The organism is Haloarchaeobius baliensis (assembly GCF_052060055.1).
In the GTDB taxonomy this organism is placed as follows: domain Archaea; phylum Halobacteriota; class Halobacteria; order Halobacteriales; family Natrialbaceae; genus Haloarchaeobius; species Haloarchaeobius baliensis.
In genome coordinates, this window is record NZ_JBPPFR010000001.1 from 1,605,983 (window position 1) to 1,718,353 (window position 112,371).

General features: G+C 68.3%; 104 protein-coding genes and 2 tRNA genes (2 of these 106 only partly in view). 51 read left to right on the plus strand and 55 right to left on the minus strand.

Annotated elements, in window-relative coordinates:
• Window positions 1-516 carry the end of a histidine kinase N-terminal 7TM domain-containing protein gene (locus ACSG06_RS08130; protein ID WP_440989762.1) on the plus strand. Its footprint begins 1,194 nt before the window's first position, so the window shows 516 of its 1,710 coding nt (coding positions 1,195-1,710); its start codon lies off the left edge, out of view; the stop codon is at window positions 514-516.
• Between the two features lie 45 nt (window positions 517-561).
• On the opposite strand, the gene sod is transcribed toward ACSG06_RS08130, so the two are convergent.
• The 6 genes from sod to ACSG06_RS08160 all read right to left on the minus strand — a co-directional run bounded on the left by sod (window position 562) and on the right by ACSG06_RS08160 (window position 7,273).
• Complete coding sequence (sod, locus tag ACSG06_RS08135) at window positions 562-1,173, minus strand: superoxide dismutase [Mn] (RefSeq protein ID WP_440989763.1); 612 nt, start codon at window positions 1,171-1,173, stop codon at window positions 562-564.
• A 62-nt stretch (window positions 1,174-1,235) separates the two neighbouring features.
• Window positions 1,236-2,918, minus strand: a complete 1,683-nt coding sequence (locus ACSG06_RS08140; RefSeq protein ID WP_440989764.1) for a sensor histidine kinase — start codon at window positions 2,916-2,918, stop codon at window positions 1,236-1,238.
• Between the two features lie 95 nt (window positions 2,919-3,013).
• On the minus strand, window positions 3,014-3,919 hold the full coding sequence (locus ACSG06_RS08145; protein ID WP_440989765.1) for a UbiA family prenyltransferase: 906 nt from the start codon (window positions 3,917-3,919) through the stop codon (window positions 3,014-3,016).
• Window positions 3,920-4,034: 115 nt separating this feature from the next.
• The gene (locus tag ACSG06_RS08150; protein WP_440989766.1) at window positions 4,035-5,456 is read right to left on the minus strand and encodes a cryptochrome/photolyase family protein; all 1,422 of its coding nucleotides are present in this window, start codon (window positions 5,454-5,456) and stop codon (window positions 4,035-4,037) included.
• Window positions 5,457-5,511: 55 nt separating this feature from the next.
• Complete coding sequence (locus ACSG06_RS08155; RefSeq protein ID WP_440989767.1) at window positions 5,512-6,108, minus strand: DUF8173 domain-containing protein; 597 nt, start codon at window positions 6,106-6,108, stop codon at window positions 5,512-5,514.
• Window positions 6,109-6,202: 94 nt separating this feature from the next.
• A complete protein-coding gene (locus ACSG06_RS08160) occupies window positions 6,203-7,273 on the minus strand; it encodes a phosphotransferase family protein (RefSeq protein ID WP_440989768.1) in 1,071 nt (356 codons plus the stop codon).
• Between the two features lie 122 nt (window positions 7,274-7,395).
• Here ACSG06_RS08160 and ACSG06_RS08165 point away from each other — a divergent pair, with 122 nt between their 5' ends.
• Entirely contained in the window at window positions 7,396-8,610 is a 1,215-nt protein-coding gene (locus ACSG06_RS08165) for an acyl-CoA dehydrogenase family protein (RefSeq protein ID WP_440989769.1), read from the plus strand.
• Here the strand turns inward: ACSG06_RS08165 and ACSG06_RS08170 are convergent, their stop codons facing one another.
• The 3 genes from ACSG06_RS08170 to ACSG06_RS08180 form a co-directional block, all read right to left on the minus strand.
• Window positions 8,611-10,470 carry a sensor histidine kinase gene (locus tag ACSG06_RS08170; protein WP_440989770.1) on the minus strand — a complete coding sequence of 620 codons (1,860 nt, stop codon included), beginning with the start codon at window positions 10,468-10,470 and terminating at the stop codon, window positions 8,611-8,613.
• Between the two features lie 130 nt (window positions 10,471-10,600).
• The gene (locus ACSG06_RS08175; protein WP_440989771.1) at window positions 10,601-11,194 is read right to left on the minus strand and encodes a GNAT family N-acetyltransferase; all 594 of its coding nucleotides are present in this window, start codon (window positions 11,192-11,194) and stop codon (window positions 10,601-10,603) included.
• Between the two features lie 127 nt (window positions 11,195-11,321).
• Complete coding sequence (locus ACSG06_RS08180) at window positions 11,322-12,830, minus strand: hypothetical protein (protein ID WP_440989772.1); 1,509 nt, start codon at window positions 12,828-12,830, stop codon at window positions 11,322-11,324.
• 206 nt (window positions 12,831-13,036) lie between these two features.
• On the opposite strand from ACSG06_RS08180, the gene ACSG06_RS08185 reads away from it, so the two are divergent.
• The 3 genes from ACSG06_RS08185 (at window position 13,037) to ACSG06_RS08195 (ending at window position 16,804) form a co-directional block, all read left to right on the plus strand.
• A complete protein-coding gene (locus ACSG06_RS08185) occupies window positions 13,037-13,813 on the plus strand; it encodes an SDR family NAD(P)-dependent oxidoreductase (RefSeq protein ID WP_440989773.1) in 777 nt (258 codons plus the stop codon).
• A 132-nt stretch (window positions 13,814-13,945) separates the two neighbouring features.
• On the plus strand, window positions 13,946-14,953 hold the full coding sequence (locus ACSG06_RS08190) for a TIGR04024 family LLM class F420-dependent oxidoreductase (RefSeq protein WP_440989774.1): 1,008 nt from the start codon (window positions 13,946-13,948) through the stop codon (window positions 14,951-14,953).
• A 60-nt stretch (window positions 14,954-15,013) separates the two neighbouring features.
• Window positions 15,014-16,804 carry a histidine kinase N-terminal 7TM domain-containing protein gene (locus ACSG06_RS08195; RefSeq protein ID WP_440989775.1) on the plus strand — a complete coding sequence of 597 codons (1,791 nt, stop codon included), beginning with the start codon at window positions 15,014-15,016 and terminating at the stop codon, window positions 16,802-16,804.
• A gap of 52 nt (window positions 16,805-16,856) precedes the next feature.
• Here the strand turns inward: ACSG06_RS08195 and ACSG06_RS08200 are convergent, their stop codons facing one another.
• The 8 genes from ACSG06_RS08200 to ACSG06_RS08235 all read right to left on the minus strand — a co-directional run bounded on the left by ACSG06_RS08200 (window position 16,857) and on the right by ACSG06_RS08235 (window position 25,254).
• Window positions 16,857-17,921 (minus strand): AbrB/MazE/SpoVT family DNA-binding domain-containing protein, encoded by a 1,065-nt coding sequence (locus ACSG06_RS08200; RefSeq protein WP_440989776.1) that lies wholly within the window; start codon window positions 17,919-17,921, stop codon window positions 16,857-16,859.
• Between the two features lie 2 nt (window positions 17,922-17,923).
• Entirely contained in the window at window positions 17,924-18,595 is a 672-nt protein-coding gene (gene phoU / locus ACSG06_RS08205; protein ID WP_440989777.1) for a phosphate signaling complex protein PhoU, read from the minus strand.
• Between the two features lie 6 nt (window positions 18,596-18,601).
• Window positions 18,602-19,504: a phosphate ABC transporter ATP-binding protein PstB gene (pstB, locus tag ACSG06_RS08210; RefSeq protein ID WP_440989778.1), complete on the minus strand. Its 903-nt coding sequence runs from the start codon at window positions 19,502-19,504 to the stop codon at window positions 18,602-18,604.
• On the minus strand, window positions 19,497-21,107 hold the full coding sequence (pstA, locus tag ACSG06_RS08215) for a phosphate ABC transporter permease PstA (protein WP_440989779.1): 1,611 nt from the start codon (window positions 21,105-21,107) through the stop codon (window positions 19,497-19,499). Before pstA ends, pstB begins: the two co-directional genes overlap by 8 nt.
• Complete coding sequence (pstC, locus tag ACSG06_RS08220; protein ID WP_440989780.1) at window positions 21,108-22,211, minus strand: phosphate ABC transporter permease subunit PstC; 1,104 nt, start codon at window positions 22,209-22,211, stop codon at window positions 21,108-21,110. It abuts the gene before it with no gap.
• Between the two features lie 51 nt (window positions 22,212-22,262).
• Window positions 22,263-23,411, minus strand: a complete 1,149-nt coding sequence (locus tag ACSG06_RS08225) for a PstS family phosphate ABC transporter substrate-binding protein (RefSeq protein WP_440989781.1) — start codon at window positions 23,409-23,411, stop codon at window positions 22,263-22,265.
• A gap of 192 nt (window positions 23,412-23,603) precedes the next feature.
• Window positions 23,604-24,671, minus strand: a complete 1,068-nt coding sequence (locus tag ACSG06_RS08230; RefSeq protein ID WP_440989782.1) for a complex I subunit 1/NuoH family protein — start codon at window positions 24,669-24,671, stop codon at window positions 23,604-23,606.
• 76 nt (window positions 24,672-24,747) lie between these two features.
• Entirely contained in the window at window positions 24,748-25,254 is a 507-nt protein-coding gene (locus ACSG06_RS08235; RefSeq protein ID WP_440989783.1) for a hypothetical protein, read from the minus strand.
• 240 nt (window positions 25,255-25,494) lie between these two features.
• Between ACSG06_RS08235 and ACSG06_RS08240 the strand changes: the two genes are divergently transcribed.
• The 3 genes from ACSG06_RS08240 to ACSG06_RS08250 all read left to right on the plus strand — a co-directional run bounded on the left by ACSG06_RS08240 (window position 25,495) and on the right by ACSG06_RS08250 (window position 28,994).
• Window positions 25,495-27,195, plus strand: a complete 1,701-nt coding sequence (locus ACSG06_RS08240) for a thiamine pyrophosphate-binding protein (protein WP_440989784.1) — start codon at window positions 25,495-25,497, stop codon at window positions 27,193-27,195.
• Window positions 27,196-27,275: 80 nt separating this feature from the next.
• A complete protein-coding gene (locus ACSG06_RS08245; RefSeq protein ID WP_440989785.1) occupies window positions 27,276-27,674 on the plus strand; it encodes an SHOCT domain-containing protein in 399 nt (132 codons plus the stop codon).
• Between the two features lie 108 nt (window positions 27,675-27,782).
• Window positions 27,783-28,994: an inorganic phosphate transporter gene (locus ACSG06_RS08250; RefSeq protein WP_440989786.1), complete on the plus strand. Its 1,212-nt coding sequence runs from the start codon at window positions 27,783-27,785 to the stop codon at window positions 28,992-28,994.
• Between the two features lie 34 nt (window positions 28,995-29,028).
• On the opposite strand, the gene ACSG06_RS08255 is transcribed toward ACSG06_RS08250, so the two are convergent.
• The gene (locus ACSG06_RS08255) at window positions 29,029-29,463 is read right to left on the minus strand and encodes a universal stress protein (RefSeq protein ID WP_440989787.1); all 435 of its coding nucleotides are present in this window, start codon (window positions 29,461-29,463) and stop codon (window positions 29,029-29,031) included.
• A complete protein-coding gene (locus ACSG06_RS08260; protein WP_440989788.1) occupies window positions 29,460-30,884 on the minus strand; it encodes an FAD-binding oxidoreductase in 1,425 nt (474 codons plus the stop codon). The genes ACSG06_RS08255 and ACSG06_RS08260 overlap by 4 nt, the downstream gene beginning before the upstream one ends.
• 148 nt (window positions 30,885-31,032) lie before the next feature.
• Between ACSG06_RS08260 and ACSG06_RS08265 the strand changes: the two genes are divergently transcribed.
• On the plus strand, window positions 31,033-32,004 hold the full coding sequence (locus tag ACSG06_RS08265) for a quinone oxidoreductase family protein (protein ID WP_440990303.1): 972 nt from the start codon (window positions 31,033-31,035) through the stop codon (window positions 32,002-32,004).
• A gap of 25 nt (window positions 32,005-32,029) precedes the next feature.
• Here ACSG06_RS08265 and ACSG06_RS08270 read toward each other — a convergent pair whose 3' ends face one another.
• The 3 genes from ACSG06_RS08270 to folP form a co-directional block, all read right to left on the minus strand.
• Window positions 32,030-32,164, minus strand: coding sequence for a hypothetical protein (locus tag ACSG06_RS08270; protein WP_440989789.1), 135 nt, complete (start codon window positions 32,162-32,164; stop codon window positions 32,030-32,032).
• A gap of 94 nt (window positions 32,165-32,258) precedes the next feature.
• Complete coding sequence (locus tag ACSG06_RS08275) at window positions 32,259-32,936, minus strand: 6-hydroxymethylpterin diphosphokinase MptE-like protein (protein ID WP_440989790.1); 678 nt, start codon at window positions 32,934-32,936, stop codon at window positions 32,259-32,261.
• Between the two features lie 279 nt (window positions 32,937-33,215).
• A complete protein-coding gene (folP, locus tag ACSG06_RS08280; protein WP_440989791.1) occupies window positions 33,216-34,409 on the minus strand; it encodes a dihydropteroate synthase in 1,194 nt (397 codons plus the stop codon).
• A gap of 145 nt (window positions 34,410-34,554) precedes the next feature.
• Here folP and ACSG06_RS08285 point away from each other — a divergent pair, with 145 nt between their 5' ends.
• The 5 genes from ACSG06_RS08285 to ACSG06_RS08305 all read left to right on the plus strand — a co-directional run bounded on the left by ACSG06_RS08285 (window position 34,555) and on the right by ACSG06_RS08305 (window position 39,038).
• A complete protein-coding gene (locus ACSG06_RS08285) occupies window positions 34,555-35,508 on the plus strand; it encodes a DUF4129 domain-containing protein (RefSeq protein WP_440989792.1) in 954 nt (317 codons plus the stop codon).
• Between the two features lie 98 nt (window positions 35,509-35,606).
• On the plus strand, window positions 35,607-36,584 hold the full coding sequence (locus ACSG06_RS08290) for a DUF4129 domain-containing protein (protein ID WP_440989793.1): 978 nt from the start codon (window positions 35,607-35,609) through the stop codon (window positions 36,582-36,584).
• The gene (locus ACSG06_RS08295) at window positions 36,581-37,144 is read left to right on the plus strand and encodes a DUF7269 family protein (protein ID WP_440989794.1); all 564 of its coding nucleotides are present in this window, start codon (window positions 36,581-36,583) and stop codon (window positions 37,142-37,144) included. Before ACSG06_RS08290 ends, ACSG06_RS08295 begins: the two co-directional genes overlap by 4 nt.
• Window positions 37,141-38,532 (plus strand): DUF58 domain-containing protein, encoded by a 1,392-nt coding sequence (locus ACSG06_RS08300; RefSeq protein ID WP_440989795.1) that lies wholly within the window; start codon window positions 37,141-37,143, stop codon window positions 38,530-38,532. Before ACSG06_RS08295 ends, ACSG06_RS08300 begins: the two co-directional genes overlap by 4 nt.
• The gene (locus ACSG06_RS08305) at window positions 38,529-39,038 is read left to right on the plus strand and encodes a DUF7519 family protein (RefSeq protein WP_440989796.1); all 510 of its coding nucleotides are present in this window, start codon (window positions 38,529-38,531) and stop codon (window positions 39,036-39,038) included. The genes ACSG06_RS08300 and ACSG06_RS08305 overlap by 4 nt, the downstream gene beginning before the upstream one ends.
• A gap of 6 nt (window positions 39,039-39,044) precedes the next feature.
• Here ACSG06_RS08305 and ACSG06_RS08310 read toward each other — a convergent pair whose 3' ends face one another.
• On the minus strand, window positions 39,045-39,995 hold the full coding sequence (locus ACSG06_RS08310; protein ID WP_440989797.1) for an AAA family ATPase: 951 nt from the start codon (window positions 39,993-39,995) through the stop codon (window positions 39,045-39,047).
• 101 nt (window positions 39,996-40,096) lie between these two features.
• On the opposite strand from ACSG06_RS08310, the gene ACSG06_RS08315 reads away from it, so the two are divergent.
• Both ACSG06_RS08315 and ACSG06_RS08320 read left to right on the plus strand, forming a co-directional pair.
• Window positions 40,097-40,181 (plus strand) — tRNA-Ser (locus ACSG06_RS08315).
• A 441-nt stretch (window positions 40,182-40,622) separates the two neighbouring features.
• Window positions 40,623-41,087: a pyridoxamine 5'-phosphate oxidase family protein gene (locus ACSG06_RS08320; protein WP_440989798.1), complete on the plus strand. Its 465-nt coding sequence runs from the start codon at window positions 40,623-40,625 to the stop codon at window positions 41,085-41,087.
• Between the two features lie 6 nt (window positions 41,088-41,093).
• Here the strand turns inward: ACSG06_RS08320 and ACSG06_RS08325 are convergent, their stop codons facing one another.
• Window positions 41,094-41,459, minus strand: a complete 366-nt coding sequence (locus ACSG06_RS08325; protein ID WP_440989799.1) for a group I truncated hemoglobin — start codon at window positions 41,457-41,459, stop codon at window positions 41,094-41,096.
• 258 nt (window positions 41,460-41,717) lie between these two features.
• Between ACSG06_RS08325 and ACSG06_RS08330 the strand changes: the two genes are divergently transcribed.
• From ACSG06_RS08330 to gatE, 3 genes are all read left to right on the plus strand, one after another.
• Entirely contained in the window at window positions 41,718-43,124 is a 1,407-nt protein-coding gene (locus tag ACSG06_RS08330; RefSeq protein WP_440989800.1) for a class II fumarate hydratase, read from the plus strand.
• Window positions 43,125-43,381: 257 nt separating this feature from the next.
• Window positions 43,382-43,615: an HVO_2901 family zinc finger protein gene (locus tag ACSG06_RS08335; protein ID WP_440989801.1), complete on the plus strand. Its 234-nt coding sequence runs from the start codon at window positions 43,382-43,384 to the stop codon at window positions 43,613-43,615.
• 480 nt (window positions 43,616-44,095) lie between these two features.
• The gene (gene gatE / locus ACSG06_RS08340) at window positions 44,096-45,964 is read left to right on the plus strand and encodes a Glu-tRNA(Gln) amidotransferase subunit GatE (protein ID WP_440989802.1); all 1,869 of its coding nucleotides are present in this window, start codon (window positions 44,096-44,098) and stop codon (window positions 45,962-45,964) included.
• 21 nt (window positions 45,965-45,985) lie between these two features.
• Here the strand turns inward: gatE and ACSG06_RS08345 are convergent, their stop codons facing one another.
• The 3 genes from ACSG06_RS08345 to ACSG06_RS08355 form a co-directional block, all read right to left on the minus strand.
• Window positions 45,986-46,858, minus strand: coding sequence for a phosphatase PAP2 family protein (locus tag ACSG06_RS08345; protein WP_440989803.1), 873 nt, complete (start codon window positions 46,856-46,858; stop codon window positions 45,986-45,988).
• Between the two features lie 169 nt (window positions 46,859-47,027).
• Window positions 47,028-47,786: an RNA methyltransferase gene (locus ACSG06_RS08350; RefSeq protein WP_440989804.1), complete on the minus strand. Its 759-nt coding sequence runs from the start codon at window positions 47,784-47,786 to the stop codon at window positions 47,028-47,030.
• Window positions 47,783-48,322 carry a DUF8114 family protein gene (locus ACSG06_RS08355; RefSeq protein ID WP_440989805.1) on the minus strand — a complete coding sequence of 180 codons (540 nt, stop codon included), beginning with the start codon at window positions 48,320-48,322 and terminating at the stop codon, window positions 47,783-47,785. The genes ACSG06_RS08350 and ACSG06_RS08355 overlap by 4 nt, the downstream gene beginning before the upstream one ends.
• 645 nt (window positions 48,323-48,967) lie before the next feature.
• Here ACSG06_RS08355 and ACSG06_RS08360 point away from each other — a divergent pair.
• Complete coding sequence (locus ACSG06_RS08360) at window positions 48,968-49,435, plus strand: hypothetical protein (protein ID WP_440989806.1); 468 nt, start codon at window positions 48,968-48,970, stop codon at window positions 49,433-49,435.
• Between the two features lie 6 nt (window positions 49,436-49,441).
• On the opposite strand, the gene ACSG06_RS08365 is transcribed toward ACSG06_RS08360, so the two are convergent.
• Complete coding sequence (locus ACSG06_RS08365; RefSeq protein WP_440989807.1) at window positions 49,442-51,088, minus strand: hydroxysqualene dehydroxylase; 1,647 nt, start codon at window positions 51,086-51,088, stop codon at window positions 49,442-49,444.
• A gap of 118 nt (window positions 51,089-51,206) precedes the next feature.
• Between ACSG06_RS08365 and ACSG06_RS08370 the strand changes: the two genes are divergently transcribed.
• The 4 genes from ACSG06_RS08370 to ACSG06_RS08385 all read left to right on the plus strand — a co-directional run bounded on the left by ACSG06_RS08370 (window position 51,207) and on the right by ACSG06_RS08385 (window position 54,141).
• Window positions 51,207-51,503 (plus strand): NifU family protein, encoded by a 297-nt coding sequence (locus ACSG06_RS08370; protein WP_440989808.1) that lies wholly within the window; start codon window positions 51,207-51,209, stop codon window positions 51,501-51,503.
• A gap of 61 nt (window positions 51,504-51,564) precedes the next feature.
• Window positions 51,565-51,927, plus strand: coding sequence for a DUF192 domain-containing protein (locus ACSG06_RS08375; protein ID WP_440989809.1), 363 nt, complete (start codon window positions 51,565-51,567; stop codon window positions 51,925-51,927).
• 92 nt (window positions 51,928-52,019) lie between these two features.
• Window positions 52,020-53,621: a hydroxymethylglutaryl-CoA lyase-like TIM-barrel protein gene (locus tag ACSG06_RS08380; RefSeq protein WP_440989810.1), complete on the plus strand. Its 1,602-nt coding sequence runs from the start codon at window positions 52,020-52,022 to the stop codon at window positions 53,619-53,621.
• A gap of 55 nt (window positions 53,622-53,676) precedes the next feature.
• Complete coding sequence (locus ACSG06_RS08385; protein WP_440989811.1) at window positions 53,677-54,141, plus strand: DUF7522 family protein; 465 nt, start codon at window positions 53,677-53,679, stop codon at window positions 54,139-54,141.
• On the opposite strand, the gene ACSG06_RS08390 is transcribed toward ACSG06_RS08385, so the two are convergent.
• Window positions 54,138-55,115 (minus strand): transcription initiation factor IIB, encoded by a 978-nt coding sequence (locus ACSG06_RS08390; RefSeq protein ID WP_440989812.1) that lies wholly within the window; start codon window positions 55,113-55,115, stop codon window positions 54,138-54,140. The genes ACSG06_RS08385 and ACSG06_RS08390 overlap by 4 nt on opposite strands.
• A gap of 205 nt (window positions 55,116-55,320) precedes the next feature.
• On the opposite strand from ACSG06_RS08390, the gene coxB reads away from it, so the two are divergent.
• The 4 genes from coxB (at window position 55,321) to ACSG06_RS08410 (ending at window position 59,670) form a co-directional block, all read left to right on the plus strand.
• Complete coding sequence (gene coxB / locus ACSG06_RS08395) at window positions 55,321-56,178, plus strand: cytochrome c oxidase subunit II (protein WP_440989813.1); 858 nt, start codon at window positions 55,321-55,323, stop codon at window positions 56,176-56,178.
• Window positions 56,175-58,781, plus strand: coding sequence for a cbb3-type cytochrome c oxidase subunit I (locus tag ACSG06_RS08400; RefSeq protein ID WP_440989814.1), 2,607 nt, complete (start codon window positions 56,175-56,177; stop codon window positions 58,779-58,781). Before coxB ends, ACSG06_RS08400 begins: the two co-directional genes overlap by 4 nt.
• Before the next feature lie 5 nt (window positions 58,782-58,786).
• Window positions 58,787-59,056, plus strand: coding sequence for a cytochrome C oxidase subunit IV family protein (locus tag ACSG06_RS08405; protein ID WP_440989815.1), 270 nt, complete (start codon window positions 58,787-58,789; stop codon window positions 59,054-59,056).
• Window positions 59,057-59,142: 86 nt separating this feature from the next.
• Window positions 59,143-59,670 (plus strand): GNAT family N-acetyltransferase, encoded by a 528-nt coding sequence (locus tag ACSG06_RS08410; protein ID WP_440989816.1) that lies wholly within the window; start codon window positions 59,143-59,145, stop codon window positions 59,668-59,670.
• Window positions 59,671-59,701: 31 nt separating this feature from the next.
• Here ACSG06_RS08410 and ACSG06_RS08415 read toward each other — a convergent pair whose 3' ends face one another.
• From ACSG06_RS08415 to ACSG06_RS08430, 4 genes are read right to left on the minus strand one after another with little or no spacing between them, the layout of a single operon-like run.
• Entirely contained in the window at window positions 59,702-60,061 is a 360-nt protein-coding gene (locus ACSG06_RS08415; RefSeq protein WP_440989817.1) for a DUF7410 domain-containing protein, read from the minus strand.
• A complete protein-coding gene (locus tag ACSG06_RS08420; protein WP_440989818.1) occupies window positions 60,058-61,431 on the minus strand; it encodes a hypothetical protein in 1,374 nt (457 codons plus the stop codon). The genes ACSG06_RS08415 and ACSG06_RS08420 overlap by 4 nt, the downstream gene beginning before the upstream one ends.
• Window positions 61,418-62,098: a DUF7546 family protein gene (locus tag ACSG06_RS08425; RefSeq protein ID WP_440989819.1), complete on the minus strand. Its 681-nt coding sequence runs from the start codon at window positions 62,096-62,098 to the stop codon at window positions 61,418-61,420. The genes ACSG06_RS08420 and ACSG06_RS08425 overlap by 14 nt, the downstream gene beginning before the upstream one ends.
• A gap of 2 nt (window positions 62,099-62,100) precedes the next feature.
• The gene (locus tag ACSG06_RS08430; protein ID WP_440989820.1) at window positions 62,101-62,514 is read right to left on the minus strand and encodes a hypothetical protein; all 414 of its coding nucleotides are present in this window, start codon (window positions 62,512-62,514) and stop codon (window positions 62,101-62,103) included.
• A gap of 218 nt (window positions 62,515-62,732) precedes the next feature.
• Between ACSG06_RS08430 and ACSG06_RS08435 the strand changes: the two genes are divergently transcribed.
• Genes ACSG06_RS08435 through ACSG06_RS08450 form a run of 4 tightly spaced genes read left to right on the plus strand, consistent with a single transcriptional unit; the run spans window position 62,733 to window position 67,150 of the window.
• Complete coding sequence (locus tag ACSG06_RS08435; RefSeq protein WP_440989821.1) at window positions 62,733-64,031, plus strand: ABC transporter substrate-binding protein; 1,299 nt, start codon at window positions 62,733-62,735, stop codon at window positions 64,029-64,031.
• Between the two features lie 24 nt (window positions 64,032-64,055).
• Window positions 64,056-65,075 carry a carbohydrate ABC transporter permease gene (locus ACSG06_RS08440; RefSeq protein ID WP_440989822.1) on the plus strand — a complete coding sequence of 340 codons (1,020 nt, stop codon included), beginning with the start codon at window positions 64,056-64,058 and terminating at the stop codon, window positions 65,073-65,075.
• Window positions 65,072-65,959, plus strand: coding sequence for a carbohydrate ABC transporter permease (locus ACSG06_RS08445; protein WP_440989823.1), 888 nt, complete (start codon window positions 65,072-65,074; stop codon window positions 65,957-65,959). Before ACSG06_RS08440 ends, ACSG06_RS08445 begins: the two co-directional genes overlap by 4 nt.
• Before the next feature lie 42 nt (window positions 65,960-66,001).
• On the plus strand, window positions 66,002-67,150 hold the full coding sequence (locus tag ACSG06_RS08450) for an ABC transporter ATP-binding protein (protein ID WP_440989824.1): 1,149 nt from the start codon (window positions 66,002-66,004) through the stop codon (window positions 67,148-67,150).
• Window positions 67,151-67,154: 4 nt separating this feature from the next.
• On the opposite strand, the gene ACSG06_RS08455 is transcribed toward ACSG06_RS08450, so the two are convergent.
• From ACSG06_RS08455 to ACSG06_RS08475, 5 genes are all read right to left on the minus strand, one after another.
• Entirely contained in the window at window positions 67,155-68,768 is a 1,614-nt protein-coding gene (locus tag ACSG06_RS08455; protein WP_440989825.1) for a PH domain-containing protein, read from the minus strand.
• Window positions 68,765-69,247, minus strand: coding sequence for a PH domain-containing protein (locus ACSG06_RS08460; protein ID WP_440989826.1), 483 nt, complete (start codon window positions 69,245-69,247; stop codon window positions 68,765-68,767). Before ACSG06_RS08460 ends, ACSG06_RS08455 begins: the two co-directional genes overlap by 4 nt.
• 59 nt (window positions 69,248-69,306) lie before the next feature.
• On the minus strand, window positions 69,307-69,552 hold the full coding sequence (locus tag ACSG06_RS08465) for a BolA family protein (RefSeq protein ID WP_440989827.1): 246 nt from the start codon (window positions 69,550-69,552) through the stop codon (window positions 69,307-69,309).
• 69 nt (window positions 69,553-69,621) lie between these two features.
• On the minus strand, window positions 69,622-70,602 hold the full coding sequence (gene fen / locus ACSG06_RS08470; RefSeq protein ID WP_440989828.1) for a flap endonuclease-1: 981 nt from the start codon (window positions 70,600-70,602) through the stop codon (window positions 69,622-69,624).
• 25 nt (window positions 70,603-70,627) lie between these two features.
• Window positions 70,628-71,248 (minus strand): GNAT family N-acetyltransferase, encoded by a 621-nt coding sequence (locus tag ACSG06_RS08475; protein WP_440989829.1) that lies wholly within the window; start codon window positions 71,246-71,248, stop codon window positions 70,628-70,630.
• Window positions 71,249-71,406: 158 nt separating this feature from the next.
• On the opposite strand from ACSG06_RS08475, the gene ACSG06_RS08480 reads away from it, so the two are divergent.
• The 3 genes from ACSG06_RS08480 (at window position 71,407) to ACSG06_RS08490 (ending at window position 75,555) form a co-directional block, all read left to right on the plus strand.
• Window positions 71,407-73,521 (plus strand): bifunctional metallophosphatase/5'-nucleotidase, encoded by a 2,115-nt coding sequence (locus ACSG06_RS08480; protein WP_440989830.1) that lies wholly within the window; start codon window positions 71,407-71,409, stop codon window positions 73,519-73,521.
• A gap of 63 nt (window positions 73,522-73,584) precedes the next feature.
• The gene (locus tag ACSG06_RS08485; protein ID WP_440989831.1) at window positions 73,585-74,640 is read left to right on the plus strand and encodes a nucleoside recognition protein; all 1,056 of its coding nucleotides are present in this window, start codon (window positions 73,585-73,587) and stop codon (window positions 74,638-74,640) included.
• Between the two features lie 54 nt (window positions 74,641-74,694).
• Window positions 74,695-75,555 carry a hypothetical protein gene (locus ACSG06_RS08490; protein ID WP_440989832.1) on the plus strand — a complete coding sequence of 287 codons (861 nt, stop codon included), beginning with the start codon at window positions 74,695-74,697 and terminating at the stop codon, window positions 75,553-75,555.
• 335 nt (window positions 75,556-75,890) lie between these two features.
• Here ACSG06_RS08490 and ACSG06_RS08495 read toward each other — a convergent pair.
• The 5 genes from ACSG06_RS08495 to ACSG06_RS08515 form a co-directional block, all read right to left on the minus strand.
• Window positions 75,891-75,961, minus strand: a tRNA-Gly gene (locus ACSG06_RS08495).
• A 211-nt stretch (window positions 75,962-76,172) separates the two neighbouring features.
• Window positions 76,173-76,886 (minus strand): class I SAM-dependent methyltransferase, encoded by a 714-nt coding sequence (locus tag ACSG06_RS08500; protein WP_440989833.1) that lies wholly within the window; start codon window positions 76,884-76,886, stop codon window positions 76,173-76,175.
• 42 nt (window positions 76,887-76,928) lie between these two features.
• Entirely contained in the window at window positions 76,929-79,094 is a 2,166-nt protein-coding gene (locus tag ACSG06_RS08505; RefSeq protein WP_440989834.1) for a type II secretion system F family protein, read from the minus strand.
• A gap of 1 nt (window position 79,095) precedes the next feature.
• Window positions 79,096-80,793, minus strand: a complete 1,698-nt coding sequence (locus tag ACSG06_RS08510) for a type II/IV secretion system ATPase subunit (protein WP_440989835.1) — start codon at window positions 80,791-80,793, stop codon at window positions 79,096-79,098.
• A 127-nt stretch (window positions 80,794-80,920) separates the two neighbouring features.
• Window positions 80,921-81,454, minus strand: a complete 534-nt coding sequence (locus ACSG06_RS08515; protein ID WP_440989836.1) for a DUF7549 family protein — start codon at window positions 81,452-81,454, stop codon at window positions 80,921-80,923.
• A 170-nt stretch (window positions 81,455-81,624) separates the two neighbouring features.
• Between ACSG06_RS08515 and ACSG06_RS08520 the strand changes: the two genes are divergently transcribed.
• On the plus strand, window positions 81,625-82,095 hold the full coding sequence (locus tag ACSG06_RS08520; protein ID WP_440989837.1) for a DUF5793 family protein: 471 nt from the start codon (window positions 81,625-81,627) through the stop codon (window positions 82,093-82,095).
• Here the strand turns inward: ACSG06_RS08520 and ACSG06_RS08525 are convergent.
• Window positions 82,092-82,727 (minus strand): RAD55 family ATPase, encoded by a 636-nt coding sequence (locus tag ACSG06_RS08525; RefSeq protein WP_440989838.1) that lies wholly within the window; start codon window positions 82,725-82,727, stop codon window positions 82,092-82,094. The genes ACSG06_RS08520 and ACSG06_RS08525 overlap by 4 nt on opposite strands.
• Before the next feature lie 131 nt (window positions 82,728-82,858).
• On the opposite strand from ACSG06_RS08525, the gene ACSG06_RS08530 reads away from it, so the two are divergent.
• The 8 genes from ACSG06_RS08530 (at window position 82,859) to ACSG06_RS08565 (ending at window position 91,358) form a co-directional block, all read left to right on the plus strand.
• The gene (locus ACSG06_RS08530) at window positions 82,859-84,238 is read left to right on the plus strand and encodes a phosphopentomutase/phosphoglucosamine mutase (RefSeq protein ID WP_440989839.1); all 1,380 of its coding nucleotides are present in this window, start codon (window positions 82,859-82,861) and stop codon (window positions 84,236-84,238) included.
• A gap of 145 nt (window positions 84,239-84,383) precedes the next feature.
• A complete protein-coding gene (locus ACSG06_RS08535; protein ID WP_440989840.1) occupies window positions 84,384-85,538 on the plus strand; it encodes a BMP family lipoprotein in 1,155 nt (384 codons plus the stop codon).
• 37 nt (window positions 85,539-85,575) lie between these two features.
• Complete coding sequence (locus ACSG06_RS08540; protein ID WP_440989841.1) at window positions 85,576-87,132, plus strand: ABC transporter ATP-binding protein; 1,557 nt, start codon at window positions 85,576-85,578, stop codon at window positions 87,130-87,132.
• Window positions 87,129-88,424, plus strand: coding sequence for an ABC transporter permease (locus tag ACSG06_RS08545; RefSeq protein ID WP_440989842.1), 1,296 nt, complete (start codon window positions 87,129-87,131; stop codon window positions 88,422-88,424). Before ACSG06_RS08540 ends, ACSG06_RS08545 begins: the two co-directional genes overlap by 4 nt.
• Window positions 88,402-89,541 carry an ABC transporter permease gene (locus ACSG06_RS08550; RefSeq protein ID WP_440989843.1) on the plus strand — a complete coding sequence of 380 codons (1,140 nt, stop codon included), beginning with the start codon at window positions 88,402-88,404 and terminating at the stop codon, window positions 89,539-89,541. Before ACSG06_RS08545 ends, ACSG06_RS08550 begins: the two co-directional genes overlap by 23 nt.
• Window positions 89,542-89,634: 93 nt before the next feature.
• Window positions 89,635-90,033, plus strand: coding sequence for a cytidine deaminase (cdd, locus tag ACSG06_RS08555; protein WP_440989844.1), 399 nt, complete (start codon window positions 89,635-89,637; stop codon window positions 90,031-90,033).
• Window positions 90,034-90,068: 35 nt separating this feature from the next.
• On the plus strand, window positions 90,069-90,890 hold the full coding sequence (locus ACSG06_RS08560) for a nucleoside phosphorylase (protein WP_440989845.1): 822 nt from the start codon (window positions 90,069-90,071) through the stop codon (window positions 90,888-90,890).
• A gap of 57 nt (window positions 90,891-90,947) precedes the next feature.
• The gene (locus tag ACSG06_RS08565) at window positions 90,948-91,358 is read left to right on the plus strand and encodes a hypothetical protein (protein ID WP_440989846.1); all 411 of its coding nucleotides are present in this window, start codon (window positions 90,948-90,950) and stop codon (window positions 91,356-91,358) included.
• A gap of 183 nt (window positions 91,359-91,541) precedes the next feature.
• On the opposite strand, the gene ACSG06_RS08570 is transcribed toward ACSG06_RS08565, so the two are convergent.
• Window positions 91,542-92,702: an NAD(P)/FAD-dependent oxidoreductase gene (locus tag ACSG06_RS08570; protein ID WP_440989847.1), complete on the minus strand. Its 1,161-nt coding sequence runs from the start codon at window positions 92,700-92,702 to the stop codon at window positions 91,542-91,544.
• Between the two features lie 81 nt (window positions 92,703-92,783).
• On the minus strand, window positions 92,784-93,317 hold the full coding sequence (locus ACSG06_RS08575) for an Rrf2 family transcriptional regulator (protein WP_440989848.1): 534 nt from the start codon (window positions 93,315-93,317) through the stop codon (window positions 92,784-92,786).
• 128 nt (window positions 93,318-93,445) lie between these two features.
• Between ACSG06_RS08575 and ACSG06_RS08580 the strand changes: the two genes are divergently transcribed.
• Window positions 93,446-94,378: an NAD-dependent epimerase/dehydratase family protein gene (locus ACSG06_RS08580; protein WP_440989849.1), complete on the plus strand. Its 933-nt coding sequence runs from the start codon at window positions 93,446-93,448 to the stop codon at window positions 94,376-94,378.
• A 13-nt stretch (window positions 94,379-94,391) separates the two neighbouring features.
• Here the strand turns inward: ACSG06_RS08580 and ACSG06_RS08585 are convergent, their stop codons facing one another.
• Complete coding sequence (locus ACSG06_RS08585) at window positions 94,392-94,772, minus strand: hypothetical protein (RefSeq protein ID WP_440989850.1); 381 nt, start codon at window positions 94,770-94,772, stop codon at window positions 94,392-94,394.
• A 122-nt stretch (window positions 94,773-94,894) separates the two neighbouring features.
• Between ACSG06_RS08585 and rocF the strand changes: the two genes are divergently transcribed.
• Window positions 94,895-95,821 carry an arginase gene (rocF, locus tag ACSG06_RS08590; protein ID WP_440989851.1) on the plus strand — a complete coding sequence of 309 codons (927 nt, stop codon included), beginning with the start codon at window positions 94,895-94,897 and terminating at the stop codon, window positions 95,819-95,821.
• Here the strand turns inward: rocF and ACSG06_RS08595 are convergent, their stop codons facing one another.
• The 5 genes from ACSG06_RS08595 to ACSG06_RS08615 all read right to left on the minus strand — a co-directional run bounded on the left by ACSG06_RS08595 (window position 95,822) and on the right by ACSG06_RS08615 (window position 102,252).
• Window positions 95,822-96,184, minus strand: a complete 363-nt coding sequence (locus tag ACSG06_RS08595; RefSeq protein WP_440989852.1) for a hypothetical protein — start codon at window positions 96,182-96,184, stop codon at window positions 95,822-95,824.
• 71 nt (window positions 96,185-96,255) lie between these two features.
• Window positions 96,256-97,305: a ferredoxin--NADP reductase gene (locus ACSG06_RS08600; protein WP_440989853.1), complete on the minus strand. Its 1,050-nt coding sequence runs from the start codon at window positions 97,303-97,305 to the stop codon at window positions 96,256-96,258.
• Between the two features lie 57 nt (window positions 97,306-97,362).
• On the minus strand, window positions 97,363-99,879 hold the full coding sequence (gyrA, locus tag ACSG06_RS08605) for a DNA gyrase subunit A (protein WP_440989854.1): 2,517 nt from the start codon (window positions 99,877-99,879) through the stop codon (window positions 97,363-97,365).
• Complete coding sequence (gene gyrB / locus ACSG06_RS08610) at window positions 99,876-101,789, minus strand: DNA topoisomerase (ATP-hydrolyzing) subunit B (protein WP_440989855.1); 1,914 nt, start codon at window positions 101,787-101,789, stop codon at window positions 99,876-99,878. The genes gyrA and gyrB overlap by 4 nt, the downstream gene beginning before the upstream one ends.
• A gap of 139 nt (window positions 101,790-101,928) precedes the next feature.
• Window positions 101,929-102,252 (minus strand): hypothetical protein, encoded by a 324-nt coding sequence (locus ACSG06_RS08615; RefSeq protein WP_440989856.1) that lies wholly within the window; start codon window positions 102,250-102,252, stop codon window positions 101,929-101,931.
• 113 nt (window positions 102,253-102,365) lie between these two features.
• Between ACSG06_RS08615 and ACSG06_RS08620 the strand changes: the two genes are divergently transcribed.
• From ACSG06_RS08620 to ACSG06_RS08630, 3 genes are all read left to right on the plus strand, one after another.
• On the plus strand, window positions 102,366-104,843 hold the full coding sequence (locus tag ACSG06_RS08620; RefSeq protein ID WP_440989857.1) for a DNA topoisomerase VI subunit B: 2,478 nt from the start codon (window positions 102,366-102,368) through the stop codon (window positions 104,841-104,843).
• Window position 104,844: 1 nt separating this feature from the next.
• Complete coding sequence (locus tag ACSG06_RS08625; RefSeq protein WP_440989858.1) at window positions 104,845-105,936, plus strand: DNA topoisomerase IV subunit A; 1,092 nt, start codon at window positions 104,845-104,847, stop codon at window positions 105,934-105,936.
• 101 nt (window positions 105,937-106,037) lie between these two features.
• Complete coding sequence (locus tag ACSG06_RS08630; protein WP_440989859.1) at window positions 106,038-106,721, plus strand: hypothetical protein; 684 nt, start codon at window positions 106,038-106,040, stop codon at window positions 106,719-106,721.
• 15 nt (window positions 106,722-106,736) lie between these two features.
• Here the strand turns inward: ACSG06_RS08630 and ACSG06_RS08635 are convergent, their stop codons facing one another.
• The 3 genes from ACSG06_RS08635 to ligA all read right to left on the minus strand — a co-directional run bounded on the left by ACSG06_RS08635 (window position 106,737) and on the right by ligA (window position 109,837).
• Entirely contained in the window at window positions 106,737-107,489 is a 753-nt protein-coding gene (locus tag ACSG06_RS08635; RefSeq protein WP_440989860.1) for an MBL fold metallo-hydrolase, read from the minus strand.
• Between the two features lie 83 nt (window positions 107,490-107,572).
• Window positions 107,573-108,091 (minus strand): hypothetical protein, encoded by a 519-nt coding sequence (locus ACSG06_RS08640; protein WP_440989861.1) that lies wholly within the window; start codon window positions 108,089-108,091, stop codon window positions 107,573-107,575.
• Between the two features lie 93 nt (window positions 108,092-108,184).
• On the minus strand, window positions 108,185-109,837 hold the full coding sequence (gene ligA, locus ACSG06_RS08645) for an ATP-dependent DNA ligase LigA (protein WP_440989862.1): 1,653 nt from the start codon (window positions 109,835-109,837) through the stop codon (window positions 108,185-108,187).
• Between the two features lie 234 nt (window positions 109,838-110,071).
• Between ligA and ACSG06_RS08650 the strand changes: the two genes are divergently transcribed.
• Together ACSG06_RS08650 and cofD are read left to right on the plus strand one after the other, a co-directional pair.
• The gene (locus ACSG06_RS08650; RefSeq protein WP_440989863.1) at window positions 110,072-111,634 is read left to right on the plus strand and encodes a glutamate-cysteine ligase family protein; all 1,563 of its coding nucleotides are present in this window, start codon (window positions 110,072-110,074) and stop codon (window positions 111,632-111,634) included.
• A 29-nt stretch (window positions 111,635-111,663) separates the two neighbouring features.
• A protein-coding gene (gene cofD, locus ACSG06_RS08655; protein ID WP_440989864.1) for a 2-phospho-L-lactate transferase crosses the window boundary here: on the plus strand, window positions 111,664-112,371 show its 5' portion. Its footprint extends 285 nt past the window's final position; the window shows 708 of its 993 coding nt (coding positions 1-708); it begins with the start codon at window positions 111,664-111,666; the stop codon falls past the right edge of the window.

Below are 112,371 nucleotides of genomic sequence, written 5' to 3' on the forward strand. Positions count from 1 at the left end.
AGCATGGACGCCATCGTCGACGACATGGTGACCCTGGCTCAGCAGGGCGAGCTCATCACCGACGACGAGATGGAGTTCTACCCGGTCGCCGACGTGGCCGAAGAGGCTTGGGCGAACGTGCCGACCGCGGACGCGACGCTCGACGTCCAGACGAACCGGTTCGTGCGTGCGGACCGGAGCCGGCTGGTCCGGCTGTTCGAGAACCTGTACGTGAACGCGGTCGAACACGGCGGTCCCGACGTCACCGTGGCGGTGGGCCTCCTCTCTGCGGCCGACGGCTCCGCCGTCGCCGACCCCGCCGAACGGGGGTTCTACGTGAGCGACAGCGGCACCGGCATCCCCCAGGACCAGCGTGGACGCGTGCTCGAGGCTGGCTACGCGAGCGACGACGACGGCACGGGCCTGGGGCTGGCCATCGTCGACTCCATCGCCGACGCCCACGGCTGGGACGTACACGTCACGGACGGCGGTGACGGCGGTGCACGGTTCGAGTTCACCGGCGCTGTCGTCGACTGACTGCCGCGCTGGTGCGAAAAAATCCGGTGGTGTACGGCTCGTCGCTTACTCGAAGTGCTCGACGCACTTCTGGTACTCGTCGGCGACCTTGTTCCAGTTCACGACGTCGAAGAAGTTGTCGATGAAGCTGCCGCGGTCCGGACCGTAGTCGTAGTAGTAGGAGTGCTCCCAGACGTCGAGCGCGAGGATGGGGTGTGCGCCCCAGAGCGCGCCCTGGTCGTGCTTGTCGACCTTGACGTTGCGGAGCTGCTTGGCGACCGGGTCGTAGACGAGCAGCGCCCAGCCACCGGCGGCCGAGGCGGCCGCCTCGAACTCGCCCTTCCAGCCCTCGTAGGAGCCGAAGTCAGCCTCGATACGGTCCGCGAGGTCGCCCTCGGGCTCACCGCCGCCGTTCGGAGACATGTTCTCCCAGAACAGCGTGTGAAGGTAGTGCCCACAGCCGTTGTGGGTCACGTTCCCGAGCGCACCGGCGGACGAGGAGTGGTCGCCCGACTCGCGGTTCTCCGCGAGGGTCTCCTCGGCCGCGTTCAGACCGTTGACGTACCCCTGGTGGTGTGTGTCGTGATGCCAGGTGAGAACCTGTTCGGAGATGGACGGTTCGAGTGCGTCGTAGTCGTACGGAAGCGGCGGCAGTTCTGCGTGTGATTTCTCGGCCATTTGTATCACCCAGTCCTACCATACGGTCGATTCCCGTTTAAAAGTTTAGAACCCGTATGGGTCTAGTTGGCAACCCGGTTCTCCGTGGCCGCCGTCGCCTCGAACTCGCAGGGGACGTGGAGCGTGATCGCGTTCCCCGTCTCCGCCTCGCTCTCGAAGTCGATGGTGCCACCGATGGAGCGGACACCCCAGACCGCCAGCCAGAGGCCCAGCCCGCTGGTGTGGTCGAGCGGGGTCTCCGTGCCTGATTTGAGCACCTCGCGCTCGCGCTCCGGGATGACCGGACCGTCGTCGGCAACCGTCACCGAGACGTAGCCGTCGTTCCCCGGCGTGACGAAGACGGTCACCGAGGCGTTGTCCTCGCTCGCGGCGTTCTCGAACAGGCTCCACACCACCGGCTGGATCGTCCGGGGGCAGTAGAGCGTCCCCTGCTCGGTGGTCCAGACGGTCTCGAACGAGGCCGTGGTGTACTGGTTCCGGCCGCGCTCGACGACGCGGGCGAGCATCGTCTCGAGGGGTTCGTACGTCTCCTCGTCGGCGCTCTCCAGCAGCCGCTCGATGCGGCGTGCGGTGTCGCCAAGCGAGGCGACCTCCGTCGCACGCTCCCGGATGGTCTCGACGAGTTCCAGTTCGTCGTCGTCGACCGTGGTCGAGAGCTCCTCCGCGCAGGCCGCGACGATGTTCATCTCGTTCCGGAGGTTGTGCCGGAGCACGCGGTTGAGCACGTCGAGGCGCTGCTCGTCGTGGGTGCGCTCGGTCACGTCGCGCATCGTCACCACCCGGCCGATGCGACGGTCGTTGCTGTTCGTGATGTCGGAGACAGAGACGTCGAAGTAGCGGCGCCCACGCCCCGTCTCGACCTCGACCGTCTCGTGCTCGTCCTCCATCGCCTGGGGATACCCGGGGATGGTCCGGGCCGCATCGCGTCCGAGTGCGGCCGTGGCGTCGTAGCCGAAGATGGTCGAGGCTGCCTCGTTCGCGTCGACCACGCGGTTGCGCTCGTCGATGACGACGACCGGGTCCTCCATGCCCTCGACGACCACGTCACGGGCGATGGAATCTGGCACGGGAACCGCCTCGAACAGGTCGAGCTCGTTCAGGGCCACGTAGCTCGCGACGCCGGTCACCAGGAACGCGATGGGCGTCGGGTCGAGCGCGACCATCGGCACGTCGAGCACGTGGACCAGGTTCCCGACCCAGGGGGCGAGCACGGCGGTCAGCAGCGCGAGCGACTGTCGCCGGTGTGTCGGACTGCGGTCGAAGACCAGCGAGACGAACAGGAGCGACCCGCCGAGGACGACCAGGTAGGCGTAGCCGACGCCGAGGTAGAACAGCGGGCCGAACACGTGGTCGACGACGTAGGTACCCCCCTGGTCGACGAGCTGGGGCTGCTGGTAGATGAGGCCGTGGTGCTCGAACGTGGCGACGAACCCGAGCACCGCCGCCGGGACGACGAGCAGCCCCGCCACCGTCCGCCAGCTGACGTACCGGTCACGGCCGGTGTACTCGAGCGCGAACAGGAACCAGAAGACGGGGATGGTGAGGCTCGCGAGCCACTGGAGCTTCATGAACGGGCGGCGTGTCGCCATCGTCTCGATCGGCAGCTCCAGCGCGTAGAACAGCGCCCACCACGCGACCGCGACGAGCATCGCCGCGAGCCACGTCGCTCCAGGCTTCGGTCGTTGTCGGTAGGCGAGCCAGGCGACTAACGTGGCCACGACGGCGGTGATGAGGAGCCCTGACATGGGAACGAGCGAGACGGTCATTTCCGTGTGGAACCGATGTACATCGGGTTGTCGTCCCACGCCCTTAACTCGACTGGCAATATCGAGGAGCGATTTCAAACGGCGAGGAGGACGAAACACAGCATGACGGCGTACTGGCAGTCACGACAGGTACCGAGCCGTCCGAGGTCGACGTCACGTCCGACGAGTGCGGTGACCAGCAGCGAGTAGACGACAGCCGGAACCAGCGCGAGGGCGAGGGGGACGGCGAGCACACCGGCCGTCGCCGCAGCCCCGAGGAGCGCGAGGGTGACACCGTCGAGGGCGAACAGCACGAGCTGGGTGCGGCGGACACCGAAGACGGTCGCCATCGTGTCGACGCCCTCTGCACGGTCGCCTGCCACGTCACGGGCGTTGAGCACCTCGCCGGCGACGACGGTCTGGAGGAAGAAGAAGACGCAGACGACGACCGCCGCGGGCGTCACGGCGGCGTCCGCGTAGGTGACCGGGATGAACGCGACGAAGATGGCCCAGGCACCGGCGACGAGGACGGTGTTCGCGACGAGCACGTCCTTCACCCGGGTGCCGCCGTCGACCGGGAGCCACGGCGTGCTGTACAGCACCGCGGCGACAGCCGGGACGAGCGTCAGCAGGAACGAGTCGAGGCCCTCCAGTGCAGCGACGAGGAGTGCGAGGACGTACGCACCGAGCGTGCCGACCAGCAGCGCCTCGCGGTTCCGGGCGACGAAGCCCGCCCGTTCGGGACAGTTGACCTCGTCCTCGGCGTCGACCAGCTTGTTCGAACCGTACACCGAGAAGGTGACGAGTCCGGCGAGCAGCACCGCGGTGGTGACCGGCAGCGACAGCAGCAGCGACACCACGACGACCTTCGTCGCGGCGACGGCGCCGTCGATGAAGGAGGCGTGTTTCGCGACCCCGAACGCGCGCTCGACGGCGGTGGTGGGGTCCGGGAGACGGTACGTGAACTGTTCGGGCCTGTACGGGTCGTTCGATTGACTCATAGAACGTTCGACACAGGGTGGCGCGCTCGGAAATAGCTTGGTGAGATGGCCAACAATAATTACGACAGGATAAGAATTTTATTATGTACTGCAAAACACGACCGGAAACCCTCCCTCACTCGCCGCGTGCCGATTCGAACATCGAGAGCGCCTGCTCGCGCCGGTCGCCGTGGTCGACGATCGGTCGTGCATACTCCGGGGCCCCCTGTTCCCGCATCAGCTCGCTGGCCTCGTGCCAGCCGTGGATCAGCGACGGGTCGGCGTCGCGCAACTCCGGCACGTACTCCGTGATGTACTCGGCGTCGGGGTCGTAGCGCTCGCCCTGGGTCATCGGGTTGAAGATCCGGAAGTACGGCTGGGCGTCGGTGCCCGTCGAGGCGGCCCACTGCCAGCCGCCGTTGTCGTTGGCGGTGTCGTGGTCGACGAGGTGTTCGCGGAAGTGCGCGTAGCCCTCGCGCCAGTCGACGAGGAGGTCCTTCGTCAGGAACGAGGCCACGATCATCCGCACGCGGTTGTGCATGTACCCTTCCTCGCGGAGCTGTCGCATCCCGGCGTCGACGATGGGGTAGCCCGTCTCGCCGTCCTTCCAGGCCTGCAGCTCGTCGGTGTCGTTCCGCCAGTCGATGGGGTGCTCGTACTGCCTGTAGTTCGCCGAGACCACCTCGGGGTTGAAGAACAGCACGTGGTGGTAGAACTCGCGCCACGCGAGCTGGCTCTGGAACTCCTCGACCGACCCCCGTTCGGACTCGGAGTCGGCCAGGTCGGCGGCGGCCGCGGTCTCCTCGTACACCTCCCGTATCCCGATAGTGCCCCACCGCAGGTCGGCGGAGAGCCGCGACGTGCAGCCGTCGGCGGGGTAGTCCCGTCGCTCCTCGTAGTCGTAGATCGGGCCGTCGCAGAACGCGGTGAGCCGGTCACGCGCGGCGGCCGTGCCCGCCGTCTGGACGTCGGCGGTCGGCTCCTCGAAGCCGAGTTCGGCGAGCGTCGGGAGCGGCTCCGGCTCGGGCAGCTCCTCGGCGTCGACGAGCGCGTCGGCGTCGGGGGCGTCGACGGGGTCGGACTTCGGCCGGTCGCGCCACTTCTTCCAGAAGTAGGTGTACACCGAGTACGGCTCGCCGTCGTTCGTGGTGATGGAGCCGGGTTCGTGGTGGAGGGCGTCGGTGACCGACTCCCGGGCTACGTCGACCGCGTCGAGGCGTCGACGGACGTCAGCGTCACGCTCGTTCGCGAGGCCGGAGTAGCCCTCGGCCCAGGTGACGCGTCCCGCCCCGAGGTCGGTGGCGAGGCCGGGGAGCACCGTCCGCGGGTCGCCCCGACGGACCAGCAGGTCGCTCCCGCGGTCGCGGTAGGCCTCGCGGAGCCGGGCGAGCGCGTCGAGCATGAACGCGACGCGGTTCGGCGACCCGTAGGCGAGGACCTCGTCGTCGAACACGAACACGGGTGCGACGGGACCGCGCTCGTCCGCGTGGTCGGTCGCCGTGGCCAGCGCCAGATTGTCGGCGGCCCGGAGGTCGTCGCGATGCCAGTGGAGCTGCATACCCGTAGGCACTGGCGGTTGCTCCCTTAAGCTACTGCCAACGGACGGTGGGTCGCTACACCTTCCGGTCCGGCGGGACGACCCGTTCGGGCGCCATCCGGACGCCCGGACGCGTCCGGATACCGGCCCCGAAGCCGAACACGGCGGCGAGGACGGCGATGGCGAGCCCGTACGCCGGCGCGGCGACGCTCGCACCGGCGACCACGACCGCGCCGGTGATCCCCCACGCGATGTGCTCGCCTCCCACGAGGTCGGCGGTGGCCTGACAGAGCCCGACGAGTCCGATGGCGGTCCAGACCGTCCCGAGCCCGACGAGCACGAACAGGACCGGCATCGCGATGAGCGAGACGATCGGGTCCCGTCCCGCGGCGAACCAGAGGACGAGGAGACACCCGGCGTACACGACGGCGACGACGCTGCCGATGAGGAACGAGCTGAGCAGTCCCCGTCTGACGCGCTCGACCGCCGTCGTCCCGTAGTCCGGGAACAGTCCGACGATCAGTATCCCGAGCAGTAGTGTCGAGGCGGAGAGGATGACGGCCCGAACTGGAAGCGAGAGCGTCCAGAACGCGCCGAGGTCCCCCAACCCCGTTGCCGATGCAGTCGCTGTCGTGCCAGCCCCCACGCTGGCCACGGTGGCAAACTCCCCCATACACGACCCCATGCACCGCACTACCAAAGAAGTATCCCACCAGTTACCAGAGTATACCGACACTTCTGGAAAGCACCGATGACGCCAGCACGCGCTACAGCGGCTCCTCGCCGTCGATGATGCGCTGGGCCCGGTCCGCGAGCGCGGGGACCGCCTCGCGCATCTTCGGGTAGAGCGGGTCGTCGGCGTCGCCGGCGAGGTGGCGCGCGAAGAACATCTCGCCGAGTCCGCAGAGCTTGTACACCGCCAGTGCCCGGTAGAACCGGTCGTTCGTGTACTCGATGCCGGTCGCGGCCTCGTACCGGTCGACCAGTTCCCGTCTGGTCGGGTAGCCCTCGTTCTCGAGGAACGCGTCGAAGAACTCCTCGGAGACGGGGTCGGGGTCGTCCGCGTCACGCCAGAACGACAGCATCCAGCCAAGGTCGGTCAGCGGGTCCCCGAGCGTGCTCATCTCCCAGTCGAACACGCCGACGAGCTCCGGTTCGCCGGAGAGGTCGTACATCACGTTGTCCAGCTTGTAGTCGCCGTGGACGAGCGTGTGCGGGTGCTCCTCGGGGGCGTTCTCCTGGAGCCACTCCATCACGTCGTAGATGGCCGGCACCTCGCGCTCGTCGCTGGTCTTCGAGAAGGCCCAGGTGAGTTGCTCCGACCAGCGTCGCACCTGCCGCTGGGTGAACCCCTCCGGGTGCCCGAACTCCGAGAGGCCGACGTCGTCGACGTCGACGGTGTGGACGGCCGCGAGCGTGTCCACCAGCTCCTCGCCGACGCGCCGCCGGTCCGCCGGGTCCGTCAGTGGGTCGCCGTCCGCGCCGCGGACGACGGTGCCATCGAGGCGCTCCATCAGGTAGAAGTCGCTCCCCACGACGTCGTGGTCGTCGCAGGCGAGGACGGTCCGGGGGAGCGGCACGTCGGTCGTCTGGAGCGCGTCCACGACCGAGTACTCCCGCAGCACGTCGTGAGCCTTGTCCGCCGTCTCGCCCGGCGGCGGTCGGCGGAGCACGAGCTCCTGGTCGCCCCAGGTGACGAACAGCGTCTCGTTGGAGTGGCCGGCCTGGTGGCGGCGTACCTCGTAGTCGTCGGCGTCGCCGAGGTTCGCCCGGAGGTACGACTCCAGGGCCGCCTCGTCGACGAGCCGGTCGAAGTACTCGTCGGATGCGTCTGTCACGGCCTGGCAAAGGGTGGCATCGTAGGAATAACCTCGGGTGGGAGCAGCGACGGCCGTGAACGGCCCGCGAGTTCACCGCCGTGGTGTGACAGCTTTTCACCCCGGCGTTCGAAGCGGTTGGCATGGAGTACCACGACCCGGACGTCGGACAGGAGGTCGCCGACCGCGCCCGCGAGTTCGTCGAGCAGGAGGTCATCCCGGTGGAGCGGGAGTGGCTCGGCAGCGAGTCGGTCCCGGACTCGGTCGTCGACGACCTGCGCGAGACCGCCCGCGAGTACGAGGTGTACGGGCCGCAGATCCCAGAGGAGTTCGGCGGACTCGGCCTGGACTTCCGTGCGATGCTCCCGGTGTTCGAGGAGGCCGGACGGAGCCTGCTCGGCGGCCTCGCGATGCGCTGTGCGGCCCCCGACGAGGGCAACATGCACACGCTCGAGATCGTCGGGACGAAGGAGCAGCAGAAGCGATGGCTCGCGCCGCTCGCGGCCGGCGAGATGAACTCCGGTTTCTGCATGACAGAGCCGATGCAGGGGGGCGGATCGGACCCGAAGATGCTCAGTACCACGGCCGAGAAGGAGGGCGACGAGTGGGTCATCGACGGCCACAAGTGGTGGACGACCGGCGGGGGCGACGCCGACATCTTCCTCGTCATGGCCCGCACGGACCCCGAGGCCCATCCCTACGAGGGTGCCAGCATCATCCTCGTTCCCCGCGATACCGACGGGCTGGATGTCGTCCGCGACATCCCCCACATGGGCGGCGAGCCGGTCGGGTCCAGCCACTCCGAGGTCACGTTCGACGGCGCCAGGGTCCCCGTCGAGAACACGCTCGGCCCCGAGAACGCCGGCTTCGCGGTCGCACAGAAGCGCCTCGGCCCCGCCAGGCTCACCCACTGCATGCGCTTCGGCGGGATGGCCGACCGCGCGCTCGACATCGCGACGGCGTACGCCAGCGAACGCGAGGCCTTCGGCGAACCCATCGCCGAGAAGCAGGCGCTCCGGTTCCGCGTCGCCCGCCAGCGCACCCGTCTGCACGCCGCCCGGACGATGATCCGCCACGCGGCCGACGACATCGCAGCCGGCGAGGAGGCGCGCATCGGCGTGGCCATGGCGAAGGTCTTCACCGCGAACGTCGTCCAGGACGCCATCGACGAGGCCGTCCAGATCTGCGGCGGCAACGGCATCGGGAAGGACCTGCCGCTCGCCGACTTCTACGAGAACGTCCGCGCGTTCCGCATCATCGACGGCGCCGACGAGGTCCACCTCCGGAGCATCGCCCGCGACGCGTTCGCCGAGCCGAAGCTGGACGAGCTGGAGAACGTCACCCGGTTCGGGCAGTAGTCAGGTCCGGATCTCGAACCGTGCGCCGCCGGCCGCCGATTCCGAGAGTTCGACCCGCCAGCCGTGGGCGTTCACCACGCGCTCGACGATGGCCAGCCCGAACCCGGTGCCGTCCGGGTCCGAGCTCTGACCCGCCTCGAACAGCCCGTCGCGAATCGACTTCGGGACGCCGACGCCGTCGTCGGCCACGTAGAAGCCACCGGCCGCCAGCGTGCCAGCCGTCACCGTCAGCTCCCGGTCGGCGTCGTCGGGCACGGCGTGGTCCAGTGCGTTCCGGTAGAGGTTCTCGAACACCTGTAGCAGCCGGTCCCGGTCGGCGTCGACGGTCGTATCGTCGACGACGGAGAGCGTGGCATCCCCGCTGTCGACGTTCTCCCAGGCGTCCCTGGCGACCGCCTCGACGGAGACCGGATAGCGGGCACCGATCTCCCGACCATCGCGGGCCAGGGTGAGGACACCCTCGATGATGTTCTCCATCCGCTCGTGGGCAGTCGCGATCTCGTCGAGGTGGTCGTGGTCGACCTCCTCGCCGACGATCTCGAGGTAGCCACGGGCCACGCTGAGCGGGCTCCGGAGGTCGTGGCTGACGAGGTGTGCGAACTCGTCGAGGCGCTCCTTCTGCCGTTCCAGCTCGCGCTCGCGCTCTTTCAGCTCGGTGATGTCGGAGGAGATACCACAGACGCCGACTGGCTCGCCGTCGTCGCCGTACAGCGGTACCTTCACCGAGTAGTAGATGCGCTCGCGCCCCTCGAACTCGCCGGACTCCTCGATCTGGACGGGTTCGCCCTGTTCGATCGCCAGCCGGTCGTTCGCACGGACCTCCTCGGCGTGCCGGTCGTCCTGCAGTTCGAAGTCGGTCCGCCCGACAGCCTCGCCGGGGGCGAGGTCGAGCAGCTCGCGGAAGCGGTCGTTGATGAGCTGGTAGCGACCCTCGAGGTCCTTGATGTAGATGTTCGCGGTGGTGTTGTCGAGGATGGCCCGCAGCTGCTCGTTCGTCCGTCTGAGGTCCGCCTCGCTCTCCAGTCGGTCGAACGCCTGGGTGATGTGGGTGACGAGCAGTTCGGCCAGCTCCTTGTCGGTCTCGGTGAACGCGTTCGGCTCCTCGGAGATCGCCTGGAACACGCCGTAGCGGCCGATTGGGACGCTGACAGCGGAGCGGAACTCCGGCTGGTCGGGTTCGGCCGTCCGGTCCTCCTCGACGTCCCGGACCAGCACCGACTCACGCTCGCTGTAGGTGTGCCCGAGCACGCCATCGTCGACGGTCGGGAGGTCGCCCTCCGGCCGGTAGCTGCGCTCGGTCTGCGGGACGAACGTCCCGTCCTCGACGACGTAGACACCCGAGACGTCGAAGTCGAGGATCCGCTCGGCGGCGACCAGCGCCTGGTCGACGACGGTGTCACGGTCGTGCGCACCGGCGATGGCGACCGCGTGGTGGTGCAGCCCCTCGAGGCGGCCACGTGTCTCCTCCAGGCCTCGCTCGGCCCGGTACTGATCGACGGCGTTCCTGATGCGCCGGCGGAGGAGCTGCCGTGCCTCCGTCCCCGTCTTGCGGAGATAGTCGGTGACGCCGGCCGAGATGGCCTCGCTTGCTACCGACTCGGACCCCTGCCCGGTGAAGATGATGAACGGGAGTCGCTCGTCGCGGTCCCTGACCGTCTCGAGCAGTTCGAGGCCGTTCATCCCGGGGATATCGTACTCGCTGACGACGCAGTCGACCACGCTCTCGTCGAGGCGTTCGATGGCCTCCTCGCCGCTCGTCGCGACCGGACAGGCCATTCCGGCCGCCCGCAGGTACTCCGCAGTCCTGCGGGCGGCGTCCGGGTCGTCGTCCACGCAGAGGACGCGGAGGTCGTCTGGCATCCGTATTTGGAGGAAGAGCCGCGGACGCGACATGATTCTTGCGCTTGTCGGTAGCTAACTCGTGTCGCGACACCGGATACCAGACGACAGACGGCCGTTCGGGGAAAAGAGGCCGACCGCCCCGGTGGTATCAGGCGCTGGCGGCGGGCGCGAGCTGGCTCTCGACGGCGGTCGGGCCGTCGAGGGGGAGCCGCATCTCGAGCTCGACGCCCGAGTTGTCGACGATCGCGAAACCGAGCTTCCGGTAGACGGCGATGGCCGTCCGGTTGTCGCTGTCGACGTTCAGTCGAAGCGCCCGGTGGCCGGCCGCTGCGGCGTAGGCGATGGCCTGTCTCGTGAGCTCGGTGCCGAGCCCGCGGCCGTGGTACTCGGGGTCGACGTAGACGAGGAACTCCGGTTCGTCACCGTCGTCTGGTGCGAAGCCGGTGTGACCGACGACGCGGTCGCCGTCCCACGCGAGCAGGTTCGTGCCGCGCTCGTGGAGGGTGGTCAGCCAGCCACGGATCTGGGTCTCGGTGGTCGGCGGGATCCCCATCGACCGATGTTCCCTGGGGTAGTCACGGTACATCTCCACGAGGCCTTCCGTCGGCTCCTCGCCGGCTGGGAGCGGCTGGATCAGGAACGCGGTCCCGTGCTTCCCGACGAACCGCGGACAGCGCGGCGGGCAGAACGGCGTCCCCTCACAGCCGTCGACGTTCCAGCCCCCGCAAGCGTTCGTGGCCATCCTGGTATCACTCGTCGTACCTACGCGCCGGAGCGACGAGGGCACTAGCCCGCACATACACGGGGTTTAAATACAGGGTGGCCCCTCACCGCTCTGTTCAAGCGCCCGAGAGAACGGCAGCGGACTCTCAGACCGACGACAGTCCGGTGTCCTCCTCGACGTCGTCGAGGAGCTTTCCGATGGTGTACTCCTCGGAGCCGGTCGGCGAGAGCACCATCCCCTCGAGCTCTGCGTCGAGGTCCGCGACGTCGGCCTGCTCGGTCTCCGCCTTGAGTTCGGCGAACGTCGCCATCGCGTCGGTCGGCTCCTCGGTCTCGTCGGTTGCGGGGGCAGTGCCCGAACGGCCCTCCCCGCTGTCGCCGTCCGAGCGACCCCCGCGCACCGCGACCTGGACGGGGTCGTCCGGGGACTCGTCGTTCGCCACGTCGTCCAGGGCCGTCTCGGACGCGTCGTCGTCCCCGGTACCGAACTCGAAGTCCCCGTTCGATTCGAAGCCCTCCGCACACTCGAACGACGACTCGGCACCGAAGGCGTCGTCGGCAGCTTCCGCTGCTGCCGCGTCGAACCCGAACGCGTCGGCCGTGTCCCCGGTGTTGGTCCCCTCGACTGCGGGGCTCGGCTCGTCGCGAGGGCGGGGCGACGGCCGGTCGGACGGGGCATCTGCGGAGTCGCCGGCCTCGTCGGGCGTGGGTGACGCCGAGTCGAACACCGAGGCGGCGAACTCGTCGGGATTCGGGTCCACCGACGGCGGCACGGAACTGTGCGTCCGAGCGGCGACCGCACCCGTCAGTTCGGTCACGACCAGGCCGGAGACGCGGTGGTCGTCGCCGAGCGCGGTGACGATGCGTTCGGCCTGCCAGTTCGTCCCGATGGCGACGTCGAGAACGCGCCACGCACCGCCGTCGCGGTCGTCCGCGTCGGCGTACAGGACCGAGAGCGCGTTCGTCAGGTCCTCGAGCACGGAGACGTCGCGCACACCCCGGTCCGCGGACTCGACCGACAGCCGCAGGTGGTAGTAGCGGTCGTGGTCCTCGCCCGAGCCGCCGCCGGCGATGGCGTCGGCGGCATCGTCGACCACCGCCCGCGGCGGCGCGTCCAGGCCGTCGCCGGGGTTCGGGAGCTCGGCGAGCGTCGGAACCCCCACGTCGCCCGAGTGGAGCGCCTCGTCGGGGACGTGCTCGGCGACCGCCGTCGTCTCTGCGGCGTTTCCAGCCCCGGTGAGCAGTGTCTCGTCGAGCACGTGCGGTTCGGTGGCGGTCGCCACTGCGCGGACGGATTCGACCGTCGGTGGCGTCAACAGCGACAGCGCGGTGTCGGGTGCATCCAGCCAGACCGCCAGCACGACACGGCGCGACTCGCCCGGTTCGAGCTCCCCCCGCCAGACGAGCTCGCCGCCGTCGTAGCACGTCCAGCCGTCGCCGCCGTACTCCGGATGGTAGCCGATCCGGTCCGCACCGACCGTTGCCGGGAGCTGTTCGACGAGTCGTACCTCCGTCCGTTGTTCGCGCTCCGACCGGAGCTCGTAGGAGACGGCCGGTAGCGGTAGCGACTCCACGTCGAGCCGTTTCGCGACGACGATGCCCCCCCGGGCGACCGTCATCCCGTGTCGACGGGTGTCCCCATTCGTGTGTTCCATTGATATCCCCCTTCGCTGTTCGACCATGTTTCAACTCGGCAATAGTTATAGTTTCCCTACAATTCCGGGCGGGCGAACTGTTGCTTTTACCGGAATAAACCGGGAACGATTCACGGGGCGTTTGGGGCCTCCGCCTTCACCCACCTTTATTGCTCGCAGTCCGTACGGTACGGCAGCATGACACACGAGGAACCGGAGGCGGTTCGATGAGCACCGAACAGTTCGCGGTCGACGGCGACGTGGCCATCGTCACCGGCTCGTCGAGCGGCATCGGTCGGTCCATCGCCGAACGCTTCGCCGACGACGGCGTCGACGTCGTCGTCTGCTCGCGCGAGCTCGACAACGTCGAACCCGTCGTCGAGGGTATCGAGGAGAGCGACCGACCCGGCAGCGCGCTCGCCGTCGAGTGCGACGTCACCGACCGCGACGCCGTCGACGCGCTCGTCGAGGCGACCGTCGAGGAGTTCGGCGGCATCGACGTGCTCGTCAACAACGCCGGCGCGTCGTTCATGGCGAACTTCGACGACATCAGCGAGAACGGCTGGAAGACCATCGTCGACATCAACCTCACCGGCACCTACCACTGCACGTACGCCGCCGCCGAGCACCTCAAGGAGAGCGGCGGCAGCGTCATCAACCTCTCCAGCGTCGCCGGCCAGCAGGGCGCACCCTGGATGAGCCACTACGCCGCCGCGAAGGCGGCCGTCGAGAACCTCACGAAGACGCTCGCGTTCGAGTGGGCCGATGACGACGTGCGCGTCAACTGCATCGCGCCCGGCTTCGTCGCCACCCCCGGCGTCGCCAGCCAGATGGGCGTCACCGCCGACGAGATCGACCGCGACGAGGTCAAGCGGCGCATCGGCCTGAGCGAGGAGATCGCCGACATCGCGCAGTTCCTCGCCTCGCAGGCGTCCTCGTACGTGGTGGGCCAGACCATCACGGCCGGCGGCGTGCCGAACATCATGGAGAACCCCGACGTCTGAACCGACGACGGGCAGACCGTCGGCAGCGAGTCTGCGCCCGGAACCACAGCGCGTGCGTTCATCTCGGTTCCACGTTCCTTGCACGAAAATGGGGAGTAATCAAGGCCCTCCGGCCCAAAGGCCTGCAGTATCGTGACAGACTATCACGTCCATCTGCCGGTCGCTGCACAGGACTCGGTGCAGGACTTCGTCGACATGGCGGTCCGCGCCGAAGAGCTGGGATACGACTTCGTCTGGCTGCCGGAGACCTGGGGGCGAGACGCGGTCACCGTGATGACGAGCATCGCACACGCCACCGAGGAGATCGGCATCGGCTCCTCCATCATGAACGTCTACTCGCGGTCGCCCGCGCTGCTGGCTCAGACCGCCGCGACGCTCCAGGAGGTCTCCGACGGCCGGTTCCGCCTCGGCATCGGCCCGTCCGGCCCCGCCGTCATCGAGGGCTGGCACGGCGTCGACTTCGGCAACCCGCTCCGACGCACCCGCGAGTACGTCGACATCGTGAAGATGGTGCTCGAGGGGAAGGAGCTGGACTACGAGGGCGAGTACTTCAATCTCTCCGGATTCCGGCTGCGCTGTGACGCCCCGGAGCCGCGCCCGAAGGTCGACGCCGCCGGGATGGGCCCGAAGGCGGTCGAGCTCGCCGGCCGGTTCGCCGACGGCTGGCACGCCATCCTGTTCACGCCGGAGGCGATGCGGAACCGCCTCGAGGACTTCGACCGCGGCACCGAGATGGGCGACCGCGACCGCAGCGAGCAGGACGTGACGCTCTCGCTGACCTGCTGTGCGCTCGAGGACGGCGAGCACGCCCGCCACCTGACAAAGCAGCACTCGGCGTTCTACGTCGGCGCGATGGGCACCTACTACCGCGACTCGCTCGCCCGCCAGGGCTACGAGGACGAGGCCCACCAGATCGCCGCGAACTGGATGAACGGCGACCGGGAGGCCGCCCTCGAGATATTCACCGACGAGATGCTCGATGCGTTCACGGCCGCCGGCACACCGGAGCGCGCCCGCGAGGAGCTCGCGAAGTTCGCGGCCATCGACGGCGTCGACAACGTCAGCGTCGGCTTCCCGCGGGCCGCCTCCCGCGAGGAGATCCACGAGACGCTCGACGCGCTCGCGCCCGACCAGCACTGAGTCGCTCGGCCACAACCTTGACGCGCTTCTACGGGGACGTTTGGTCTGGTAGCCGACCAGATGGTCGACGTTCCCGTCCTCAGCGTGGTGCTCGCCGTCGCCGCAGCCGCGACCGCGTTCCTCGCGGTGGCCGGATACCGGCGACGACATCGACCTGGCGCGCGTTCGTTCGTGTTGCTGGCCGGCGTGACCGCCGGCTACGCCGGTCTGTACGCCGTCAGCCTCCCCGTGCCGGCCGGCCCCGCCAGGACGGTACTCGGGGCCGCCCAGTGGTTCATGCTCGCGCCCATCCCGGTCGTCTGGCTGTTCTTCGCGCTGGAGTACACGGGACGGGTGGAGTTCATCACGCCACGCATCACGGTGGCGCTCAGCGTCGTCCCCGCGCTGGCGGTCGCCGGCGCCGTCGGGAACGCGATGTCGCTGGTGGGACTCGTCGCGTCGTCCCCCGTCGGGCAGCTGTTCTATCCGACGACCAGTACGACGACGTGGCTGGGCCACACGTTCGTCTCCCACACGACGGGACCGCTGTACACGCTCTACATCACCGCCGCCTACGTCTACATCGTCACCGGCATCGTCGTCCTCCTCGAGTTCGTCGTCCGGTACGACCGTCTCTACACGAACCAGGCGACGAGTCTCGTCGCGGGGGCGCTCTGCCCGCTGGTCGCGAACGCGGTCAGCGTCTCCGGCGGATCACCCGTCGCCGGGCTCGACCTCCTCCCGTTCGGTCTCCCGGTGACGGCCGCACTCTTCGCGAACGCCCTGTTCCGCTACGAGCTGCTCGAGTTCGTGCCCGCCACGCGACGGCGAGGCGCCTCCGCCCTCGTCTCCGACATGCGCGACCCCGTCGTGGTCGTCGACGACGGTGGACGCGTCGTCGACCTGAACGACGCGGCGTGCGAGCAGTTCGACCGCGAACGGGGGCGGGCTCTCGAGGAATCACTGTCCGCGCTGGTCGGGGTCTCAATCGACGGCGACGAGTCCGTCATCGAGGTCGAGACCAGCGGCACGATCTTCGAGGTGACCGTCTCGCCCGTCCACGACCGGTACGGCGGCATCATCGGCCGGACGCTCGTGTTCAGGGACGTCACCGAACACCGGGCCGCCCAGCAGCGCCTCGAGGTGCTGAACCGGGTCCTCCGGCACAACCTGCGGACGGAGGTCAACGTCATCTCCGGGTACGCGACGATGGTCGAGACGGAGCTCCCCGACGACAGCGCCGGGATGGCCGCGGAGATCTCGACAGCCGCCGACACGCTGGACGAACTCGGACGGAAGGCGCGCGAGGTCGAGCGCATCATGTCCCGTGACGATGGGTCCGGCCGTCACCGGCTCGAATCGCTGCTCGTGGACGCGGCCGACCGCGTCGAGGACCGCCACGAGGAGACGACGGTGGTCGTCGAGACGCCCGCCCGGGCCGTCCACCTTGAGCTCGACGCGGTCGTCTTCACGGCGGTGGCTGCGGACCTGGTCGACGCGCTCGGGCACCACGACGATGGCGACACCGTCACGCTGACCGCGACGGTGACAGGCACGACGCTGACCCTCGTGGCGAGCGGGGAGGGTGACGGCATCCCGGCGGCCGAGTACGAGGTCGTCCGCAGCGGGGAGGAGACCGCACTCAAGCACGCGAGCGGGCTCTCGCTCTGGCTCGTGGCCTGGGGTGCCCGGTCACTCGACGGCGACGTGACGTTCGACGACGGCGGCGACGCGGTCCTCGAACTCGACGACTGCGTCGCCACGGTGGGGTCGCCGGATTGCCTGCGCGACGAGCCGGGGACGGACGACCGTTCGGAGAGCGTGGTCAGTGCAGATGGCGGAGAAACAGATGCCGGTGAGACAGACGGGTAGTCCGACGAGCAGGTGAGGCGACGGTCACACCGCGGCCGACGTCGACCGGGGGCTACGGTGCCGACTCGCCGTCGGCGGCCTCCCCTGCACTGCTCGCGTCGCCGGAGCCCTCCGCGGGTGACTCCGACATCGTGCCTCCGAGCGCCGACCGTGCGACTGCGCGGCCACACTCCGCGGTCCGTGCGACCGAATCGAGTGCTCGGAGCAGCCGGGCGTCGACGTCCGAGGCGGTGTCGAAAAGCACCGTCTCGACCGTCTCCAGCTCCCCCGCGAGCGACTCGTAGCGTGCGAGCAGGGCGGTGACCTCCTGGGCGGTCGCTCCCTCAAGCACCAGCTCCGTCGCGTCCTCGACGAGGGCCCGGGCCTCTGTCGCGACCGCGTCGAAGGAGTCCGCGAATCCGTCCGGAAGCGGCCGGTCGGCGGACTCGGCGACCCGGGCGACGGTGACGCTGTCGTCGGCGAGCCGTTCGTACCCCCGGGCGACCCGGTAGTGGGTGAACAGCGCGGGGCGGCTCACTCCGAGTGCGTCGGTCTCCTCGAAGTCGCTGAGCGAACGGTTGAAGTGACGGACGACCATGCCGGCGAGCCGATGGACCTCGGCGGCGCGTTCCCGGACGTCGGTATGGCCGGCGTCGTCCCCCCCGACCAGGGCATCGACGGCCGACCGATGCATCGATAGCGCGATGAACTGCAGCTGGAGCACGGACTGCTGGACCGAGACGTCGCCCGCGTCGAGCAGGCTCCGGACGGTGACCGCGCCCTCGTCGGCCGTGACCACCTGCAGTCCGACGGTGTCGCGGGCCACGCTCGTGATGCGTCGGCGCTGGGCGTCGTCGAATCCGTCGGACGCTGCCAGCGTTATCTCGTCGAACCCGGCGGCGTACAGTCCCCGCAGGACCTGCTCTATCGTCTCCGGCGGCTCCGTCCCGAGCTCGACCGTGCGCTCGGAGAGCCCTTCGCCGTCGGTCTTCGAGCTCCGGACGACCAGCGAGCCGTCGCCGTGGGTGTAGAGGTGGACGTACGCGCCGGCCTCGATGTGGTGTTCGTGCGCCCAGTCCTTCGGCACCGAGACCGTGTAGGTCGACCCGCCGACCTTCTGAACCTTTCTCCGTTCCATCGTCAGTAGATGAGCGTCCGGTCGTTGTCGACCATGTACGCCGTCCGTGCCGCGATGTTCACCGCGTGGTCGCCGATGCGTTCGAGGTCACGAACCGTGAGCAGCAGTCGCGACACGTCGTCGAGGACGCGCTCGACCGACCACGCGTCGGTCACGTGCTCGCGCTCGATGAGTGCCCGGACGAGCTGTTCGCTCGCCCGCAGGCCGTTGGCGTCGACCTCGTCGTCGCGGTCGGCGAGGGCGTAGCAGGCGTCGACGTCCGCCTCGTCGTACGCTCGAACTCCCGCCTCGACCATGTCGAGGACGTCCTCGCCGATGGCGACCACGTCGATCTCGGGGACGCTGCTCCGCTGCTCGGTCAGCGCGTACGTCCCGAGGTTCGACGCGAGGTCGCCGACCCGCTCGAGGTCGGTGATGATCTTGAAGGAGGCGGCGACGACCCGGAGGTCGGAGGCGACGGGCTGTTGAAGCGCGAACAGGTCGAGGCAGTCGCTCTCGAGGTCGACGTACTCCTGATTGACCGCCTCGTCACCGTCGACGACGCGTCTGGCTGCATCCTCGTCGCCGGCCAGTGCCTCGATGCCGAGCGAGAGACGATCCGTGACCAGACCGCCCATCGCCACAACGTCTCGCTGGAGGGTACTCAGCTCGCCACGGTAGCCTTCTCGCGCCACACGGGATCACCCGAACTTGCCGGTGATGTAGTCGTCGACGCGCTGGCTCTCGGGGTCCTCGAAGATCTTCTCGGTCGCGTCGTACTCGACCAGCTCGCCGCCGGTGAGGAAGACCGCCGTCTGGTCCGAGATGCGCGCCGCCTGCTGCATGTTGTGGGTGACGACGACGACCGTGTAGTCCTCGGCCAGCTGCTCGATGAGGTCCTCGATCTTCGCGGTCGCGATGGGGTCGAGCGCGCTCGCCGGCTCGTCCATCAGGATGACGTCCGGGTCGACCGCGAGACAGCGTGCGATGCAGAGCCGCTGTTGCTGGCCGCCGGAGAGCCCGAGCGCGTTGTCGTCGAGCCGCTCGTTCACCTCGTCCCAGAGCGCGGCCTGCTTCAGACAGCGCTCGACGAGGTCCAGCTCGCTCTCGGTGTCGTCCCGACCGAGGAGCTTCGCGAGCAGCCCGGTGTCGAGGTCGCCGTGCTTGCGCGGGCCGTAGGAGATGTTGTCCCTGATGGACTTCGGGAACGGGTTCGGGGCCTGGAACACCATCCCGATGCGCTTGCGCAGCTCCACGAGGTTCGTCCGGCCGCCGTAGATGTTCTCGCCGTCGAACTCGACGGAGCCCTCGACGCGGGCGCTGCTGATCCGGTCGTTCATCCGGTTCAGACAGCGGAGGAACGTGGACTTCCCGCAGCCCGAGGGGCCGATGAGCGCCGTGACGCTCTCCTCGGGGATGTCCATCGAGACGCTCTGGATGGCCTGCTCCTCGCCGTAGTAGACGTCGAGGTCCTCGACCGAGAGCTTCGCCTCGCCCTCGAACTGGTAGTCGCTCCAGGTGTCGAGGACCTCCTCCTCGGTCTCGCCGGATGTGGTCAGCTGGCTGTCCCCCTGGTCGGTGTCGATGGTGCGGTTACTACTCATGGTGAAGCTTCCTCCGGAAGTAGAGTCGGCTGACGACCCCGATGGCGTAGAGCCCGAGGACGACGAGCAGGAGGACGAGCGCGGTCCCCCAGCCGAACTCCTGGTTGCTGTAGATCTCCGGCCGCGGGAACACGCCCGCGGTGATGGTGGAGTACAGCTGGTACGGCAGCGCGCTCGCCGGTTCGAGCAGCGCCTCGTTGGTGATGAACGGCGGCTGCGTGCTGAACTCGAACCGGCCGACGACGTTCGGACTGTTGCTCGGGTACGGCGCGCCACCGAAGACGAGCAGCAGCGGCGCGGTCTCCCCGGCGATACGGCCGACGCCGAGGATGACACCCGTGATGGTGCCGGGCATCGCCGCCGGGATGACGACGCTGCGGATGGTCTGCCACTTCGAGACGCCGAGTGCGGCACTGGCGTCTCGATACTCGTCCGGGACCGACTTGATGGACTCCCGGCTGGTGATGAGCACCAGCGGGAGCAGCATGAACCCGAGGACGAGCTGGCCGACGAAGATGGAGTTCCCGCCGCTGATCCGGGGAACCAGGAACGCCAGGCCGAACAGGCCGAACACGATGCTCGGCGTGCTCCAGAGGCCGTTGGTCGCCACCTCGACGACCTGCGTGAACCGGCCCTGTTCGGCGTACTCGGTGAGGAACACCGCCGCGCCGACGCCGAGCGGCACCGCGAAGAGCACCGCGCCGAACACCAGCCAGAGCGTGCCGACGACCGCGGGCATCACGCCCGGCGTCTCGACGAACAGGCTGCCGGTGACGTTCGTGACGAACGGAACCTCGACGAACGGGAAGCTGAGGCCGGTGAACGGGATGTTCAGGTGACCGCCCGTGAGGCTCGCCCCGGTCAGGAACGTGTCGAGGCCGTTCTTCACGATGAACCAGATGAGCAGCCCCAGCACGGACAGCATGCTGAAGACGATGGTTGCGATGATGTAGAACGCGCCCGCCTCGCGACCCTGCGCGCCGAATCCCTCCTTGGCCTTCCCGGCGCTCCACGCGCCGAACAGTGTCACACCCGAGACCAGCAACGGGATGAGTTCGCTGCCGGGGAAGATGGCCCCGGTCCACTCCGCCTCGTACACCCAGGTCGCGTCGAGCACACCGGCGACGATGAGGCCGCCGAGGACGGCCAGCAGCACCGCAGAGGGCACCGTCGAGCCGATGTCCTCGCGGGGGAGCGTCGCCATCAGGAGCCCGACCGTGCCGAGCACGAGCGCGATGGGGCCCCAGGAGACGACGCTGTTGCCGACGTACTGGAACGAGATGGCGACGCCGATGGCCGCCCAGAGCGTCCCGAAGGCGATACCGACCGGCAGTCCCGCCGTCGGTGACGGCGTCGTGTCGATGTAGCCGACGCGCGAGAGGACGCCGATGCCCGTGACGCCGGCCGCCATGAGCAGCAGGGCGACCCCGAACCAGGTCAGCACCGTCGTCCCCAGCACCGTCCGCGACTCGTCGATCCACTGGAACGTCGTCGCCCACGTGGTGAGGAACGTCAGGAAGGCGAGGGCGAGCACCGGCAGCGCGACCTGTCGGCCGAGCGCCGAGTGCCCGGCGCGCAGCTCGGACTCCGTCGCGTTGCTCATCTACTGCTCACCCCCGAGCTTCTTCTCCATCCGCCACTCGACCCACTGGGAGGTGACGCTGAGCACCATCACCATGAAGAAGAGGACGACGCCACCCGCGAACAGCGCGCTGAGGTGGATGCCGCTCGCGTTGCCGCCCTCGAAGGCGATGACCGTCGTCAGCGTCTCGCCGTAGTTCGAGAACACGTCGAACGCCGGCGACGGGAAGCCCTTCGTGTGCGAGAGCATGACCGTCGCGGCCATCGTCTCGCCCATCGCCCGCCCGACGCCGAGCAGGACGCCTGCCGAGACGCCCGACAGGGCCGCCGGCATGGTGACGCTCTTGGTCGTCTGCCACTCCGTCGAGCCCATGGCGAGCGAACCGCTCTTCATGGACTCGGGGACGGTCGAGATGGCGTCCTCGGCGACGGTGACGACCGTCGGGAGCGCCATCAGCCCGATCATGATGCCCGCGGCAAAGTAGCTCCCGATGGTCGGGGTGCGGAACTCGGCGTAGAAGTACTGGTTCAGGATGGTCAGCCCGATGAAGCCGTACGTGATCGAGGGGATGCCGGCCATCAGCTCGATACCGGGCTTGACGACCTCGCGGACCGTCGGGGGAGCCATCTCGCTGATGAAGATGGCACCCGCGATGCCGAGCGGTGCCGCGATGGCCGTCGCGACGAGCGTCGTCAGTGCCGTCCCCATCATCATCGGCGTCAGCGAGTAGACCCCGCCCTCCGAAGGTGTCCAGAGCGGTTTCTCGATGCGCGTGAACACGCCGAGACCCATGTGCTCGACGATGTCGATGGACTCCCACAGCAGGAAGCCGATGATGAGCGAGAGTATCGACACCGTCGCGATGGTGGTGAGGAACGTCAGCCCCTTCGCGACCTCGGCCTGCTGGCGCTCCCAGCCGACCGCGATGACCGCGACGAACGCGAGCAGGGGGATGACGGTCCACCGTGACCCCTGGAAGAACAGCAGGAAGGTCAGCAACGTCGTGAACCCCGCGGCCGCGTGGAACAGCAACGCCTCGTCCTCTGTTCGAGCGCGGTACGCCCGTGCCCGCCGGGGAACGTCCCGAACGAACTCGCCCGCGCGATTCTGTATCTGTTGTAGCATTCGTACTGAAATATCGAAGTTGGTGGATTCCCGTCGTCGGGAACCGGGTCGTCAGTAGTTCGAGGCCGCGACCTTCTCGCGCTGGTTCTCCAGGCGGTCCGACGGGAGCTTGAAGTAGTTGTTCCCGGCGACGAAGATCTCCTGCCCGAAGTCGCTGAGACAGAAGTTGATGAAGGCCGCCTCCTTGCGGGAGGTGTCCTCGTAGGTGTACGCGTGCAGGTCACGCGAGAGCGGGTAGTCCGCCGCACCGAGGTTCTCCCCGTAGCGGTAGACCGTCCCGTCGATCTCCAGCGCGATGGCCGGCGTGTCCTCCGTCACGAAGGCGAGCGCGATGTAGGAGATCGCGTTGTCGGCCTGCGCGATGGCCTGCTGGAGCTGCTGGTTCTGGCCGAAGCGCTGGTCCGGCTCGATGGGTGCCTCGGGGTCGCCGAAGACGTTCTGACGGAACGCGGTGTCCGTCCCGGAGCCGACCGCGCGACCGAGCGCGAGGATGTCGCGGTCCGGACCGCCGAGCTCGCTCCAGTTCGTGATGTCCTGCGTGTAGATGGCGCGGAGCTCGTCGATGGTGATCTGTTCGACGCCGGCGTCCTTGATCTCCTGGCTGACGACGATGGGCTGGCCGTCGACGCCGACGACGTGGTCGACGAAGCCGTCGAGGCCCTCGGCGTCCTCGCCGAGCTCGGACTCCGCGGACGAGCTCGCGTCACCGATGTCGACGCGGCCCTCCATGACGCCCTCGATGCCGGTGCCGGAGTGGCTGAGCGCGATGCTCACGCGGAACGGCGGACTGGAGCGCTCGCCGGTCGCCTCGTAGCCGTACTCGCTGGCGAAGAAGTCGGCGAGCCGCATGTCGGTGCCGTACTCGTCGGCCCACTCGGTCGGCCAGTAGTCGCCGTCGCCGGCCTCCGGGTTGGAGTTCCAGTAGCTCGCCGCGGTGTTCGTGATGGGGAACACCGTCGAGGAGCCGTCGCCGGTCAGGACCGTCGTGTCGAGTCCCGACTCGTTGTCCCCGCCCTCGTTCTGCGTATCCTGGTCGCTGTTCTCGGTCTCCGGAGCTTCGGTCTGGTCGCTGTCATCTCCGTCTCCCCCATCGCTGGACTGGGAACAGCCAGCCAGCATGGTCAGTCCCGCGGCCCCTGTGGAGACGAGGAACTTACGACGTGATGCCACCTCTGCCAGACGCGTCGAGCCTTGCGTCATCAACTGGATGAAACCCAGTGGTATGTAAAGCGGTTTATAATAGCGGTACCGACGGAACGGTTCCACTCCGAACCGCTACACCGACCGCTGTATCGGTACGTAGGGTACGTCGTCGGTACGTGGTCTATTGCGGAGTATATAGAGATATGGAACCTCGTCCAGGTGCGGCGGACTGCACTCCTCCGAGAACTATCAGACGACGAATGGGACGAGCAGTGCCGTCAGGAGGAGGTTGGCGAACGCGCCGACGAGCAGCAGCTTCCAGCCCACCTGGACCAGCTGGTCGATGCGGATGCGCGGGACGGCCGAGCGTGCCCACTGCGTGAACAGGAACACGCCCCAGATCTTCGCGAGGAACCAGACCGGCCCCGGCAGGACCGGTCCCGCGGGGCCGCCGAGGAACAGCACAGCGACGATGGCACCGCCGAGGAAGATGTGCAGGAACTCACCCATGTACAGCAGGACGAAGTAGACAGAGCCGTACTCGGTCTGGTAGCCGGCGACGATCTCGGTCGGGGCCTCCGGCGTGTCGAACGGGTTCCGACCGACCTCGGCGAGGTTCGCGACGAGGAACAGCACGAACGCGAACGGGTTCACGAACGCGTTCCACGCCGGAATCGTCGCGCCGGCGACGGACACCAGCGGCTCCTGCTGGGCCGCGACCAGCTCGCCGACCTGGAGCGTGCCGGTCAGCAGCACGACCGATGCCGCGGTGAGGACGAGCGGTATCTCGTAGGCGATGTTCTGGGCGATGGCGCGCAGTCCGCCGAGCAGCGAGAACTTGTTGCCGGAGGCGTAGCCGGCCATCGTCAGCCCGAGCGTCGCGAGCGACGCGGCCGCGAAGACGAACACCACGCCGGTCTCCGGGTCGGCGACCATGATGGAGACGCCGGCGACGGTGCCCATCGGGATGACGGCGAAGCCGAGCAGCGCGGAGAACGTCACCAGCAACGGGCCGAGGTCGAACGCAGGTCGGTCGGCGTTGACCGGGACGATGAGCTCCTTCGACAGCAGTCGCACGATGTCGGCGGGGATGATGAGCAGCCCGAACGGCCCGTGGCGGTTGATGGCGATGCGGTCGGTGAACGCCGCCGTGACCTTCCGTTTGGCCCAGATGACGATGGCGGCCTGGGTGAGCATGACCGTGCAGACGAACGCCGAGGCGAGGATGCCGGCCACGAACGCACCGGCCGGTCCCGGTGACTGGCCGAACAGCACCTCGGCGACGAACTCCGGGAGGAGGACTGTGTCGTCACTCATGGGTGGATGTACTCACGACGGGGCAGTCAGCGACCCGTTTCAGCAGTTCGGGTCTTTATAAAGAACTTCGGCGCGGTCACCACCACGTCGCCAGCCCGTGGCGGAGGACGAACTCGACGCCGCCGAGGAGGACGAGCGCGGCCACGACGAGCGGGCCGTAGAACGTGTAGAGCCCGATTGCGTCCGTCTCCCCGTCGACGAGCAGGAAGGAGCTGGTGAGGCCCCACGTCAGCGGGACGAGCAGGATGAGCGGCGCGAGCAGCGACCAGCGAGCCAGCAGGTACGTCGGAACCGCCGCCAGCGCGCCGAGGACGAGCCACGCGCTCGACGCAATCCCCATCAGGAACCGGGGTCGGCGGGAGAGAGACGTCTGGAGCTGTCCGGTGACGTAGCCGGTTCCGATCCAGACCACGAGGAGGGAGGCTCCGTGGGTCCCACCGATGGCCAGTGCGAGGACACCGGGAGAGACGCGACCGGCGAGGAGGACTGCCGGCGAGAGGAGACCGGCCGTGAGGAGACTGGCACCCAGGAGTGTCGCCCGGCGGCTCCCGAGCACGGAGTCGGGTCGAGCGAGTGTCGGCATCGCTCCCGACGTTCGGGTGGCTGACGGGAACGCGTTCCGGCGAGAGGAGGGAGTGAGGGGGCGAACAGGCGACACGGTTCGGGACGGCGGGAACGTGGAACACTGTGTCGCACGACCGCTGGGCGTCCCACGGCGATGGTCAGTACACAGGGACGCTGGCCCCGTCATCCGCCTTGAACCCTGGGCCGCCAGGATGCCGCCGTGCCAACGATTTTCACTCCCCCAGCCGAGGTGGAGAGTATGACCGAGTACACCGGTGCGGACCTGTTCGTCGACGCCCTCTCCGAGTACGGCATCGAGTACGTCTTCGGCAATCCCGGGACGACGGAGCTCCCGGTGATGAACGCCCTGGTCGACTCCGAACTGGAGTACGTGCTCGGCCTGCACGAGGACGTGGCCGTCGGTGCCGCTGCGGGCTACGCGAGCGTACGACGCCAGCGCGCGGACGAACTCGACGGACTCCCGGCGGGCGTGGTGAACCTCCACGTCGCGCCCGGGACCGCACACGGCCTCGGGAACCTCTACGGCGCGGCGATGGCGGGGGCACCGCTGGTCGTCACGGCGGGCAACCACGAGCGCGACTTCCGCACCGAGGAGCCCATCCTCTCGGGCGACCTCGTCGAGCTGACCGACCAGTTCACGAAGTGGTCCGACGAGGTGCTGTCTGTCGGGGCGCTCCCACGGATGCTCCGTCGGGCGTTCCGCGTCGCCTGCACGCCGCCGACCGGCCCCGTCTTCCTCGGGCTCCCGATGGACGTCATGCGCGCGGAGACCGACCTGGAGCCCGAGCCGATGGGCGGCACCGTCCCGAACCCCGGCCGTGGTGACCCCGCGGCCATCGCGGACGCGGCCGACGCCATCGCCGCCGCCGACAACCCGGTGCTGGTCGTGGGGGACCACGTCGGGCGCCACCGGGCCTGGTCCGGCGTCGAGCCCGTGGAGGCGGCCGTCGACCTCGCCGAGGCCGGCGGCATGCGCGTCCACGGCGAGATCCTGGGCTACGAGGTGAACTTCCCGACCGACCACGAGCAGTGGGTCAGCCACGTCCCGCCGGACGAGCAGGTGGCCTCGACGCTGTTCCACACGGACACGCTCGTCTTCGCCGGCTGTACGACGAACACGACGCTCTGGGGCCACGAGAACCCGCTCGTCCCCGAGGACGCGACGGTCGTCGACATCACGGACGAGCCGTGGGAGGGTGGCAAGAACCATCCGGCGACGGTCGTCACGGGCGACCTCGGGCACGTCGTGAGCGAACTGGCCACGGCGGTCGGGGAACGGGTCGACGAAGAGACCCGCGAGGAGCGCCTCGTGCAGGTCGACGCCATGAAGCAGCTCGCCGCCCAGCAGATGGACGCCATGGGCGAGGACGAGGCCCCGGAGGGCGACAGCAGGGGCTCGAAGGCCGACCTCGTCGACGCGATGCGGTCGGTCGCCCCCGACGCGCTGGTGATGGACGAGGGCGTCACCGCCCGCTACGCGCTGCTCACGCGCTGGGACTTCGCGCCCGGGCATCTGTTCGGGAACAAGGGCGGCGGGCTCGGCTACGGGCTGCCGGCGGCCGTCGGCGCGGCACTCGCAGAGGCCGAGCGCGAGGACCCCCGGACCGTGTTCGGCTTCGTCGGTGACGGCTCGTACCTCTACTACCCGCAGTCGCTCAACACCGCGGCGCGCCACGACCTCGACCTCACCGTCGTCGTCCCCGACAACCGGAACTACCGCATCCTGAAGGACAACACGGCGGCCATCTTCGGCGGCGACGTCGACGACTACGACTACGTCGGCATGGACTTCGAGCCGGCCGTCGACCTCGCCGCGAACGCCGAGAGCCACGGCGCGACCGGCTTCACCGTCGCTGACGGTTCGGACCTCGAATCGACCATCGCGGAAGCCGTCGAGACAGAGGGCCCGGCGGTCGTCGACGCGTTCGTCCACGACTGACCGGTTGGACGGCAGTGGCGACCGCCCGTGTGAGGGGACACCCCAAACCGTTTAGCGGCGACCGTCCGAAGCCAACGGGCATGAGCGACCTGCTCCACGGGGACAGCTTCGACAGGCTCCCGTTCCTGGTGGCGCTACTGGCGGTCTCCGCCGCCGTCGTCGGGAACCTCGTCGGCGCGTACACGCTCGCGCTGGTGCTGTTCGCGCTCGGGTTCGTCGTGCTCGTCCCGCTCACGTACCTGTACGCCGACGCCCTCCGCGGGCTGTTCGGTGGCGACCCGGAGTCCGACGACGCCCCGGACCCGACCAGCGACGCACTCGCGGAGCTCCGCCGGATGCACGAGCGGGCCGAGCTGACCGACGCCGAGTTCGAGCGCCGGGCCGCCCGAGTCAGGGCGGTCGACGGCGAGGAGCCGGCGAGTGCGGCCGAGCCGGAGCAGGCGGGTTCGACAGACGCCGCGGAGGACCACGACCGATAGAGAGTTACCCCTCGGGAGCGGGTAGTTACTTCAGCTGATAGCACAAATGGACGGACATGACCGAACCGGACAGCTCGCGACCGACCGCCACGGACTCGTGACGGGCCGATGACCGACCTCCTCTTCTGGGGACTGGTCGTCGTCGCGACCCTGACGAGCCTCGGCACCGCGTGGACCCTCGGCGCGAACAGCAACTCGCCGCCGTTCGCGCCGGCCATCGGTGCGAACGCCGTCTCGACGATGAAGGCCGCCTTCCTCATCGGCATCCTCGCGGCCCTCGGCGCGCTCACGCAGGGCGGGAGCATCTCCGAGACCGTCGGCGCGGGCCTCATCGACGGTGTCGCCATCACGTCGCTGGCGGCGACCGCCGGCCTGCTGACCGCGACGGCGTTCATGGCGTTCGGTATCTACTCGGGCTACCCGGTGCCGGCCGCGTTCGCGACGACCGGTGCGATGATCGGCGTCGGGCTCTCGCTCGGGGGCGACCCCGCCCTCGGCACGTACCAGCGCATCGCGACGTTCTGGGTGCTGGTCCCGCCGGTCTCGGGTGGGCTGGCCTACACCACCGCGACGCTGCTGCGTCGGGACGACATCCCCGAGACCGTCAGCATCCCGCTGCTCGCGGGTGTCGTCGGCGGCATCGTCGCCAACATCCGACTGAGCGTCATCCCGTCGCCGACCGGGCGCTCGCAGGAGTCGCTCGCGGGCTTCGTCGCGGGCGTGCTCCCCTCACCGGTCGTCGGCGGGGTCGACCTGCTCGTGCCGGTCGTGACCCTCCTCGTCGCCGCGCTGAGCTTCCAGTTCATCCGCGGACGGACACAGCAGTCGGTGGACCGGGGAATCAAGAGCTTCCTGCTCATCCTCGGGAGCATCGTCGCGTTCTCCAGCGGCGGGAGTCAGGTCGGTCTGGCGACCGGACCGCTCGAGAACCTCTACGGCGTCGAGCTTGGCCTGCCGGGCATCGTCCTGCTGACCGTCGGCTCGGTCGGCATCCTCGGCGGGGCGTGGATGGGCGCGCCGCGGCTGCTCCAGGCGACATCGCGCGAGTACGCCCAGCTCGGCGTGCGGCGGTCCATCGCCGCCCTCGTCCCCGGGTTCATCATCGCGCAGGCGGCCATCCTGCTCGGCATCCCCATCTCGTTCAACAACATCATCATCTCCGGCGTCATCGGGGGCGGGCTCGCGGGCGGCTCGGCGGGCGTCTCGCGGCGGAAGATCGCGACGACGCTCGTCTTCTGGGTGCTCACGCTCGTCACCTCGGTCGCGCTCGGCTTCGCCGTCTACCGGGCGTTCGCGGCAGTGCTCGGCGGTGCGGCCTGAGCCCTTCGGCGGTCGGAGGGCCCCGGAGGGAGCCTCAGTCCCGGACGACGGTCACGCTCATCGTCGCCTCGCTCACGACCGAGGTCGCGACGGTGCCGAGCAGTCGAGCGGCGAGCCCGGAGCGCTCGCCGCCGTGACCGCCCATGACGATGTGGTCGACGGCGTTGTTCTCCGCGTACTCGATGATGGTCTCGGCGGGGTCGCCCGTCTCGACGGCCGTCTCGACCGTGCGGCCGTACTCCTCGGCGCGGCGCTTCCCGCGCTCGATGATCGTCTCGGCGCGGTCCTCGGCGGCGTCCTCTCGCTCGTCGTCGGCGCCGAGGATGCCGCTCTCGCTCATCGAACTGTCCAGGGGCGTCACGACGTTGAGCACCGTCGTCCGGCAGTCGTACGTCTCCAGCGCGTGGACGAGCGCCCGGTCGGCCAGCGGCGAGCCGTCGAGCGGGACGAGGACGTGCGAGGGGGTCATTCCGCATCACCGTCCCGGACCCGCCCGCCGTCGACGGTCTCGGGGAACAGCTTCCCGGGGTTGAGCGTGTCCGTCGGGTCGAGCGCGCGCTTGACTGTGCGCATCGTCTCGACGGTGGCCTCGCCGTGCTCGCGGACGAGGAACTCCCGCTTGCCCAGGCCGATGCCGTGCTCGCCGGTGCAGGTGCCGCCGCGGTCGATGGCGAACTCGACGATCTTTCTGTACGCCTCCTCACCCCGCTCGACCGCCTCCGGGTCGTCCTCGTCGACGAGCACGGAGTAGTGGACGTTGCCGTCGCCCGCGTGACCGAAGCAGGGGATGAGGAGGTCGTGCTCCTCGGCCAGCCCCTTCGCGTACCGGATGGCGTCGCCGTAGTGCGAGATGGGGACGGTGATGTCGCCGGGGTGCAGCGGCGTCAGCTCGGGGTCCCACGACTGCATGGCGTAGGCGAGGTCCTTCCGGGCCTGCCAGAGCGCGTCCATCCCGTCGTCGGCCTCGGCGATCTCGAACAGCGTGGCGTCGTGGGCCTCGAAGACGGACTCGCAGAAGGCGACCTCCTCGTCGACGCCGTGGTTGGCGTGGAACTCGACGAAGACGGTCGGGCGGTCGGGGAGGTCGGTGCCGGAGTAGGCGTTGGCCAGCATCGCGCTCTCGGCGTCGATGAGCTCGATCTTGGCCACGTCGACGCCCGACTGGACGGCGTCCTCGACGGCCGCGGTGGCGTCGTCGAGGTTCCCGAACTGCGCGCGCCCGCCGCGGATCTGCGCGGGCCGGCCCGCGAGTTCGAGCGTCGCCCGGGTTACGACGGCGAGGGTGCCCTCGCTGCCGATGAGCACGTCGCGGAGGTTGTAGCCCGAGGAGGTCTTGACCGCCTTCGAGCCGGCCGTGATGACCGAGCCGTCGGCGAGCACCGCCTCCAGTTCGAGCACCCAGTCGGCGACCTCCCCGTACTTCACGGTCTGCATCCCGCTGGCGGCGTTCGCTATCATGCCCCCGACGGTCGAGATGCTGCCGGAGGACGGGAGCGGCGGGAAGAACAGGCCGTGCTCGCCGGCCACGTCGTCGACGGCCGACCCCATCACGCCCGGCTCGACGTCGACCTGGAAGTCCTCGGGGCGGATGTCGAGCACAGCGTCCATCCGGGTCAGGTCGAGACTGATGCCCGCGTGGGCCGGGACGGCGTTGCCCTCCAGGCTCGTCCCGGCCGCATACGGGGTGACTGGCACGTCGTGCTCGGTGGCGGCCTCGACCACGGCCGACACGTCCGCCGTCGATTCCGGGTAGACGACGGCGTCGGGCAGCACCTCGTCACCGGGCTTCGTGCCCCAGTCGCTGTCGTGGGCCTCGCGTGTCGCCTCTGCGAACGACACCTGGTCGTCGGCGAGGCCGAGGTCGGCGAGGAACGAGCAGTCGTGTGTCATGGCACCACGTGGGGGCACGCCGGCGATAAAACTGTCTCCGGTGGCCACCCGCTCGCCACCCCCGCCGATGCGATGAACACTGAACTGGTGGACGGTTTCGCCGGTTCGCCGACCCTTTTCCGGACGGCGCTGGTACGATATGGCGAACATGCGCGCCATCCAGGTCACCGAGTACGGCGGAAGCGAGAACATCGAGGTCGTCGAACAGGAGAAACCCGAGCCCGGTCCGGGCGAGGTCCGGATCAAGGTCGAGGCGGCGGGCATCAACTTCGCGGACATCATGCAGCGACGCGGCCACTACCCGGGTGGTCCGGACGCGCCGTTCGTCCCGGGATTCGAGGCCGCAGGTACCATCGACGCGACAGGCGAGGGCGTCGGCATCGAGGAGGGCGAGCGCTACGTCGGTATGGTCGGCGTCGGCGGCTACGCCGAGTACGCCGTCACCGAGGCCGACTCCCTGTTCCCCATCCCGGAGGGCATGAGCTTCGCCGAGGCCGCCGGCTTCCCGGTCCAGTTCCTCACCGCCCACAACTGCCTGTTCGGCTGGGGCGGCCTCGAGGAGGGCGAGTCGGTGCTCATCCAGGCTGCCGCCGGCGGCGTCGGGACCGCGGCCGTCCAGCTCGCCGACCGTGCTGGCGCGGAGGTCTTCGGCACCGCGAGCACGCAGGAGAAGCTCGACATGGCAGGGGAACTCGGCTGTGACCACCCAATCAACTACACCGAGGAGGACTTCGTGGAGATCGTACACGAGGAGACCGACGGCGTCGGCGTCGACCTCGCGCTCGACGGCGTGGGCGACGACGTGTTCTCCGGCTGCATCGAGGCCACGAAGGACTTCGGCCGTGTCGTCCCCTACGGCGCCGCGAGCGGCGTGCCCGGCACGCTCGACACCAGCGAGATGTTCTTCCGCAACCAGTCTGTCATCGGCTACCACCTCGGCCGTGCGATGGCGCGCAACCCCCAGAAGGTGCTCGAGGCGGTGCCGGACCTGACCCAGGGCCTGACGGAGGGCGAGCTCGAGGTCGTCGTCGGCGAGACGTTCGCGCTCGAGGATGCACGGGCGGCCCACGAGTACATCGAGGACCGCAAGTCCGTCGGGAAGGTCGTTCTGGAGCCGTAGAACGGGGTCAGCGACCACTCCCGGCTCAGGGCAGCGTCGTCCCCGACGCGAACAGCAGGTGGTCGGCGGCGTCCTCCACGGCGTCCATCGCACCGTCCAGACAGACGAGCAGCTCGCGCACCACGAGCGCCTGGTGCGACGGGCCGTCGTCCGAAGACACGTCGCGACGGACGAAAACGCTCCGACGAGGCCAACGTCGCCCTACGTTGACGTACGTAGTCACCCCATCGGTCGGTGGCCCGTCGGATCGTGGGTCAGGGGAGCGGTTCCAGCTCGTCACGCAGGCCGTCGAGCACGGCGAAGCGTTCGTCTCGCAGTCGTTCCAGCCACGCGAGCAGCCGCGCCGCCCAGCGGAGCTTCCGCCGCTTCATCGGCCCGACTGCGGGGTCGTCGAACGTCCAGCCCGGGAACGACAGCCGCGCCGCGCCGGCGTGGTCGGCGAGGAACGCCGCACGGTCGCCGTCGGTGAAACCCCCGTAGTTCCGGACGTGTGCGACCGGGGCGGCCTGCGTCGTCGGCAGGACCGGTCCGTCGGGCAGTTCGGGGACGACCTCGCGGACGCGTTCGAGGTTGTCCCCGTGGGCGTGGACGGCGACGGTCGTCCCCTCGGCGGCGAGCTCGTCCGCGAGTTCGGGCTCGCCGTCGAGGTCGGTGACGTACACGTCCACCGCCACGGACTGCTCGCGGCAGACCGCCGCCGCGGAGGAGGCGGCGACGACCCGGTCGGCCTCGCCGGCCTGGAGGTCGGCTGCGAGCGTTGGGCCGGCGCCACAGATGGCGACGTGCTCGCCCTCCAGCACCGAGAGCCGTGACTCGTCGAAGGGCGTTGTCAGCTCGGCGAGGACGTCGCGTGCGCGCTCGTCGCCGGCCCGGCCGAAGCCGAAGTCCGCCAGGATGGCCTCGTAGACCGGCTCGAATGTCTCGAACTCCATGGCTGTAGCTGCGGGATGTGGTTCCAAGATAACCGTTGGTGTGGGCCGGAATTGCCTCGTGTGAGTACCCCTACCCAAGAGGCCCTTCCGGCTTCCACCCCCACCTTCTGAACCCACCGGTATAAGTTTTCTCTTACCGAGTTATACAGACGATAACCGGGGCTTGGACACGTCTTCCTGCCGAATTCTACAGATTTTCGGTTCGAAGACGCGTGGCGATGGGGTGCCAACCAGACGCCGACGGGGTACCGACCAACACCACACAGCCCCCACGTCGTGTCACTTCAGCGCCGAGGCGACGGCGTCGAGGACGGTCGCGGTCCCCGCGGTCTCCGCCCGTTCGGCGACGAGGGTCGCGAACGCGGCGTGGCTACCGACCAGGAGACCGCCGTCACCGTCCGCGTTCGTCGCGAAGGTCGTCCCGGCGTCCGTCGCGAGCGCCACGAGCTCCTCGCACGCGTCGTCGGCGAGTCCCTCGACGGCGAAGACCGAGCGGACGGCGTCGGTGGCGACGTCGGCCGTGCCGAGGCGCTCGACGTGGCGTCGCACGTCGGCTTCGGTGCCGACGTCGAGCTCCTCGACGGAGACGGCTCCCTCACGACTGCGGTGACGGTCGGGGAGGAACGCGTCGCCGACGGCGGCGGCGTCGACCGTCTCGCGCACGTCGTGGGTCCGGACGACGTGAGCGCCACGCTCGATGGCCATCGACGTGGCCGCGAGCGAGACGGCGAGGGCGTCCTCTGTGGAGCGGTCGGTCAACGAGCGGAGGAAGTTCTTCCGGTTGATGGAGACGAGCATCGGCCGGCCGAGCCCGCGGAACTCGCGGAGGCGCCGGAACGTCTCGCGGTCGTCCTCGATGGTCTTCGCCTCCGACCAGCCGCCGAACGCCGGATCGACGATGGTGTTCTCGGGCAGGCCGTTCTGCTTCAGCGCCTCGTACACCATGTCCACGTAGTCGGCCGACTCGGCCCAGTCCTCGCCCTTGCGCTCGGCCCAGGGCGTCTCCTCGACCGCGCCGGGGCGCGTGAGGTCGGGCGGGCTGGCCATCTTCGCGACCGCTACGTCGTACTCCTCGGCGACGCGGGGCATCTCGGGGTCCGCGAACCCGGCGATGTCGTTGATCATGTCGAAGCCGCCGTCGAGGGCGGCCGCGGCGACCTCGTGGTAGCGCGTCTCGATGGACCAGACAGGCTCCGACGACGTGTTCTCGATGACCGACAGCGCCACGTCGAGCCGGTCCAGCTCCTCCTCGGCCGTGAGCACCTCGAAGCGCTTGTTCGCCGACTCCAGGCCGATGTCGACGATGTCGGCGCCCTCGGCGACGAGCTCGTCCTCGACGTAGGCCGCGGCCTCGGCGGGGTCGTCGAACACGCTCGGGTCGTACGGCGATTCCGCGCTCACGTTCAGCACCCCCATGACCCGTGTCGGGTGGTCGTCCCCGATCCCGAGTCCGGCGGCGTCGACGTTCTGCATACTGGCACTGGGTGCGCTGAGGCTGAAAAGGGCCGTGTTCCCCGGAGCGCCTGCCGGGACCAGAGGGGGGACGGCCGCCGAGGAAGGTACAGTCGCGGCCTTTGTCAACGAAAACCACTCAAACACCCGGGTCCGAGTGTCCGGCGTGAACCGAGAACGACTGCTCCCGGTCGTCCTCGCGCTCGTCTGCGTCGTCGCGCTCTCGCTCGTGGCGGCCAGCGTCGTCGACCCTGCGGACGGTGGTGGTGGGTCGACCGTCAGCGACCCGACCGGTGGGAACGACCGCGACTCCGGTGAGAACGGCAGCAGCGGTCGCGAGCCCCTGACCGACCCCGGCGAGTTCTCGTTCTCCTTCGGCTTCTGCATCCCGTTCCTCTTGACGGGGGAGTTCTTCCTCATCGTCGCTGGCGTCGCGCTCGTCTGCTGGGGGGTCCTCGCGTACCGCGACGACGGGTTCGCCGCCTCGGCCGCGCTGGTCGCCGTCGGGTTCCCCGGGTTCTTCGTCTGGCTGCTGCTGACGAGCTGTGCCGAGCAGCCCGTCCCGAACTCGGCCGACCTCTTCCCCTCCGACCCGGCGCCGCCGAGCGTCGGTGGCAACGCCTCCGTGGGGATCGCCAACGATTCCGGGCTGGTCATCACCCAGCCGTCTGTGTTCGTGGTGCTCGTCGCGGCGACGCTCGTCGTCGGCATCCTCGGCTACGTCGCCCTCTCGGCCACGGGCGACGAGGACGACGAGGAGGAGCCACCGGAACACGAGGTCGACGGGGAGGCCGAGCTCGAGGGTGGCGTCACCGCCCTCGGCAACGTCGCGGGACAGGCCGCCGACAGACTGGAGCGAGACGCCGGGACGGAGAACGAGGTGTTCCGTGCCTGGGTCGAGATGACGCGCCACCTGCCCGTCGACCACCCGCGGTCGAGTACGCCGTCCGAGTTCGCCGACGCGGCGGTCGAGGCCGGCGTCGCTCGCGAGGACGTCACCGAACTCACCGAGCTGTTCGAGGAGGTCCGCTACGGCGGGGAGCCGGTGACCGCGGAGCGCGAACGCCGTGCGGTCGAGGCGCTCCGACACATCGAGGACAGGTACGGCGACGAATCGTAGAATCACAGGTCTGACTCTTCCAGATCCACGGAACCATCGGCACAGGGGCTGTTTGAGTTAACGAAAGCGTTAGGTATGGTTTGCCAGAACAGTGGTCCGTGAACAGACGGACGATCGGGGTCGCTATCGTCGCGGTCTGCTGTGTGGGGGCCATCGTCCTCGCCGCCGGGACGCTCAGCCAGACGACGAGTGCAGGTGAGGAGGCGAAGCAGCCGGCACCCGAACGGGACGACAGCATCCCCGCGACGGACACGCCGATGGACGCGAACGTGGATGGGGGTGAGACACAGCAGAAACCGCCGGTGAAGGTCGAGCGCTGCGAACAGTCGATCCCACCGGTGCTGTTGCTCGGGCTGCTCGGGCTCGTCGGTGCCGTGACGGCGTTCATGCACTGGAAGTACAATCGGATGGTGGCACTGACGTCCCTCTTCGTGGTCGGTGTCCTGGTGGCGACGGTGGTGCCGTTCCTGGTGGGCTGTCCGACGGAGCCGGTCCCCGAGGAACAGCAGAACGGGTCGCCGGACGTGATCGGCAACCAGACGGCCTCCGGCGGCGGCGGTGACGGGAGCGGTGGCGGCGAACAGGGCGAACGCCGCCAGCAGCTGCCGGACATCCTCCTGCTCCTGGCCGGCGTCGTCGGCATCGCGATGGTGGTGGTCGCCGGCGTCTGGGTGGTGCGTTCCGGCGACGACGACGAGGACGACGCACTCGTCGAGGCGGCCGCCCCCGACGACGAGGCCGAGCCACCGGACTCGCCCGACGTCGAGGCGGTCGCGGCAGCGGCGGGCCGGGCCGCGACCCGCATCGAAGCGGAGTCCACGGTCGACAACGAGATCTACCGTGCGTGGGTCGAGATGACCCGGCACCTGCCGGTCGACCATCCGGAGACGAGCACGCCGCGGGAGTTCGAGGGCGCTGCCGTCGCCGCCGGCTTCGAGGCCGCTGCCGTCGGCGAGCTCACCGACCTGTTCGAGTCGGTGCGCTACGGGCAGCAGGCGGCGACCGAGGAGCGCGAGGAGCGCGCAGTCGAAGCACTGAGGCGTCTCGAGGACCAGTTCGGGGGTGAGAACGAATGAAGCCGCGCTCCCTGCTCGCCGTCTTCGGTGTGGCGCTCGCGGTGACCGGGTTCACGCTCGTCGCCGTCCCGGGACTCGCGTCGTCCATCACGCTCGACGAGGCTGCACTCGTGTTCGTCGGGCTCGTCGGCATCCTGCAGGGCGTTCGCGTCGCCATCGGTCGGTCACGGACCGCCTACGAGCAGGTCGAGACGCCCGACCCGGAGGCCTCGCAGGACCTCCCGACGCCCGGGGACGAGTTCGACGAGATGCTCCAGACGGCCGGTGCGGACCGACGCGAGATCGAGACCCGCGAGACGGTGCGCAACCGCCTCGAGCGTGCGGCCGTCGAGACCATCGTCCGCACCGAGGGCTGTCCCGAGTCGGAAGCGATGCGACGGCTGGAGTCGGGGGAGTGGACCGACGACCCGTACGCACGGGCCTTCTTCACCGGCTCCGTCGAGGGAGCCTCGCTGTTCGACCGCTTCGACTTCCAGCGGGACAACCAGACGCAGTACCACCGCTGGGCCGTCCACGCGGCCAGCGAGATCACGCGACGCTCGGAGGCGAACGACACATGAGTTCGACGATTCCACAGGAGACGACGAGCGAGTCGCCCTCGACGACGACCGGACCGGACGGGGGCGGGACGACAGCGGCTCCGGAACGGCAGGGCGAGGGGCACCAGCGCATCATCTCGGAGACGGAGGAGGACACGAACCACTGGCTCGGTATCGGGGCCCTCACGTTCGTGGCCGGCGGGGCGGGCGTCATCCTGAAACAGCCCGCGCTGCTCCTGGCGGCGGTCGTCGGCGTCGCCTACCTCGCGTACGTGCAGGTGACGACGGTGCCCGCGGCGACGGTGCGGATCCGACGGGAGCTCTCGGACCCGACGCCGGACCTGGGCGACGACCTCACGGTGACGGTCACCGTCACCAACGAGGGCGACCGCGTGCTGCCGGACCTGCGCGTGGTCGACGGCGTCCCGGAGGAGCTGACCGTGGTCGGCGGTTCGGCACGGCTCGGGACCGCGCTCCGCCCCGGGGAGAGCGACTCGTTCAGCTACACGCTGACGGCCAGACGCGGCACGCACGAGTTCAAGACCTGCGACACCATCGTCCGCGACTGGTCCGGCAAGCGCGAGCGACACACCCGGTTCCGGACCGGCGGCGAGGTCGTCGTCACGCCGTCGCTCTCGTCGACGCTCCCGATGCCGCTACGCAAGCAGACCTCCCAGTACGCGGGCCGTGTCGAGACGGACCTCGCGGGCGACGGCGTCGAGTTCCACTCCACCCGCGAGTACCGCGCCGGCGACCCGCTCTCTCGCGTCGACTGGCGTCGGTACGCACGCACCGGCGACCTCGCGACCCTCCAGTTCCGCGAGGAGCGGGCCGCGACCGTGATGCTGCTGCTCGACCTGCGTCAGGAGGCGTACGTCCGCCGCGACGAGGACGACCTCCACGCGGCCGACCTCGGTATCAACGCCGCCGGGCAGATATTCACGACGCTCCTGGAGACGGGCGACCGCGTCGGCATCACCGCGCTGGCTCCCCAGAAGGTCTGGCTCTCGCCCGGTCTGGGCAACGAACACCGGGTGAAGGTCGAGGAGCTGTTCGCCCACCATCCCGCGCTCTCCGCAGAGCGGCCGAAGGGACGCTACTCGGTCCACCTCGGGGTCCGGAACCTCCGGAAGCGCCTCTCCGGCGACGTACAGGTCGTGTTCTTCTCGCCGCTCTGTGACGACGGCGCGGTGACGGCAGCACAGCTGCTCCACGCGCACGGCCACAAGGTGACGGTCCTCAGCCCGGACCCGACGGACGACGGGACGCTCGGGCAGCGCTTCGCCCGTGTCGAGCGTGCGGGACGAATCTCGACGCTCCGCCAGGGCGGTGTCAGGGTGCTCGACTGGAACCCCGACGAACCGCTCGCCGAGTCTATCGCACGCGCCTCCGTGCGGTGGTCGCGATGACCGAGATTGACCGGCGGCCGGTGCGGCTCTCGGCCATCGTCTCGCTCGGTGCGGCGGCGCTCGCGGCGTTCGCGGCCATCCTGACCGCGAGTGCCGGTGGCGTCGTCGCCGGACTGGGGATCGTCGCACTCGCGCCCGGCCTCGTCGTCGGTTCGCGCCGGCTCGTCCACCTCGGCGGCGTCGTTCTCGCCGTCGGGATGGTGCTGGCGGGCGCGACCGGCGGGGGCGGTGCCGCGGAGCTGTTCCTGCTCGTCGGGACCGGCGCGACGGTCGTCGCCTGGGACGTCGGCCAGAACGCGGTCGGCCTCGGCCAGCAGCTCGGCCGTGAGGCGGAGACGACGCGGGCGGAGCTCGCCCACCTCGGCGCGACGGTGCTGGTCGGCGCGGTCACCGTCGGGGTCGCCTACGGCCTCTACCAGGTCGCCGGGTCCGGCCAGCCGCTCCCCGCGCTGGTGATGCTGCTGGTCGCGGCGCTGGCGCTGACCACGGCGCTGCGACAGAAGTAGACGGCGCTACTCGACGGTCGGGACCGGGACCGAGTCGAGCACCGCCTGCACGACCTCTCGCTTGTCGACGTTGTTCACCATCGCATCTGGCGTCAGCACGAGTCGGTGTGCGAGCACCGGGAGCGCGACGCGCTTGATGTCGTCCGGCGTGACGTACTCGCGGCCGACCATCGCGGCGTACGCTCGCGAGGCCTCGAACAGCCGCTGGGTCCCACGCGGGGAGACGCCGATGTCGACGCGGCCGTCCTGTCTGGTCTCGCGGCAGAGCGCGGCCATGTACGCGAGCAGGTCGTCGTCGACACGCACGCTCTCTGGCACCTCTCGGAGCTCCGCGACCTCCTCGTCGCTGAGGACGCGGTCGACGCTCGGGCTCTGGTCGACGCGCCCCGCACGGCGGCGGAGCAGTTCGATCTCGCCGTTCTCGTCCGGGTAGCCGATGCTGGACTTGACGATGAACCGGTCGACCTGTGCCTCGGGCAGCGGGAACGTCCCCTCCTGCTCGACCGGGTTCTGCGTCGCGATGACGAAGAACGGCTGGGGGAGCATGCGCGTGTCGCCGTCGACCGTGACCTGTCCCTCCTCCATCGCTTCGAGCAGGGCGGCCTGGGTCTTCGGCGGCGCGCGGTTGATCTCGTCCGCGAGCACGATGTTCGCGAAGATGGGGCCCGCCTGGAACTCGAACTCGCGGGACTCCTCGTTGAACACGTGCGTCCCCGTCACGTCAGAGGGCAGCAGGTCGGGGGTGAACTGGATGCGGGAGAAGGACAATCCGAGGGCGGACGCCATCGACCGGGCGGTCAGGGTCTTGCCGGTCCCGGGCACGTCCTCGAGCAGGACGTGGCCGCGGCCGACGACGCCCATGAGCACGGTCTCGAGGAACTCTCGGTCGGCGATGACCGAGTTCCCGATGGCGTCGAGGACTGCGTCGCAGTCCTCGCTTGCTTGGCTTACCTCCATAGTCTCTCACTGCGCCCGGTGCAATTTATTCCTGACGATTGTCACCACACCGCCGACCGAATCGAAACCCCTAAAATACTCAGCGGGCAAGGTGAGAGCGAGCCGAGATAGCCTAGCCTGGCCAAGGCGGTAGATTCGAAATCTACTGTCCACACGGACACGGGAGTTCAAATCTCCCTCTCGGCGCTTCTCTCGACGCAAAGACCGCGAGCGCCAGCGAGCGGTCTCCGTGGAGAAGAAGCGGTAACGGGAGTTTGAACCAGGGAGGTCGCGCGCAGCGAAGCGAGCACGTCCGACCGTGGTTCAAATCTCCCTCTCGGCGTTTCATCGGGGAACAAGACGGCGAGCGCAGCGAGTCGTCTGTCCCCCGGAGAAGCCAAGGACCCGACCGGTTGGGGCTCCGAACGCGGTGAGGATACGGGGTGCGAACTGCGAGCGAAGCGACCCGCGAACAGCGACCCGCCCGTTCGGAGGACCGTCTCTCCCCTCGATCTCCTGCGTCCTGTGACCGTCGGCCGGTCGATGAGTGCCGACCAACCTCCACGCCGCCTGTCATCTCGGGGGCTGGCTACCAGACGGCGAGAACCGACCTCTACTCATATTGTTCTGTGCTACCAATACACACGTATGGCACGGAAGACAGCGAAGGAGATGGACGCACTCGAGATAGACGAGTTCCTCGAATCACAGCAGACCGGGGTGCTCGCCCTGGCGAACGACGACGACGCCTACGCGGTACCGCTGTCGTTCGCCTACGACGACGAGGACCGGTCGGTGTACCTGCGGCTGGGGTTCGCACCGGGGAGCCAGAAGCAACGCTACCTGGAGGCGACGGACCACGTCTCCTTCGTCGTCTACGACGACACCGACGAGGGGTGGAAGAGCGTCCTCGTGGAGGGGACGGTGACGATGCTCTCGCACGACAGTCTGGACGCCGCCATCGTCGAGGTGATGGAGGGACTCGACATCCCGTACTTCCAGGTGCACTCGCGACCGGCGACGGACATCCAGTTCAACGTGGCGTGCATCGAGCCGACGCGGGTGAGCGGCATCATCGAGGGGTACTCCCACCGGAAGGAGCGCACGCGATAGCGCCGGTCAGACGCTGACGACCTCGGGCTGTAGGCTCGCGACGGCGTCCATGAGCGCCTCCCGGTCGGCGTCGTCGACCCCGCACTCCCGGAGGCTGACATCGAGGTGTTCGGCGACGCGGCCGAACGCGGCGTCGGTCACGTCGAGATGGTCGTGCGCGGCGGCCATGTTCGCGCCGTCGTAGTCGTCGGCACCGCCGGCGACGTGGGTGATGAACGCGACCTGATGGGCCCGCAGTTCGTCGGTGTCGGTGTCCTCGAAGTACGGCTGGAGCTGCTCGTCGGCGAGCACGCGGTCGTAGAACTCGTCGACGACGAGCTCGACCGCCGGTCGACCACCGAGCCGTTCGTACAGCGTGTCGTCCGTTGACATCGTTCAGTTCGTCCAGCGCACCCGACTTAATAATTGAGGTGCCGGTAGCTGCGAGAAGAACGATGCTCGAGCGGGCCGGGAGCACACGAGACCTTCCCTGTCCGCCGATCCGTTGACCGTCTCCACCGATGCGTGGATCTGGAGCCCCCGCTGACGGGCCAGCCGGTGGACGTGGTCGGGGAGCGGTGGCTCCGCGGTCGACCGCCGAGCCGCGCCGGTTTCGGTGGGTTTTACGCCCCGTCGCGCGTCGGTCAGACCATGTCCGAAGACTACCGCACCGAACGGGACAGCCTCGGCGAGATGCAGGTACCGGCCGACGCCTACTGGGGTGCACAGACCCAGCGCGCGGTCGAGAACTTCCCCATCTCGGGGCTGACGTTCGGCCGCCGGTTCGTGCGCGCCCTCGGCGTCGTGAAGAAGGCCGCCGCGCAGGCCAACCGCGACCTCGAGATGATCCCGGAGGACAAGGCCGACTGCATCGTCGCGGCCGCCGACGAGGTCATCGCCGGCGAGCACGACGGCCAGTTCCCCGTCGACGTGTTCCAGACCGGCTCGGGCACGTCATCGAACATGAACGCCAACGAGGTCATCTCCAACCGCGCGACGGAGCTCTACGGCGGCGAGATCGGCTCCCGCGAGATCCACCCGAACGACCACGTGAACTTCGGCCAGTCGAGCAACGACGTCATCCCCACCGCGATGCACGTCGCCGCGCTGGAGGCCGTCGAGAAGGACGTCATCCCGGCGCTCGACATCCTCCGCGAGGCGCTGCGCGCGAAGGCGGAGGAGTTCGACGGCGTCGTCAAGACCGGTCGCACCCACCTGCAGGACGCGACGCCGGTCCGTCTCGGCCAGGAGTTCGGCGGCTACGCCACCCAGCTGGAGAAGGGCCTCGTCCGCGTCGACAACGTCCGCGAGCACCTTGGCGAGCTCGCCCTCGGCGGCACCGCGGTCGGGACCGGCCTGAACACGCACCCCGAGTTCCCGGCGCGCGCAGCGGAGTACATCACGAAGGAGACGGGCGTGCAGTTCCGCGAGGCCGACGACCACTTCGAGGCACAGGCCGCCCACGACGCGATGGGCGAGGCCCACGGCGCGCTCCGCACGGTCGCGGGCAGCCTGAACAAGATCGCCAACGACCTGCGCCTCCTGGCGTCGGGCCCCCGCAACGGGCTCGGCGAGATCGAGCAGCCCGAGAACCAGCCCGGCTCGTCCATCATGCCCGGGAAGGTCAACCCGGTCGTCGCCGAGGCGGTCAACCAGGTCCACAAGCAGGTCGTCGGCAACGACGCCGCCGTCGCCGCCGGCGCCGCGGAGGGCCAGCTCGACCTCAACCTGTACAAGCCGGTCTGTGCGTACAACTTCCTCCAGTCCGCCGAGCTCGTCACGAACGCCAGCGAGGTGTTCGCCCGGAAGTTCGTCGCGAAGCTGGAGGCGAACGAGGAGCACTGCGAGACCCAGGTCGAGCAGTCGATGGCGCTCGCCACCGCGCTCAACCCGCACATCGGCTACGACAAGGCCAGCGAGGTCGCCAAGGCCGCGCTGAAGGAGGGGAAGACCGTCCGCGAGGTCGTCGTCGAGAAGGGCTACCTCTCCGAGGAAGAGGCCGCCGAGGTCATCGACCCCGAGGCGATGACCCACACCGGCATCCTCGGCGACGACTGACTGCCTGACTAACGGAGCGTTTCTCGTGTCGCCCCACGAGCCCCGGAACCGTGGGACGGCACCGTCCGACCGGACCCCGCTCCGCGACGCCGCAGGACCCGGACTGTCCACCGCGGAGAAAGTTTTATCATCGAGCATCCGTCCGACGGGCGTCAGACGGACCGCACGACAGCGTGAAGTTACCAGCAGTAACCGTTAGACGGCGTCACGGCGAACAATCCACTGTTGTTATGGGGGATGCCGGAGTGGATTCTAGTATGTACACCTGCAGAGACTGCAATCAGTCGTTCAGCACAGAGCTCGCCCTGGAGCTACACCGGGACAAATGCGAGAAGGGGCAGCTGTTCTGTGAGTCCTGTGGTGGACGATTCTCGGAGCGCGTAGCCACACGAGACGGCTGGCACTACCGATGTCCAGACGAGGACTGCGACGGCGAGGGCCTCGGCGAAGACATCGTTCGGATCGAGGACATCAAGGCGGCGACGCAGTAACGGCGTGGGTGGCGGGCGGTTCTGTGGACACCTGTTTCTGAGAGGATTCGCTGACTGGTGGCGATAATAGCCAAGCAACCGGGTGGCGAGTGGTTGGCGAGACGGTGCGAGCGAAGCGAGCCGTGGAGCACTGCGACCGAGCGAAGAGGCTGGGGAGGCGCGAGGTGCGGTGCGGTCGCGGTGGGCGGGACTGAAAGGGACGATTCTCTCGGCGTAGGCAGGCGACGGAAGCGACGCGAGAGCGGAGCTCTCGCTAGTCTGAGCGCGTAGCGCTCAGGCACCGCAGGAACGAGGAGCGCAGCGAGCCTCCCGAGTCGAGAGAATCGGGGCTTTCTGGCTGTTGTTCCAGTTGGGTACCCTTGGTTATGGATGTGCGATGGAGATGTTCCCGGGGGACGACAGTCAACAAAGCCCACGTACACTCGTAATATCGGGGGAGACTGGACGGTTTTTTACCCCTCCGGGTCGGACCAACTCGCAATGACCGACCACGACTACGACGAGCTCGGATTGGTGGCCGGGCTGGAGATACACCAGCAGCTCGACACCGACACGAAGCTGTTCTGTGCCTGTCCGACCGAACTGCGCGAGGCCGAGGACTCGACGCACCGGTTCACGCGCTATCTGCACCCCACGAAGAGCGAGCTGGGCGAGATCGACGAGGCGGCGCTGGAGGAGAGCCAGGTCGAACGGGAGTTCACGTACCTCGGCTACGACACGACCTGTCTCGTGGAGGCGGACGACGAGCCGCCGCACCGGCTGGACCGGGAGGCGCGCACGGTCGTCCTCGAGATCGCACAGCTGCTCGACATGGAGCCGGTGGACGTGGCCCACGTGATGCGGAAGCTGGTCGTCGACGGCTCGAACACGTCGGGGTTCCAGCGGTCGACGCTCGTCGCGACCGACGGCGAGATCGAGACGGACGAGGGGCCGGTCAGGGTCGCGGACCTGATGCTGGAGGAGGAGAGCGCCCAGCGCGTCGAAGAGACCGACGAGGGCGTCACGTACAGCCTCGACCGGCTCGGCATCCCGCTGGTGGAGATCGGCACGAGACCGGACATCTCCTCGCCGGAGCAGGCCCGGGATGCGGCCGAGCGCATCGGGATGCTGCTGCGCTCGACGGGCCACGTCAAACGCGGGCTGGGCACCATCCGGCAGGACGTGAACATCTCCATCGCCGACGGTGCGCGGGTCGAGGTGAAGGGCGTCCAGAGCCTCGACGACATCGACGACATCGTCCGGAACGAGGTCGGCCGGCAGGTCGCGCTGCTCGACATCAAGGAGGAACTCCACGAGCGCGACGCGAGCGTCGGTGCAGTGCAGGACGTGACCGACGTGTTCGAAGACACCGACTCGGGTGTCGTCCGCGGTGCGCTGGACGACGGCGGGGCGGTGTACGCGGTCCCGCTCTTCGGCTTCGACGGGCTGGTGGGCAGGGAGATCCAGCCGGACCGTCGGCTCGGCACCGAACTGTCCGACCACGCGAAGCGCCACGGCGCGGGCGGCATCTTCCATACGGACGAGCTCCCGGCGTACGGGGTCACCGAGGAGGAGGTCGCGGCGATGCGCGAGGCCGTCGGCGCCGGTGCGGGGGACGCGGTGGCGATGGTCGCCGCGGCGGCGGACGTCGCGGAGCCCGCCGTCGAGGCGGCCGCCGAACGCGCGGCGACGGCGATGGACGGCGTGCCGGAGGAGACGCGCGGCGCGAACGAGGACGGCACGACGCGCTACCTGCGGCCGCTGCCGGGCGCGGCGCGGATGTACCCCGAGACGGACGTGCCGCCGGTCGAACTGGACCCGAGCGAGGTCGAGGAGCCCGAACTCCTCACCGAGAAGGTCGAGCGCTACCAGGCCGAGTACGACCTCGACGCGGGACTCGCAGAGCAGGTCGCCTACGGCACGCACATGCCGCTGTTCGAGTCGGTCGTCGCCGAGGGCGTGGACGCGACGCTCGCGGCGGGGACGCTGGAGTCGACGCTGACCGAGCTCCGCCGTGACGACGTCCCCGTCGCCGAGCTGACCGACGAGCACCTCACCGACGCGCTCCACCTCGTCGACGACGGCGAGGTTCCCAACGAGGGTCTGCCGGACCTGCTCACCGCCCTCGCGGAGAACCCCGAGCTCACCGCCGAGCAGGCGGTCGAGCAGGAGGACCTCGGCGGCGTCGACGAGGGCGAGGTCCGCGAGGCGGTCGTCGAGGTCGTCGAGCGCAACGCCGACCAGGTCGAGGAACAGGGCATGGGCGCGTTCTCCGCGCTCATGGGCGAGTGCATGGGTGCGCTGCGGGGCAAGGCCGACGGCGACGTCGTCAGCGAGACGCTCCGCGAGGAGATCCAGAAGCGGGCCTGAGCGGCGGTTCCAGCGGCGGACTCAGTCGGCCCGCTGACCGTGCGTCTCTGCCTCGTCGCGACCGACGGGCAGCAGCTTCGCGATCCGGGCCTCGTACACCGCCGGGTCGGGCATCCGCTGGGAGATGTAGTACGCGATGCCGACCAGGACCAGCGCGAAGGCGGCGTCGCTCAGCCAGTGCACGCCGAGGTAGAACGTCGAGAACATGATGAGCACCGTGAGGATGCCGGCGAGCCAGGCGTAGGGGCGGTCGGTCTCGCGGGCGTACAGGGCGGCCATCGCGGAGATGCCGGTGTGGAGGCTCGGGAACGCCTTCACGAGCGTGTCCGTCGAGGTGATGCCCTCGCTGACGATGGGGTGGAGGTCGTACAGCAGCGCGCGCATGACGGGCTCGCCGCTCGCGGTCTGGCCCAGGTACTCCGACGTCACCGCGACGGGGAACGCCAGGAAGTACGGCAGTGCGAGCAGGACGAGCATCGCGTAGCCCGCACAGTACCGCCGGGCCTGTTCCCGGTCGTGGACCTTCAGCTTGAAGTAGGTGAACAGGGTCACGAACGGGAAGCCGATGAGGTAGACGAACGCCAGCAGGTACGTCAGGGGCTCCCACGTGAACGACTGGAATGCGAGCACCGTCGTCCCCTCGAGGTCGTAGATGACCGACGTGTACGCCGCTCCGGAGTGGAAGGTCGCGGCCATCGTGTTCACGCCTTGCGTGACGACCCAGGCGACGCCGAGGTACTTCCAGTCGGTCCGGACGAGTTCCAGCGCGAACTCCCGCGGTGACGTCCCGGGGACGAACACCGCGAACCCGACAGCGAAGATGACGAGCGTGGGGACCGCCACGATGAGGGTGAACAGCGTACCGAACGAGATGGCGGGCAGGAGCTGTTCCATGGTCTTACGGGTCGAATGTCGGCGGTCGCTCGTCGGGCGGTGCGTCTGGCTGTGCGACGGGTCGGAACCGTCGCTGTCGGCTCTGGAGGGACATGGGACCTATCGATTGCTAAATAGTCTTTCGCGTCGAACAAAGGCTTTCCGGTACGGTTGACATACGTCAGCCGACCTACTGCTCGCGGTCGCGACCCCTGAGATTCCGCCCGCGCTCGAGCTCCTCGCTCGCCCGGCGGAAGATTCCCATCATCGTCCGCGTCTCGCGCTCGGTCAGGTGTGCGCGACCGAACACGCGACGGGCCATCCGCACCGTCTTGTGGCGCTTCTCGTCGTTGTGGTCGATGCCGTCGAGCAGGTCCTCGAACTTCTCGTAGAGGTGCTCGATGAGTTCCTCGTCGGCGCGCTCGTGCTGCCGGTCGGGGAGCTGGGTGTCCTCGACGGTCAGGTCGCGCAGCTCGTACATCGTCACCGTCGCGGCCTGCCCGAGGTTGAGCACGGGGTACTCGTCGCTCGCCGGGATGGAGCAGACCGCGTCGAGCTTCGACAGCTCGCGGTTGTGCAGCCCGTTGGCCTCCCGCCCGAAGATGATGCAGCTGTCGCCGTCGAGCTCGGCGAGGTCGTCCGCGAGCTCCGCCGGCGTCGAATAGGGGAACCGGACGTGCTTCCGGCAGTCCTCGTTCGTCGTCGCCGTCAGCCCGACCGTGTAGTAGTTCTCGACGAGGTGGTCGAAGCTCACCTCGCGGGCGTTCGCGAGCACGTCCTCGCGTGCCCGCCCGGCGAACCCCCACGCCTCGCCGTGCTTCTCCTGCACGCCCTCGGGCGGGTCGACCAGCAGCAGCTCCGACAGCCCGAAGTTCTTCATCGCCCGGGCGATGGTGCCGACGTTCCCCGGCGTCTTCGCGTCGACCACCGCGACCGCCGGGACGCTCATGTGTCGCCGCCGGTCGGGTAGTCCCGGTCGAACTCCATGTTCCGGAGGTCGATGCGCTTCTCCTCCTCGGTCTCCTGCTGGTCGGCGAACTCCTCCGGGTCCGGGAGGTTGGGCTTCGGGAGGTCACGCGGGTCCGTGTCCACGTGCTCCATGCCGGCGTACCCCTCCGGTGCGCGCCCGCCGTCCAGGAACCACTCGTGGAACGCGTCCTCGAACGCCTCCGTCTCGGCGTACTCCACGCCACCCTCCTCGCGGAACCAGTACAGGAAGTCCAGCTCGTGCTCGTCGCAGAGCACCGCCTCGTTCAGCGGCTCGCCGTACACCGCGGCCGCCTCGTTGCACTGCTCGATGTTCTCGTCGCCGTGAATCAGCCAGCAGGCGTCGCAGGGCCCACCGAAGATGACGGTGAGCCGGACGAGCCGCCGGCGCGTATCGTCGCTCATCTCGTCGAACGGACGCACCTCGTCGTCCTCGGTGAACACCTCGTCCTCGTCGAAGCGCCACCCCCGGAGGCCGATGCTGATCTTCTCGCTCATACCCGACGGTATCGGGTCTGTGGGTAAAAGCGACGCGTATCAGAGACGTGCCGTCGACCTGATGGCCGGTGCGCAAGCGGACAGCGCGGTACGGCAGCCCAAAACACCCTGCCTGTTCCTGGAGACGCTGGACACGACGACAGCCAGAAAGCCCCCTCTGTCGTGGAACCCTCTGGGACCGCGAACGGTCGGAAAGCCCCCTCTGTCGTGGAACCCTCTGGAACCGCGAACGGTCGGAAATCCCCCTCTGTCGTGGAACTCTCTGGAACCGCGAACAGCCAGAAAGCCCCGAGCGTCTCGACTCCCGCGACTTGCTGTGCTCCTCACTCCGTTCCGGTGCTTGCTGCGTCGGGGTTCGTCGAGACGCTCGCCCCTTTCAGTCCCACCCCGCACCGCACCTCACACCTCCCCAGCCTCTTGCGCTCCTCAGTCGCTAGCGCTCCCTCCGGTGCTCATCCCTCGCGCGGATGGCTCGCGGCCTCACTTCGTTCGGCACGCTCGCCAGCCGCGCGCCACCCGGCTGGTCGGACAACGACGACGCCACAGTCCGGGAATCCTACGCGGGCCGAAGTTCTACATTGTCCATCAACTACTGTCGGTCGAGGGCCCCGAAGACACTTGCCTGTATCCTCCGATACCTCGGGCATGCGACACAGAACAGTCCTGCTGTGTCTCTGCCTCGTCCTCGCAGGTTGTTCGTCGTCGACACCAGCTCCGGAGACGACGACGGCAACCGACTCTCCGTGTTGGACGACGGTCGAGTACGAACACCGACCGGTCCCCGACCACCCCTCGAACATCACCCGTGAGACAGCCATGGCGTTCGCCGAGAGTCACGCTGAGGCCCTGGCGTGGAACGATAGCATCCGTTCGGCCGAGTTCGGGCTCGGCGTTACCAGCGACACCTCCGTCGTGAACCGGACCCCTGACGGGTTCATCATCCACGTCACCGGTGGCGTGACCTATCAGGGCTGCACCGACGGGAGCGTGTGGGTTGCGGACGGCGGACTGGCTGCGAACTACTTCGTCAACGAGACGACGGCAATCCGCCTCAATCATCCACAGAACACCACCGACGACCCACGAGAGCACGGCGGCGAGGTCGTCGCGTGACCCGTTTCAGGGCCGCACCACGTCCCGGTACGCCGACCAGAGCGACGACGCACCCTCACCGGGGTGGGTCAGCCCGAGGCGCTGACCGATGTCGTCCTGTCGGCGCAGCGGCTCGAAGACGGCGGGCCACTCGAACGGCCAGAGCTCGCACCGGCGGGCGGGGTGGCCGATATCGTCGAGCAGTGCGTTGACGGCCCGCCGGGCGGCCTCGTTGGCGCACTCCATGCTCGCCAGGTCGGTCTCGGTGCGGACGAAGTCGGCTGCGAGGTAGAGGTTCGGCGCTTCGGTCGCGGCGTCGGGGCGGTGCTGCAGGCTCCCGACGGTGTTGATGAGGAGCTCGGCGTCGTTGGTGACGGTGCCGGTCGCCTCGTCGAAGCCGACGGCGGGGTCGAGCTGGCTGGCGACGAGGTTGTCCTCGTTCAGCAGGTCGGTGCCGAGGTGTGCGCGGAGCTGTTCCCACGTCTCCTCGACGATCTCCTCTCGGGTGCACTCGCGGGCGGGCTTGCCGTAGACGATGCCGGGCTCATCCCACTCGGAGATGATGACCGACAGGACGCCCTCGGTCTCGTCGAAGGCGTCGAAGTCGTAGCGCTCCCAGAACTGGCGCTGGCTCACGGCGGTCAGGGCCCACGGCGAGTCGTAGAAGACGCCGTGGCCGCGCACGGGGGCGACGTCCTCCCGGAGGTAGAACTGCACGCCGTTCATCCAGCCGTGGTCGAGCTCCCGGACGCCCGAGAGGGAGGGGGCGGCCCGCTCCAGCTCGGGCGTGAGCAGCCCGGCGACGGTCGGGGCGGGCATCGCGAGGACGTAGTGGTCCGCCTCGATGCGTTCCTCGTCGCCGTCGGGGTCGTCGTAGCGGATGCGCGCCCCGGTGACGTGCTCGCCATCCGACTCGACTGCGGTGACGGCCGCGTTCGTGACGAGTTCGACGCCGCGGCGGCGCAGGTGGTCGGTCCACGGGTCGATCCAGGCCTCGTTCGTCGGGCCGTCGAGGAGCCGGTCGGCGGGGAGGTCCGGGTCGAACAGGCCCCGGAGCATCTGGAGGTAGATGCGGCCGATGGTCCGCGTCGAGGACACCTGCGGGCGCATCGCGACGAGCGACTGCGTGATGCCGTACCCGAGGTACGTCTGGTACGCGTGGGACATCTCCTCGGCGCGGATGAACTCCCACCAGGAGCGCTCCTCGTACTCCTCGCGCCAGCGACGCTCGGAGCTCGACAGCAGCGTCAGCAGCCGGTTCGCGAAGAACGCCGCCTCGTCGCGGGGCACCTCCGAGCCGAACACGTTCTGGATACGCTCGCGCCACTCCCGCACCGACCGCGGCGCGCCGACGCGCATCAGCCGGTGGTCACCGTCCGTCACCGCCTGCAACAGCTCGTCCGTGGTCGTCAGCCGGTCGGCGACGGTGCCGTCCTCGACCGGGATCCGGGACATGGTGTCGGTGACGTGCCGGTAGAACCCCGGGAAGAACCGGAAGCCGTGCTCCGCGGGGAGGGCGGACCCGCCGTCCGCCGGGCCGGGGAAGCTCCGGGCCTTCCCCCCGAAGCGCTCGTTGCGCTCGTACACCGTCACGTCGAACCCGCGTTCCGCGAGCTCGTGCGCTGCGCTCAGGCCGCCGATGCCGCCGCCCAGTATCGCTACCGTTCGTGTCATTGTCTGTCTTGGAGGCCGGGTGTTCACCCCCGCTAGGGAACACAGCACAAAAACCGTTCGCACGGTCGCACGCTGTCGTATGCCAACGTCTATACTTCTCGCGTCCCTCTGGACAGCTATGACCGACGAGGCGGAGCTACGGGACCGGATCGGGGCGTTCCTCGAGCGGAACTTCCCGCAGATCGAGATGCACGGTGGGAGCTGGGACATCGCGAGTCTCGACGCCGACACCGGGGAGGTCCACCTGCTGCTCTCCGGTGCCTGCGACGGCTGTGGCATCTCCAGTCTGACGACCGAGGCCCTGCGGGCCCGGCTGCCCGCCGAGATCCCCGAACTCACCGACGTCACCGTCGAGACGGGCATGGGCGAGGAGTCCCGGCCGACGACGGAGGACCTCTCGGACGTGCCGTTCTGACCGGACTCGGCGACGGAATCGACCCGCAGACATAAATCGAGGGCGGACGAAGCCTCTCCTCGTGCAACTGGTCCACTACGAGCCGAGGGGCGACGACGAGCTGACCTCCCGAACGCTCGCGTCGACCGTCGAGTTCGCGGACTCGTTCCTCTCCCGGGCCCGTGGGCTGATGTTCCGGCGGTCGATCCCAGAGGACTACGCGCTGGTCTTCCGCTTCGACAGGCCGTCGACCCACGACCTGCACATGGTGTTCGTCCCATTCGCCATCGACGCGCTCTGGCTGGTGGACGACGAGGTGGTCCACAAGAAGCGGCTGCGGCCCTGGGTCGGCATCGGCCGGGCGACCGCCGACACCATCGTCGAACTGCCTGCGGGGGCGGCCGACGACGTGTCACTGGGCGATATCGTCCACGTCGAGGAGTGAGCGGCGGCAGTTTTTGCGGGTCCGACAGTTCGGTCTGTCCGACGGAGCCGTTGATTACCGTGTGTGGCGACTCACCGAGTGGCATATGACCGGTGACCGATTTATTCGGGGGCTCCCCCGAACACACACTCTCGAACGCTGACGTCAGCTTTCTGGACACGACGCTTCGCGACGGCGAACAGGCACCCGGCGTCTCGTTGACCCCGGCCGAGAAAGTGGAGATAGCGGAGGCGCTGGAGCGCTCCGGCGTCTCCGTCGTGGAGGCGGGCTCGGCCTGCACGGGCGAGGGCGAGCGCGCGGCCATCAGCCGCGTGACCGACCTCGGGCTCGACGCGACGGTGACGAGCTTCGCCCGGGGCCTGCAGGCCGACATCGACAGCGCGCTCGGCTGTGACGTCGACGGCGTGAACCTCGTGGTTCCGTCGAGCGACCGCCACGTCGAGCGGAAGGTCGGCTCGACACGCGAGGAGGTGCTCGACTCGACGGTCGAACTCGTCGAGTACGCGAAAGACCACGGGCTCTGGGTCGAGGTCATCGGCGAGGACGGCTCGCGTGCGGACCTCGACTACCTCGCGGAGCTCGCCGAAGTCTCGCTGGACGCCGGTGCGGAGCGGTTCTGCTTCGCCGACACGGTCGGCCACGCGGGCCCGGAGCAGACCGCCAAGGCCGTCGCGCGACTGGCCGAACTCGGCCCCGTGAGCGCGCACACGCACGATGACCTCGGACTCGGCGTGACGAACGCGCTGGCAGCCGTCGAGGCGGGGGCCGACCTCGTCCACGCGACCGTCAACGGGGTCGGCGAACGTGCCGGCAACGTCGCGCTGGAGGAGGTCGTCATGGCGCTCTCGCACGTCTACGGCGTCGAGACGCTCGACACGACGACGCTCTACGAACTCGGCTCGGTGGTCGCCCGGACGACCGGGATGCGGCCCGCGCCGAACAAGGCCGTCACGGGCGCGAACGCGTTCGCCCACGAGTCCGGCATCCACACCGACGGCACGCTGAAGGACGACCGGATGTACGAGCCGTACCCGCCCGAGGCGGTCGGCCGCGAGCGTCGGCTCGTCCTCGGCAAGCACGCTGGCCGTGCGGGCGTCCGCGCCGCGCTCGCCGAGCACGGTGTCGACGTGACCGAGGACGAACTCGGCACCGTCGTCGAGCGCGTGAAGGACCTCGCCGAGCGGGGCCGCCGCGTGACCGACGCGGACCTGCTGGCAGTCACGGAGGACGTGACCGGCCGCGAGCGCGACCGCCGCGTCGAACTCGTCGAGGTGACGGCGACCGCCGGGAGCGCGACACCGACGGCGAGTGTCAGACTGGCCGTGGACCCGTCGGTGCTCGGCCCCGAGGACGTCACGGACGCCGAGGTCGCCGAGGCAGCAGAGTCCGATGGGACCGTCGAGCGCGTCGCAAGCGGCACCGGCTCCGGCCCGGTCGACGCCGCGGTCTCCGCGGTCAGGAAGGCCGTCGGCGGTGCGACGGACGTCCACCTCACCGCCTACCACGTCGACGCCATCACCGGCGGGACGGACGCCCTCGTCACCGTCGAGGTGACGATGGCCCGTGACGACGACGAGGTGACCGTCGCCCACAGCGACGCCGACATCACCCGCGCCAGCGTCGCGGCGATGGTCGACGCCCTCGACCGATTGCTCGCCGACGCAACGCCGCGTCTCGCCCCCACGACGGACTGACGAGGCGAAACTGCCCGGTTTTTTAACCACCAGTATCATTGTTCCGGCCGTTGGGATGACCTACGACAGCCCGACGCAGTCACCGGCGAGGGCCCAGTTCGTCGACGAGACGCCCACGGGCAAGCGTATCGTCGAGCGGACCGACGGCATCGTCGAACGGCTGCGTGACGAACTCGGTCGCGACCTGACGATGGTCGCGGCGTACAACGCGGACGTGCTGGAGATCCACTACTTCCACGAGACGTTCCGCGAGCAGTACGAGCCGTCGGACCTCGACGCGCTCGCCGCGGACCTCTGTCTCGACGGACGCATGGGGGATGCGTTCCAGGAGGAACTGCTCCAGCTCGGCAGGTTCAACTTCGTCGTCAAGGGCTTCGACGACGGACTGCTCCTGCGCGTTCCGCTCAGCGACGGCACGGGGGTCGCGGTCTCGACGAACCTCAACGCGGGCGAGAAGGTGGCGACGCTGGTCCCGCGCATCGTCGAGGACTGCGAGGTGCGGGTCGCGACCCGCGACTAGGGTCGTGCGCCGCCCGCGTCAGCGACCTCGAGCAGCTCCTTGTATCGGTTCCGGATGGTAACCTCGCTCACGTCCGCCACCTCGCTGACCTCGCTCTGCGTGACCCGCTCGTTTGTCAGCAGCGAGGCGGCGTACACCGCGGCGGCGGCGAGGCCGACCGGTGACTTGCCGGAGTGGATGCCCGCCTCCTTGGCGTCCCGGAGGAGCTCGCGGGCGGTCATCTCGCCCTCGTCGCTGAGCTCGAGGTCGCTCGCGAACCGGGGGACGTAGCTCTCGGGGTCGGCGGGCTCGACCTCGAGGCCGAGCTCGCGGACGATGTACCGGTAGGTGCGCTTGAACTCCATGTCGTCGACGCGGCTGACGCCTGCGACCTCGTCGAGGCTCCGCGGGACCCCGCCCTGCCGTGCCGCGGCGTACACCGCGGCGGTGGCGACACCCTCGATGGAGCGCCCAGGCAGCAGGTCCTCGCCGAGCGCCCGACGGTAGATGACCGACGCGGTCTCCCGGATGTCCTCCGGGAGCCCCAGCGCGCTTGCCATCCGGTCGATCTCCCCGAGTGCCTGCTTGAGGTTCCTCTCGCGGGAGTCCCGGGTGCGGAACCGCTCGTCCCAGGTGCGCAGCCGCTGCATCTTCTGGCGCTGTCTCGAGCTGAGCTGGCGCCCGTAGGCGTCCTTGTTCTGCCAGCCGATGTTCGTCGACAGCCCCTTGTCGTGCATCATCTTCGTGGTCGGGGCACCGACACGGGACTTCTCGTCCTTCTCGGCCGCGTCGAAGGCGCGCCACTCGGGGCCGCGGTCGACGGACTCGGTCTCGACGACGAGTCCGCAGTCCGTACAGACGGTCTCGCCGCGTCCGTCGTCTGCGAGACGGCCGTCACACTCCGGACACCGCTCTGTCGTGTGCGCCTGTTCGGAGACGTCGCGCTCGCAAACGTCGGTCTCGCGGGCGCTCGTTCGGGTACGGGTTTCTGTCATCGTGGGTGGAGGGCAAGCGGCTCGACACCGCGTCGAGTCCTTGCTAACCGGACGTAACCCGCAGGTATTTATAAATTTTTCGCCGGTTATTAAGTATGGGGAAGGGGCTTCTTTTCGACAGACAGCCACCTGCTGCCACACACCAAACCCCTTGGTAACACTCCCCAATAAATAAATACTCGCGCATCGGAGACTCGCACATCCGATGCCAGGTGGACAACCGCTACAGGTCGCGGGACAGCTGGAGCCCGACGGGAGCCGGGCCGAGCTGTTCGGCAGCATCTTCGAGGTGTTCCTGATCCTCGGCACCGTGGTCGGTGTCGTCGTAATCGGGTACATGCTGTACAATGCGTACAAGTACCGTGACGACGGCACCGCTCCCGCCGAGGACGACATCGAGCGACCCACGCTCGGCGAGCTCCCGGAGGGTGGCGGCCACGGGCGGAAGCTGCTGCTCTCGTTCACACTCAGCGCCGTCATCGTCATCTCGCTCATCCTCTGGACGTACTGGGCACTGCTGTACGTCGAGGCCGGCGCCGCACAGCCCGCGGAGCCCGAGATGGAGGACGGCACGACCGTGGACGTCACCGGCTACCAGTTCGGCTGGAACTTCGAGTACCCGAACGGCAACACGACCGAGGGGACGATGTACGTGCCGGAGGGTGAGCGCGTCCGCATCGTGGTGACATCGTCGGACGTGATGCACAACTTCGGCATCCCGGCGTTCAAGACCAAGACCGACGCGATCCCCGGCCAGACCACGACCACGTGGTTCGGGCCGGTCGAGGACGGCAGCTACACCATCAAGTGCTACGAGCTCTGTGGCGCCGGCCACTCCTACATGACCGGGACGGTGGAGGTCATCGACGCCGACGAGTACGAGCGGATGTTCGAGGAGCCGATGAACAGCACGAACACGAGCGACGGCGGCAACGCGAGCGTCGCACCGGCGCCGACGGGCGATGGGGGGACCGCACCGACGGTCGTCACGGCGACTGACGGCGGTCCGACGACGACGCTCGCCGCCCGCCACGCAGCCACGGAGGTTGTTCTCAGGGCATGACCGAAGACGAACACGACACGACGACCGACGGTACCGGGGACGAACCAGTGAGCGACGGGGGCACGGCCAGCGACGGCGGACTCGTCGAGGACGACGGGTTCCCGACGGGCGGCGTTCCGGACACCCACCAGGACGACCACGAGCACGGCCTCCCGCCGACGCACTCCATCCGCCGCTGGTTCGTCACGACGAACCACAAGGACATCGGGCTGCTGTACACCGTGACGGCGCTGTTCTTCCTCATCTTCGGTGGACTGCTGGCACTGCTGATGCGTGTCGAGCTGTGGGCCCCCGGCGCCGACGTCCTGTCGGCCGGCTCCTACAACCAGGCCGTCTCCGCGCACGGGCTCATCATGGTGTTCTGGTTCCTCTCGCCGCTGGCCTTCGGCTTCGCGAACTACGTCGTGCCGCTGCAGATCGGTGCGAAGGACCTCGCGTTCCCGCGACTGAACGCGCTCTCGTACTGGCTCTACCTCTTCTCGGGCATCCTCATGGGCATCTCCTTCTTCCAGGGCAGCACGTTCAACGGCGGGTGGACGATGTACGCGCCGCTGAACATGCCGGTCTACACGCCCGAGATCGGCGGCACGACGACGGTACTGGCGTTGATACTGTTCGTCGCCTCGGCGACGGTCGGCTCCGTCAACTTCCTGACGACGATGCACCGGATGCGCGCGGAGGGGATGACCCTCCGCCGGATGCCCATCTTCACCTGGAGCATCCTGTTGACGGTGTGGATGATGCTGTTCGCGTTCGCCGCGCTGCTGGCCGCGCTGATGCTGCTCAGCTCCGACCGGCTCATCGGGACGGGCTACTTCGCCGAGAGCAGTCCCGGTGGGGCGATGCTGTGGGCGCACCTCTTCTGGTTCTTCGGCCACCCCGAGGTGTACATCGTCTTCTTCCCCGCCCTCGGTGCGATGGCGGAGATCTTCCAGACGTTCTGCGGTCGGCGCATCGTCGGCCGGAAGTGGTTCATCGGCGCGATGCTGCTCGTGGCCATCCAGAGCTTCGTCGTCTGGATGCACCACATGTTCCTGACGAGCATCAACCTCGAGATAAAGACGCTGTTCATGGCGACGACCATCGGCATCTCGTTGCCGTTCGACCTGATGGTGTTCGCGCTGATCTACACCATGCTGAAGGGGAAGATACGCTACAAGACGCCGTTCCTCTTCGGGTTCGGTGCGCTGGTGCTGTTCATCCTCGGCGGCATCACCGGCGTGTTCCTCGGCGCTGTCGTGCTCGACTACACGCTCCGGGGCACGTACTGGGTCGTCGCGCACTTCCACTACGTCATGGTCGGCGGCGTCACGGGGCTGGTCGGGGGCCTCTACTACTGGTTCCCGAAGATGACCGGCAGGATGTACGACGAGACCCTCGGGAAGGTCCACTTCGGGATGTACTTCGTCGGCTTCAACCTGCTCTACTTCCCGATGTTCATCGCGTGGGAGACGCCCCGGCGGGTGTTCGAGTACGCGCCCGGGCTCACCGGCTGGCACCAGCTCTCGACGGTCGGTGCGTTCCTGCTCGGCTCGTCGTTCCTGGTGATGTTCTACAACCTGTTCAAGAGCGCCTTCGTCGGCGACGAGGTCGACGGACAGCCGTGGGACTTCGCCTCCACGGCAGAGTGGACGGTGCCCTCGCCACCGCCGCTCGAGAACTTCCCCGGCGTGCCCACCTACGCGAGCGGCCGGCTGGAGTTCGACGACGGCGGCTCCGCACAGACCGACGGCGGCGCGGTCCACGGCAAGGCCGCCGCGCTCCCCGGTACCGAGGTGAGCGAGACCGACCACGAGGGCGGCGAGAGCCACGCGAGCATCTGGCCGTTCGTCCTCGGTCTCGGCGGCTTCCTGCTCCTGCTCGGACTCTCCGGGCTCCAGCGCGGCTACTTCCCCGACGGGACGATGGGTGGGCTGTACATCGGGACGGCGGTCGTCGGCGGGATCGTCGCGTTCGGCAGCCTCGTCGCCATGACCCGCGAGCGGTTCCACGGCCCGGCGGGTCCGTTCGGCGAGAGCTGGCCGTTCACCAGCGTCGAGAACACGAAGCTGGGGCTGTGGATCTTCCTGGCCTCGGACGTCATCCTGTTCGGCGCGTTCATCGGCGCGTACGTGTTCTCCCGGGTGGCGTACGGCTGGACGGACTGGCACCACCTCATCCCGGCCGAGCACGTCGTGCTGCCCGGGCTCATCAACACCTACCTGCTGTTGACGAGCTCCTTCGCCGTCGTCATCGCGATGGAGTTCGCCGAGCGCGAGAACCGTCTGGGCGTGGTCGGCTCGCTGCTGGCGACGGTCGGCCTCGGCGTGGGCTTCCTCGTCAACAAGGGGATCGAGTGGCAGCACCTGTTCCACATCCACACCGACGCGTTCCCGGCCGGCTGGGACCCCGCGACGAACATCGCGTCGACGACGTTCTACGTCACGACCGGACTGCACGCCCTGCACGTCATCGTCGGCCTCGTCATCGCCGGCTACATGATCTTCAGAGCGTGGGGTGGAGCGTACATGGGCGACGACAAGCCCATCGAGTACTTCGGCCTGTACTGGCACTTCGTCGACATCGTGTGGCTGTTCCTGTTCCCGCTGTTCTACATCGTGTGATACCCATGTCAAGAGCAAAACTCTACACCGTGATATACGTCGTCCTGTTCGTGCTGGCGACCGTCCAGGTCGTCGTCGAGCAGGCCGGCTACCTGGAGGAATCGTACTGGCTGGCGTTCTGGGCCATCATGGTCCTCTCCGCCGTGAAGGCCGTCGTCGTCGCGGGCTGGTACCAGCACCTGCGCTGGGAGCCCCGGTCGGTGACGACCCTGATGCTGCTCGGCCTGCTGGGTGCGGTGGCGCTGACCGTCGCCGCGTCGTACTCCATCCTGTAAGGTCGGCTCTCGTTTTCGCGTTCCAGTCCCACAGCGACGGCTGCAGGACCGCAAACACGACGTGACCGGCGACCCACGGTGCACCCATGCAGGTCCGCGTCGCCACCGGGGACGACGTCGAGGCGATCAGGCGCGTCCACGAGGCGTCTATCCGCGACCTCGGGACGGAGACGTACGACGACGAGCAGGTCGAGGCGTGGGCGGCCGGCGTCGAGTCGGCCGACTACGCGGCGGTCACGGACGAGGCGTGCTACTTCACCGTCGCGGAGGCCGAGTCGGCTGTCGTCGACGACCAGTCGATCGTCGGCTTCGGAACGCTCGTCCGTCGCGAGCCCGAGGATTACGGAGCCGACGTTGACGCCGAGGTGACCGCAGTCTACGTCCACCCGGACGTGGCTGAGAATGGGGTCGGCACGGCACTCCTCGTGGACCTCGAACGGCAGGCCCGCGAGGAGGGGTTCGACCGACTCGGGCTCACCGCCTCGACGAACGCGGTGCCGTTCTACGAGGCCCACGGCTACGAACGGGTCCGCGAACGGGGTCACGAGTTCTCGGACCACGAGGGCACGGGCGTCGAGGGGACCGTCGTCGAGATGGCGAAGACACTCGCCTGACGGACCGGTGTTCCGGCCCGCCGTCCACCGCTCAGAGGCTCAACACCACCATGTAGACGAGGACGAGGACCGCATAGAGGCTCGCGAGTCCCGCGATGACCTTCAGGTGGTAGACGAACAGCTCGTCCGTCTCGGCCTCGACGGCTTCCTCGTACCGCTCGCGCTCGGTGTCGTCCAGCTCGTCGGCGTGGACCTCGCCCAGGTGGAGGTCGTGGTGGTCCTGGGTCGGGAACGGCTGCCCGCAGCGCTCGCAGACCGCCGCCGGCTCCTCGCCGTCGGGGACGTGAAACGTGGGCGGGCTGTCGGTTCCCGGGTCGCCGTCGGTCGATGGAGGCTCCCGGTCGCCGGGCGCGGCGGTGCCGTCGGTCGAGTGGTCCTGTGTGGTGGTCATACTGGTGGGGTGACGTAGGGCTGGCCGAGCAGCCACATGCTGGTCATCGTGTAGAACACCATCGCGAGGGCGAACGGGTACTGGCTGCGGATCGGCTGCAGTCGCCCGGTGAACGTCTCGAAGGCGATGGAGTGAGCGACCCAGATGGCGAGCAGATGCCCGAGGACGACGAACGCGAGGCCGAGCGCCCCGAACCAGCCGGGGAGGACGGCGAACGGCACGGTGGCGGGCGGCGTGAACGGGTCCAGCACGAGCACCTCGACGGTCGGGAGGAACGTGAGGAAGTAGCCGAGGAAGTGCGCGAGGTGGTAGCCCGCCGCGATGGGCACCAGCGAGGCGACGAAGCGGCGTTCCACCGAGCTCGCGGTGACGTAGCTCCCGGCCGTCCGGCGGCCGACGAGTGCCGCGAGGCGGTAGACGCCAAGGAACAGCGCGTAGCCCGCGACGATGCCGACGACGTACACCGCGAGCGCCGGGACGCCGAGCTCCGCGAACCACCGGACAGTGCCGGCGAACACGGGCGTCGACACCAGCCCGTCGAACGAGGTGGCCCAGACGAGCGCGACGACGAACCGCACGTCGGCCCGGGTCGCGGTGTCCGCATCGTGGACGAGTCGCGACCCCGGCAGTTCGACCGTGACCCCGTCCTCGGTCCGCTGGAGCGGGGCGAGGCGACCGTAGACGTCGAACACCCGCGAGATGGGGTCGACGGACTCGTACCAGTCGTCCCCGAAGACGGTCGCGCCGACGAGGGTGACGACGGTGTATGCGAGGACGACGGTCGCGAGGATCACGGGGTCGGAGGCCACGGGCGTGACGACCTCCAGCAGGACCATCCCGAGCAGCCCGGCCGTCGCCGGCCAGCCGCGAGCCCACGTGGGAAGCACGCGCTCGCCGATGCGTGGGAGGACGCCAGTGATGGCACGCCACGGGTTGAGCGCGGGCCAGCTGTTCCCGAGCAGGTACACCGACGCGGTGTAGCCGGCCCACCAGACCGCCCAGACGCCGACGATGGCGAGGTTCCGTCTCGGGTCCGCCGGGGCGAGGAACGCGACCGCGAGCAGCAAGAGCAGTGCGGCGACGCTCACCACCCCGGCGACGCGGCCGAGTGCCCGGGACAGCGACGCCGCCGACGGGAGCCCGAGCCGTCGCGCGTTGAGCCAGGCGATGAACTCGTGGTCGGTCGCGAAGCTCGTGAACAGGAACGACGCGCCGACGAGCCCGCCGCCGGAGACGGCGACGAGCCAGAACGGCACCGACGTCGAGGTGAGCGAGCCCGCGAGCGAGCCCGAGTGTGCGAGCACCGGCTCGGCGAGCAGACTCGCCGCGACCACGGCGAGGAGTGCCCGTCCGGCGTCAGCCCGACGCACGCAGGCTCACCCCGGGGCGCCAGTAGAGCAACGCGACGGCGACGACGAAGACGAGCGTCGAGGCGTCGAGCGAGAAGGCGTACACCGTCCCGAGGGCGGCGGTCGTGCTGCCGGTCAGGCTGGCACCGACGGAGGAGACGACGGGCAGTGCACAGCTCACACAGGAGAACAGCCCGACGAGTCCCCCGACCGAGGAGCTGGCGGCCTCGACGACGGTCGCGTACACGAGGTAGGAGAGCGCGAGGTAGCCGAGCACCCGGAACGGGACGAGCGTCACGTGGCCGAAGGGGGCGACGTAGGCGACGATGGGCCCCCAGCCGGGCGAGGCCAGACGGACGGAGAGACCGGTCGCCTCGGCGCCCACGTCGTGCAGGCCGACGATGCCGACGAGCCAGGCGAGCAGCGCGAGGTAGCCGACGGCGACGAGGCCGGCGAGCGCCTTCGTCCGGCGCGAACCGGCGACCGGTGCGGTGTGGACCACCGCGTAGGCGGCGACGTTGATCCAGACGAACGGGTAGACGACGTACCGCAGGTCGAGCACCCGCTCCCCGGTCGCGAGGAAGTAGACCGCGAGCACGAGCAGTTCGACGGCCACCAGGAGGAGGAGCCAGAGCGTGCGTTCGTTCGGGAGCGCCTCGGGGTCACCGGTCGCCGTGTTCGCGGCCATCGTCAGGCGAGGAGCAGGCTGGCCGTGATGGCGAAGAGCAACAGGGCGCCGAGCGCCCAGGCACTCAGCATCGCCGCCACGGCGCTCGTGTGTCCGCGTGCGCGGCTGGACGTGAACGTGCCGTACCCCACGTAGCCGACGAGCAACAGCGCGCCGACGCCCACGAGGACGGCGCTCACGATGGCCTGCTGTCCGGCGGTGCCCGAGACGAAGACGACGACGCTCGCCGCGACCGCGACGACGACGAGCAGGAACGAGAGGACCCAGACGAGCTGGTTACCCGTCAGCGAGCGGAGGAGCGAGCCGTCCGTGCTGCTCTCGGGTGCGTAGCCCTTCCAGGCCCGGCTCGCCAGAAAGGCGACGACGCCGACGAGGAACACCGCCATCACTGCAGAGACCCCGACGAGGTATGACATGGTATGTGGTCACAGTAATCAGGCATCGCATTTAACGTTGCCGTCCCGAGCAGTGTGTGACCGGCAACGGGCGTCCACTCGGGCCGGCATCGGCGGTGCGGAACTGCCACTGGCCCATGGGACCAAGTCTCTTACTCGGAAACGAATTAATTTGGGGAACTATTAAGTAGGACCTTGCGTAAAGAATGGGTACGTCTCACACAGAGACACGTGGTGGCATGACAGGACACGATTCGGACTCCGGCGTTTCGCGGCGTAGCGTACTCAAGACAACCGGTGCAGCCGGTGCGGCCGGCATGGCCGGCCTCTCGGGCTGTCTGAGCGGCCTGAGTGGTGGCGGCAGCGGCCCGAAGCCGCTCGAGCTCCTCCACGCGTGGAGCAGCGGCGACGGCGCGGCAGCAATCGAGGCCCTGTTCGAGGGCTTCCAGGAGCAGCACCCCGACGTGGAGCTGGCCAGCGAGGGCATCTCCGGCGCAGCCACGCAGAACCTCGGGAGCGTCGTCAACGAGCGCATCCGCAACGACGACCCGCCGAGCACGTGGCAGAACTGGCCGGGCGCGGCGCTCACTCCCTACGTGGAGTCGGACGCCCTCGACGACATCACGGACTCCGTCTGGAGCGAGAACGACATGGAGTCGGCGTACCGCGAGGGCCCGAAGCAGCAGGCCAAGGGGACGACCGACCACTTCGTGTCGGTCCCCATCAACATCCACCGTATCAACAACCTGTTCTACAACAAGAGCGTCGTCGAGGAGGCGGGTGTCGACCCGACCAGCCTCTCCTCGCCGGCCGACGTGGTCTCCGCCTGCGAGACCATCGCGTCCGAGACAGAGGCGGTGCCGTTCGCCCAGCAGACCAAGAGCGCGTGGTCGACGGTCCAGCTCTGGGCGACGGTGCTCCTCGCCGACTCCGGACACGGTGCGTACCAGAACTACTACGAGGGCAGCCCCGACCGCGAGGCGGTCGCCTCCGCCCTCGACATCGTCTCCCAGCTCAGCGAGTACTACCCGAGCGAGTCCTCGACCCTCGAGTTCACCGACGCGAACAACATGGTCATCAACGGCGACGCCGCGTTCATCCACCAGGGTGACTGGGCGGCGGGCGCGTACCCCGACGACTTCGCCTACGGCGAGGACTGGAGCTACGTGCCGTTCCCCGGCAGCGACCACAGCTACCAGCTGAACATGGACTCGTTCCCGTACGCGGCGAACAACCCGACGCCGGAGGCGACGAAGCAGTTCCTCCGGTACTGCGGCACGAAGGACGCCCAGGTCCGGTTCAACCGTGCGAAGGGCTCCATCCCGCCGCGGGGCGACGTGGACCCCTCGGAGTTCCCGCAGTTCCAGCAGGACCAGATCGAGGACTTCGGCAACGTCGACCACCAGCCGCCGTCGATGCAGCACGGTCTCGCGCTCGCACCCGAGCAGCGCACCGACCTCGTCGAGGCCATCAGCGCCTTCATCGGCAGCTACAACGTGGACTCCGCTGCCGACGAGGTCGTCTCGGCGGTCCAGTAAGTCCACCCCGCCAACAACGATTCCATGGACTCAGTACGCTCGTGGTTGCGGCAAAGAATCGGCAGTATCCGGTCCGAGCAGCAACTCCGCACGGATGGCGGGACAACATCGGACGCGACATCGGGAGAGACACGGACGGGATTCGGGCGCTACCTCGACAGCGACGCGGTCGAGTCCGCCCCGTTCTGGCTCCCCTCGTTCCTGCTCGTCGGGCTGTTCGTCTACGGTGCCATCGTCTGGAACGTCATCATCTCGCTGACCGACTACGAGGGTCTCGGCGACCCGCAGTACGGCAGCTTCGACCTGGAGAACTACCGACAGATGCTCCAGGAGACCGGCTCGTACTCGTTCACGAACGCGTTCGTGAACACGATCGTCCTGCTGGTCGCGTTCACGCTGGTCTGTCTCGCGTTCGGCCTGGTCGTCGCCATCCTTGTCGACCGTGACATCCGCTTCGAGAACACGTTCCGGACGATCTACCTGCTGCCGATGAGCCTCTCGTTCGTCGTGACGGCGAAGATGTGGCTCTGGATGTACAGCTCGAACGGCGGGTTCGTGAACCGTGCACTCGGCGTGGTCGGCATCGGGCCGGTCAACTTCATCAGGAACCCCGACCCGAACGTCCAGCTCGCGGCGGTGACGTTCGCGCTCATCTGGCAGTTCAGCGGCTACGCGATGGTCGTCTACCTCGCCGGGTTGCGCGCGATACCGGACGAGCACTTCGAGGCCGCTCGCGTCGACGGCGCGAGCCTCGTCAAGATGTACTGGCGGGTCATCATCCCGCAGCTACGGACCGCGACCGTGAGCGCGTCGGTCGTCCTGATGGTGTTCGGCCTCAAGGCGTTCGACTTCCTCCGTGCGCTGTACGGGAACGACACGCCGGCGGTCGGGACGGACATCCTCCCCACGTACATGGTCCGTGTCGCGTTCGGGGACGCCAGCCGGATCGCCTACGGGTCGGCCGTCGCGGTCGTCCTGTTCGCGCTCGCGTTCTCGATCGTGCTGCCGTACCTCTACACCGAGTACAGACGGGGTGCACTATGACCGGTTCCAGACTCGAGGACGACGGCCTGTCGCTGAATCGTATCGGGCTCTACGTGGTGCTGGTTGGGCTCGTGGTGTTCTACCTCCTCCCGCTGGAGGCAGGTATCGTCACCTCGTTCAAGTCGATCCGGGCGTACGGCCAGACGGCGCCGTTCCTGCCCGCTATCGACGGTTTCACGCTCTCACAGTGGTCCGCGGCGATCGACCAGCTGTCCGGTGGCCTGTTCAACAGCGTCCTCATGGCGGTCCCCGCGACCGTCTTCTCGGCACTGTTCGGGAGCATGGCGGCCTACGGGCTGACGAACGTCGACTGGCGCGGACAGGTCGGCGTCTACGTGCTGTTCGTGGCCGGCATCTTCGTGCCGTACCAGGCCGTCCTCGTCCCGCTCAAGCGGTTCTGGTCGCAGTGGGTCCCGCTGCACATCTGGCTGGAGCCGATCTGGTACCTGACCGGGCTCGGAACGGACTACGCCGGGTTGCTGGCGCTGACGATAACCCACATCGCGTACGGCATCCCGATCTGTACGCTGCTGTTCCGGTCGTACTACAAGTCGGTCTCCGACGAGATGGTCGAGGCGGCACGGCTGGACGGCGCGAGCATCCGTCGCATCTACCGGCGCATCATCCTGCCGCTGTCGGTCCCGATGTTCGCGGTGACGCTCATCTACCAGTTCACCCAGATCTGGAACGACCTGCTGTTCGCGCTCATCATCGTCGGCCCGGGTGACGCGTCGGTGATCACCCAGAGCCTCATCGGGATCGGCCAGTCGCAGTCGGTGACCAACTTCCCGCTGCAGATGGCGGCCGCGTTCGTCACGGCGCTGCCGACGCTGCTGGTGTACATCTTCTTCGGCGAACAGTTCGCGAAGGGAGTGACCGCATGACCATGAGCAACCATTACACACACGGACGACGGAGGTACACGCATGGCTGAACTCGAACTCGACGACCTCACCAAGGTGTTCGTCGAGGACGACGGGAACGAGATCGTCGCCGTCGACGGCGTCGACGTGACGGTCGCCGACGGCGAGTTCCTCGTCCTCGTGGGGCCCTCGGGCTGTGGCAAGTCGACGACCCTGCGGATGATCGCGGGCCTGGAATCCATCACCGCCGGGCAGCTTCGCCTCGCCGGCGAGCGCATCAACGGGCGCAAACCCGCCGACCGGAACACCGCGATGGTGTTCCAGTCGTACGCGCTCTACCCGCACATGACCGTCAAGCAGAACATGAGCTTCGGGCTGGAGGAGTCGACCGACATGCCCGACGACGAGATCGCGGAGACGGTCACCGAGGCCGCGGAGATGATGGGCATCGGCGAGCTGCTCGACCGGAAGCCCGGCGAGCTCTCCGGCGGGCAGCAGCAGCGTGTCGCCCTCGGACGCGCCATCGTGCGCGACCCGGAGGTGTTCCTGATGGACGAGCCGCTGTCGAACCTCGACGCCAAGCTGCGCTCGAAGATGCGCACCGAGCTGCAGCGGCTCCAGGACGACCTCGGGGTGACGACCATCTACGTCACGCACGACCAGACCGAGGCGATGACGATGGGCGACCGCATCGCGGTGCTCGACGACGGCGTGCTCCAGCAGGTCGGTACCCCGCTGGAGTGCTACCACGAGCCCGCGAACCGCTTCGTCGCGGACTTCATCGGCGAGCCGTCGATGAACTTCTTCGACGTCGAGGTACAGGGCGACCGGTTGCTCGCCGACGACTTCGCCTACCCGGTGTCGAACGAGACGCTCTCCGCGCTCGGCGACCGCACCGAGTTGACCCTCGGCATCCGGCCGGAGGACATCGAACTCAGGAGCGAGGCGACCGAGCCACACGACTTCGAGACCGTCGTGGACGTCGTCGAGCCGACCGGCGACGAGAACAACCTCTACCTGACGTTCGACCCGGACACGGCCGAGCCCGAGACGTTCATCGCCACCACCGGTGGGATGAACCGCATCGAGGCCGGCCAGCCCATCGTCGCCCACATCCCGGAGGACGCCATCCACCTGTTCGACGCGGACACCGGACAGGCGGTGAAGAACCGTTCGCTGGAAGACGCCGAGACGCTCGGCAAACCGGTCTGAGCGGTCAGTTCTCCCTTCGTTTTCGCCCGTGCAGTTCCAGATGGAGCCGGTCCCGGAGCGTCCGCTGGAGCGACCGCGCCGTCGCGGCGTCGATGTCGAACGCAGTCGGCGTCGCCCTGACGAGCGTGCTCGAACTCGCGGTGTCGACGACGAGCGACGCGAGCGCGAGCCGGCGCTGGAACACGGTGGCCTCGCTGACCACGGTCTGGAGCCGGAAGTAGGGGACGACCTGGGTGCGCCGTCGCCAGAAGCCGGTGCGGACGACGACGGACTCCTCCCCGACGTGGTAGCCCCGACTCGCCCACTTCAGGTGTGCAGCGGGGGGCACCAGGATGAACAGCGCGGCGGGCAGGTACCAGAGCGTGAACCCGACAACCACGGTCGAGACCGCGTACGCGACGGCGAGCAGGCCGCCGACGAGCAGCCCGTACCGGACGCCGTAGCGCCGCCGTGCACGCTTCGGCGGCCGGTCGAACTCGGGGTCGGAGAACTCCCCGAGTTCGCGTGCGAGCCGAACGACGCGCTGCCGCTCGGCGACCGGGATGGCGGACTGGCTCCCCTGCTCGGCGCGCTGGCCGGCGTAGCCCGCCGTCTCGACGTCGAGGGCGGCGTAGCCGAGCAGCCGCATCGCCAGCGACTCGCGGAGAGTCACGGTCTGGATCTTGTCGGTCGGGATGGAGCCGGAGTACCGCTGGACCAGCCCGCGCTCGTAGACGAGGTCGGTGCCGCTCCGGGCGAGCGTGAAGCCGTAGTAGCCGAGCGTCGACAGCGCACCGCTGACGAGGTAGGAGCCGAAGAGCACCAGCGGGAGGGAGACGAGCAGGAGCACGAGCAGCTGGTCCGGGGTCGCCTCCCAGAGGTCGAGCGTCTCGGGGCCGCCGAACGGGTCCGCGGTGGCCAGCAGGAGCTCGGCGGCCAGCTCGGGCAGGACGGGGATGCCGATGATGACCAGCACGATGGCCCCCGGCCGGAACCGCGTGATGGAGAGCACGACCAGCTCGATGGGCGTGATGGCAAAGAGCGGCTCCAGCCCGTCGGCGGTCCCTGTTCCCGCCTCGCGCTCCGTCGTCGTCGGTTCGGCAGGGACGCCCTCGGCGGTGGCCTCGTCGCCGGGGACGGTCGCGGAGGGGTCGGCCTCGGTGGCGCGCGCGGAGCTGTCCCGCCGCTCGCGGATCTCCCGCTGGAGCCGGTTCGCCTCGGCGAGCGAGACCACGGAGAGCTCCGCCTCGGTGCCGCCACCGCCGGCGGTCTCGATGCGGACGACGGCGACGCCGAGCAGGCGATGCCAGAGGCTCTGGGAGATGTCGACGTTCTGGATGCGTCGGAGCGGTATCTCGCGCTCGGTCCGCCCGACGACGCCGGCGGCGAAGTCGAACGTGTCCGCGGTCAGCTCGTACTCGAACCGGAGGTAGGAGGCGACCCCGTAGCCGGCCCCGAGCAGTCCGAACAGTGGCGCGACCACGAACAGCAGCTCGATGATGCTGCCGCCGAAGTCCATCCCGAGCAGCGCCCGTGCGGCTGTGGAGCCGACGAGCAGGAAGAAGAAGGGGATGGAGAGTCCGTTGATCCCGTACCGCAGCGCGCGGACGACGGCGGTGACCGGGTGCAGCCGCCTCATACGGCGTCCTCCGGCTCGCTCTCGACCGCGAGCTCGCGGAGCTCGTTCCGCAGCCGCCTCGCTCGCTCGGGCGGCAGCCCGGGGACGGTCACGTCCGCGCCGCGCGACCCGGCGGTGTAGACGACGACCGTGGAGAGTCCGAGGGTGCGGTCGACCGGCGAGCGTTGCGTGTCGACGTGCTGGACGCGGACGTACGGCACCGCCGTCTCGACGCGCGTGAGCACGCCGCGTTCGAGGTAGAGCGCGTCGTCCTGCAGCTCGAAGCGCCAGTCGCGGTACAGCAGGATGGCGTGGGCCGTCCCGAGCAGCAGTCCGAGGAGGCCGACGGCGAGTCCGGGCAGGAACGTCGAGACGCCGAGCTCGGCGAGCCGGTCCTCGAAGAACACGGCTGGAACAGTGACGACGACGGCCAGCAGCACGGCCACGATGACGGCGCGCACCACCCACCTGATCCGGACTCTCGCGTGAAGGGCTTCCATAGCCGGGGGCTCGGCCCGGGCACACAAATAGCGGCGGGGTCGACGGCGGGCCGCGCGGTTCAGTCCTCGACTTCCTCGGGGGTGTACGTCTTGAGCTCCAGGGCGTGGATTTCCGTCGTCATGTGCTCGCCGAGGGCGTCGTAGACGAGCTCGTGCTGCTGGACCAGCGGCAGGCCGTCGAACGCGGGCGAGACGACCGTCGCGCGCAGGTGGTCGTCGTCGTGCTCGCCGCGGGCGCGTTCGACGGTGGCTTCGCAGTCCTCGATGCCGGCCTCGATGAGTTCGGCGACCTCGTCGGGGTTCATGCGTTTCGATGCGGGTTCGAGGGAGAAAAAGGGACAGCTTCCGGGCGCCCCCCGTCGGGCGACCCGCGGTCAGGTCCAGCGGTCGAGCCCGGTCTGGGTGAGCGCGTCCTCGATGCGCTCGAAGCCGCGGTCGACCTCGCTCTCGTCGACCTCCCACTCGTCGACGACGTAGGTGCGGGCGGCCTCGATGTCGGGGTCGAGGTCGGTGTCGAACGTGTACTCGTCGGTGACGTTCGGGTTCCGGAACAGCTCGCGGACGAGGTCGGCGTTCTCGACGTAGACGTCCTCGTGCTCGAAGACGCCCCAGAGGTCGCCGTGCTCCCGGACCTTCTTCAGGGCTGTCTTCGGGCCGTAGCCGTGGACGCCCTCGTTGAAGTCGGTGCCACAGAGGATGGCGACGTCGACGAGCTGTTCGAGCGAGACGTCGAGCTCGGCGAGCGTCTCCTCGAGAGTCATGCGCTCGGGGTCGCCCTTGCTGGTGAGCTGGCGGAGTGTGACGGGTGCACCGAACAGCAGCGCGTCGTAGTCCTCGGTGCCGACGTACGCCGCGTCGCCGCGCTTGGCGATGTGGGCGCACTGTGCCTCGCCCTCCGCCGGCGCCTCGACGACCGGGACGTCGAGGAGTTCGAGCAGCTCGCGGCTCGTCTCCTGGATGACCGGCGTGAGCCGCTGGGTGGCGGACTCCAGTCGGGCAACCTCGACGGCGTCGCCCGCGTCACGGGCGTCCTCGAGCTGCGATTCGTACCTCTCGCGCTGCTCGCGTCGCTCCTGGATCTCGTCGGCCTTCAGCTCGGACGGGCCGCCGTCGAACACCATCACCGGGTTGAGGTCGTGTTCGAGGAACTTCGGGAGCCCCTGGACGATGCCGACGAGGTTCGCGACCTCGGTGCCGTCCGCGGTCGTGTACTTGCTGTCGCTCGTCCACCGGACGGTCGTCGTGAGGTATCGGTAGAGCCAGTTGTGGGCGTCGACCGCGACGACGCCCGGGTCGAGTTCGTCGAACGGGACCGTCTCGATGTGCGCGAGGTCCCGGAGGTCTGCGTTACCCATTGGCCGTCCTACGGCCCGGGTGGCTTCAATCCTGGCGGTCCCGGTCCGCCCCATCGGGTGGCCGTCCACCGGCACTCTCGCCCCCGCCGGGCATCGACGGCGGGCCGCGCTCGCGCTTCTCGGCGACGAACGAGCGCTCGTCGTCGGAGAGATCCTCCCGTGCGGCGAAGACGTCGAGCCCGTCCCGATAGCGCGCCGGTGACCGGTCGCCGGGTCGTTCGAGCACGAGTTCGGCGATGCCGGTCTCCTCGCCGGTGAAGCCGAAGCCCGCCCGGTACAGCGCCTCGTAGGAGTAGGGGTTGTTGACCGCGATGCGGACGCGGTCGTAGCCGCGCTCACGGGCCCGGCCGTTCGTGAACCGGACGAGTCCGGGGCCGAGCCCCTCGCCGCGGTGGTCCTCGCGGACGGTGACGTACCGGAGCCAGAGCGTGTCCGGGTCGGTGCGGTCCTCGTTGAACGCGACGGCGGCGACGACGTGGTCGTCGAACTCGTCGTCGTCGCCCGTCTCGGCCGTCGGGTCGTGCGCCACGGCCTTCCCGGTCGATGACATGACGAACTTCCCTGCGTAGCTGAACCGCCGGTAGTCGAGCCGGAGCGTGGGCCGGTCCTCGGGCCAGCCGAGCAGTGCGAGTTCGAGGTCGCTCACGGTGGCTGCGACGGGTGGACGACACAACGCTCTTTCGACCATCCCGTCTCGTCGGTGCCGCTCTATCACGTTCAACGTCGTGAAACTGTGAGAACCGTACTCGATGGTGATGGTCTTTGGCAGGTTTTATCAGCCGATGCACGTGTTGGCTTCGGTGTATGCGACGATACCTAGCGATCGTACTCGCGTTCGCCGTCGTCGCCGCCGGGGTCCCGGTGGCGTCGGGTGCGGGCGCGCCGACAGGCCACGACACCGCCGCGGCGGTGTCGGGAACCACGGCTCCCGCGACACAGGGGCAGGCGATACCGACCGACAACGAGTCGGACAACTCGACGACCGTCACGCTCCTGACGTACAACGACGTCCAGACCGCGATGGCACAGAACACGACCGTCCCGCGGATGATCCACCTCATCAACGAACGTCGCGCGGCGCACGACAACCCAACCGTCGTCGTCGGCGGTGGCGACCAGGTCAGCCCGCATTCGCTGGCGCCGGTGAGCCAGTGGCGGCTGCCCGTCGAGGTGCTCAACGTCCTCCAGCCCGACGTGGAGGTCGTCGGCAATCACGACCTCGACTACGGCTTCGGGCCGGTCGCGAACTACTCGAACGCCTCGGAGTTCCCGTGGGTCATGGCGAACATCGTCCAGGCGGACTCTGGCGAGCCCATCCCCGGCACCGAGCCGTACACCGTCGTCGAGCGCGACGGCGTGCGCGTCGGCGTCATCGGCCTCGCCGACGAGCAGATCCTCGGCAAGACCGCCGTCGACTTCGACGAGCAGGGCTACGAGCTCCGCGACTACGCCGAGGTCGGACAGGAGTACGCGACCCAGCTCCGGGAGGAGGAGAACGTCGACGTCGTCGTCGTCGCCGGGCACTTCGGCATCCCGACCGCGCAGGACCTGGCCAACCGGACCAGCGGCATCGACGCCGTCGTCGTCGGCGACGACGAGGTCGAGTACCCGCCCGCCGAGACCGACGGCACCGTCATCGTCGAGGCCGAGGCCCGCGCCGAGCACGTCGGCGAGGTGAACCTCACCGTCGCCGACGGCGAGGTCACGAGCTGGAACGGCCGGCTCCTCTCGGTCACCGAGAACACGACGAAGAACGAGACCGCGGATCGCATCATCACCGAGACTCGCGGCGAGGCGCTCTCCCGCGTCGTCGGCGAGACGCGGACCGAACTCGACGCCCGATTCGCGTCGAACTACCACGACGAGACCGCGCTCGGCAACCTCATCACCGACGCGTTCCGCTGGAAGGAAGGATCCGAGATCGCCATCACGAACGCCGGCGGTATCCGCTCGAACTCGGTGTACGGACCGGGCGAGGTCACCGTCGGCGACGTGTACAACGTGCTCCCGTTCGGGAACACCCTCGTCACCGTCGAGCTGACCGGCGACGAGGTCACACAGCTACTCGAGAGCCAGGTCGTCACGATGGAGAGCGAGACCGGCCAGCAGTACGGTGCCGAACCGCAGCTCCAGGTCTCCGGCATCACCTACGAGTACGTCCCCCACGAGGACGTGCCCGCCGACCAGCGCATCCAGGACGTCTGGGTCGGCGGCGAGCCGCTGCAGGACGACGAGACCTACACCGTCACCGTGAACTCCTACATGGCCGGCTGGGAGGGCTCGGTGCTGGAGAACGCGACCCGGGTCAGCGAGACGCAGGACCTCTACGGCACGGTCACGCTCTCGTACATCCAGGCCCACAGCCCCGTCGAGCCGACCGACGCGGACCGCATCCGACGCGTGAATCACCTCTCCGGGGAGGCTCCCGTCACCCTCGATGGCGAGGGCACGGTGACCGCGGAGTTCGCGCTCCCGGCGAACGCGACCGACCTGCGGCACTTCTACGCGACCGCGAACGCCTCGACGATGGTCGAGGCACAGACCGTCAGGGTCGGCGAGGAGACGGTCACGGTCAACTTCTCGGACTACGAGCTCCGTCAGCTCGCGAGCGAGGACGTGGAGCTGCAGGTGTACGGCAGCTACAACAGCAGCAGCGTCGAGACGGTCTACTTCGACAGTCTCCGGATGGCCGGCGACCTCGACGTGACGATGGAGTCGCCCGAGACGGCGACCCCGACCGCGACGGCCACGCCGACTGCCGCACCGACCACCGCGGCAGGCACGACGGCCGCTGGAACGACGACCGACGCACCCGCAACGACCGAGGAGGGTGACGACGGCGGCTCCCCCGGCTTCGGGCCCGGCGTCGCACTGGTCGCGCTCGTCGCCGCCGCCCTCGTCGCGCTCCGACGCCGGTAACGGCCGACTTCGACGACAGGCAGCGGCACGCAGCAACGGACCGCTTCCGACGCACATTTTTCGATGCCACGCCAACGGGCAGCCGTGACGCTCCCGAGCGCGCTCGTGACGCTGCAGACCGCTATCGAGAGCGTCCCGCTCGACCTGCTGGTCTCGGTGCTGCGCCGGGTGCTGTACATCCTCGTCTTCATCGGCATCGGGCTCACCCTCGCGAACCTCGCCGTCGAGTTCGGCCTGGTCGAGTACGTCGCGGTCCTCTCACGCCCGCTGACCGCGCCCGCGAACCTCCCGGACGAGGTCGGGACCGCCATCCTCTCGACGGCCGCCTCGCCGACCGCCGGCTACGGCATGCTCGCCGAGTTCCGCGAGGAGGGTATCCTCGGCGACCGCGCGACGCTCGTCGCCGTCACCATCAACACGTTCTTCGGCTTCGTCCAGCACATCTTCACGTTCTACGTGCCCGTGCTCATCCCCATCCTCGGCCTCCGCGTCGGCCTGCTGTACGTCGGGTCCCGTGCGGCCATCTCGCTCGCCATCACCCTCACGGGCATCGTCGCTGGCGCGGTACTGCTCTCGCCGGCGGACGACGCGTCGGAGGAGCTTCCGGACGGCGTCGCGAGTGACGGTGGCTCTGGATTCGGCGACGACCATACCGAGGAGGAACCGCGAACCCGTCGCGAGACCGTCGTCGACGCGCTGGCGAGCACCCGCGACAAGCTCCGCGATATCGCCCCGCGGCTCGTCCTCGTCTACACGTTCGTCGCCGTGCTCACCGCCAGCGTCGACATCTCCGCGTTCACCGTCGTCGCCGAGCCCGTGACCGGCCTGCTCGGCCTACCCGGCGAGGCCGCGGCCGTCGTCGCCGTCTTCGCCATCGACACCACCAGCGGCGCGGCGTTCGTCGCACCGATGCTCGGCGACCCGTTCACGCCCGAGACCGCCGTCGCCACGATGCTCGTCGGCGGCATCGTCTCCTTCGCCTTCTCGACGTTCAAGCGGTCCATCCCGTTCCAGTTCGGCATCTGGGGCCCGGAGTTCGGGACGAAGGTCGTCGTCGTCAACACCGTCCTGAAGGTGGTGTTCATCGCCGCGGCGCTCGCCGTGCTGCTGGTCCCCTGAGCGCTCGGGACCGCGGACAACAATGTTTTTATCTCGAAGCTGAAACTTCCGCGTGTGCCCTCCCTCGACTACAAACTCGGCCTCTCAGTCGGCTCGTACGTCGGACTCCTCGTCGCCTTCGGCACCGCACTGGTGCTCGACACCGGCCTGTCCGAACCGACGGTCCAGGCTGCCGGCATCCTGACGTGTCTGTTCGTCGGCAGTGTCTTCGCCCGCCGGCCAGCCCTCGCTACCCCTGTCCTCAGATACCACGTCCTCTCGGTCTCGCTCACCGCCCACATCGGTGGCATCCTCGTCCTGCTGGCCCTGAATTCGCGCGACGGGGCGACGGCGGTCGAGTCACTCCTGTTCCCCCTCATCTTCAGCGCGGGCGCCGGTCTCTTCGCGTTCATCTTCGTCCGCGACCGCCACGTCGAGGCGACGTTCGGCGGCCGAACGGCCCGCGTCAGCTGGTACGGTGGTCCACATCCGCGGACGATCAGACGGCTGCGTATCGTCGCCGTCCTCGCCGCCGTGACGGTCATCTCGGCCCCGTTCGTCTCGTTCCTCGTCGTCCCACACTGGGCGGGCTGGCTCGAATCCACCCGCCTCTGGGCGCTCCTCGGGGACATCGCCCCGACCATCATCGGCAGCGTCCTCGGTGCGTCCGTCGGGCTGTTCCTCTCACCCGACCGCGAGAAACGGTTCACGGTCTACGACGACGGTGTCGTGGTCCAGAACGGCGCCTCCGGCTTCCGGATCCCACTCGCCTGGTGGTACGTCCGCGGCTACGAGCTGACCGACCGCGAGCTCGTCGTCCACACCTGGTTCCCGCTGCAGGCGTTCCGCTTCGACCGGGTTCACTTCGAACAGCCCGACCGCGTCGTGGACATCCTCGCCGAGTACGTGCCCGAGCGTGGGACGACGCGGCTCTGAAACACTCCCGCTCCGTACTCAGGTGTGTTGCAGACATGCGCCGGCCGGGAGTCCCGTGAGCACCGCGAACGGGACGTCGGGTGGCGCAGGACCGACGGGAGTGGGCCGGACGGGATTTGAACCACGGTCGCTCCACTCCGTTCCGCTCCCTGGTTCAAAATCCCTCGGAGTTTCAGTCTCTCTCACGGTTCACTCGTCGCTACCGCTCCTCGTTCACGTGTTCGAGAGAATGCGCCGGCCGGGATTTGAACCACGGTCGGACATGCTCGCTCCGCTGCGCGTGTCCTCCCTGATTCAAATCCCTCTCGGCGAATTCTCTCACTTCGTTCGAGAAATGCGCCGGCCGGGATTTGAACCCGGGCCATGAGCTTGGAAGGCTCAGGTCCTACCACTAGACCACCGGCGCTTGCTCACTTCGTGATTGTCGCGGGGCACAATAAGACTCCTTCGGAAGCCGACGCCGCACCGGACCGCGAACCGCGGTGGTACGGAGTCGTTCGAAAGCGGTGATGAGAACCATCACCGATGACGCCCGAGCGAGCCGTGCGCGAGGGCCCACAGGGGCACGCGAATCCCACACCAACGGGTGTGCGCATCGCTACATTCCACGCGACGACTTAAGGTCTTTTCTGTTCGGTGACGACCGCGTAGCAGTTCCCAGAGGAGACGCGCGAGGATTCGACCGCGAGGTCGCTGGCGGCGAGGTCGGCGTCGAACTCCGCGGGACCGTAGATGTGGTAGAACCGCGGGACGACCTCGCCGCCGGGCAGTGTCCAGTCGACAGTCGTGTCGAACCCTTCCTCGGACTCTTCCTGGTCGCGCTGCTCACCGCTCGACCGCTCCGAGGAGCCGCCGCTTCGCGCCGGATTCTCGCTGTCGAATCGGTCGTGCGCGGTGCTCCACACCGAGACGAGCGCAGTCCCCCTGGGCGAGAGCACGCGGGCGAGCTCGTCGAGGCTCCGACGGCGGGCGTCGCGGGTGGGGAGGTGGTGCAACGTCGCGACGTACACCGCGAGGTCGACGCTGTCGGTCGCGAGCGGGAGTGCGGCGGCGTCGGCCTGCACGAGATCGACGGCGAACCCGCGCTCCCGGGCACGGACCCGAGCGGTCGCGAGCAGGCCCGCGGAGAGGTCGGCGCCGACGACGCGCTCACAGCGGTCCGCGAGGAGCTCCGCGTGGCGGCCGTTGCCACAGCCGAGGTCCAGCCCCAGACCCCCAGCGCGGTCGGCGAGGAAGGACTCGACCTCGGGCCAGGCGTACTCCCGGGTCTCGGCGAAGTGGTCCGCGATGCGGTCGTACGTCGCCCGCGTCGTGCTCGGCGACCGGTCCATAGCGGGAAGGTCGTCCCGCAGCCCGTTAGCGGTTCCGTTCGCTCACGGGCCCGGGATGAGGACGATGAAGCAGGCGTACGCCAGTGCGACGAGGATGGCGGCGTGCTTCGCGCCGGTGCGGACGTCCCCGGAGGAGAGCTGGCCAGCGACGAACCCGGAGAGCAGCCCCTGGATGACGGTGGTGTGGAAGAAGACCAGCGTGTACTCCGCCTTGTCGATGCCGCCGGTGCCACCCACGCCGCCGACCGCGGGGACGCCGGAGGCACCGGACTGTCCCGCGCCGGTGCCGTTGATGACGGTGCTGGTGCCGCTGTCCGGGAGGTTCGGGATGAGCACCGTCGAGAGCACGACGATGATGAACAGGAAGACGAAGAAGGCGATGTAGACGACCGCCATGTAGGTGAGCATCTCCTGTCTGCGGGCGCGCTTGAGCCGGCGGTCCGCCTTCGCCTGTCCCGCAGCGATGCGCAGCACGCTCGCGAGGTCGCCGCTGGCGTTCATCGCCTGCGTCGTCAGCGTGACGACTCGCGAGATGATGGAGGTCCGCAGGCGCGACTCGAACCGTCGGAGTGCGGTCTCGACGTCCGCACCCCAGCGGATGTCCGCCCAGACGCGTTCGAGCTCCATGTCGAGCGCGCCGAGCTCGCTCCGGCGGACCCGTTCGATGGACTCGACGACGGTCATCCCGGCCTCGTTGACGCTGGCGAGCCGGTCGAGCAGGTCCGGCACCGCGGACTCGATGGCCTCGGCCCGTCGCCGGTGGACCTCGAAGGCGATGGCGAACGTCCCGACGACGAACAGGAGCGTCTGGATGAGCACGTCGTCGAACGAGCGGATGTCGAGTCCGCTCGCCGTGAGACTCGCCGGGAGCCGGAGCGCGACGATCGACAGCGCGAGGGGGACCGTCACCCAGAGCACCGTCACCGGGCGTTCGATGACCGTCCGCACCGGGTTGCCGAGCTTCGACCGGAGCCAGCGGAACCGCCGGTAGGCCTCGAGCCGGTTCCGGTTCGCCACGGCACGGTCGGCGCCCGAGGGTTCGGTGCCCGTGGCCTGCTCGTAGCCGCCGTCGGTCTGGGCACCCGTGTTCCGTGCTCCGTCGGCGAGGCGGACTCCCGCGAGGCCGTCGACCGGGGCATCGACGTCCTCGTAGCCGCGTCCGGCAGACAGCGTGTCGGTCACGGAGAGCAGGTAGATGAGGAAGGCCAGGTTCGACGCCGGGAGGATGACGTAGACGAACACGCGCAGCGGTTCGAGCGTGTTGCCGACCGCGATGCCGATGACGACGAGGATGGTGATGAGGAACAGCGGCCCGGCGACGAGGACGGTGACGTACGCCTCGGCGAGCGTCGCGAGCAGGTCCAGCAGCTTCTCCTGCTGTGACTCGGCCTCCTCCTGGAAGTCCCGGTACTGCTGTTCGAGGAACGACGAGAGCGAGCGCCCGGACTGGAGCACGCTCGCGAGGTTCTCGGAGAACTCCTTGAACTGCGAGCTCGGCGACCGCCGGGCCATCGTCTGGATGGCCGTGATCATGTCCTGGCCGAACATGTCCATGTTCCGGACCGCGACCCGGACCTCGTTGGCGGACTCGCCGTAGATGCCGTCGTTCTCCGCGAGGATGCGCAGCACCTTCGGGAACTCCATGCCCGAGCGCGACAGGGCGTAGATGAACGCGATGGTACGCGGTAGCGACGCCTCGATGCGGCGCTCGCGTTCGTCGGCGACGTACTGGGGGTACCACCAGCGCAGCCAGTACGTGAATCCTGCGAAGGCGACGCCGAGGGTCAGGCTCGTCACGAGCATCAGCCCGAAGAGCTCGAGCACCGACAGCGACGGGAGCCCGACGAAGTCGGTGAGGAAGTGCAGCTCGGGTGGCGCCGTCTGCCGGATGGTCTCGGCGTCGATGGAGAGCAGGGCCAGCCCGAGCCAGATGACGTACATCCCCATGATGGTCCCGGCGACGGCGAACACCGCGCTGTACAGCATCGTCTTCGCCGAGTAGGTCCGGTACGTCGTCGGCATGTGCGCCGCACGGAGCTGCTTCTTCCGGATGGCCTTGTTCCGTCCCTTGCTGCTCGCGTACGTTCCGAAGATGAGGAGGGCGAACCGGGAGACGACGCGGTCCGCGTGGACACTCACGGGGGCGGCGAGCACCGGCAGCACGATGAACACCGCAAGCACCAGCGGTATCCAGGTCGCCCAGGACATATCAGTCCGTCTCGGCCTCGGCCATCTCGCGGTCCTGATCGACCGTCTCGATGCGGGCCAGTGCGGCCTCGGAGTCGGCGTAGTACTCGTTTATCAGTGCCGTGAACCGCCGGTAGTCGTCGATGCCCTGGTCGCGGAGGTACTCGAGGAACCGCCGGCGGTTCCGCAGCTCCTGCAGGAGTTCCTGCTGGCTCCAGGCCCGTTCGTCGCGGATCTCGTCGAGTACCTGCGAGCCGGAGGAGCCGAACGTGTCGTCGTCTGCGTTCCAGGTGAACGCCGTGGAGTAGTCCAGCTCGCCCGTCCGCTGGTCGATACCCTCGATCTCCGCGACGGTCTTGTTCCGTCGCACGCGCTCGTTGTCGAACCTGGTGAGCGTCTGGACACAGAGGATGTCGAGGCTTTGGACCATCGACCGGGGGACGTTGATGGGCTCGTTCTCCAGCCGGTTGATGACGGTGCGGACGGAGTCGGCGTGCATCGTCGAGTACGTCGTGTGCCCGGTGTTCATCGCCTGGAACAGCGTGATTGCCTCCTCGCCGCGCACCTCGCCGACGATGATGTACTCGGGACGGTGGCGGAGCGCGCTCCTGAGGAGGTCGTACATCGTCACGTCGGTCCCCTCGTGCAGGCGCTCCCGCGTGACCGAGGAGAGCCAGTTGTCGTGGTACAGCGTCAGTTCGCGGGTGTCCTCGATGGTCAGCACCTTCGAGCGCGGCGGGATGAACATGGAGATGGCGTTCATGCTCGTCGTCTTCCCCGAGGCCGTCCCGCCGGCGAAGATGAGCGACTTGTTGCTCTCGATGGCGAGCCAGAGGTACGCCATCTGGTCCACGTTGAACGTGCCGTACTCCAGCAGGTCGATGGGCGTGAACGGCTCCTCGGCGTACTTTCGGATGGTGAACGCCGACCCCCGCGGAGTGACCTCCTCGCCAAGCGCCAGCTCGGCACGGGAGCCATCCGGGAGCGTCGTCTCGACCATCGGATCGCCGATAGAGATGTGCCGACCCGAGTGCTGGGCCAGCCGGACGACGAAGTTGTCGAGTTCCTCCTGCGGGAAGCGGACGTTCGTCTCGATGTCCGTGTACTCGTCGTGGTAGACGAACAGCGGCAGGTCGTAGCCGTCACAGGAGATGTCCTCGACGTGCGGGTCGTGCATGACGGGGTCGAGCTTGCCGTAGCCGCGGAACGCCCGCCAGAGGTAGTAGAACAGCTTGTGGTAGGTGGCCATGTCGACGTCGGCCCCGTACCGTTCGAGGTGGTCGAGCAGCGCGTCGTCGAGCACCTCGTCGGGGTCGTCATCCGCCACATCCCGCCTGTAGACGAGTGGGTCGCGGACGTCCTCGAACAGCGTCTCGAGCAGTGCGAGCTCGTACTCGTCGAGCTCGGGCTCGACGACGTGGTAGCGGTACTCGTTGGCCTCCGGGTCGTGGTTGATGCTGACGAAGGCGTACGGTGCGTTCACCCAGTACCGGTCGATCTCCTCCCAGCCGTCGAGTCCGTCGAAGGTGACGAGCTCGCCGTGGTCGTTCGGGTAGTACGGCTCGCGCGAGATGGTCGTCCCGCGCAGCATCTGGAGGGTGTGCTTGATGCGGTCGACGAGCGAGTCGCCTCTGCCGGAGGTGACCGCACCGGGTGTGACGGTGCCGTCGCTCTCGTCGCTCGAGATGGTGTTCGGTGCCTGGTGGCCTGGATCTGTCATGTGCGGTCGCCTCCCCGGGTGGCGTGACCGTTCGACGGGCGGAACGGTCGGTCTGAAAATCGATTGGGGGTACCGAGACTTAAATGAGGTGGCCAAAATATCGAACGAGAGCGGGCCGGCCGCGGACTCAGGCCCGGTCGGCGAACAGGTCGAGGATGCCGAAGGCGTAGAAGAAGACGACTCCGAGCAGTCCGATGGGGACGTAGACCCCCCAGCCCAGGATATCCGCGGGCTGGTTGGCGTGCAGCTGGACCGCCGCGGCGGTGAACGCGATACCGAGGGCGAGCATCGACGCACCGATGACGTAGACGCCGCGTCCCGGCAGCTTCTCGACCACGTCCGACTCGAAGTACATCAGGATGCTCACGACGACCGCGACGAGCAGCAGGACGGCCGCGAGCGTCCACACGAGATAGGCCGCCGCCTGTGCGGGGAACTGCCCGGCGTTGAGCGTGTAGTACTCCCAGGGCGTCCTGATGGTGGTCCCGTCGACGAGCCCCGTCCCGAACACGTACTGGATGCCGAAGAAGGGGAACCGGAGGACGACGAGTTCCGCGCCCTCGGCGCTGGAGGCACGGACGACCGACCACGGCAGCAGGACCGACAGCCACGTCGTGAGCACGGCGAACTCCTCGACGTACTCCGAGTTGATCCACACCATACCCACGAAGCCACACCGCCGGACGTAAAAGCTGTCGGTGCTCGACGCCGCCGAATCCTCTCGACGGAGAGACAGCTATCGCCGGCCGAAACCGGTGCAGTGCACGGCAGTCACCGGCCTGCCCCGGGCGTTACGTTCATACCCCGTGAGACCGAAGATAGGGACGTGGAATGAGGCGTGACTACTTCACTTTGCAGGTCAGCAACGTCGACTGGGTCGACGAGGACGGCAGCCCCGAGAAGCCGACAGTGACTATCTCGTTCGAGGGGCCGGTCGCGACACTGAGAGAGCGCCTCACCGGACCGGACGACGAGCCGCTCGACGCCGCCGAGACGGACGTGGCGTTCCGGCTCCAGACGGCGGTCGACGACGACGACGCACAGGGGGTCGTCAGCGTCACGAACCGGGTCACCGGTGACTTCGTGCTCGAGCTCAACGAGTCGGCCGCCAACGTGTTGCGGTTCATCCGGGCGGCGCGACGGTACGGCGAGCACGCGGGCGACGAGGGGGAGTACGGCGTCCACATCCTGCTGGACGGCGACGAGTTCGTCAGCTACGACAAGAGCACCTTCCTCGTCTACAACGCCGACGGGAACCTCCTGCGGAACCAGAGTCTCATCCCGAGCGGCGTCGAGCTCTAGAACCCGGTCCACTCGGTCGGGGTCCCCGCGACCCCGGCGACGCGACACTCCCGCGAGTCGAGCCCCTGTCTGGTCTCGACGACGCCGTCGAACAGCTGCCTGAGCGTGTTCATCGTCTGCTGGTCGTGGTTGTCGTCGAGCGTCGCGACTCCGAGACCCTCCACGCCGCTGAGGCGGCCGGTGAGGATGTGCGTGAACCGGAACACCGTCTTCACGTCGGCCTCCAGGAGCAGCTTCGAGAGGGAGTGCAGCCCGAGCCGGGTCGCCCCATCGCCCTCGCCGGCCCGTTCGAGGAACTCGGAGGCGGCCATCCCCATACTGCTGAAGTCCGACGGCGAGGCGACGTACTGGACGTTCGGGTCCGGCGGTGTTGGCTCGTCGCGTCGCTGCGAGACGCAGTCGACCACTGCGAGGTTGGGGGTGTCCGTGGCGGTCCTGCCCGAGACGTCGGCACGGACGCCCGGCGCACTCTTGTTCGTCGAGACGACCACGGCGTGCTGTCCCCGGTCGACCCCCGTCGCGAGCAGGTCACAGAGGAGGTCGTACTTTCCGACGCCCTGTGGACCGGTCAGCAGGAGGTTCGTCCCGGGTCGCAGCTCGCCGACCGGCAGGTGGTCGCTCACGTCGTACACGTGCTCACCCCACCACGCAACCGGGTCGCGGACATGACGACAGCGTACGGGATGCCGTCGCTTAAACCCCGGGCCCGCCGTCGGACGTGCGTATGCCACAAATTAAGTGTGCCTCGGGGCAACCCCCCGGTATGACACTGTTCGGGACGGCAGGGATACGAGGACCGGTCGCTGAGCGCGTCACACCGGAGCTTGCGATGGCGGTCGGCCGGGCGGCGGGCCGCGATGGCGACCGGTTCGTCGTCGGCCGTGACGGGCGGGACACCGGCCCCGCGCTGGCTGCCGCGATGGAGGCCGGGTTGGAGAGTTCGGGCGCGTCCGTCGTCCGGGTCGGTCAGCTGCCGACGCCCGCGCTCGCGTTCGCCTCTCGGGGGCGCCGCGGCGTGATGCTGACGGCCAGCCACAACCCGCCCGAGGACAACGGCATCAAGCTGTTCGACGACGGCGTCGAGTACGCCCGCGACGTCGAGGAGCGTATCGAGGGCCGTGTCGAGGGCGAGAACGACACCGTCCCGTGGGACGAGTGGGGCGACGGGCACACGGCGGCCGTGCTGGCGGACTACCGCGACGCGGTGGCCGAGTACGCCCGCGGGCTGGGACGGGACGGTGACGCCGTCGACGAACCGCTCGCCGACCTGCGCATCGCGGTCGACTGTGGCAACGGCATGGGCAGCGTAGCGACGCCACAGGTGCTCGGTGCGCTCGGGGCCGAGGTCGTCGCGGTCAACGCCAACGTCGACGGTCGCTTCCCGGGACGCCCGTCGAAGCCGACGCCGGAGACGCTGACCGAGTTCCTGTCGCTGCTCGCCGACGGTTCGTTCGACCTCGGTATCGCACACGACGGCGACGCCGACCGGATCGTCGTCGCGACCGGCGACGGCGAGGTCGTCCACGAGGACACGGTGCTGGCGATGCTCGCCGGCCTCTACACCCGCCGCAGCGACGCGGGTGACCCGGTGGTCGTGACGACGCCGAACGCCTCGGCTCGCATCGACGAGCAGGTCGAGGCGGCCGGCGGTCGCGTCGAGCGTGTCCGCCTGGGCGCGCTGCACGAGGGCATCGCCCGCGAGCGCGACGCAGGCGACGAGGAGACCGCGGTCGTGTTCGCCGCCGAGCCGTGGAAGCACATCCACACGGCCTTCGGCGGCTGGATCGACGGGGTCACGAGCGCCGCCGTCGTCTCGGCGCTCGTCGCGGACGCCGGCGGGCTGGCGGCACTCCGGGAACCGATCACAGAGCGGCCCTACCGGAAGGTGAGCGTCGACTGTCCCGACGCCGCGAAGGCCGGCGCCATGGAGCGACTCGAAACCACGCTGCCCGAGGCGTTCCCAGACGGCGACGTGGACACGGACTACGGCGTCCGCATCGACCTCCCGGACGGCTCCTGGGTGCTGGTCCGACCGAGCGGTACGGAGCCGTACGTCCGGGTCTACGCCGAGAGCGACGACGTTGACACACTGGTCGACGAGGCCACCGACGTCGTGGAGACCGCCGTCGCCGACGAGCGCTGACCGCGGGCGGTACGGGAGGCCCGCATTCTATTCCGGGCGGAGTGCTACACAATTTATATAATCGGCAGATTCTCTCCGGAGAGGCCCGTTACAGGGCGTCTCGCATTCCAAAGAGTTTTTTCGTGTGGTTGCAAAGGCTGTCTCCATGCGCTCGAACAGTGGCAGGCGGCGTTTCATCAAGGGTGCCGGGCTCACCGGTACCATCGCGCTCGCAGGGTGTATCAGCAGCACAGACAACGGTGGGGACGGGACCGACACGGCGACCCCGACCGAGGAGAGCGACTCCACGGAGACGGAGTCCGGCGACGGCACCGAGACCCAGACCGAGGACGGAAGCGACGCCGGCGCCGACGTGAGCGTCGGGATGGTGTACGCGACCGGCGGCCTCGGCGACAAGTCGTTCAACGACATGGCCCAGCAGGGGGCCCTGCAGGCCGAGGAGGAACTCGGCATCTCCTTCGACGAGGCCCAGCCCGAGCAGAACTCGGACTTCTCTCCGGCACAGCGCAACTTCGCCGAGTCAGGTGACTACGACCTCATCTCCTGTATCGGCTTCGCCCAGACGGACGCGCTCACCGAGAACGCGGACCGCTACTCCGACCAGCACTTCCAGATCGTCGACTCCGTCGTGGACTCGGGCAACGTCGCGAGCTACGTCTTCCGCGAGCACGAGGGCTCGTTCCAGGTCGGCCACCTGGCTGGACTCCTGACCTCCCAGTCGTTCGAGGCCGGCGAGGGCTCGACCACCGGCGACTCGACGAACGTCGGCTTCGTCGGCGGTCTCGACGTCCCGCTCATCCGGAAGTTCCAGGCCGGCTACGAGGCCGGTGTCGAGTACGCGAACAGCGACGTCGACGTCCAGTCCTCCTACGTGGGCTCGTTCAACGACGCCGCGACGGCCCGCGAGGCCGCACTCTCGATGTACGACTCCGGCGCGGACATCGTCTACCACGCAGCCGGTGCGTCCGGCCTCGGCGTGTTCCAGGCCGCCCAGGAGCGTGGCAAGTTCGCCATCGGCGTCGACGCCGACCAGTCCCGCAGCGAACCCGACTTCGCCGACTGGATCCTCGCGAGCATGGTCAAGCGTGTCGACACCGCGGTGTACACCGCGATCGAGTCCGAGGTCAACGGCGAGTTCGCCGGCGGCAGCGTGACGACGCTGGGACTCGAGTCCGACGGCGTGGCCTGCGTCTACGGCGAGGCGCTCGGTGACGCGATCCCGCAGGACGTCAAGGACCAGGTCGACGCCTCCCGTCAGGCCATCATCGACGGCGAGATCACCGTCCCGACCGAGCCCTGAGCCCGGTCCCAGATGAACCACGTTCCATCGGATAGCAATGAGTAACACAGCAGTCAGACTGGCAGGTATCACGAAGCGTTTCCCCGGTGTCGTCGCGAACGACCAGGTCGACCTGACGGTCGAGAAGGGGTCGGTGCATGCACTGCTCGGGGAGAACGGGGCCGGGAAGACCACACTGATGAACGTGCTCTACGGGCTGCTTCAGCCCGAAGAGGGCGACATCTACGTCGCGGGCGAGCGCCGCGACTTCCAGTCGCCACGCGACGCCATCGACGCGGGCATCGGCATGATCCACCAGCACTTCATGCTGGTCGACCCCATGGAAATCTGGGCGAACATCGTCCTCGGCCAGGAGCCCCGGAAGTACTTCGGGCTCACCGTCGACGAGGAGCGGGCCATCCAGGAGGTCCGCGACCTGAGCGAACGCTACGGCTTCGAGGTCGACCCGACCGAGACCGTCGAGGACGTCAGCGTCGGCGTCCAGCAGCGCGTCGAGATTCTGAAGGCACTCTACCGCGGTGCGGACGTGCTCATCCTCGACGAGCCGACCGCCGTGCTCACACCCCAGGAGGTCGAGGACCTCTACGACGTGCTCGAAGAACTGACCGCACAGGGGAAGACGGTCATCTTCATCACCCACAAACTCGGTGAGGCGATGCACTCCGCGGACGACATCACCGTCCTCCGCGACGGCAAGAGCATCGCCACCGTCTCCACGGACGAGACGAACCAGAACGAGCTCGCCGAGATGATGGTCGGACGTGAGGTGCTGCTCGAGGTCGACGTTCCCGAGCACACCTCCGGCGAGACGACCCTCGCCGTCGACGACGTCACAGTCACCGACAGCGACGACATCGACCGTGTGAAGGACGTCTCGTTCGAGGTCCGGGCCGGCGAGGTGTTCGGCATCGCCGGCGTCGACGGCAACGGACAGTCAGAGCTCGTCGAGGCGATCACGGGCCTCGAGTCGCCCTCGTCCGGTCGCATCGTGGTCGAGGGCGAGGACATCACAGACCACTCCCGACGGCAGCGTATCGACGACGGGATGGCGTACATCCCGGAGGACCGCCACGAACGCGGGCTCGTGATGGACTTCGACCTCGTCGAGAACGGCCTGCTCGGGAGCCAGCACGCAGAGCCGTACTCGAAGAACGGCCGCATCAACTGGGACACCGTCAGGGGGCACGCCGAGGACATCATCGAGACGTACGACGTCCGACCCCCGAACGCCGACGCAGACGCACACTCGCTATCCGGTGGGAACCAGCAGAAGTTCATCGTCGGCCGCGAGTTCGAACGAGACCCGTCGGTCGTCGTCGCCACGCACCCGACCCGTGGCGTCGACATCGGTTCGACGGAGTTCATCCACGAGGAGCTGCTCGACCTGCGACAGCGCGACCGCGCGGTGTTGCTCATCTCCTCGAAGCTCGACGAGGTGCGACAGCTCTCTGACCGCCTCGGGGTGATGTACGAGGGCGAACTCGTCGACATCGTCGACCCCGAAGCGACGACCGAGGAGGAGGTCGGGCTGCTGATGGCCGGTGAGCGTCCCGACGGCATCGAGAGCAAGCGGGCACCCGGGGGGAGGCCATGAGCCGACTCCGCGACGTGCTCGAACGGCTCGTCGGTGCCTCCGGTGCCGAGCGCGCGGTCATCAGTGTCGCCGCGCTCGCGCTCTCTATCCTCGTCGGGGGCGTCATCGTGTTCGTCTCCGGTCTCGGTGCGGCCTGCGAGACCGGTGCGAACTACCACCTCGCCATCCCGCTGCCGGGCAGCTTCGAGATCCTGCTGTTCGACGGCCGCCTCTCGATGTTCGGCTTCAAGTCCTGCTACGATCCGATCAACGTCTACGCGAAGCTCTTCGTCGGGGCCATCGGCGGCCTCCCGTGGGAGAGCGGCTGGCAGCCGACGAACTTCTCGATGGAGGTGTTCCTCCAGCGGGCGACGCTGCTGCTGTTCACCGGGCTCTCCGTCGCGGTGGCGTTCCGCGCGGGCCTGTTCAACATCGGCACGCAGGGACAGATGATCTGGGGCGCGCTCGTCTCCGCGGTCACCGTCCTCTTCGTCGCCGACTTCGCACCCGCCGGGCTGGCGGGAACGGTCATCCTGCTCCCCCTCGCGCTCGTCTCCGGCGCGGTCGCCGGCGGCATCTGGGGTGCGATACCGGGGGCGCTGAAGGCCTACGCCGACGCGAACGAGGTCATCACGACCATCATGCTGAACTTCGTGGCGAGCTTCGGCACGACGTTGCTCGTCAGCGAGTTCTTCCAGGACCCACAGTCGGCCGGGGGCACGCAGACCCGGATGGTGCCGGGCAACTCGCTGGTCCCGAGCATCCCGTTCGGGTTCCAGGGGACCCGTTTCTCCATCCTCGCGCTGGTGCTCGCGCTGGTACTCGCGTTCGTCGTCTACTTCGTGCTCTGGGGCACCTCGTTCGGCTTCGACGTCCGGACGAGCGGGCTCCAATCCGAGGCGGCGACCTACGCCGGGGTGAACGCGGAACGGACCATCGTCCGCAGCATGACCATCTCGGGCGCGCTCGGCGGCATCGCCGGCGCGCTCTGGGTGCTCCTCGCCAACGGTCGGTTCCTGACCGGCGGCGAGGTGCCGAGTCTGGGCTTCGACGGCATCACCGTCTCGGTGCTCGCCGGCAACAACCCGCTGGGCGTCATCTTCGGCTCCGTACTGTTCGGCATCCTCAAGAGCGGTGGGAACGCGCTGAACTTCCAGACCGACGTGCCGCCGGAGCTGGTCTCCATCCTCTCTGGCCTCATCATCCTGTTCGTCGCGATGCCCGAGTTCTTCCGTCTCATCGGTCGGAGCATGGGTATCGGCGACGAGAGCGGTGGAGCGGTCGCGACCGATGGAGGTGAGGACGATGGATAGGAACGAAATCCGCCGGCTGGCGACGATCGCCACGCTCGGGCTGCTCGGGCTCGTCTCGCTCATCGGCATCGTCTTGCCGAACTCGACGGCCGGCGAGGTGTTCTACACCGCCATCGGACAGAGCACCATCGAGTCGTCGCTCCGGCTCGCGGTACCCATCGCGCTGACCGCTCTCGGTGGTCTGTACGCCGAGAAGAGCGGCGTCATCAACATCGGTCTGGAGGGCCTGCTCATCATCTCGGCGTTCACGGCGGTCCTCGTCGCCGACCTGCTCGGCGGTGCCGGTTCGACCGGCTTCCCGCCCATCATCACGTTCAGTCTCGGCGGCAGCACGTACACCATCGACCCCGGGCTGCAGCTGCTCATCCCGAACGTCTGGCTCGGCATCGCCGGTGGCGTGCTCTCCAGCATGTTGCTCGCGTTCCTGTTCGGCGTCATCTGCATCCGCTACGAGGGCGATCAGATCATCGCCGGGCTGGCCGTCTGGCTCGTCGCGCTCGGGCTCGCCCCGTTCGCCTCGAAGGTCGTCTACGGGCAGCCGTCGACGGACCAGATCGTCCGCCTCGGGGACTGGACGGTGCCGGTGCTGTCGGACATCCCGTTCGTCGGCCCCATCCTGTTCGACGCCAACCCGATGGTGTTCATCATGCTCGCCTCGGTACCCATCGCCTGGTACGGCCTCAACCGGACCAGCTTCGGGTACTGGGTCCGCGCGAGCGGTGAGAACCCGAAGGCGCTCGACACCGTCGGCGTGAACGTCAACCGCGTGCGCTACGCCGCCGTCCTCATCTCCGGGTTCTTCGCCGGTATCGGTGGCACCGCGCTCTCGCTCGGCAGCGGCGGGTTCTTCAACGGCGCCGGCGGGACGATGGTCGACGGTCGCGGGTTCATCGCCATCGCGGCGTACCTGTTCGGCAACTACAACCCGTTCGGCGCGTTCGCCGCGTCGTACCTGTTCTCGGGGCTGCAGGCGCTGCAGATCCGGCTCCAGGGCATCGCCCCGACGGAGGTGTTCCTGATGCTGCCGTACATCGTGGTCGTCATCGTCCTCGTGCTGGTCGGTCGGACCCGACTGCCCGAGGCAGCAGGCGAACACTACGAGTCCGGCGAGGACTGACCCCCGCTTCTGGCGGTCCGAACCACCGCCTTCTCCCGAAACTGCCCTCGAAAAGCCGGGGGCTACTTCACCCTGGCACGGGTATCGGTGGCCATGGACGACGCAGACCTCGTCGAACGAGCCCGCACGGCACGCGAGAACGCCTACGCTCCCTACTCGGAGTACACCGTCGGTGCCGCACTCGTGACCGCCGACGGTACCGTCTACACCGGTTGCAACATCGAGAACGCGAACTACTCGAACAGCCTCCACGCCGAGGAGGTCGCCGTCGGAAAGGCCGTCTCCGACGGGCATCGCGAGTTCGAGCGCGTGGCCGTCTCCTCGGGCGCGCAGGACGGCGTCACCCCGTGCGGGATGTGCCGCCAGACGCTCTCGGAGTTCGCGGACGACGAGCTGGTCGTGGTCTGCGACGAGGGCGACACGAACCGGTCGTACTCGCTGGGCACCCTGCTCCCGGACGCCATCTCCGCCGAGACGCTGGGCCGGGAGTGAACAGACATTTCTACTCGCACGATGAAACCGGGGCCATGACTGACGCGAGCGAGGACCCGAACCAGGAGATGCAGTACCACGTGGAGCTGACGCCGGGCGACGTGGCAGACACGGTTCTGCTGCCGGGCAACCCCGAGCGAGTCGACAAGATCACGAGCTACTGGGACGACGCCGAGGAGGTCGCCTACCACCGCGAGTACCGCACCGCGACGGGCACCTACGACGGCGAACCGATCTCGGTCACGTCGACGGGCATCGGCTCTCCCTCAGCGGCCATCGCCGTCGAGGAGCTGGCCCGCGTCGGCGCGGACACGTTCATCCGCGTCGGCTCCTGTGGAGCCATCCAGCCCGAGATGGACGTGGGCGACCTCGTCATCACGACCGGCGGGATGCGACAGGAGGGCACCAGCAAGGCGTACGTCCGGGACGAATACCCCGCGACGGCCGACTTCGAGGTCGTCAGCGCGCTCGTCGCCGCCGCCGAGCGCCTCGGCTACGACTACCACACCGGCGTCACGATGTCCGCCGACTCCTTCTACTCCGGGCAGGGCCGCCCCGGCTTCGAGGGCTTCATGGCCGAGGGCGCGGAGGACCTCGTCGAGCATCTCCAGGAGGCGAACGTGAAGAACATCGAGATGGAGGCCGCGGCCATCATGACCATCGCCAACGTCTACGGCCTCCGGGCCGGGGCGGTCTGCTCCGTCTACGCCAACCGCGTGACCGGCGAGTTCCGGACGGAGGGCGAGCGCCGTGCCTCGGAGACGGCGTCGCTGGCGACGAAGCTGCTCGCGAAGATGGACGAGGTGAAGGCCGAGGCCGGCGTCGACCGCTGGCACGCCGGGCTCTCCATCGAGTAGTACGACACGGGCCATTCCCACCAGAAAACATATATTTTAGCCAGCGAAGCGAGGGCTATGGACCGACGGGCGTTCCTCGCCTGTGCTGTCGTACCGGTCGCGTCAGGGTGTCTCGGAGATATCCCAGGTGATACGGACAGAGCGGAGAACACCACCGAGGAAACGACAGTCGAGCGTCAGCAGTTCATCGACTGTGAATCACAGTACATCCGAACAGAAGTCGTCGACGACGACGAACGGATAGACGGCTCGCTCGACCCGGCGGTCGTCGAATTCGACACCCGGGAAGCGGGCATCTACGCCGAACTCCGTACCACGTTCGGGACAATCAAGTCCGCAGAAGACGAACCCGACCAGCGCGTGGACTACGAGGTGACGGCCTACTACTATCGTGGAGTCGAAGGCACGTTCCGGACGGAGGATTCGGGGGAGGACCCCACGAACGGAACGAGAATCCAGTGCGAGTGACGGTGTTGCGGACGACGTTCCGCTGGCCCTTCTGATTGCGAACAGGCGACCGGGCCGCGAGCGTGGGGTGTGTCGCACACCCGCCTCGTCCCCCACGCCGTCGTCGTTCAGGACACGACGGCTCTGGGTTCGGCTTCGGATATAAAGAATCGGCGTAGAAATCGGAGAGAGCTGCGGCCCGTCCTACAGCGCGTCCCAGGCGTTCCAGGCGCGCTTCCAGGAGGTCAAATCGGCGATCCAGCGCGCGGCGATGCCCTTCTTCAGCATCTTCGCCGGGAAGCCGCCGAACGTGCTGACGGGGGAGATGTAGACGTCGTGGGCGACGGCGCTCTCGCCGACGGAGACGACGGTCCCCTTGTTCTCGTGGGTCCAGGTCTCCAGTCGCTGGCCGTTGATGGCGCGGACGACGTTGTCGGCGACGACCTCGGCGGCCTGCCAGGCGGCCTGTGCCGTCGGCGGGGCGGGGTGCTCGCCGGGCTGGTCGACGATGGCGGAGTCACCGAGGGCGAAGACGCGCTCGTCGGAGGTCTGGAAGTCCATCTCGGCGTTGAGGCGGTTGTGCTCGTTCTCGACGTCGACGCCGTCCATGCAGTCGCGGCCGGTGACGCCGCCGGTCCAGAGGAACACGTCGGCGTCCAGTGGCTCGCGCTCGTCGAAGTGGATCGTGTCCGACTCGGCCTCCGTGATGGGGTCGTCGGTGAGGATCTCGATGTCGTTGTCCTGCAGGCGCTTGCGGAGCGCGCCCTGGATCTCCGGGTCGCCCGGCGGGAAGATCTCCTCGAGCGCCTCGACGAGGTAGATGTCCATCGGTGCGCGGTGCTTGTCGCGGAACTCCGCGATCTCGCCGGCGGACTGGATGCCGGAGAGGCCCGCACCGCCGACGACGACCTGTGCCCGGTCGTCGCGCGTGGCGTCCTGGGCGGCCTCCTTGACCGCCTCGTGGATCTCGAGTGCGTCGTCGAGGCCCTTCAGGGTGTAGGAGTGCTCCTCGAGGCCGGGGATGCCGTAGTAGGCGGTCTGGCTGCCCAGCGCGACGACGGCGTAGTCGTAGTCGACGGTCGTCTCGCCGTCGTCGACCTCGACGACGCGCTCGTCGGTGTCGAGTCCGGTGACCTCCCCCCGGATGAACTCGGTGCCCGGGTCGGCGATCTCGCCGACCGGGATCGTGATCTTGTGCTGCACCGACGGGTCCCGGATGACGCGGTGGGACTCGTGGAGAACGAGGTGGTAGTCGACGTCGGCCACCCACGTCAGTTCGACACCCTGGCCCAGCTGCTTCTGCAAGTCCTTGACCGTGCCGGCACCCGCGTACCCCGCGCCGAGCACGACGACCTTCGTAGCCATACGGGAGCTTCAGAAACCGACCGATACAAAGGTGTTGAAACCCGGATGGGCGTGCGAGAGGTTGTCAGTATAGATGCCGAGTCAGTGTTCGGGCTCGCCCGCCGGCGCCGTCATCTCGTCGATACGGAGGATGACGATGTTGTTCGTGTCGTCCTTGCCGTCGACCGTGCCCTTCACGAGCAGCTTCGAGAGCGGCGTCGGCCCGACGGTGACCTCGTCCCCCTCGTGGATGTCCCGAACCGAGCCCTGCACGTGGATCTCGGCGCGGCAGAGCTCGGGGTGGTGGACCGACGAGAGGTCGATCTCCTCGACGATGGCGCCCTCGACGGTCTCGCCCTCGTGGAGGAACGGCACCGCGGCCGGCTCGTCCATCTGCTGTATCTCCAGTGCCTCGTAGGCGGCGGCCGTCGGTTTGTACCCGCCCTTCGGGCCGGGAACGCCTTCGACGAGCTGGAGCGCCTTCAGGCTCTGCATCTGATTCCGGATGGTGCCCGCGTTCCGGTCGACACGCTGTGCGATGTCCTCCCCCTTCACCGCGTTCTCGTCCTCCCGGTGGAGGTTGATCAACGCCTGCAAGATGTTCTTCTGGCTCGGCGTGAGTTCGATAGATGACATAGCATCTGGTTGGTCGCTCGCGTCCTTAAATCCGTGGGATACACCTGCATACCGCTCCGGCCGTCGCTGGTGGGGCTGTGACCCCGTGAAGCGACAATGCTACAAACCAGCCCGTCGAACCACCGCACATGAACGGGAACCGGGTCCTCGTCACAGGGGGCGCTGGCTTCATCGGGTCGAATCTCGCGAACCACCTCGCCGCCGACAACGAGGTCGTCGTCGTCGACGACTGCTTCCTCGGCACCCCGGAGAACCTCGACGACGACGTCGAGTTCCACGAGCAGAGCGTGCTCGACGACGACCTCCCGACCGAGGGCGTCGACGCGCTGTTCCACCTCGCTGCGCTCTCCTCGCTGAAGATGCACGAGGACTCCCGCGAGAGCCTCTGCACCGGACTCCGCGTGAACGTCGAGGGCTTCGCGAACACCGTCGAGCAGGTCCGCGAGGACGGCTGTGACACCGTCGTCTACGCCTCCACGTCCTCCATCTACGGCAACCGGTCCGAGCCCTCGCCGGAGTCGATGGCCGTCGAGGCCAACACCGGCTACGAGGCCTCGAAGCTCGCCCGCGAGCGCTACGCCGAGTACTTCCACAACTACCACGACATGACGATGGCCGGGCTGCGCTTCTTCTCGGTGTACCAGGGCTACCGTGGCGCGGAGGCCCACAAGGGCGAGTTCGCGAACATCATCGCGCAGTTCGCAGACGACGTGGCCAACGGCGAGTCGCCGGTCATCTACGGCGACGGCACCCACTCGCGGGACTTCACGCACGTCCAGGACATCGTCCGCGGCATCGAACTCGCGGCCGACCACGAGCTCCAGGGCATCTTCAACCTCGGCACCGGCGAGCAGTACACCGCGAACGAGGTCGTCGACAGGCTCGGTGCGATTCTGGGCGCCGAGGTGGAACCCGAGCACGTCGAGAACCCTATCGACGAGGACGTGTTCGTCCAGCACACGATGGCCGACGCGTCGAAGATGCGCGAGGCAACCGGCTGGGAGCCGGAGATATCGTTCGACGAGGGGCTAGAGCTGGTCTGCGAGCCGTATCTCGAGTGATCTGTCGGCCCGTTCAGCGCTCGAAGTCGCGCCCGTCGGTGATGCTCTCCCACTTCCGGGCCTCCTCGAACTCGGCGCGCTCCGTCGCGTAGGTCATCAGCTTCACGACGACGAGCGGGAGGGTGTACATCCCGATGAACCCCGCCGAGGCCATGAAGACGATAGCGACGACGTCGTGCCGCGCGACGAAGATGGTCCAGAAGAAGAAGCTCGCGAGCACGGCCAGCGTCCCGAGGCGGATGGCGACCTGCTCGGCCCTGAGCTGGCGGAGGTCGTACAGCGAGTTGTTGCCGAACACTCGCCCCAGCAGTATCAGCGCGAGGAGCCAGACGACGAACCGGAGGAGGAGGCTGCTCCGGCCCTCCTCGTCCGAGTAGTACTCTTCTGTGCTCATGTGGTTCGGAATCCTCGTGTGGGAACTTATAGCTCCCTGTAGGTTAAATGTTCACCGTTGTCACTCCTGACGGCTGTCGTTCGACCGGACGCTTCATACGGTGCCCGCGAGAAATCCCGGCCATGGAAAGAGAGGTCCGCATCATCGGTGCACCGACAGACTACGGGGCGAACCGACGGGGCGTCGACATGGGGCCGTCGGCCATCCGGTACGCGGGGCTGGCCGACGAGCTGCGTGCGGCGGGCGTCGACGTGGTCGATACGGGCGACCTGCTGGTGCCGACGGCCGAGACGCGAGACCCCACCGTCGACGAGCCGACCGAGGAGGGCCGGACGGCGAAGTTCGTCCGCGAGGTCGAGGACGTCTCGCTCCGGCTCGCCGACCAGGTCGCGGAGGCCATCGATGACGGCGGGGTCCCGCTCGTCCTCGGCGGCGACCACTCCATCGCCATCGGCTGTCTCTCGGGGTCCAGTCGCGACGCGGACATCGGTGCTATCTGGTTCGACGCCCACGGCGACTACAACACGCCGGAGACCTCGCCCAGCGGCAACATCCACGGCATGCCGCTGGCTGCCGCGCTGGGCTATCGAGACCTCGCGGACGTCGAGTGGGCGAACGCACCGGGGCTCCAGGAGGAGAACGTCGTCTGGGTGGGGCTGCGCTCGCTCGACGAGGCCGAGCGCGAGGGAATCCGCGAGAGCGACGCCACCGCGTTCACGATGTCCGACATCGACGAGCACGGCATGAGCGAGATCATCGACCGCGCGCTCGAGATCGCCACCGACGGCGTCGACGGCATCCACGTCAGCCTCGACCTGGACTGGCTCGAACCCAACGAGGCGCCCGGCGTCGGCACACCGGTCCACGGCGGTGCGACCTACCGCGAGGCACACTACGCGCTCGAACGGGTCGCGGAGTACGACGAGAAGCACGACGTGTTGCGGTCGATGGACGCCGTCGAGGTCAACCCGGTGCTCGACGAGCACAACCAGACGGCGAAGCTGGCGACGGAGCTCGCCGCCAGCGCGCTCGGGAAGCGTATCCTGTAGTCAGGGACCACGCGGCCCGGAGGGTGCCCAGGAGCGCGAACTCGGTCCCTTCTCCTTGATGAGGTAGCCGACCACGAGCAGCGAGACGAGGGCGCCACCCATGCCGATACTCCGTCCGTCCATGAACAGTGCCGCGTTCACGATGAACGCGAGGAAGGCACCGAGGATTCCCCCCGTGAATCCCCAGTCTCGGCCGTCGAGGAGGCCGAACCCGACGAGGAGCATGGCGAGACCGACCACCATGGCGAACTGCCCGATGCCCTGGTCCAGGGCCCCCAGCCCGATGGAGCCGAAGATCAGCGCGTTCAGGACGAAGTAGGCCCCGATGAGACGGACGCCAGTTGACGTATGATTGACAACCATACGGTTCAGTCTCGATTGGTTCGGAAAAAACTACTGGTTCGACCGACCGCACCCTCGAACGGAACCCGGTGTCATCCGAACCCCTCGAACTGGGTGGCGTCCGCCGGGACGCCGATCGCCCGGGTGGCGGCGACGAGCTGCTCGACCATCGCCGAGATTCCGCACGCGTACACGTCGACGGTGCGGGGGTCGATCCGGGCGTCGATGTCCAGAGCAGGCGACGCAGCGAGGGACCCGGCGAGCGACTCCGGAACGGCGGCGGTGTCGACCGCGGACTCGTCGACGTACTTCAGGAGGACGCGCTGGACGTAGTCGGTCTCACCCGTCCACTCCGTGAGGTGGCGTTCCCGGGTGAGCGTCGGGACGAAGTGGAACCGTTCCCGCTCGTCGTCGTACCGACGGAACGCCTCCCGGTAGGCGAGGTCGTCCGCCCACGCCGCACCGAGGAACACCCAGATATCGCGCTCGTGGCCGTCGACGACGTTCCGTTCGCTGTCGAACAGGTAGTCCACCATGCTCTTGAACGGGGCGACGCCGGTCCCGGTCGCGAGGAAGACGAGGTCGTTCGTCGACGGCTCCGAGAGGACCATCTCGCCGTTCGGGCCGCGGACCGTGACCTCGTCGCCGACCGCGAGCTGCTCGAAGATGTCCGGGGTCAACCGGCCGCCCGGCACGCGTCTGATGCAGAACTCTACCTCGTCACGGGTGGGTGAACTGGCGATGGAGTACGGTCGCGGCGTCCCGTCGAACGTCACTGTCGCGTACTGCCCCGGCGCGAACTCGAAGTCGGCGTCGTCGATGCGGACACGCACCCGCAGCAGCGACGGGTACGGTCGCTCGAACCGGTTCGCGAGGTCGGACAGCGCGTCCAGCTCCGACTCGGGGAAGCCGGCCTCGCCGGCTCGGGACTGGAGGTCCGCCCAGTCCACGTCGGCACCGTCGTCCTCGGCGTCGAGCCAGTGCCCCACGTCGTTCCGGGCCAGTAGCCGACGCACCGCTCGTTCGACCTCCTCGACCCGGTTCTCGTCCATCGGTGTCACGTCCGTCACCGTCGCCGACTCGGTCACCAGCGGAAGCGTCTCCGCCGCCTCGTGATGTCCGAGCTGCCGCGGGATGTCCATGGTCCTCGGTTCAGCGCGGGAGGAAGAAAAGACTCCGCCGTGGTGGCTGCTATCGGATCAGTTCGCGTCGTCGTCCGACCCGTCGTCGTCGGCCGCGTCGGCGTCCGACTCGACAGCGTCTTCGTCCGGTGTCGGAATCACGTCGACGGTCGCGACGGCGTCGTCGTCGACGACGTCCATCACGGTCACACCCATGGTGTTGCGCCCCTGCAGCGAGATGTCGGCGACGCGGGTCCGCATGATCTGACCCTGCTCGGACATGACGACGAGGTGGTCGTCCTCCTCGACGGCCTTCACCGACGTGACGTGGCCGTTGCGCTCGTTCGTCTTGATGTCGATGAGGCCCTTCCCGTACCGGGACTGCCGGCGGTAGTTGGACAGGAGGGTCCGCTTCCCGTAGCCGCGCTTCGTGACCGTCAGCAGCGCCCGCTCGTCGTCCTCGTCGGTGGCGACGAGGCCGGCGACGTGGTCGCCCTCGGTGAGCTTGATGCCCCGGACGCCGCGTGCGTTCCGGCCCATCGTGCGCACCTCGTCCTCGTCGAACCGGATAGTCATCCCGTTCTCGGTGGCGATGACGAGGTCCTTGGTGCCGTCGGTGACGTCGACGTCGACCAGCTCGTCATCTTCGTCGAGCTTCGCGGCGATGATGCCGGTCGAGAGGATGTTCTGGAAGTCCTCGGTCTTCGTGCGCTTCACGTAGCCGTTCCGGGTGACCATCGTGATGGCCTCGTCCGGCTCGAAGTCGTCGGTGTTGACGACGGCGGTGATCTCCTCGCCGTCGTCGAGTTTGAGGATGTTCACCGCCGACTTCCCGCGCGCCGTGCGGGACATCTCCGGTATCTGGTAGGCCTTCAGCTGGTACACCTGCCCGTGGTTCGTGAAGCAGAGGAGGTAGTCGTGGGTGCTCGCGCGGAACACCTTCGAGACGCGGTCGCCCTCCTTGATGTCGCCGCCGATGATGCCCTTCCCGCCGCGGTGCTGGGCGTCGAAGGCGTCGACGGGCATCCGCTTGACGTAGTCGTCCTCGGTGACGACGACGAGCACGTCCTCCTCCGGGATGAGGTCCTCGTGGGTGACCTCGCCCGTGTCCTCGACGAAGGAGGTACGACGGTCGTCGTCGTACTCGTCCTTGACGTCGCGGAGCTCGTCCTTGATGACGCCGAGCAGCTTCTCCTCGCTGTCGAGGACGGACTGGAGGTACTCGATGGTCTCCTGGACGCTCTCGTACTCCTCCTCGATCTCCGTGCGTTCCATGCTCGTCAGCGAGCCCAGCTGCATCCGGACGATGTGCTCGGTCTGGGCCTCGGAGAGGTCGTACTCCTCCTGCAGCCCCGCCTTCGCGGCGTCGCGGTCGTCGGAGTTGCGGATGAGTTCGACCACGTCGTCGACGTTGTCGAGCGCGATGAGCCGGCCCTCGAGGATGTGGGCGCGGTCCTGGGCCTCGTCGAGTTCGAACTGGGAGCGCCGACGGACGACCTCCCGACGGTGGTCGACGTAGTGCTCCAGGGTCTCCTTCAGCGAGAGCACCTTGGGCTGGCCGTCGACCAGCGCGAGGTTGATGACCCCGAACGTCTTCTCGAGGTGGTGCTCGATGAGCTGGTTCTTCACCACGTCGACGTTCGCACCGCGCTTGAGGTCGATGGCGATGCGGACGCCGTTGCGGTCGGACTCGTCGCGCAGGTCAGAGATGTCCTCTATCTTGCCCTCGTTGACGTTCTCGGCGATGCGCTCGACGAGTCGGGCCTTGTTCTCCTGGTAGGGGACCTCCGTGATGACGATGCGCTTCCGGTCGTTCTTCCACTCCTCGACCTCGAACTCGGCGCGGACACGGATGCGGCCGCGACCGGTCGCGTACGCCTTGCGGACGGCGTTGCGGCCGACGATGTTCGCGCCGGTCGGGAAGTCCGGCCCCTTGACGTGCTCCATCAGGTCGTTCACGTCGCAGTCGGGGTTGTCGATGACCTCGATGGTCGCGTCGATGATCTCGCCGAGATTGTGCGGCGGGATGTTCGTCGACATGCCGACGGCGATCCCCGTGCTGCCGTTGACGAGCAGGTTCGGGTACGCCGCGGGCAGCACGTCGGGCTCGCTCAGGCGGTCGTCGTAGTTGCTGGAGAAGTCGACGGTGTCCTTCTCGATGTCCTCGAGCAGCGTCTCGGCGATGGGGGCCATGCGGGCCTCCGTGTACCGCATCGCCGCGGCGGGGTCGCCGTCCATCGAACCGAAGTTCCCCTGGCCGTCGACGAGGGGGTAGCGCATGGAGAAGTCCTGCGCCATGCCGACGAGCGTGTCGTAGATGGCCTGGTCGCCGTGCGGGTGGTAGTCACCCATCGTCTCGCCGACGATGGACGAGCTCTTGCGGTGGCTCGTCCGGCTGGTGACGCCCATCTCGTGCATCGCGTAGAGGATGCGCCGGTGGACGGGCTTGAGGCCGTCGCGCACGTCGGGCAGCGCGCGGCCGACGATGACGGACATCGCGTAGTCGATGTAGCTCTGCTCCATCTCGTCCTCGATGCGGACGTGCTCGACGCGGTCCGCCGGGACGTCGGGGGCGTCGGGTGCTTCCGAGCTCATATGTCCACCCAGTTCGCCTCAGGCGCGTGTTCCTTGATGAACTGCTTGCGCGGGCCGACGGCGTCGCCCATCAGCACCGAGAACATCTTGTCGGCCGCGGCGGCGTCCTCGATGTCGATGCGCTTCAGGACGCGGTTGTCGGGGTCCATCGTGGTCGACCAGAGCTGCTTCGGGTTCATCTCGCCGAGGCCCTTGAACCGCTGGACCTGCGTCGGGTTCCCGTTGCACTTCTCGCGGACGACCTCCTCGCGCTCGGCCTCGGTCATCACGTCGTACGTGTTGCCGTCGTACCGGATGCGGTACAGCGGCGGCTTCGTCGCGTAGACGTAGCCGGCCTCGATGAGCGGGCGCATGTGCCGGTAGAGGAACGTCAGCAGCAGGGTCCGGATGTGCGCGCCGTCGACGTCGGCGTCTGTCGCCATGATGATCTTCTCGTAGCGCGCCTCCTCGATGTCGAACTCGTCACCGATACCGGTGCCGATGGCCGTGATGAGGTTCCGTATCTGGTCGTTCTCGAGGATGCGGTCGAGGCGGTGCTTCTCGACGTTCAGCACCTTCCCGCGGATGGGGAGGACCGCCTGGAACTCGGGGTTCCGGGCCTGCTTGGCCGACCCACCGGCGGAGTCACCCTCGACGATGAACAGCTCCGCCTCGGAGGGGTCCTTGGTCTGACAGTCGGAGAGCTTGCCCGGCAGCGCGGTGTTCTCCAGTGCGCTCTTGCGGCGGGTCAGCTCCTCGGCCTTCTTCGCGGCCTTGCGCGCCTTCGCGGCCTCGACGGCCTTCCCGATGATGGCTTCGGCGGTGTTCGGGTGCTCCTCGAAGTACGTGTCGAGGTGGTCGTGCATCGCGCTCTCGACGATGCCGCGGACCTCGCTGTTCCCGAGCTTCGTCTTCGTCTGCCCCTCGAACTGCGGGTCGGGGTGCTTGATGGAGATGACGGCGGTCAGGCCCTCGCGGATGTCCTCGCCCTTGAGGGTGTCGTCGAGGTCCTTCAGCATCCCGTTGGTCGTCGCGTAGTCGTTGACGACCCGCGTGAGCGCGGTCTTGAACCCGGTGAGGTGGCTACCGCCCTCGCGCGTGTTGATGTTGTTGGCGAAGGCGTGGATGGAGCCCTGGAGCTCGTCGGTCGCCTGCATCGCGACCTCGACCTGGATGTTCTCCTCCTCGTCCTCGAAGTAGATGACGTCCTCGTGGAGGGCGGTCTTGGTCTCGTTGAGGTAGCGGACGAACGCCTTGATGCCGCCCTCGTAGTGGAACGTCTCGGACGCGCTGTCGCGCTCGTCGACGATGCCGATGTTGACCCCGGAGTTGAGGAACGCGAGCTCGCGCAGGCGGTTGGCGAGCGTCTTGAACGAGAAGTCGGTGGTCTCGAAGATCTCCTGGTCGGGCCAGAACCGGATGCTGGTCCCGGTTTCCTCGTCGGCGTCCATGTCGCGGACGCGCTCGAGTTCGCCCTTCGGGACGCCGCGCTTGAACGCCTGCTTCCAGACGGCGCCGTCGCGCGTGACCTCGACCTCGAGGCGCTTCGACAGCGCGTTGACGACGCTGACGCCGACGCCGTGGAGGCCGCCGGACACCTGGTAGGACTTGTTGTCGAACTTCCCACCGGCGTGCAGGACGGTCATGATGACCTCCAGCGCGGGCTTGTCGTGCTCTTCGTGTGTGTCGACGGGGATACCGCGCCCGTCGTCGGAGACACTCACGGACTCGTCCTCGTGGATGGTCACCGTGATGTCGTCGCAGTAGCCGGCGAGGGCCTCGTCGATGGAGTTGTCGACCACCTCGTAGACGAGGTGATGGAGGCCTCGAGAGTCGGTAGAACCGATGTACATCGCCGGCCGTTTTCGGACGGCCTCCAGGCCCTCGAGGACCTGGATTTGACCGGCGCTGTACTCATTTTCGTTGGACATGAAAACCTGATTCCGGGTAGATGGCGTGGGTTAATAAAAGTCACGTGTGCGCGCTCGCGCGTGACCCGAAAATCACCACGCGGTGACGGGAAACGTCCCATTACCGGGATAAAAGACCAGAATCGAGGTTCGGACGCGGTCAGCGATGCCCGCTGGCGTCGGCGGTGTGGGCGACCACCCACTGGTACGAGCCGAGCGCGGCGAGCATGACACCTCCACCGGCGAGCAGCAGTGGCGTCGGCACGGGCTGGTTCGACGCCAGCAGATAGCCGGTGAGTGCGACGAGCAACAGCGCGTTGGCCTCGCAGACCGTGACGCCGGCCGAGAGCCAGGGTCTGGCGTCACCGAACGCGCCACGCTGGACGAGCAGCATCGTCGTCCGCGTCGCCACGACCAGCGCGACGAGGGCCACGCCGGTCAGGAGCACGCTGTTTCCCGGGGCACCCGTCGTGGAGACGACCATCTCTTGTGCAATTGATACGATGGGTCCCGTTTTGACTCTGCTGGCCGTCGGCTTCACTTTCACTCCGCCAGCGTACCCCTTTTAACCTCGGCCGCGGAAAGGGGGAGTACAGAATGACGTCCTTCCAGCAGACACTCGGCGAGGAGGCTGGGATCGCCGAGGAGTTGGCCGAGAGCCAGCGGGCCATCTCCATCGCCGAGTTCTTCGAGAAGAACAAGCAGATGCTCGGGTTCGACTCCGAGGCCCGGGCGCTCGTCACGGCCGTCAAGGAGGCCGTCGACAACGCGCTGGACGCCACGGAGGAGGCCCGAATCCGACCGAACATCTCCGTCGAGATCGCGGAGTCGGGCGACTACTACCGGCTCGCCGTCGAGGACAACGGGCCCGGCATCACCAAGGAGCAGATCCCGAAGATCTTCGGGAAGCTGCTGTACGGCAGCCGGTTCCACGCGCGCGAACAGTCACGCGGGCAGCAGGGTATCGGTATCTCCGCGGCCGTGCTGTACTCCCAGCTGACCAGCGGGAAGCCGGCGAAGATCACCTCCCGGACCAAGGGGTCGGAGACGGTCATGGAGTTCGAGATCGTCATCGACACCGACGACAACGAGCCGGAGATCCGCGAGGAGCGCGAGCTCACGCCGGGCGAGTCCGACCTCGGGGACACCCACGGCACACGCATCGAGCTGGAGATGGCGGCGAACATGCGGGCGCGCCAGCAGCTCCAGGACTACATCAAGCACACCGCGGTCGTCAACCCGCACGCGACCATCTCCTTCTCGGAGCCGAACCAGGAGTTCGTCGCCAAGGCCGACTACGACGCGGACCTCCCCGAGGAGACGGAGGAGATCCGCCCGCACCCACACGGGGTCGAACTCGGGAACGTGCTCAAGATGCTGAAGGCGACCGACTCGCACTCCGTCTCCGGGTTCCTGCAGACGGAGTTCACGCGCGTCGGCCGGAAGACCGCCGACAACATCGTCGACGCGTTCCGCGACCGCCACTACGGCCGCGAGATGGCGTGGTCGCTGCCCGACGACGACGCGGTCGTCGCGGCGGTCACCGAGGCGGTGAACAACAAGCCCTCCGAGGCCGTTGCGGCGTTCGCCGACGAGGTCGTCATCAAGCTCGGCGCTCGCGCGCGTGACGGCCGCGTGGCGCATCACCAGGTCGCGGACGCGGTCGACGTCGCCGCCGAGGCCGTCGAGGCCGAGGCACGGTTCGGGTCGACCGTTCGCGAGAACGTCGTCGAGGGCGTCTGGACCGCCATCACGGGCTACGGCGTCACCAGCGAGGACGACGAGACCGACGACACCGCGCGCATCCGCGACGACGTCCGCGCCCACGCCGACGCGGCCACCTCGGTCCAGAAGGACGACGCCGTCGTCGTCGCGTTCGCCGACCGGCTCGCCGCGAAGTTCGTCCCGGAGGGCGACGACGGGGACGATTCCGACGTCCGTCGGAACCGCCTCCATCGAGACACCGTGCGGGACTACGTCGACCGCGCGGCGGACATGACCGAGGAGCGCGAGGACGCGACCTTCGGTGACACCGCCCGCGAGAACATCGTGGACGAGTTGTGGGAGACGATGGTCACCGTGCCGGACGACCCCCCGAAGGTACGGGACCTCGCCGACGACCGGCAGGGCGTCGGCGATCTTGTCGCAGCGATGCGCAAGACCGACATCATCGCCCCGCCGACGTCGTGTCTCTCACCAATCTCGGCGGAGCTCGTCGAGGCCGGCCTCCGCAAGGAGTTCGACGCCGAGTTCTACTCGGCGGCGACCCGCGACGCCGAGGTCACCGCCGGCGACCCGTTCGTCGTGGAGGCCGGCATCGCCTACGGCGGCGACATCGAGGCCGAGGGGCAGGCCCAGCTCCTCCGGTACGCCAACCGGGTCCCGCTCGTCTACAAGCGCGGCGGCTGTGCCATCACGCAGGTCATCCAGGACATCGGCTGGCGGAACTACAACCTCGATCAGCCCGGCGGCCGGGGCGTCCCGAACGGCCCGGTCGTCATCATGGTCCACGTCGCCTCGACGAACGTCCCCTTCACCAGCGAGTCGAAGGACGCCGTCGCCTCGGTGCCGGAGATCGAGGACGAGATAGAGCTCGCCGTGCGGGAGGCCGCACGCGACCTCAAATCCTACCTGAAGAAGCAGCGCTCGATGCGCAAGCGACAGCAGAAACAGAACGTCCTCGCGGACATCCTGCCGCGGATGGCGACGAAGGTCGCCGAGGTGACCGGTCGGCCGGAGCCGAACTTCGACGACGCGCTGGCCCGCATCATGAACAACGTCCTCGTCGAGCGCGAGACGAAGGAGAACGGCGACAGCCAGACGGTCACAGTCCGCGTCGAGAACAACGCCTCGACGAAGGAGTCACCCCAGCTGACGGACATCGTCACCGCCGAACCCTCGAACCTGACCGACGGGGCGACCGTCGTCGAGATGGACGGCGAGTGGTTCGTCAAGTGGCAGCCGGAGGTGAGCTCGGGCGACGAGGCCGTCCTCGAGTACACCGTCGCGACCGACGCATCGTTCGACCTCTCCGTCAGCGGGGTCGAGGGACCGAAACTCACCGTGACCAACTGATATGAGCACCGACACAGACGCAGACGCACGACAGCAACTCATCGACCTCGCCGCCGAGTTCTACGACCAGTTCGAGGACGGGCAGGTCCCGACGATGACGCTCCCAACCCGGACGAAGTCCAACATCGAGTACGACGAGGAGAGCAACGTCTGGGTGTACGGCGACCGCACCTCGACGCGCTCGGCCAACTCGGTCCGGGGCGCACGCAAGCTCCTGAAGGCCATCTACACCATCGAGTTCCTCTCGCGCCAGCTGGACGAGGACCGCTCGTCCACCCTGCGTGAGCTGTACTACCTCTCCGAGTCCTGGGACGCCGAGGAGGCGCAGTTCAACGGCCAGGACGAGTCGAACAAGCTCGTCGAGGACCTGGAGATCGTCAGCGAGGTAAAGCGCGAGGACTTCCACATGCGCCCGGAGGAGTCGGGTGCGACGCTCATCGGCCCGCTCGAACTCATCGAGCAGACCCGCCGGGGCGAGCGCCAGATCCACTGCCAGAAGGACGTCGGTGAGGGCGGCTACCAGATCCCGAACAACCCCGACACCATCGAGTTCACCGACCACGACATCGACTTCGTCATGTGCGTGGAGACGGGTGGTATGCGCGACCGGCTCGTCGAGAACGGGTTCGACACGGACTACAACTGCCTCATCGTCCACCTGAAGGGACAGCCGGCCCGCGCCACGCGGCGCGTCACCAAACGCCTCCACGACGAGCTCGACCTGCCGGTGCTGGTGTTCACTGACGGCGACCCGTGGTCGTACCGCATCTTCGGCTCGGTCGCCTACGGCTCAATCAAGTCCGCACACCTCTCGAAGTACCTCGCGACGCCCGAGGCGCGCTACGTCGGCATCCGACCCGAGGACATCGTGGAGTACGACCTGCCGACTGACCCGCTCGCCGACTCCGACGTGAACGCACTGGAGTCCGAGCTGGAAGACCCCCGGTTCCAGGACGAGTTCTGGACCGAGCAGATCGAGCTCCAGCTCGACATCGGGAAGAAGGCCGAACAGCAGGCACTGGCGGCGAACGGTCTGGACTTCGTCACCGACACGTACCTGCCCGAGCGTCTCACCGAGATGGGCGTCATCTGAAGGCCCCTCGTCCCTGAAGTCAGGAATGCCTGGAAACCCGCGGCACTGGCTGCTATCCGGTCGCTAGGAACCGTTATCTCGTCTCCCGTCGTGTGGGTCCTATGGCACGATGGACTGCATTGCTGGTCGTACTGACAGTGCTGCTCGCGGGGTGTGTGGGCGGCGTGGGCGTCGACTCCGACTCGACACCGACCGCCACACCGACGAGCAGCGGGAGCAACGGCGGTGGCGGGAGCGGCGGTGGCGGGAGCAGCGGCGACCTCGAACCCGGGAGCTGGGAGGTCCTGGAGTTCGACCAGCCCGCGACGTACACCTACGACATCTTCGTCGAGGGCGAGGGCGAGGGCTCGCTCGTCTGGGATGTCCAGTCCGTCGACGGCGACACCATCACCGTCCGGACGGTGTACGACCTCGGCGGCGAGCGCTTCGAGTCGACCGTCACCGGCACCCGCGAGACCGTCCAGTCCCAGCTCTACGCCAACCCCGCTGGCATCCTCCTGCTGACGACGATGTTCACGCCGTCGGCGTGGTACGCCGGGCAGGAGCTCGAGGTGGGCTCGGGCTGGTCCTACCAGACCGCCGAGGGCTCCGCGAGCTTCGAGGTGACCGGCGTCGACACGTACGCCGGCGTCGACTGCTTCGCCTCAGAGATGCAGGTCGACGGGACGGTCCTCTACGAGGGCTGCTTCTCGCCCGACCTCGGGCTGGCTCCGTACACCGCGTACTACAACGAGGACGGGAGCCTCTCGATGGAGATGGTGCTCGTGAGCTACGAGCAGAACTGAACTCGGCGCGTCACGCTACGTCTCGTCGAGCACGACCGGGACGCCACGGCCGGCCACGTCGGCCGCGAACGCGCCCGAATCGGTCGTGAGGATGTCGATGGTGTTGTAGTGGATCGGCAGCACCAGGTCCGGGTCCATGCGCTCGGCCAGGTCGGCCGCCTCGTGACGGTCGCTGACGACGGTGCCACCGATGTTCGCGAGGAACAGCGATACGTCGAGCTCAGCGAAGCCGTCGAGTGCGTCGGAGTCGCCCGGCCAGAACACCGTCACGTCGCCGACCGAGAGCAGGAAGCCACAGCCGAAGCCCGGTGGATGGGTGACCGACCCGTCCGGGTCGGCGCGCGGGCCGTCCGGGTCGTTGTACGCGGCGACGGTCCAGCAGTCCACGCCGGCCGCGGAGACGTGGTCCTCGTCGGTGACGCGGACGACCTCGTAGGGGAGCTCGTCGACGGGCGTCACCTCCCGGTCGATGTTCGTCGCGTCCACGCCCTCGTACACGACGACGGTGGCCTCCTGCGTCGCGACCCGCTGGATGGCGTCCGTGTCGTAGTGGTGGTCGTGGGTGACACAGACGACGTCGCCGTCCTTCGGGTAGTCGTTCTGCGGTGCCGGGTGGGGCAGGTCCGTCTCGCCGGGCGGCGTCCACTCCCCGGAGAGCACGCCGTACCGGCCGGGGTCGAGGTAGACGACGGTCCCGTCCGGTGCCTCGATGCGGGCGGTCGCGTAGCCGAGCCAGTCGACGAGCAGGCCGTCGTGACGGATGGTCATGGCTGGTCGTTGGTGCGGCCGTGGCAAAACGTCCACGGAGACGGTCGGACCAACCGGGGCTCGGTCGGCCGTCGGTCACCGGGTCAGTCGACCGTGGTCCAGGAGTGCCGGGTGTCCTGGTCGACGACCTCGTACACCGCCTCGTCGAGGTCGGAGAGGGTGGTATCGAACGCTCGCCGGCAGATATCGGCGGCGAGACAGGCGTCCGCGGAGGGGACGGGTTCGTCGAACCGCACCGCGATGCCGGTGGTACCGTCGAGCTCGACGACCAGCTGCTGTTCCTCGGCGACGGTCCGGACGACCTCGCGCACCGCCTCGCTGGCGTCGCGGGCGTAGTGGGTCCCCTTGACGTAGTCGTACCGTCCGTCCTCGCCGTCGTAGATCTGGACCCGGTAGTGGTCGGAGAGCATGGGCCGTCCGAGGTGTGCGTCGAACAGCTTCGCGAGGCGGGTTCGATGCTCGTCGACGGTCGCGACGCCACCGGCATCGTCCTCGAGGAAGTCCCAGACGACGGCGGGTTGGACGTCCAACTCGTCGGCACGGTCGCGGACCCACTCGGGTTTCTCGTCGCCGATGTCGTCCGGCGGTGTGCCGATTCCCATACAGCCACGAAGGGAGACCGATGGACAAAAGCGTATTTGCCGAATCGACGGTCGGCCGGACCGACGCGTGACGAACCATGGAGACGCAGGGTCTCACTGCGACTCGGCGAGCCGGTCGAGCCGCTCCAGCGAGTCCGCGTCTGTGGGCGCCTTGTCCTCGCGGACGCCCACGAAGCGCGGGAACCGGAGCGCGTAGCCCGACTCGTACGTCGGCGAGGCCTGGATCTCCTCGTAGCCGACCTCGAAGACGACCGCGGGCTCGAACGTCACGTCGCGACCGGACTCCGTGGCGACGTGCTGCTCGAGGCGCTCGGTCAGCGCCGCCAACTCCTCGTCGGTGACGCCGGTCGCGACCTTGCCGACCGGCAGGTGGTCGTCGCCGTCGCGAACGGCGATGTGGAACGTCCCGAACAGGTTCGCGCGCCGCCCCTCGCCCCACTCGGCACCGACGACGACGCAGTCCAGCGTCTCCACGTCGGGTTTGCGCTTCAACCAGCGCTTCCCGCGCTTGCCCGGCGAGTACGTCGATCCGGGGTCCTTGAGCATGATGCCCTCGTGGCCCGCAGCCAGTGCGTCGGCCTCGTGCTCGGCGACGGCGTCCGCGTCGTCGGTCACGAGCAGCCCGGAGACACCCGCATCCAGCGTCTCGCGGAGGCGGTCGTGCCGGTCGACCAGCGCCACGTCGAGCAGGTCGTCACCGTCGGCGTGCAGGCAGTCGAACGCGCGGAGCTCGACCCCGACCGCCTCGCGTGCCTGCGCGACGTCGTGCTTCCGGCGGAACCGGCGGAGCACCTGCTGGAACGGCAGGGGCTCGCCGTCGTCGTCGACCGCGACGACCTCCCCGTCGAGGATGGCCGGCGCGTCGCAGTGCTCGCGGACGAACTCGACCACCTCCGGCAGCGGGTCCGTCACGTCCTCCATGTTCCGCGAGTAGACCGACACCGTGTCGCCGTCCCAGTGGACCTGCACGCGGGCGCCGTCGAACTTCGTCTCCACGGCGGCCTCGTCCCAGTCCGCCAGCGCGTCGCTCGCGGTGCCGGCCTGCGCGAGCATCGGCTGGACCGGCCTGCCGACCTCGAGGTCCATCGCCGTCACGCCCGCCTCGCCCTCGTCGCGGGCCGTTGCCGCGACCAGGCCGTAGTCGTTCGACACCTGGAGCGCGCGCTCGACGGCGTCGACGGGCACCGCGAACGCGTCCGCGATGGCGTCCCTGACAGTGCCCTCACCGACCCCGATGCGCATCTCGGCGAGGACGAGCCGCGCGAGGTAGCGGGCCTCGGTGGGTTCGCTCTCGTTGAACAGCCCGAACAGCCGGTCGACCTTCGCGCTCTCGCTCCCCGCCCCCTCGGTGGACGCGAGCGCGACGAGGTCCTCGTACACCGACCCGACGGTCCGCTCGTCGCCGCCGCCCCCGGCGCCGAACGCCCCGAGCCCGGTCTGGCCACCGAACTCGTACTCCTCGGCGACGGCACCGATCTCGCCCACCTCGGCGACGCGGGCCTCGACGTCGTCGGCGTCGACGTTCGGCCCCGCCGCACGGGCGATGGCCGTGTAGCAGGTGCTCGGCCCCACGTCGAGCTTGCGCTCGTCCCACGCGGGGAACACCCGTCCCTGGACGAACCGCGCGACGACTGCGAGGTCGTCGTCGGCCGTCGCGAACAGCTCGCTGACGAGCGCGACCGTCTCGAGGTCCGCCGGCTCCGCCTCGACCTCCGCCAGCCGCTCGGCGAACGACGCGAACTTCATCGACCGAGCGTACCGGTGACGGGGGGATAAACGGGTCGGATTCGGTCGGCGGGCGGGGTCCCAGGATTCACGTCTGATGCCGGGCCCAACGTCGGCGTGCCAGACCGGACGGCCCCGGGGAGGGAAGCGGTCGTGCGACACGGTTCCCTGGGTGCGACGAGTGTCGCCTGTTCGCCATTCACGCCAACCTGCTGACCCACGGGTTTTTAGAGCGCACCCGTCCGACTGTCCCCCATGTCCGACGACGACCTCGCCGAACGAGTCGAGTCGGCGTTGTCGGTCGACCGCGAGGCCTTCCAGTCGCAGGTCGACGACGACGTCGCGGTGCTGAAAGAGGAGCTGGCGGCGGGGACGTTCGACAACCCCCAGGCCATCCTCGGACTGGAGTACGAGTTCTACGCGGTCTCCGAGCCGGACACGGAGCGACACGGGGGTGCCGGGAACTACCCCCTCCGTCGCGTGCCGCGCAGGCTGCTCGAGTTCATCGGCTTCGAGAAGGAGCTCGGGCTCCACAACGCCGAGATGACGACGAGCCCGCAGCCGTTCAACGGCCACGGACTGCTGGCTCAGGAGCACGAGGTGCTGGCGAGACTGGAGACCGCCCTCGACTGCACCCGGGCCGAGGGGATGCGCCTCGTCAGCGACGGCATGTGGACCATCCCACCCGAGGGCGAGACGGCGAGCCAGTACCTCACCGACAGTGTCGAGGACCGGGGGGTCCGCATCGCGACGAACATGAGCGATTCGGCGCGCTACCACGGGATGGCGAACACCGACCGGGCGACGAGCGCGGGGATGCGCCTCGACGCGCCGAACGTCGACCTGCAGGCCGACACGGTGCTGCCCGAGAGCCTCATCACGTCCATCCAGCCGCACTATCAGGTGTCCCATGCGGCGGACCTGCCGACGTTCTTCCGCTACGCGCTTCGCGTCGCCGGTCCCCTCCTCGGGCTGGGCGTCAACTCGCCGTTCTTCCCGCCGGACCTGTACGACGAGTCCGCCGACGCAGCGACCATCCTCGAGGACGCGTGGATGGAACACCGCATCAGCGTGTTCGAGACGGTGCTCAACGCGGCGTCGGACACCGCCGGCAAGGTGCGGTTCCCGCGGGACTTCGAGACGGTCGAGGAGGCCGTCGACCGCATCGCCGAGGACGACACGTTCGTCCCGCTGGAGGTCGAGGAGACCAACCGGTTCGACGACAGGTTCGCGCACTTCCGGACCAAACACGGCACGTACTGGCGATGGGTCCGTCCGGTGTTCGGCGGTCCGACGCGCTCGGCGGCCAACGCCCGCATCGAGTTCCGGCCCATCCCCGCACAGCCGACGGTCCGGGACAGCCTCGCGTTCCAGGCGGCCTTCGCGGGGCTGATGGAGGCGCTGCCGAAGCTCGAACACCCCGTCGCGGACCTCGACTGGGAGCTCGCCCACGACAACTTCTACCGGGCGATGCGCGACGGACTCGACGCCGACTTCACCTGGATCACGAACGACGGCAAGCAGGTGACCGACACGGTCGCCATCTACGAGGACATCCTCGACCACGCAGAGCAGGGGCTGAAGAACCGGGGACTGAGCGACGACGACACCGCGACGTTCCTCTACCCGCTCCGTGTCCGTGTCCGCCAGCACACGACCCCGGCGCGCTGGAAGCACGACCGCGTGAGCGAACTGGTGGCGGACGGCACCGAGTTCGACGAGGCGGTGTACGCCGCCCAGCGGGAGTACATCGAGACCCAGCGCGAGACGCTGCTCTCGGGGAGCTTCGCGGACTGGCTCCGCGAAGGCCGGAACTGATTATAGTCCCGACGCTGAACGCTTCGTCCATGGTGACGTTCCTCTCCGGTGGCACCGGAACGCCGAAACTGCTCGACGGTGCCGCTGCTGCGTTCTCTCCCGACGAGGTGACGGTGATCGCGAACACCGGAGACGACATCGAACTCGGCGGGCTGTTCATCTCCCCGGACGTCGACACGCTCATCTTCCAGGGCGGCGGGCTCCTCGACCGCGAGCGATGGTGGGGGATCAAGGGTGACACCACCCGGACCCACGACGCGCTCTACGACATCGCCAACGCGGTCGGTCTGGAGGGCGGCCCGCAGTACCTCCCGGAGGAGCGCCAGACCGAGGGCAGGGATATCGCTCGCTGGCGGCGGTTCTCCGGCATCGCGGAGTTCATGGAGATCGGCGACCGGGACCGGGCGGTCCACGTGACACGGACGAGCCTCCTCGACCGCGGTGAGACGCTCACCGAGGTCACCCAGCGACTGGCCTCCGGGTTCGGGCTGACGATCGACCTGCTCCCGATGACGAACGACCCGGTCGCCAGTCTCATCCACACGCCCGAGGGTATGATGCACTTCCAGGAGTTCTGGGTGGCCCACGGCGGCGAGCCGACCGTCGAGAACGTCGAGTTCCGGGGCTCGTCGCGGGCCGAGCCGGCACCCGGTGTGCTCGACGCGCTCGACGACACGGTCGTCATCGGGCCGTCGAACCCCGTGACGAGCATCGGGCCGATGCTCTCGATTCCCGGC

Excerpts from the sequence above, each read along its gene's own strand:
- sod (WP_440989763.1), bottom strand. The coding sequence starts at position 1,173 with ATGGCCGAGAAATCACACGCAGAACTGCCGCCGCTTCCGTACGACTAC.
- ACSG06_RS08140 (WP_440989764.1), bottom strand. The coding sequence starts at position 2,918 with ATGTCAGGGCTCCTCATCACCGCCGTCGTGGCCACGTTAGTCGCCTGG.
- ACSG06_RS08145 (WP_440989765.1), bottom strand. The coding sequence starts at position 3,919 with ATGAGTCAATCGAACGACCCGTACAGGCCCGAACAGTTCACGTACCGT.
- ACSG06_RS08150 (WP_440989766.1), bottom strand. The coding sequence starts at position 5,456 with ATGCAGCTCCACTGGCATCGCGACGACCTCCGGGCCGCCGACAATCTG.
- ACSG06_RS08155 (WP_440989767.1), bottom strand. The coding sequence starts at position 6,108 with ATGGGGGAGTTTGCCACCGTGGCCAGCGTGGGGGCTGGCACGACAGCG.
- ACSG06_RS08165 (WP_440989769.1), top strand. The coding sequence starts at position 7,396 with ATGGAGTACCACGACCCGGACGTCGGACAGGAGGTCGCCGACCGCGCC.
- ACSG06_RS08170 (WP_440989770.1), bottom strand. The coding sequence starts at position 10,470 with ATGCCAGACGACCTCCGCGTCCTCTGCGTGGACGACGACCCGGACGCC.
- ACSG06_RS08175 (WP_440989771.1), bottom strand. The coding sequence starts at position 11,194 with ATGGCCACGAACGCTTGCGGGGGCTGGAACGTCGACGGCTGTGAGGGG.
- ACSG06_RS08180 (WP_440989772.1), bottom strand. The coding sequence starts at position 12,830 with ATGGAACACACGAATGGGGACACCCGTCGACACGGGATGACGGTCGCC.
- ACSG06_RS08185 (WP_440989773.1), top strand. The coding sequence starts at position 13,037 with ATGAGCACCGAACAGTTCGCGGTCGACGGCGACGTGGCCATCGTCACC.
- ACSG06_RS08195 (WP_440989775.1), top strand. The coding sequence starts at position 15,014 with ATGGTCGACGTTCCCGTCCTCAGCGTGGTGCTCGCCGTCGCCGCAGCC.
- ACSG06_RS08200 (WP_440989776.1), bottom strand. The coding sequence starts at position 17,921 with ATGGAACGGAGAAAGGTTCAGAAGGTCGGCGGGTCGACCTACACGGTC.
- pstB (WP_440989778.1), bottom strand. The coding sequence starts at position 19,504 with ATGAGTAGTAACCGCACCATCGACACCGACCAGGGGGACAGCCAGCTG.
- pstA (WP_440989779.1), bottom strand. The coding sequence starts at position 21,107 with ATGAGCAACGCGACGGAGTCCGAGCTGCGCGCCGGGCACTCGGCGCTC.
- pstC (WP_440989780.1), bottom strand. The coding sequence starts at position 22,211 with ATGCTACAACAGATACAGAATCGCGCGGGCGAGTTCGTTCGGGACGTT.
- ACSG06_RS08225 (WP_440989781.1), bottom strand. The coding sequence starts at position 23,411 with ATGACGCAAGGCTCGACGCGTCTGGCAGAGGTGGCATCACGTCGTAAG.
- ACSG06_RS08230 (WP_440989782.1), bottom strand. The coding sequence starts at position 24,671 with ATGAGTGACGACACAGTCCTCCTCCCGGAGTTCGTCGCCGAGGTGCTG.
- ACSG06_RS08235 (WP_440989783.1), bottom strand. The coding sequence starts at position 25,254 with ATGCCGACACTCGCTCGACCCGACTCCGTGCTCGGGAGCCGCCGGGCG.
- ACSG06_RS08240 (WP_440989784.1), top strand. The coding sequence starts at position 25,495 with ATGACCGAGTACACCGGTGCGGACCTGTTCGTCGACGCCCTCTCCGAG.
- ACSG06_RS08245 (WP_440989785.1), top strand. The coding sequence starts at position 27,276 with ATGAGCGACCTGCTCCACGGGGACAGCTTCGACAGGCTCCCGTTCCTG.
- ACSG06_RS08250 (WP_440989786.1), top strand. The coding sequence starts at position 27,783 with ATGACCGACCTCCTCTTCTGGGGACTGGTCGTCGTCGCGACCCTGACG.
- ACSG06_RS08255 (WP_440989787.1), bottom strand. The coding sequence starts at position 29,463 with ATGACCCCCTCGCACGTCCTCGTCCCGCTCGACGGCTCGCCGCTGGCC.
- ACSG06_RS08260 (WP_440989788.1), bottom strand. The coding sequence starts at position 30,884 with ATGACACACGACTGCTCGTTCCTCGCCGACCTCGGCCTCGCCGACGAC.
- ACSG06_RS08265 (WP_440990303.1), top strand. The coding sequence starts at position 31,033 with ATGCGCGCCATCCAGGTCACCGAGTACGGCGGAAGCGAGAACATCGAG.
- ACSG06_RS08275 (WP_440989790.1), bottom strand. The coding sequence starts at position 32,936 with ATGGAGTTCGAGACATTCGAGCCGGTCTACGAGGCCATCCTGGCGGAC.
- folP (WP_440989791.1), bottom strand. The coding sequence starts at position 34,409 with ATGCAGAACGTCGACGCCGCCGGACTCGGGATCGGGGACGACCACCCG.
- ACSG06_RS08295 (WP_440989794.1), top strand. The coding sequence starts at position 36,581 with ATGAAGCCGCGCTCCCTGCTCGCCGTCTTCGGTGTGGCGCTCGCGGTG.
- ACSG06_RS08300 (WP_440989795.1), top strand. The coding sequence starts at position 37,141 with ATGAGTTCGACGATTCCACAGGAGACGACGAGCGAGTCGCCCTCGACG.
- ACSG06_RS08305 (WP_440989796.1), top strand. The coding sequence starts at position 38,529 with ATGACCGAGATTGACCGGCGGCCGGTGCGGCTCTCGGCCATCGTCTCG.
- ACSG06_RS08310 (WP_440989797.1), bottom strand. The coding sequence starts at position 39,995 with ATGGAGGTAAGCCAAGCAAGCGAGGACTGCGACGCAGTCCTCGACGCC.
- ACSG06_RS08320 (WP_440989798.1), top strand. The coding sequence starts at position 40,623 with ATGGCACGGAAGACAGCGAAGGAGATGGACGCACTCGAGATAGACGAG.
- ACSG06_RS08325 (WP_440989799.1), bottom strand. The coding sequence starts at position 41,459 with ATGTCAACGGACGACACGCTGTACGAACGGCTCGGTGGTCGACCGGCG.
- ACSG06_RS08330 (WP_440989800.1), top strand. The coding sequence starts at position 41,718 with ATGTCCGAAGACTACCGCACCGAACGGGACAGCCTCGGCGAGATGCAG.
- ACSG06_RS08335 (WP_440989801.1), top strand. The coding sequence starts at position 43,382 with ATGTACACCTGCAGAGACTGCAATCAGTCGTTCAGCACAGAGCTCGCC.
- gatE (WP_440989802.1), top strand. The coding sequence starts at position 44,096 with ATGACCGACCACGACTACGACGAGCTCGGATTGGTGGCCGGGCTGGAG.
- ACSG06_RS08345 (WP_440989803.1), bottom strand. The coding sequence starts at position 46,858 with ATGGAACAGCTCCTGCCCGCCATCTCGTTCGGTACGCTGTTCACCCTC.
- ACSG06_RS08350 (WP_440989804.1), bottom strand. The coding sequence starts at position 47,786 with ATGAGCGTCCCGGCGGTCGCGGTGGTCGACGCGAAGACGCCGGGGAAC.
- ACSG06_RS08355 (WP_440989805.1), bottom strand. The coding sequence starts at position 48,322 with ATGAGCGAGAAGATCAGCATCGGCCTCCGGGGGTGGCGCTTCGACGAG.
- ACSG06_RS08360 (WP_440989806.1), top strand. The coding sequence starts at position 48,968 with ATGCGACACAGAACAGTCCTGCTGTGTCTCTGCCTCGTCCTCGCAGGT.
- ACSG06_RS08365 (WP_440989807.1), bottom strand. The coding sequence starts at position 51,088 with ATGACACGAACGGTAGCGATACTGGGCGGCGGCATCGGCGGCCTGAGC.
- ACSG06_RS08370 (WP_440989808.1), top strand. The coding sequence starts at position 51,207 with ATGACCGACGAGGCGGAGCTACGGGACCGGATCGGGGCGTTCCTCGAG.
- ACSG06_RS08385 (WP_440989811.1), top strand. The coding sequence starts at position 53,677 with ATGACCTACGACAGCCCGACGCAGTCACCGGCGAGGGCCCAGTTCGTC.
- ACSG06_RS08390 (WP_440989812.1), bottom strand. The coding sequence starts at position 55,115 with ATGACAGAAACCCGTACCCGAACGAGCGCCCGCGAGACCGACGTTTGC.
- coxB (WP_440989813.1), top strand. The coding sequence starts at position 55,321 with ATGCCAGGTGGACAACCGCTACAGGTCGCGGGACAGCTGGAGCCCGAC.
- ACSG06_RS08400 (WP_440989814.1), top strand. The coding sequence starts at position 56,175 with ATGACCGAAGACGAACACGACACGACGACCGACGGTACCGGGGACGAA.
- ACSG06_RS08405 (WP_440989815.1), top strand. The coding sequence starts at position 58,787 with ATGTCAAGAGCAAAACTCTACACCGTGATATACGTCGTCCTGTTCGTG.
- ACSG06_RS08410 (WP_440989816.1), top strand. The coding sequence starts at position 59,143 with ATGCAGGTCCGCGTCGCCACCGGGGACGACGTCGAGGCGATCAGGCGC.
- ACSG06_RS08415 (WP_440989817.1), bottom strand. The coding sequence starts at position 60,061 with ATGACCACCACACAGGACCACTCGACCGACGGCACCGCCGCGCCCGGC.
- ACSG06_RS08425 (WP_440989819.1), bottom strand. The coding sequence starts at position 62,098 with ATGGCCGCGAACACGGCGACCGGTGACCCCGAGGCGCTCCCGAACGAA.
- ACSG06_RS08430 (WP_440989820.1), bottom strand. The coding sequence starts at position 62,514 with ATGTCATACCTCGTCGGGGTCTCTGCAGTGATGGCGGTGTTCCTCGTC.
- ACSG06_RS08435 (WP_440989821.1), top strand. The coding sequence starts at position 62,733 with ATGACAGGACACGATTCGGACTCCGGCGTTTCGCGGCGTAGCGTACTC.
- ACSG06_RS08440 (WP_440989822.1), top strand. The coding sequence starts at position 64,056 with ATGGACTCAGTACGCTCGTGGTTGCGGCAAAGAATCGGCAGTATCCGG.
- ACSG06_RS08445 (WP_440989823.1), top strand. The coding sequence starts at position 65,072 with ATGACCGGTTCCAGACTCGAGGACGACGGCCTGTCGCTGAATCGTATC.
- ACSG06_RS08450 (WP_440989824.1), top strand. The coding sequence starts at position 66,002 with ATGGCTGAACTCGAACTCGACGACCTCACCAAGGTGTTCGTCGAGGAC.
- ACSG06_RS08455 (WP_440989825.1), bottom strand. The coding sequence starts at position 68,768 with ATGAGGCGGCTGCACCCGGTCACCGCCGTCGTCCGCGCGCTGCGGTAC.
- ACSG06_RS08460 (WP_440989826.1), bottom strand. The coding sequence starts at position 69,247 with ATGGAAGCCCTTCACGCGAGAGTCCGGATCAGGTGGGTGGTGCGCGCC.
- ACSG06_RS08465 (WP_440989827.1), bottom strand. The coding sequence starts at position 69,552 with ATGAACCCCGACGAGGTCGCCGAACTCATCGAGGCCGGCATCGAGGAC.
- fen (WP_440989828.1), bottom strand. The coding sequence starts at position 70,602 with ATGGGTAACGCAGACCTCCGGGACCTCGCGCACATCGAGACGGTCCCG.
- ACSG06_RS08480 (WP_440989830.1), top strand. The coding sequence starts at position 71,407 with ATGCGACGATACCTAGCGATCGTACTCGCGTTCGCCGTCGTCGCCGCC.
- ACSG06_RS08485 (WP_440989831.1), top strand. The coding sequence starts at position 73,585 with ATGCCACGCCAACGGGCAGCCGTGACGCTCCCGAGCGCGCTCGTGACG.
- ACSG06_RS08500 (WP_440989833.1), bottom strand. The coding sequence starts at position 76,886 with ATGGACCGGTCGCCGAGCACGACGCGGGCGACGTACGACCGCATCGCG.
- ACSG06_RS08505 (WP_440989834.1), bottom strand. The coding sequence starts at position 79,094 with ATGTCCTGGGCGACCTGGATACCGCTGGTGCTTGCGGTGTTCATCGTG.
- ACSG06_RS08510 (WP_440989835.1), bottom strand. The coding sequence starts at position 80,793 with ATGACAGATCCAGGCCACCAGGCACCGAACACCATCTCGAGCGACGAG.
- ACSG06_RS08515 (WP_440989836.1), bottom strand. The coding sequence starts at position 81,454 with ATGGTGTGGATCAACTCGGAGTACGTCGAGGAGTTCGCCGTGCTCACG.
- ACSG06_RS08520 (WP_440989837.1), top strand. The coding sequence starts at position 81,625 with ATGAGGCGTGACTACTTCACTTTGCAGGTCAGCAACGTCGACTGGGTC.
- ACSG06_RS08530 (WP_440989839.1), top strand. The coding sequence starts at position 82,859 with ATGACACTGTTCGGGACGGCAGGGATACGAGGACCGGTCGCTGAGCGC.
- ACSG06_RS08535 (WP_440989840.1), top strand. The coding sequence starts at position 84,384 with ATGCGCTCGAACAGTGGCAGGCGGCGTTTCATCAAGGGTGCCGGGCTC.
- ACSG06_RS08540 (WP_440989841.1), top strand. The coding sequence starts at position 85,576 with ATGAGTAACACAGCAGTCAGACTGGCAGGTATCACGAAGCGTTTCCCC.
- ACSG06_RS08545 (WP_440989842.1), top strand. The coding sequence starts at position 87,129 with ATGAGCCGACTCCGCGACGTGCTCGAACGGCTCGTCGGTGCCTCCGGT.
- ACSG06_RS08550 (WP_440989843.1), top strand. The coding sequence starts at position 88,402 with ATGGAGGTGAGGACGATGGATAGGAACGAAATCCGCCGGCTGGCGACG.
- cdd (WP_440989844.1), top strand. The coding sequence starts at position 89,635 with ATGGACGACGCAGACCTCGTCGAACGAGCCCGCACGGCACGCGAGAAC.
- ACSG06_RS08560 (WP_440989845.1), top strand. The coding sequence starts at position 90,069 with ATGACTGACGCGAGCGAGGACCCGAACCAGGAGATGCAGTACCACGTG.
- ACSG06_RS08565 (WP_440989846.1), top strand. The coding sequence starts at position 90,948 with ATGGACCGACGGGCGTTCCTCGCCTGTGCTGTCGTACCGGTCGCGTCA.
- ACSG06_RS08570 (WP_440989847.1), bottom strand. The coding sequence starts at position 92,702 with ATGGCTACGAAGGTCGTCGTGCTCGGCGCGGGGTACGCGGGTGCCGGC.
- ACSG06_RS08575 (WP_440989848.1), bottom strand. The coding sequence starts at position 93,317 with ATGTCATCTATCGAACTCACGCCGAGCCAGAAGAACATCTTGCAGGCG.
- ACSG06_RS08580 (WP_440989849.1), top strand. The coding sequence starts at position 93,446 with ATGAACGGGAACCGGGTCCTCGTCACAGGGGGCGCTGGCTTCATCGGG.
- ACSG06_RS08585 (WP_440989850.1), bottom strand. The coding sequence starts at position 94,772 with ATGAGCACAGAAGAGTACTACTCGGACGAGGAGGGCCGGAGCAGCCTC.
- rocF (WP_440989851.1), top strand. The coding sequence starts at position 94,895 with ATGGAAAGAGAGGTCCGCATCATCGGTGCACCGACAGACTACGGGGCG.
- ACSG06_RS08595 (WP_440989852.1), bottom strand. The coding sequence starts at position 96,184 with ATGGTTGTCAATCATACGTCAACTGGCGTCCGTCTCATCGGGGCCTAC.
- ACSG06_RS08600 (WP_440989853.1), bottom strand. The coding sequence starts at position 97,305 with ATGGACATCCCGCGGCAGCTCGGACATCACGAGGCGGCGGAGACGCTT.
- gyrA (WP_440989854.1), bottom strand. The coding sequence starts at position 99,879 with ATGAGCTCGGAAGCACCCGACGCCCCCGACGTCCCGGCGGACCGCGTC.
- gyrB (WP_440989855.1), bottom strand. The coding sequence starts at position 101,789 with ATGTCCAACGAAAATGAGTACAGCGCCGGTCAAATCCAGGTCCTCGAG.
- ACSG06_RS08615 (WP_440989856.1), bottom strand. The coding sequence starts at position 102,252 with ATGGTCGTCTCCACGACGGGTGCCCCGGGAAACAGCGTGCTCCTGACC.
- ACSG06_RS08620 (WP_440989857.1), top strand. The coding sequence starts at position 102,366 with ATGACGTCCTTCCAGCAGACACTCGGCGAGGAGGCTGGGATCGCCGAG.
- ACSG06_RS08625 (WP_440989858.1), top strand. The coding sequence starts at position 104,845 with ATGAGCACCGACACAGACGCAGACGCACGACAGCAACTCATCGACCTC.
- ACSG06_RS08630 (WP_440989859.1), top strand. The coding sequence starts at position 106,038 with ATGGCACGATGGACTGCATTGCTGGTCGTACTGACAGTGCTGCTCGCG.
- ACSG06_RS08635 (WP_440989860.1), bottom strand. The coding sequence starts at position 107,489 with ATGACCATCCGTCACGACGGCCTGCTCGTCGACTGGCTCGGCTACGCG.
- ACSG06_RS08640 (WP_440989861.1), bottom strand. The coding sequence starts at position 108,091 with ATGGGAATCGGCACACCGCCGGACGACATCGGCGACGAGAAACCCGAG.
- ligA (WP_440989862.1), bottom strand. The coding sequence starts at position 109,837 with ATGAAGTTCGCGTCGTTCGCCGAGCGGCTGGCGGAGGTCGAGGCGGAG.
- ACSG06_RS08650 (WP_440989863.1), top strand. The coding sequence starts at position 110,072 with ATGTCCGACGACGACCTCGCCGAACGAGTCGAGTCGGCGTTGTCGGTC.